The 115,343-nt window shown below is 30.7% G+C and carries 90 protein-coding genes and 1 tRNA gene (2 of these 91 cut by a window edge); 39 read left to right on the forward strand and 52 right to left on the reverse strand.

All coding sequences use genetic code 11. The features are described 5' to 3' along the window. Window positions 1-256, forward strand: partial view of a head GIN domain-containing protein gene (locus tag L1S33_RS03075; protein ID WP_240561186.1) — the final stretch only. 422 nt of this gene lie to the left of the window's left edge; only the last 256 of its 678 coding nucleotides appear in the window; its start codon lies beyond the left edge, outside the window; the stop codon is at window positions 254-256. A 34-nt stretch (window positions 257-290) separates the two neighbouring features. After that, entirely contained in the window at window positions 291-473 is a 183-nt protein-coding gene (gene tatA, locus L1S33_RS03080) for a twin-arginine translocase TatA/TatE family subunit (RefSeq protein WP_240561187.1), read from the forward strand. Window positions 474-667: 194 nt separating this feature from the next. Here tatA and L1S33_RS03085 read toward each other — a convergent pair whose 3' ends face one another. The 3 genes from L1S33_RS03085 to L1S33_RS03095 all read right to left on the reverse strand — a co-directional run bounded on the left by L1S33_RS03085 (window position 668) and on the right by L1S33_RS03095 (window position 3,092). After that, on the reverse strand, window positions 668-1,543 hold the full coding sequence (locus L1S33_RS03085; RefSeq protein ID WP_240551034.1) for a LytTR family DNA-binding domain-containing protein: 876 nt from the start codon (window positions 1,541-1,543) through the stop codon (window positions 668-670). A gap of 123 nt (window positions 1,544-1,666) precedes the next feature. Then, window positions 1,667-2,176, reverse strand: coding sequence for a hypothetical protein (locus L1S33_RS03090; RefSeq protein WP_240551033.1), 510 nt, complete (start codon window positions 2,174-2,176; stop codon window positions 1,667-1,669). Then, a complete protein-coding gene (locus tag L1S33_RS03095; RefSeq protein ID WP_240561188.1) occupies window positions 2,169-3,092 on the reverse strand; it encodes an SPFH domain-containing protein in 924 nt (307 codons plus the stop codon). The genes L1S33_RS03090 and L1S33_RS03095 overlap by 8 nt, the downstream gene beginning before the upstream one ends. A gap of 136 nt (window positions 3,093-3,228) precedes the next feature. On the opposite strand from L1S33_RS03095, the gene L1S33_RS03100 reads away from it, so the two are divergent. After that, window positions 3,229-3,627, forward strand: a complete 399-nt coding sequence (locus tag L1S33_RS03100; protein WP_240561189.1) for a DoxX family membrane protein — start codon at window positions 3,229-3,231, stop codon at window positions 3,625-3,627. 143 nt (window positions 3,628-3,770) lie between these two features. Here L1S33_RS03100 and L1S33_RS03105 read toward each other — a convergent pair whose 3' ends face one another. From L1S33_RS03105 to L1S33_RS03120, 4 genes are all read right to left on the reverse strand, one after another. Further along, window positions 3,771-4,616, reverse strand: a complete 846-nt coding sequence (locus L1S33_RS03105) for a class I SAM-dependent methyltransferase (protein ID WP_394801756.1) — start codon at window positions 4,614-4,616, stop codon at window positions 3,771-3,773. Between the two features lie 93 nt (window positions 4,617-4,709). Continuing rightward, the gene (gene mnmG / locus L1S33_RS03110) at window positions 4,710-6,587 is read right to left on the reverse strand and encodes a tRNA uridine-5-carboxymethylaminomethyl(34) synthesis enzyme MnmG (protein WP_240561191.1); all 1,878 of its coding nucleotides are present in this window, start codon (window positions 6,585-6,587) and stop codon (window positions 4,710-4,712) included. Window positions 6,588-6,633: 46 nt separating this feature from the next. Next, window positions 6,634-7,047 carry an rRNA maturation RNase YbeY gene (ybeY, locus tag L1S33_RS03115; RefSeq protein ID WP_240561192.1) on the reverse strand — a complete coding sequence of 138 codons (414 nt, stop codon included), beginning with the start codon at window positions 7,045-7,047 and terminating at the stop codon, window positions 6,634-6,636. Next, window positions 7,044-10,358 carry a DUF4175 family protein gene (locus tag L1S33_RS03120; protein WP_240561193.1) on the reverse strand — a complete coding sequence of 1,105 codons (3,315 nt, stop codon included), beginning with the start codon at window positions 10,356-10,358 and terminating at the stop codon, window positions 7,044-7,046. The genes ybeY and L1S33_RS03120 overlap by 4 nt, the downstream gene beginning before the upstream one ends. Window positions 10,359-10,459: 101 nt before the next feature. On the opposite strand from L1S33_RS03120, the gene L1S33_RS03125 reads away from it, so the two are divergent. The 3 genes from L1S33_RS03125 to gltX all read left to right on the forward strand — a co-directional run bounded on the left by L1S33_RS03125 (window position 10,460) and on the right by gltX (window position 13,927). Beyond that, a complete protein-coding gene (locus L1S33_RS03125; protein ID WP_240561194.1) occupies window positions 10,460-11,305 on the forward strand; it encodes a hypothetical protein in 846 nt (281 codons plus the stop codon). 168 nt (window positions 11,306-11,473) lie between these two features. After that, entirely contained in the window at window positions 11,474-12,310 is an 837-nt protein-coding gene (locus L1S33_RS03130; protein ID WP_240551024.1) for a transporter, read from the forward strand. A gap of 96 nt (window positions 12,311-12,406) precedes the next feature. After that, window positions 12,407-13,927 carry a glutamate--tRNA ligase gene (gltX, locus tag L1S33_RS03135; RefSeq protein WP_240561195.1) on the forward strand — a complete coding sequence of 507 codons (1,521 nt, stop codon included), beginning with the start codon at window positions 12,407-12,409 and terminating at the stop codon, window positions 13,925-13,927. A 38-nt stretch (window positions 13,928-13,965) separates the two neighbouring features. On the opposite strand, the gene L1S33_RS03140 is transcribed toward gltX, so the two are convergent. Both L1S33_RS03140 and L1S33_RS03145 read right to left on the reverse strand, forming a co-directional pair. Then, window positions 13,966-14,535: an outer membrane beta-barrel protein gene (locus L1S33_RS03140; protein ID WP_240561196.1), complete on the reverse strand. Its 570-nt coding sequence runs from the start codon at window positions 14,533-14,535 to the stop codon at window positions 13,966-13,968. Between the two features lie 64 nt (window positions 14,536-14,599). Then, a complete protein-coding gene (locus L1S33_RS03145; protein ID WP_240561197.1) occupies window positions 14,600-15,034 on the reverse strand; it encodes a TerB family tellurite resistance protein in 435 nt (144 codons plus the stop codon). Window positions 15,035-15,147: 113 nt separating this feature from the next. Here L1S33_RS03145 and mfd point away from each other — a divergent pair, with 113 nt between their 5' ends. The 3 genes from mfd to L1S33_RS03160 are packed head-to-tail and all read left to right on the forward strand — an operon-like array spanning window position 15,148 to window position 21,476. After that, a complete protein-coding gene (gene mfd / locus L1S33_RS03150; RefSeq protein ID WP_240551020.1) occupies window positions 15,148-18,486 on the forward strand; it encodes a transcription-repair coupling factor in 3,339 nt (1,112 codons plus the stop codon). Beyond that, window positions 18,486-19,343, forward strand: coding sequence for a DMT family transporter (locus L1S33_RS03155; protein WP_240561198.1), 858 nt, complete (start codon window positions 18,486-18,488; stop codon window positions 19,341-19,343). The genes mfd and L1S33_RS03155 overlap by 1 nt, the downstream gene beginning before the upstream one ends. A 30-nt stretch (window positions 19,344-19,373) precedes the next feature. Then, the gene (locus L1S33_RS03160; RefSeq protein ID WP_240561199.1) at window positions 19,374-21,476 is read left to right on the forward strand and encodes a penicillin acylase family protein; all 2,103 of its coding nucleotides are present in this window, start codon (window positions 19,374-19,376) and stop codon (window positions 21,474-21,476) included. A gap of 31 nt (window positions 21,477-21,507) precedes the next feature. On the opposite strand, the gene L1S33_RS03165 is transcribed toward L1S33_RS03160, so the two are convergent. Both L1S33_RS03165 and dprA read right to left on the reverse strand, forming a co-directional pair. Next, window positions 21,508-22,566, reverse strand: coding sequence for a hypothetical protein (locus tag L1S33_RS03165; protein WP_240561200.1), 1,059 nt, complete (start codon window positions 22,564-22,566; stop codon window positions 21,508-21,510). Between the two features lie 145 nt (window positions 22,567-22,711). Next, entirely contained in the window at window positions 22,712-23,806 is a 1,095-nt protein-coding gene (gene dprA / locus L1S33_RS03170) for a DNA-processing protein DprA (RefSeq protein ID WP_240561201.1), read from the reverse strand. A 183-nt stretch (window positions 23,807-23,989) separates the two neighbouring features. On the opposite strand from dprA, the gene L1S33_RS03175 reads away from it, so the two are divergent. After that, the gene (locus L1S33_RS03175; RefSeq protein WP_240561202.1) at window positions 23,990-24,910 is read left to right on the forward strand and encodes an HU domain-containing protein; all 921 of its coding nucleotides are present in this window, start codon (window positions 23,990-23,992) and stop codon (window positions 24,908-24,910) included. A gap of 65 nt (window positions 24,911-24,975) precedes the next feature. Beyond that, window positions 24,976-25,485 (forward strand): acyl-CoA thioesterase, encoded by a 510-nt coding sequence (locus tag L1S33_RS03180; RefSeq protein ID WP_240551012.1) that lies wholly within the window; start codon window positions 24,976-24,978, stop codon window positions 25,483-25,485. Here the strand turns inward: L1S33_RS03180 and L1S33_RS03185 are convergent. The 6 genes from L1S33_RS03185 to L1S33_RS03210 are packed head-to-tail and all read right to left on the reverse strand — an operon-like array spanning window position 25,478 to window position 32,229. After that, window positions 25,478-26,527: an AI-2E family transporter gene (locus tag L1S33_RS03185; RefSeq protein WP_240561203.1), complete on the reverse strand. Its 1,050-nt coding sequence runs from the start codon at window positions 26,525-26,527 to the stop codon at window positions 25,478-25,480. The genes L1S33_RS03180 and L1S33_RS03185 overlap by 8 nt on opposite strands. Window positions 26,528-26,545: 18 nt before the next feature. Further along, a complete protein-coding gene (locus tag L1S33_RS13210; protein WP_240561204.1) occupies window positions 26,546-27,763 on the reverse strand; it encodes a murein hydrolase activator EnvC family protein in 1,218 nt (405 codons plus the stop codon). Beyond that, complete coding sequence (locus L1S33_RS03195) at window positions 27,763-28,533, reverse strand: DUF4292 domain-containing protein (protein ID WP_240561205.1); 771 nt, start codon at window positions 28,531-28,533, stop codon at window positions 27,763-27,765. Before L1S33_RS03195 ends, L1S33_RS13210 begins: the two co-directional genes overlap by 1 nt. Beyond that, the gene (locus L1S33_RS03200) at window positions 28,530-29,447 is read right to left on the reverse strand and encodes a tetratricopeptide repeat protein (protein WP_240561206.1); all 918 of its coding nucleotides are present in this window, start codon (window positions 29,445-29,447) and stop codon (window positions 28,530-28,532) included. The genes L1S33_RS03195 and L1S33_RS03200 overlap by 4 nt, the downstream gene beginning before the upstream one ends. Window positions 29,448-29,493: 46 nt before the next feature. Beyond that, window positions 29,494-30,510, reverse strand: coding sequence for a sugar phosphate nucleotidyltransferase (locus L1S33_RS03205; RefSeq protein WP_240551007.1), 1,017 nt, complete (start codon window positions 30,508-30,510; stop codon window positions 29,494-29,496). 60 nt (window positions 30,511-30,570) lie between these two features. After that, a complete protein-coding gene (locus L1S33_RS03210) occupies window positions 30,571-32,229 on the reverse strand; it encodes an ABC transporter ATP-binding protein (protein ID WP_240561207.1) in 1,659 nt (552 codons plus the stop codon). Window positions 32,230-32,433: 204 nt separating this feature from the next. Between L1S33_RS03210 and L1S33_RS03215 the strand changes: the two genes are divergently transcribed. The 3 genes from L1S33_RS03215 (at window position 32,434) to L1S33_RS03225 (ending at window position 42,397) form a co-directional block, all read left to right on the forward strand. Further along, window positions 32,434-36,621, forward strand: a complete 4,188-nt coding sequence (locus L1S33_RS03215; RefSeq protein WP_240561208.1) for an immunoglobulin-like domain-containing protein — start codon at window positions 32,434-32,436, stop codon at window positions 36,619-36,621. A gap of 205 nt (window positions 36,622-36,826) precedes the next feature. Next, window positions 36,827-40,462: a GEVED domain-containing protein gene (locus L1S33_RS03220; protein ID WP_240561209.1), complete on the forward strand. Its 3,636-nt coding sequence runs from the start codon at window positions 36,827-36,829 to the stop codon at window positions 40,460-40,462. Between the two features lie 66 nt (window positions 40,463-40,528). Beyond that, window positions 40,529-42,397: an ABC-F family ATP-binding cassette domain-containing protein gene (locus L1S33_RS03225; RefSeq protein ID WP_072556370.1), complete on the forward strand. Its 1,869-nt coding sequence runs from the start codon at window positions 40,529-40,531 to the stop codon at window positions 42,395-42,397. Here the strand turns inward: L1S33_RS03225 and L1S33_RS03230 are convergent. Beyond that, a complete protein-coding gene (locus L1S33_RS03230; protein ID WP_240561210.1) occupies window positions 42,394-43,110 on the reverse strand; it encodes a 3'-5' exonuclease in 717 nt (238 codons plus the stop codon). The two genes, L1S33_RS03225 and L1S33_RS03230, sit on opposite strands and share 4 nt — an antisense overlap. Before the next feature lie 165 nt (window positions 43,111-43,275). On the opposite strand from L1S33_RS03230, the gene L1S33_RS03235 reads away from it, so the two are divergent. Together L1S33_RS03235 and L1S33_RS03240 are read left to right on the forward strand one after the other, a co-directional pair. After that, on the forward strand, window positions 43,276-43,974 hold the full coding sequence (locus L1S33_RS03235; RefSeq protein ID WP_240551001.1) for a response regulator transcription factor: 699 nt from the start codon (window positions 43,276-43,278) through the stop codon (window positions 43,972-43,974). A gap of 10 nt (window positions 43,975-43,984) precedes the next feature. Next, window positions 43,985-45,025 carry a sensor histidine kinase gene (locus L1S33_RS03240; RefSeq protein WP_240561211.1) on the forward strand — a complete coding sequence of 347 codons (1,041 nt, stop codon included), beginning with the start codon at window positions 43,985-43,987 and terminating at the stop codon, window positions 45,023-45,025. Here the strand turns inward: L1S33_RS03240 and L1S33_RS03245 are convergent. From L1S33_RS03245 to rnpA, 14 genes are all read right to left on the reverse strand, one after another. Beyond that, window positions 44,990-46,039: a glycosyltransferase gene (locus tag L1S33_RS03245; protein WP_240561212.1), complete on the reverse strand. Its 1,050-nt coding sequence runs from the start codon at window positions 46,037-46,039 to the stop codon at window positions 44,990-44,992. The genes L1S33_RS03240 and L1S33_RS03245 overlap by 36 nt on opposite strands. A 1-nt stretch (window position 46,040) precedes the next feature. Next, window positions 46,041-47,315 (reverse strand): phosphoribosylamine--glycine ligase, encoded by a 1,275-nt coding sequence (purD, locus tag L1S33_RS03250; RefSeq protein ID WP_240561213.1) that lies wholly within the window; start codon window positions 47,313-47,315, stop codon window positions 46,041-46,043. Window positions 47,316-47,351: 36 nt separating this feature from the next. Beyond that, window positions 47,352-48,077, reverse strand: a complete 726-nt coding sequence (locus L1S33_RS03255; protein WP_368389513.1) for a glycosyltransferase — start codon at window positions 48,075-48,077, stop codon at window positions 47,352-47,354. A gap of 20 nt (window positions 48,078-48,097) precedes the next feature. Continuing rightward, a complete protein-coding gene (locus L1S33_RS03260) occupies window positions 48,098-49,102 on the reverse strand; it encodes an O-antigen ligase family protein (RefSeq protein WP_240561215.1) in 1,005 nt (334 codons plus the stop codon). 200 nt (window positions 49,103-49,302) lie between these two features. After that, complete coding sequence (locus L1S33_RS03265) at window positions 49,303-50,481, reverse strand: glycosyltransferase family 4 protein (protein WP_240561216.1); 1,179 nt, start codon at window positions 50,479-50,481, stop codon at window positions 49,303-49,305. Next, window positions 50,468-51,748 (reverse strand): hypothetical protein, encoded by a 1,281-nt coding sequence (locus tag L1S33_RS03270; protein ID WP_240561217.1) that lies wholly within the window; start codon window positions 51,746-51,748, stop codon window positions 50,468-50,470. The genes L1S33_RS03265 and L1S33_RS03270 overlap by 14 nt, the downstream gene beginning before the upstream one ends. Continuing rightward, window positions 51,745-53,013 carry an MATE family efflux transporter gene (locus tag L1S33_RS03275; RefSeq protein WP_240561218.1) on the reverse strand — a complete coding sequence of 423 codons (1,269 nt, stop codon included), beginning with the start codon at window positions 53,011-53,013 and terminating at the stop codon, window positions 51,745-51,747. Before L1S33_RS03275 ends, L1S33_RS03270 begins: the two co-directional genes overlap by 4 nt. Then, window positions 53,014-53,559: a dTDP-4-dehydrorhamnose 3,5-epimerase gene (gene rfbC, locus L1S33_RS03280; RefSeq protein WP_240561219.1), complete on the reverse strand. Its 546-nt coding sequence runs from the start codon at window positions 53,557-53,559 to the stop codon at window positions 53,014-53,016. Continuing rightward, window positions 53,559-54,413: a glucose-1-phosphate thymidylyltransferase RfbA gene (gene rfbA, locus L1S33_RS03285; protein ID WP_240561220.1), complete on the reverse strand. Its 855-nt coding sequence runs from the start codon at window positions 54,411-54,413 to the stop codon at window positions 53,559-53,561. Before rfbA ends, rfbC begins: the two co-directional genes overlap by 1 nt. Further along, window positions 54,413-55,420 (reverse strand): dTDP-glucose 4,6-dehydratase, encoded by a 1,008-nt coding sequence (gene rfbB / locus L1S33_RS03290; RefSeq protein ID WP_240561221.1) that lies wholly within the window; start codon window positions 55,418-55,420, stop codon window positions 54,413-54,415. Before rfbB ends, rfbA begins: the two co-directional genes overlap by 1 nt. Before the next feature lie 3 nt (window positions 55,421-55,423). Continuing rightward, window positions 55,424-56,461 (reverse strand): hypothetical protein, encoded by a 1,038-nt coding sequence (locus tag L1S33_RS03295; RefSeq protein ID WP_240561222.1) that lies wholly within the window; start codon window positions 56,459-56,461, stop codon window positions 55,424-55,426. Between the two features lie 10 nt (window positions 56,462-56,471). After that, window positions 56,472-58,151 carry a DUF6909 family protein gene (locus tag L1S33_RS03300; protein WP_240561223.1) on the reverse strand — a complete coding sequence of 560 codons (1,680 nt, stop codon included), beginning with the start codon at window positions 58,149-58,151 and terminating at the stop codon, window positions 56,472-56,474. Window positions 58,152-58,183: 32 nt separating this feature from the next. After that, complete coding sequence (locus L1S33_RS03305; protein ID WP_240561224.1) at window positions 58,184-59,812, reverse strand: S41 family peptidase; 1,629 nt, start codon at window positions 59,810-59,812, stop codon at window positions 58,184-58,186. Then, the gene (gene rnpA / locus L1S33_RS03310) at window positions 59,799-60,188 is read right to left on the reverse strand and encodes a ribonuclease P protein component (protein ID WP_072556387.1); all 390 of its coding nucleotides are present in this window, start codon (window positions 60,186-60,188) and stop codon (window positions 59,799-59,801) included. The genes L1S33_RS03305 and rnpA overlap by 14 nt, the downstream gene beginning before the upstream one ends. Before the next feature lie 82 nt (window positions 60,189-60,270). Here rnpA and L1S33_RS03315 point away from each other — a divergent pair, with 82 nt between their 5' ends. Beyond that, a complete protein-coding gene (locus L1S33_RS03315; RefSeq protein WP_240550985.1) occupies window positions 60,271-61,449 on the forward strand; it encodes an acyl-CoA dehydrogenase family protein in 1,179 nt (392 codons plus the stop codon). A gap of 54 nt (window positions 61,450-61,503) precedes the next feature. On the opposite strand, the gene L1S33_RS03320 is transcribed toward L1S33_RS03315, so the two are convergent. Next, the gene (locus L1S33_RS03320; RefSeq protein WP_240561225.1) at window positions 61,504-62,040 is read right to left on the reverse strand and encodes a pyridoxamine 5'-phosphate oxidase family protein; all 537 of its coding nucleotides are present in this window, start codon (window positions 62,038-62,040) and stop codon (window positions 61,504-61,506) included. Next, complete coding sequence (glpK, locus tag L1S33_RS03325) at window positions 62,040-63,524, reverse strand: glycerol kinase GlpK (protein WP_240561226.1); 1,485 nt, start codon at window positions 63,522-63,524, stop codon at window positions 62,040-62,042. Before glpK ends, L1S33_RS03320 begins: the two co-directional genes overlap by 1 nt. Window positions 63,525-63,630: 106 nt before the next feature. Between glpK and L1S33_RS03330 the strand changes: the two genes are divergently transcribed. Then, window positions 63,631-65,106 (forward strand): Na+/H+ antiporter NhaC family protein, encoded by a 1,476-nt coding sequence (locus L1S33_RS03330; RefSeq protein WP_240561227.1) that lies wholly within the window; start codon window positions 63,631-63,633, stop codon window positions 65,104-65,106. Here the strand turns inward: L1S33_RS03330 and L1S33_RS03335 are convergent, their stop codons facing one another. Both L1S33_RS03335 and pheS read right to left on the reverse strand, forming a co-directional pair. Beyond that, window positions 65,107-65,502 carry a hypothetical protein gene (locus L1S33_RS03335; RefSeq protein ID WP_240561228.1) on the reverse strand — a complete coding sequence of 132 codons (396 nt, stop codon included), beginning with the start codon at window positions 65,500-65,502 and terminating at the stop codon, window positions 65,107-65,109. A gap of 10 nt (window positions 65,503-65,512) precedes the next feature. Beyond that, window positions 65,513-66,532: a phenylalanine--tRNA ligase subunit alpha gene (gene pheS / locus L1S33_RS03340; RefSeq protein WP_240553016.1), complete on the reverse strand. Its 1,020-nt coding sequence runs from the start codon at window positions 66,530-66,532 to the stop codon at window positions 65,513-65,515. A 167-nt stretch (window positions 66,533-66,699) separates the two neighbouring features. Here pheS and gdhA (L1S33_RS03345) point away from each other — a divergent pair, with 167 nt between their 5' ends. The 6 genes from gdhA (L1S33_RS03345) (at window position 66,700) to L1S33_RS03370 (ending at window position 76,085) form a co-directional block, all read left to right on the forward strand. Then, window positions 66,700-68,043 (forward strand): NADP-specific glutamate dehydrogenase, encoded by a 1,344-nt coding sequence (gene gdhA / locus L1S33_RS03345; protein WP_240561229.1) that lies wholly within the window; start codon window positions 66,700-66,702, stop codon window positions 68,041-68,043. A gap of 96 nt (window positions 68,044-68,139) precedes the next feature. Then, window positions 68,140-71,172, forward strand: a complete 3,033-nt coding sequence (locus tag L1S33_RS03350; protein ID WP_240561230.1) for a PEP/pyruvate-binding domain-containing protein — start codon at window positions 68,140-68,142, stop codon at window positions 71,170-71,172. 179 nt (window positions 71,173-71,351) lie between these two features. Next, a complete protein-coding gene (gene gdhA, locus L1S33_RS03355) occupies window positions 71,352-72,689 on the forward strand; it encodes an NADP-specific glutamate dehydrogenase (RefSeq protein WP_240561231.1) in 1,338 nt (445 codons plus the stop codon). A gap of 183 nt (window positions 72,690-72,872) precedes the next feature. Next, a complete protein-coding gene (locus L1S33_RS03360; RefSeq protein WP_240561232.1) occupies window positions 72,873-73,715 on the forward strand; it encodes an alpha/beta hydrolase family protein in 843 nt (280 codons plus the stop codon). Between the two features lie 17 nt (window positions 73,716-73,732). Further along, window positions 73,733-74,725: an endonuclease/exonuclease/phosphatase family protein gene (locus L1S33_RS03365; RefSeq protein WP_240550970.1), complete on the forward strand. Its 993-nt coding sequence runs from the start codon at window positions 73,733-73,735 to the stop codon at window positions 74,723-74,725. 277 nt (window positions 74,726-75,002) lie between these two features. Next, window positions 75,003-76,085 carry a zinc metalloprotease gene (locus tag L1S33_RS03370; protein WP_240561233.1) on the forward strand — a complete coding sequence of 361 codons (1,083 nt, stop codon included), beginning with the start codon at window positions 75,003-75,005 and terminating at the stop codon, window positions 76,083-76,085. A 73-nt stretch (window positions 76,086-76,158) separates the two neighbouring features. Here the strand turns inward: L1S33_RS03370 and L1S33_RS03375 are convergent, their stop codons facing one another. Genes L1S33_RS03375 through L1S33_RS03385 form a run of 3 tightly spaced genes read right to left on the reverse strand, consistent with a single transcriptional unit; the run spans window position 76,159 to window position 79,613 of the window. After that, on the reverse strand, window positions 76,159-76,905 hold the full coding sequence (locus L1S33_RS03375) for a succinate dehydrogenase/fumarate reductase iron-sulfur subunit (RefSeq protein WP_072556410.1): 747 nt from the start codon (window positions 76,903-76,905) through the stop codon (window positions 76,159-76,161). Window positions 76,906-76,914: 9 nt separating this feature from the next. Then, complete coding sequence (locus tag L1S33_RS03380) at window positions 76,915-78,927, reverse strand: fumarate reductase/succinate dehydrogenase flavoprotein subunit (protein ID WP_240561234.1); 2,013 nt, start codon at window positions 78,925-78,927, stop codon at window positions 76,915-76,917. Between the two features lie 11 nt (window positions 78,928-78,938). Then, the gene (locus L1S33_RS03385; RefSeq protein ID WP_240550967.1) at window positions 78,939-79,613 is read right to left on the reverse strand and encodes a succinate dehydrogenase cytochrome b subunit; all 675 of its coding nucleotides are present in this window, start codon (window positions 79,611-79,613) and stop codon (window positions 78,939-78,941) included. A 304-nt stretch (window positions 79,614-79,917) separates the two neighbouring features. Between L1S33_RS03385 and L1S33_RS03390 the strand changes: the two genes are divergently transcribed. Beyond that, window positions 79,918-80,757, forward strand: a complete 840-nt coding sequence (locus L1S33_RS03390; RefSeq protein WP_240561235.1) for an oxidoreductase — start codon at window positions 79,918-79,920, stop codon at window positions 80,755-80,757. A gap of 248 nt (window positions 80,758-81,005) precedes the next feature. Further along, window positions 81,006-82,691 carry a glutamine--tRNA ligase/YqeY domain fusion protein gene (locus L1S33_RS03395; RefSeq protein ID WP_240561236.1) on the forward strand — a complete coding sequence of 562 codons (1,686 nt, stop codon included), beginning with the start codon at window positions 81,006-81,008 and terminating at the stop codon, window positions 82,689-82,691. A gap of 93 nt (window positions 82,692-82,784) precedes the next feature. Here the strand turns inward: L1S33_RS03395 and L1S33_RS03400 are convergent, their stop codons facing one another. The 3 genes from L1S33_RS03400 to L1S33_RS03410 all read right to left on the reverse strand — a co-directional run bounded on the left by L1S33_RS03400 (window position 82,785) and on the right by L1S33_RS03410 (window position 85,999). After that, window positions 82,785-83,615 carry a THC0290_0291 family protein gene (locus L1S33_RS03400; protein ID WP_240561237.1) on the reverse strand — a complete coding sequence of 277 codons (831 nt, stop codon included), beginning with the start codon at window positions 83,613-83,615 and terminating at the stop codon, window positions 82,785-82,787. A 66-nt stretch (window positions 83,616-83,681) separates the two neighbouring features. Next, window positions 83,682-85,283, reverse strand: coding sequence for an Ig-like domain-containing protein (locus L1S33_RS03405; RefSeq protein ID WP_240561238.1), 1,602 nt, complete (start codon window positions 85,281-85,283; stop codon window positions 83,682-83,684). Window positions 85,284-85,312: 29 nt separating this feature from the next. After that, entirely contained in the window at window positions 85,313-85,999 is a 687-nt protein-coding gene (locus L1S33_RS03410) for a ComF family protein (protein ID WP_240561239.1), read from the reverse strand. 44 nt (window positions 86,000-86,043) lie between these two features. Here L1S33_RS03410 and L1S33_RS03415 point away from each other — a divergent pair, with 44 nt between their 5' ends. Together L1S33_RS03415 and L1S33_RS03420 are read left to right on the forward strand one after the other, a co-directional pair. Continuing rightward, complete coding sequence (locus tag L1S33_RS03415; RefSeq protein ID WP_240550960.1) at window positions 86,044-86,601, forward strand: class I SAM-dependent methyltransferase; 558 nt, start codon at window positions 86,044-86,046, stop codon at window positions 86,599-86,601. Between the two features lie 49 nt (window positions 86,602-86,650). Beyond that, the gene (locus L1S33_RS03420) at window positions 86,651-88,192 is read left to right on the forward strand and encodes a glycine--tRNA ligase (protein ID WP_240561240.1); all 1,542 of its coding nucleotides are present in this window, start codon (window positions 86,651-86,653) and stop codon (window positions 88,190-88,192) included. Window positions 88,193-88,370: 178 nt separating this feature from the next. Here L1S33_RS03420 and L1S33_RS03425 read toward each other — a convergent pair whose 3' ends face one another. From L1S33_RS03425 to L1S33_RS03450, 6 genes are all read right to left on the reverse strand, one after another. Further along, entirely contained in the window at window positions 88,371-88,811 is a 441-nt protein-coding gene (locus L1S33_RS03425; protein WP_240561241.1) for a hypothetical protein, read from the reverse strand. A gap of 178 nt (window positions 88,812-88,989) precedes the next feature. Continuing rightward, window positions 88,990-90,285 carry an aminopeptidase P family protein gene (locus L1S33_RS03430; RefSeq protein WP_240550957.1) on the reverse strand — a complete coding sequence of 432 codons (1,296 nt, stop codon included), beginning with the start codon at window positions 90,283-90,285 and terminating at the stop codon, window positions 88,990-88,992. A gap of 127 nt (window positions 90,286-90,412) precedes the next feature. After that, complete coding sequence (locus L1S33_RS03435; protein ID WP_240561242.1) at window positions 90,413-91,714, reverse strand: DEAD/DEAH box helicase; 1,302 nt, start codon at window positions 91,712-91,714, stop codon at window positions 90,413-90,415. Window positions 91,715-91,852: 138 nt separating this feature from the next. Continuing rightward, window positions 91,853-92,107 (reverse strand): hypothetical protein, encoded by a 255-nt coding sequence (locus tag L1S33_RS03440; protein WP_240550955.1) that lies wholly within the window; start codon window positions 92,105-92,107, stop codon window positions 91,853-91,855. Window positions 92,108-92,205: 98 nt separating this feature from the next. Further along, entirely contained in the window at window positions 92,206-93,171 is a 966-nt protein-coding gene (locus L1S33_RS03445) for a succinylglutamate desuccinylase/aspartoacylase family protein (RefSeq protein ID WP_240561243.1), read from the reverse strand. After that, the gene (locus L1S33_RS03450) at window positions 93,141-94,052 is read right to left on the reverse strand and encodes a RimK family alpha-L-glutamate ligase (RefSeq protein ID WP_240550954.1); all 912 of its coding nucleotides are present in this window, start codon (window positions 94,050-94,052) and stop codon (window positions 93,141-93,143) included. The genes L1S33_RS03445 and L1S33_RS03450 overlap by 31 nt, the downstream gene beginning before the upstream one ends. Window positions 94,053-94,179: 127 nt before the next feature. Here L1S33_RS03450 and L1S33_RS03455 point away from each other — a divergent pair, with 127 nt between their 5' ends. The 4 genes from L1S33_RS03455 to L1S33_RS03470 all read left to right on the forward strand — a co-directional run bounded on the left by L1S33_RS03455 (window position 94,180) and on the right by L1S33_RS03470 (window position 97,813). After that, a complete protein-coding gene (locus L1S33_RS03455; RefSeq protein WP_240561244.1) occupies window positions 94,180-97,011 on the forward strand; it encodes a VPS10 domain-containing protein in 2,832 nt (943 codons plus the stop codon). Between the two features lie 54 nt (window positions 97,012-97,065). Then, window positions 97,066-97,278: a zinc ribbon domain-containing protein gene (locus L1S33_RS03460; RefSeq protein ID WP_240561245.1), complete on the forward strand. Its 213-nt coding sequence runs from the start codon at window positions 97,066-97,068 to the stop codon at window positions 97,276-97,278. A gap of 23 nt (window positions 97,279-97,301) precedes the next feature. Then, window positions 97,302-97,658 carry a dihydroneopterin aldolase gene (gene folB, locus L1S33_RS03465; protein ID WP_240550952.1) on the forward strand — a complete coding sequence of 119 codons (357 nt, stop codon included), beginning with the start codon at window positions 97,302-97,304 and terminating at the stop codon, window positions 97,656-97,658. Window positions 97,659-97,742: 84 nt separating this feature from the next. Continuing rightward, window positions 97,743-97,813 (forward strand) — tRNA-Cys (locus L1S33_RS03470). A 37-nt stretch (window positions 97,814-97,850) separates the two neighbouring features. Here L1S33_RS03470 and L1S33_RS03475 read toward each other — a convergent pair. After that, a complete protein-coding gene (locus tag L1S33_RS03475) occupies window positions 97,851-99,404 on the reverse strand; it encodes a hypothetical protein (protein ID WP_240561246.1) in 1,554 nt (517 codons plus the stop codon). A gap of 130 nt (window positions 99,405-99,534) precedes the next feature. Between L1S33_RS03475 and L1S33_RS03480 the strand changes: the two genes are divergently transcribed. The 5 genes from L1S33_RS03480 (at window position 99,535) to L1S33_RS03500 (ending at window position 106,486) form a co-directional block, all read left to right on the forward strand. Beyond that, window positions 99,535-100,710 (forward strand): 2-isopropylmalate synthase, encoded by a 1,176-nt coding sequence (locus L1S33_RS03480; protein ID WP_240561247.1) that lies wholly within the window; start codon window positions 99,535-99,537, stop codon window positions 100,708-100,710. After that, window positions 100,711-102,093: a 3-isopropylmalate dehydratase large subunit gene (gene leuC, locus L1S33_RS03485; protein ID WP_240561248.1), complete on the forward strand. Its 1,383-nt coding sequence runs from the start codon at window positions 100,711-100,713 to the stop codon at window positions 102,091-102,093. It abuts the gene before it with no gap. 1 nt (window position 102,094) lies between these two features. Next, entirely contained in the window at window positions 102,095-102,685 is a 591-nt protein-coding gene (gene leuD / locus L1S33_RS03490; RefSeq protein WP_240561249.1) for a 3-isopropylmalate dehydratase small subunit, read from the forward strand. 100 nt (window positions 102,686-102,785) lie between these two features. Beyond that, window positions 102,786-103,901 carry a 3-isopropylmalate dehydrogenase gene (gene leuB / locus L1S33_RS03495; RefSeq protein WP_240561250.1) on the forward strand — a complete coding sequence of 372 codons (1,116 nt, stop codon included), beginning with the start codon at window positions 102,786-102,788 and terminating at the stop codon, window positions 103,899-103,901. A 5-nt stretch (window positions 103,902-103,906) separates the two neighbouring features. Next, on the forward strand, window positions 103,907-106,486 hold the full coding sequence (locus L1S33_RS03500) for a phosphoenolpyruvate carboxylase (RefSeq protein WP_240561251.1): 2,580 nt from the start codon (window positions 103,907-103,909) through the stop codon (window positions 106,484-106,486). A 144-nt stretch (window positions 106,487-106,630) separates the two neighbouring features. Here L1S33_RS03500 and L1S33_RS03505 read toward each other — a convergent pair whose 3' ends face one another. Genes L1S33_RS03505 through L1S33_RS03515 form a run of 3 tightly spaced genes read right to left on the reverse strand, consistent with a single transcriptional unit; the run spans window position 106,631 to window position 109,236 of the window. Continuing rightward, window positions 106,631-107,857: an ammonium transporter gene (locus tag L1S33_RS03505; protein WP_240561252.1), complete on the reverse strand. Its 1,227-nt coding sequence runs from the start codon at window positions 107,855-107,857 to the stop codon at window positions 106,631-106,633. A 6-nt stretch (window positions 107,858-107,863) separates the two neighbouring features. After that, on the reverse strand, window positions 107,864-108,214 hold the full coding sequence (locus L1S33_RS03510; protein ID WP_072556458.1) for a P-II family nitrogen regulator: 351 nt from the start codon (window positions 108,212-108,214) through the stop codon (window positions 107,864-107,866). A gap of 32 nt (window positions 108,215-108,246) precedes the next feature. Further along, entirely contained in the window at window positions 108,247-109,236 is a 990-nt protein-coding gene (locus tag L1S33_RS03515; RefSeq protein ID WP_240561253.1) for an outer membrane beta-barrel protein, read from the reverse strand. 444 nt (window positions 109,237-109,680) lie between these two features. Between L1S33_RS03515 and gltB the strand changes: the two genes are divergently transcribed. Both gltB and L1S33_RS03525 read left to right on the forward strand, forming a co-directional pair. Continuing rightward, entirely contained in the window at window positions 109,681-114,195 is a 4,515-nt protein-coding gene (gene gltB, locus L1S33_RS03520) for a glutamate synthase large subunit (RefSeq protein ID WP_240561254.1), read from the forward strand. Window positions 114,196-114,199: 4 nt separating this feature from the next. Next, window positions 114,200-115,343: the 5' portion of a glutamate synthase subunit beta gene (locus L1S33_RS03525; protein WP_240561255.1), read on the forward strand. Its footprint extends 320 nt past the window's final position; only the first 1,144 of its 1,464 coding nucleotides appear in the window; it begins with the start codon at window positions 114,200-114,202; its stop codon lies beyond the right edge, outside the window.

Consider the following 115,343-nt stretch of genomic DNA (forward strand, 5'->3'; position numbering starts at 1 on the left):
AGGTATTTTAAAATTATCTGGAAGTACAAAAAATCAGGAAGTAGATGTAGATCTTGGTGGAGTTTATCATGGTTATAATTTAGAAGCATCTACAATGTCTATCATTCGTGCTGGTTCTGGTGCAAAAGCAGAAGTTAAAGCAAGTGAAACTTTAGATCTAAAAGTAACATTTGGAGGTTCTATTTATTACAAAGGAACACCTGAAGTTTTAAAAGATAAAAAAGTAATTGGTGGTGTTATAGAACAGCGAACTTAATTTACTATCTTTGTAGCATTAAAAATTAGAACAAATGAATACATTTAATATACTTTTTGGATTTATTGGACCATGGCAAATAGCTGTAGTTGTAGTATTAGTTTTGTTAATGTTTGGAGGTAAGAAAATTCCAGAATTAATGAGAGGTTTAGGTAGCGGAATTAAAGAATTTAAAGACGCAACTAAAGAAGATGATAAAATTGAAGATAATAAATAAGTAGTTATTTTTATCTTATTAAAATAAAAAACCCAACCTAATTAAAGGTTGGGTTTTTGTTTTTGTATTTTTAAAATATCCCCCAATATTTATTTAAATACTTATATCTACAAATATATGCTTACTAAATTATATAAATAAATTTTTGTTACAAATAGGACGCTTTAGACCTTATTTGGGACAAATGGGAACACTTAGCTTATTAGTTTTTGTAAAGATTGTTTAGAAAAACTTCTTGACACTGGAATGTTTATAGGGATAATATCTGATTTTAAAAGATAACCTCTAGCGTTTCCTTCAATGTCTATTACAAAATTAGAATTTACAATATAAGACTTATGACAGCGTATTATGTTTGGGTAAACTTTTAATTTTTCTTCTACTTTATTTAAAGTTACTCTTAATATCTTTTCTTTTATTTCTTCATCTTTTTTTAAAAACAAACTTGCATAATTGCCCTGAGAAGTTATATACACAAGATCATTTATATTAAATGAAATACTTTCTTTTTTGTTTTCAGAAAATATTTCAGTTTTTAAATCTAGTTCTTTTTTCTTTAGTTCTCTTTTTTCTTTATTGTATTTATTTATATCCTGAGCTCTTTTTTCTCTTTTCTCACGTACATTTTTTTCATTTATAAAGATGAAAAACACCACTGGAATTGTCCCTACTAAATAAGTATATTTTAAAAAAGTTAATAAATCTAAATTTTCAAAATTTTCTGAGCTTTTAATATAACTAGTTATATACCATATAAGAATTCCGTTAAAAAGAATTCCAACTATTATCAGTAATAAGTTTCTACCAATTGTCCAATTATCTTCATTAAAATAATTTTTAAATATTAATGCAGGTATATATAATACAAAGAATACTCCAAAGAATGCTATTAAACCTATAGCTGACGTGTATTTTAATAGTAAACCTTCTAATGATACTAAATTAAATGGTTTAAATACATATAAAAATATGAATACAAATAAACCTATACAAAAGCTAATTTTAACTTTAAACTTATTAGAAGAACTAAAATAATAAGGTATAGATAACCAGTCTAATATTTTTCTCATGTATATAAATTTAAGATGCTAAATTATTAAATTCTTCTGTGTTTATATAAAAAAAATCTCCATCAATTATATAATTGATGGAGATGGATACATTTTAATAAAATAAACCAAAAACAATTTATTTTATAAACTTTCAGTTGTTATTTCATCTTTTGGAATAATTAAAGACGTTTTAAAATTTGGTAATATTTGATCTAATATAGCTTTATTTTTCATTTTCTCAGCTTCAATAAACCACCACTTTTTTCCATCAGCATCATAAATTCCAAGTAAATAACTCTTAGATTTAATCCTCATATGAGGCAATTTCATTTGATTAAGACCTTCAATATAACATCTATATTGACCTTGTTCATTAACTATTTCAGAAACATTTACTACATCTGCTTTTTCAAATACAAAACCTTGTTTTTTCATATTATCAAAACTTATTTTAATCATGTTTAAAGCCTTTTCTTTTCCTCCCATTAAGTTTGTAACAGAAGGTAGTGTGTGTTCTAAAACAGTACTAAAATCTTCACTGAGTGTTGCTTTTGATGTTATTCTAGCATCTCTTAAAGCATCTTCTTTTGTTTGAGATAAAGTTGTAAAACTTATTAATAAAGCTATTATTAAAATTTTAATATTATTCATCTTTTTTCTTCTTAGAACTATTCTTCATAGCTTCACCAATTTGGTTACTTGCTGTAAAACTTGCAACCATATCGTTTAACATTTGGCTTCCTGCTTGCGGAGAATTTGGTAAAAGAATTAAGTTACTATTAGTTTCTTGCCCAATTGATTGTAATGTATCATAATGCTGTGTTACAACAATTAAAGCAGATGCTTCTTGTGAGTTGATACCAACTTTATTTAAAACTTCTACTGACTCTTCTAAACCACGAGCAATTTCTCTACGTTGGTCTGCAATACCTTGTCCTTGTAAACGCTTACTTTCAGCTTCAGCTTTTGCACGCTCTACAATTAAAATACGTTGTGCATCACCTTCAAACTGTGCAGCAATTTTTTCACGTTCAGAAGCATTAATTCTATTCATTGCTTCTTTTACCTGCCCATCTGGATCTATGTCAGTTACAAGAGTTTTTATTATATCAAAACCATAACCAGACATTGCTTCGTTTAATTCTGTTTTTACCGCAATTGCAATATCATCTTTCTTAACAAAAACATCATCAAGTTTCATTTTTGGTACTTCTGCACGTACAACATCAAATACATAACTTGTAATTTGATCGTGTGGATAATCTAACTTATAAAATGAATCATATACTTTATCCTTTATTACTTTATATTGAACAGAAACTTTCAACTTTACAAATACATCATCTAAAGTTTTTGTTTCTATAATTACATCTAATTGTTGAATTTTTAAACTCAATTTCCCCGCAATTCTATCCACTAAAGGAATTTTTAAATGTAAACCAGATTGACGTATACTATGAAATTTACCAAATCGCTCTATAATTGCAGCAGTTTGTTGTTTCACAATAAAAAATGATGAGAATAAAATGATAATCCCAATAAAAATAAGAGGTGCTAAAAATACCATAGTTAATTTTTTTATTTAGTTAATAATTGATTTTAGGTAAAGATACTGAATTCCAGTATTTAATTATTTGACGCAATATTTTAAAAATGTTACAATTTGATTTTTAAATATTTATTTTTGCTGAAAACCAAACTAAATGGAAAACATACAGAATTACATAACAGAAATTTTAATTTTACTTTTCTTAGTTGTAACTTTTTTACAATCAGGAATTGATAAAGTTACAGATTGGCAAGGAAATGTCTCTTTTATAAAAGGACATTTTAAAGATTCTCCTCTAGAAAAATTTACCTCAATTTTAGTTGCTATTATTTTAGTGATGGAATTAGTTGCAGGTGCAATGATGTTGGTAGGAATTTTTCATCTAGCAACAACAGGAGATTCTAATGTTGCTTTAATTGGAACAGAACTTGCTGCTTTAAGTTTAATATTTTTGTTAATAGGTCAACGATTAGCAAAAGATTATGCTGGAGCTATGACATTGGCAGTTTATTTTATAATTGCAATTTTTGGTGTTTATTTATTAAATAACTAAAATTTATAATAAATTACATTATTAATAAATATTTTTTATTAAAAAACCCTTTAAAACAATCATTTTAAAGGGTTTTCTTATTTCTTTAAGGTATTTGTATGTTTTTGTAATTATGCTTTAATCTAAGTATAATAAAATTGATTTTACTTGTTTTTCAGGACATATATAAGAGAAGAATACTCATTAGTCTTTTTTGCTTTTCTATTTGAAGTAAAACCAATCCAAAATGCTTTAAAAGGATTCATCTTTCCGTTTTTATATCTTTCCGATAATAGCGAAACATAATACGAATCGAATTTCATTGGAAGTGTTTTTACTATAGTAATATTTTCCTTGGAAAATAGTTTTGATATTGATGTTTGAGAAAAATGCCAAAGATGTCTTGGTACATCAAAAGCTGCCCAGTATTTTTTATAGTGATTAGCATCGTAACTTTTATAGTTTGGAACAGCAATTATTAAAGTTCCATTTTCTTTTAAAAGGGCTTTTAATTGTTGAATATATTCTTCCAAATTTTCTACATGTTCTAAAACATGCCAAAGCGTAATTACATCAAACTTTTTGTTTTCTACAATTGATATATTTTCTTGTAAAGTTATGTTTTTAGAAGCTGCAATTTCACGTGCTTTTTTATTTGGTTCTATTCCTAAAACTTGCCAATTATCATTTTTACAAGTTGCTAAAAAATCTCCCGTTCCAGCTCCAATATCTAAAATTGTTTTTTCTTCAGAATTGAAAGAATTAATTAATTTCAATTTCCTTTTTAACGTGTAGTTTTTTACAAGTTGATATACTTTTTCAAATACACCTTTTTTTCCATCTGTATGAGAAATGTAATTTTCACTTTCGTAATAACTCGATAAGTTTTTAGGAACAGGAATTGTAACTAACATGTCAAACTCTTCATTCTTTTCAAGTTCAAAAACTTCTTTAGAAACAGAATAATCTTTGGTTGTTAAATACGGTTTTGTATTGTTATAAAAGTTGATTGTATTCAAATTAAAATATATGATGTTCCACGAGGAACATTAAATTGTTTTCTTACTATTTTAAAAATTGTTCCACGAGGAACATTCTTAATTTTATCTTCCCATGTAAACCAATAATACAGAAATATCACTTGGTGAAACTCCGCTTATTCTTCCGGCTTGAGATATAGTAACTGGTTTTATTTTTGTTAGTTTTTGTACCGCCTCTGTAGATAAAGATTTAATCTGAGTATAATCTACATAAGAAGGAATCTTTAAGTTTTCTAACCTATTAAGCTTGTCTGCGTTGTTCTTTTCTTTCTCTATATAACCAGAGTATTTTAAATGAATTACAGCTTGCTCTATAGCTTCTTTATCAATTAAATTTTCATTTAAAAAGGTAGTTAATTTGGCTATAGAATTAAAATCTGAAAAGTCTAATTGCGGTCTTGCTGCAATTTTATAAAGTTTCATAGATTGATTAATTAGCGTTAAATTCTTAGCTTCTAAAATAGGATTTATCTCTTCTTTTGTTACACTTGTTTCTTGTAAAAACTTAATTAATATATCTGCTTTATGTTGCTTTTCTTTAACTCGATCTAATCTTTCTTTAGACGCTAAACCTAAATCAAATGCTAAAGGAGTTAATCTTAAATCGGCATTATCTTGTCTTAAAAGTGTTCTATATTCTGCACGAGAAGTAAACATTCTGTAAGGTTCTTCTGTTCCTTTTGTAATTAAATCGTCTATTAAAACACCAATATAAGCTTCGTTTCTTTTCAGAATAAAAGCCTCTTTTCCTTGTGTTTTTAATGCGGCATTTACACCTGCCATTAAACCTTGTGCAGCTGCTTCTTCGTAACCAGTTGTTCCGTTAATTTGACCTGCAAAAAACAAGTTTTTAATCAACTTAGTTTCTAATGAATGTGTTAATTGTGTAGGTGGAAAATAGTCGTATTCTATAGCATAACCATAGCGTAAAAACTTCACATTTTCAAACCCATCAATAGCACGAATTGCTTTGTCTTGTATGTCTTCTGGAAGTGATGTAGAAAAACCATTTACATACATTTCAACAGTTGTCCAACCTTCTGGTTCTACAAATATTTGGTGTCTATCTTTTGATGCAAATCGATCTACTTTATCTTCTACTGAAGGACAATATCTTGGTCCTGTAGATTTTATTCTACCATTAAACATTGGAGATCTGTCAAAACCTTCTCGTAATAAATCGTGTACCTTTTGATTGGTATAAGTTAAGTAACAAGAACGTTGTTTTTGTAGTGTTTTAGTTGTTGGTAAATAAGAAAATTTTTCTGTTATCTCATCTCCTGGTTGTTCTGTCATTTTAGAATAATCTAAAGAACGTCCATCAACTCTTGGCGGTGTTCCAGTTTTCATTCTTCCAGATTCAAACCCTTTTGCAACTAAATCTTCAGTAATTCCTTTTGAAGCTCCTTCACCTGCTCTTCCTCCTCCAAAGCTTTTATCACCAATATGTATCAATCCATTTAGAAAAGTTCCTGCTGTAATTATAACAGTTTTAGCTTTTATTTCTAAACCTAAAGCTGTTTTAACACCAATAATTGTATCTCCATCAAACAATAATCCGTTAACCGAATCTTGGTAAAAGTCTACGTTTTCAGTTTCTTCTAACATTGTTCTCCAACATTCTGCAAACTGCATTCTATCAGATTGTGCTCTTGGACTCCACATAGCAGGTCCTTTAGATTTATTAAGCATCTTAAACTGAATAGCTGTTTTATCTGTAACTATTGCGCTATAACCTCCTAATGCATCAATTTCTCTTACTATTTGCCCTTTTGCAATTCCGCCCATAGCAGGATTACAACTCATTTGTGCAATATTTTGTAAATTCATGGTAATTAATAAAGTGTGCGCACCCATGTTTGCGCTTGCTGCTGCAGCCTCGCTTCCTGCGTGACCTCCACCAACTACTATTACGTCATATGTTGTTGTAAACAAACTCATTTCTTCTAATGTTTCACGTGAAACTTATAATTTAATTAACTGATTTTTAGTTATTTAAAACCAATAAACACTCATTTTCTTTAGATCTCATTATTGTTTTTTGTTCTTCAGATTTATCTTTAAAACCCATATAATGAAGAACTCCATGTATTATTACTCTATGTAATTCATCTTTAAAGGAAACGGCGAAATCTTTTGCGTTTTCTTGTACTCTTTCAACAGAAATATAAATATCTCCGCTTATTAATTTTCCCATTGTATAATCAAAACTAATGATATCCGTAAGTGTATCATGCTGTAAAAACTCTACATTTAATTTGTGTAAGTAAGCATCATCACAAAAAATATAGTTGATTTCTCCAAGTTCAAATTCTTCTTTTTCAACACAATTGGCAATCCATTTTTCAGTTGATATTTCATCAACTAACTTAAATTCTGTTTCGTAATTAAAGGCTATCATTTTTCTTTTTCTACAGGCACAGAAAAATATTCTTGCACCTTCTTTTTATAATTCTGGCGCAAAGGTAAGGATTGTCTGTTTAAAATCTCTGTTTGATTGTAAAACAGCTTTTTAAATTCAAGTTGCTTCGCTTTATTTTTTTCAAACTCTTGTAAATTTGTGTTGGCTTTTCGCTTTTTCTCTTTGCCTTGTTCAAAAGTTGCTTTATCTAATTTTAAGAGCTCGTAGTTCATTTTTTGCATACGTTCTAAAGTTCCTTTTGTAAAACCTTTATCAAGTATTTCATTTTCTAACTGCTCCATTTTTTTGAGCGCTTTTTTAGCTTCTCCAGCACCTTCTCCACCTTGTTTAATAGCGTCTTGTAATTGTTGCCTTAATTTACTTTGTTCTTTGTAAATTTCGTACAATTCTCCATTCATTTTTTCCCCTTCTCCACCTTGCCCAGGTTTTCCATTTTCACCTTTTTTAGGTTTTCCGTCTTTACCGTTTTCTCCTTCTTTTGGTTTCCCTTGCTCACCCTTTTTCATTCCATCTTGCATTTTCTTGATTAAATCTTCTTGCTTTTGGATAATATCAGGCAAACTAAAAGACTTTCCACTACCTTTTCCTCCAGAACCACTTCCAGGTTTTGGATTATTCATTGCGTTTAAGAAATTACTCAACATATCTGCAATGGTATTGGTTGATGTCATTACATAACGTTGATTTGAAACTCCTGAAGAAAATCTATTTTCCGCAAAATTTTCTAAAGATTGATCTAAATTATAATGTGCATTTCCTAATAAATCCTGAACCTCAGTTGTTAATTTAGGAATACGAATAGACAACATGTATATACTATCATCGATATGATTAAAATATGTTTTTAATTGATATTGTTTCTTTAAGTTTTTGCTAAAATTTGGATGTGAAGCTGAAGTACCATCTATAGATTTCATTAAATCTTCTTGTTCAAAAGAAAAAGTGACTAGGTTTTCTAAAATCTGACGTAAATCTTGTTTGTTTTCTTCCTGCATTTGTTGGCTCATCATTTGCATTGTTTCTTGCATTTGTTGGCTCATTTCCTTCATCTTTTTAGCAGATTTCTTCTGATTCTTCTTTGCTCCTTCTTTATTTTGTTTTTCTAAATTTTTTGAGGCTTCTTGTTGCTCTTTTTCTGCTTCTTGTTGCAATTCTTTCATTGAAGGAACATCCATTGGTTCCTTTAACTTGCTGTTTTCTTTCTGAAGTTCGTTTAGCTCTTCTTGAGCTTTTTTAAATTCGTCATTTAGTTTTTCTTGCTCCTCTTTTGTTGCATTTTTTTTAGCAAGTTCTTCTTGTTTTTTTGCTAAATCTTCAAGTTTATTAGCAAGTTGATTCATTTTTTGTTCAACATAAAAACGCTTAGTCATTTCTAAAATACGCTCTAAACTTTTTTCTTGCTGTTTATTTTTTTGAGCCAATTCTTTACTTTTTTTAACCAACTCTTCTTTGTTTAGCTTTTCAGCCATCTTTTGCAATTCGTCTAAGAGTTTTTTCTCTTTTGCAATTTTTTTAAGCTCTTCAATACGTTCTTTTAGGTCTTGTTTTTTCTCTTGAAGCTGATCGTTTTGCTCTTTTTTCTCGTCAAAATTTTCTTTTAATTGATCTGTTTGACGTTGCATCATTTCTTGATATTGTTCCTGACGCTTTATTAAATTCTTAACTTTCTTTTGATCGTTCCAATTCATGTTCTTTTTGTTTTGCAAATCGAACTGAATTTTCTCTAAATCTTTCTTATTTTTTCGTTGTTTATCAAGCGAATTTTGCAAGTTATCAATCGTATTTTTTTGCTCTTTTAAAAGCTCATCTTCTACTTCTTCTTCAGTCTTTTTTCGATAAGAAAATATTTTACTAGCTGTTTTCTTATTTCCGTTTACGGCATCATTATCAAAAACCTGAAAAAAGAATTCGTAATTAATTCCATTTTGTAAAGTAATTCCGTCAGGAAATTGATAAAAGAAATTCTGAATATTTTCTTTAGTAATTGGCAGTTTAAAAGTTTGTTGTATTTGCGGATTTTTCTCATCATAATAGACCAACTCTAATTTACGTAAACCATAATCATCTGCAATTTGACCGGCAAATTGAACTGGGCCACGAGAAATACTATCAATATTAGATTTTACGGCAATTGTTGGATGTTCATCTCTAATAATAGCAACAGAATATTGAAGTTTTTCGTATTCTTTAATGTTATTGTTAGACGTAGCTATTTGATAATTAATTGCTTGTCGTATTCTTTTAGCGTACGTAAAACTGTTTTCTCCTTTTTTATCAAAATAAATTTTAGTGTTTTCTGATAAAAAAGTAATACTATCTGTTTGATTTGTAGATACTTGCCAATTTACAACTGTACCTTGAGGAACTGTTATATTTCCAGTATTAGAAATAGTTTCGTTTCGTTTTCCAACATAGTTGGGATAAGACAAATGCATTTTTAATTGCTGAATAGTTGGTGTTTTTATCACATTTATGGTGAAGTTTTCAGACTGAATTCCGTTTGCTTCAACATAAAAATTTACATCTTCAGTAATTTCTGAAAATGTATAAGAAAACAATCCACCACCTTTATTTTGCAAGTAATATTCTTGATTATTGAAGTATATTTTTGCTTCCGCAGGTAAAACTTTTCCAACAGTTTCTATGGAAACAGAAAACGGTTTTCCTTGAATAACTTGTAAAGCATCATTTTTTAAAGAAAAAAGAAAAGGCGCTGGCGGCGTATAAGCTGTTCTATGGTTTACAACACGTTCTAAACTTTGTGTTAAAGCACCATTTGTTCCTGTTAAAAAAGATAATCCAAAAAGAAATAATGGTATAATTGCGTACTTTAAATACTTTTTATTCTTCTGAAAATCAATTGCTTTAGTAAAAACTACAGGTTGTAATTCATTTGCTTTTTGATCTATACTTGCTACTAATAATTCCGACTGATTATTTTCGTTTTTAAGCTGTAAAATATTTAATAATTTATCGCTTACTTCTGGAAAATGATTACCAATAATTTTAGAGGATTCTTCTTCAGAAATTCCTTTTTGTAAACCAAATAATTTAAAAAGTGGAAAAAATATAAACCGAACTAAAAGAGCAACCTCAATAAAGATAAATAACCAGAAAAGAATGGTTCTTGCGGTTGGTTTTAACCACAAAAAATACTCTATAAATAGGGTAAATAATAAATAAAGTAAACCTAAAGAAACAAATAAAATGCTTCCTTTTATCAACTCATTCGTATAGTATTTACGAGAAAACTGTTGTAATTTCTCTTTTATTTTTTCGTATCCAATCATAATTCAGTCAATAAAAATAGTACTTTTAGAACAAATTTATGTTAAAGCTGTTGTAAGGATTTACAAAAATACAGTACTAAAGAACGTAAACAACAAAAATTATGAAACAAGTAACAACATTTTTATTACTATTTTTTTCGCTTACAATTTTTGCTCAAAGCCCTTGGACAAAGAAAAAAAATGAAGGATATGTACAATTATCATTTTCTTTAATACCTACATATAGCACGGTTTTTGGCAATCCAGATTATGATACACAAAGAGAAATATCTGATAATACACTTCAATTATATGGAGAGTTTGGTTTAAGTGATAAAACTACATTATTTACAAATATTCCTTTTAAGATGCTAAAATCAGGAAAATTTACAGATGACATGTCATTAGTTCTTCCATTAGTCTTAACAACGGAAGGTTCAAAAAATACATTAGGAAACATTCAATTAGGTGTTAAACATAATTTTTATAGTAAAAATTGGGTGCTGTCAGGACAAATAAGCGTTGAAGCAAATACCGGAAGTTTTGATCAGCCTTCTGGTTTAAGAACAGGTTATGATGCTTGGACATTTACACCCTTATTTTTAGCCGGAAAAAGTTTTGGAAAAAGCTATTTACAGAGTTTTGTAGGTTTTGATGTAAGAACTAATGGTTACAGCTCAAATTTTAAAATTGGTGGAGAATATGGCGGAAAAATTGGTAAAGACTTATGGTTAATTGGTTTTTTAGATATTGTAAAGTCATTTGAAAATGGAGATGTTATTTTACCAACTTCAAACACGTATACAGCAACTTATGTAAACGATCAAGAATATGGAGCTTTTGGAGCTAAATTTATTTATGAATTTTCTGATAAATATGGTGTAAACGCAGGTTTTGGTGGCGCTTTTTTTGGAAACAATGTAGCAAAAGCACCAGCTTTAAGTTTTGGTTTATATCATAAATTTTAAGTAAAAAAATAAAAATATTTTTTCTTAAAAGAAAGAGGTTTTGCAACGCAAAACCTCTTTCTTTTTTTACAGGATTTACACTGTTTTTTAGTTATAATTTTGATTATCAGTAAACTATTGAATAACTTAGATATTTATAATTAAGTTTAACCAACCAAATTACTATCTATGAAAAAAATAATTACACTATCTATATTTCTTATTACACTTTCTATTTTCTCTCAAAGTCCATGGACACAAAAAAAAGGAAAGGCTTATACTCAGCTTTCTTTTACTTCAATATCACAATATGAATCACTTTTTGGAAACCCAAGTTTTAATACAGAAAGAAAAATTACTGATAATACATTACGTTTATATGCAGCTTATGGAATAAGTAATAAAACCACATTTTTTGCTGCGCTTCCAATTAAAACAGTTAAATCAGAAGAATTAGTAGCATCCACGACAACACCTATAACATCAAGTGCATCAGTAACTTCAACAGGAAATATATTATTTGGTATTAAGCATAACTTTTATAATAATAAATGGCTTATTACAGGACAAATTAGTGCAGAAACAAAGAGTACAGATTATAATGCATCTGCAGGTTTAAGAACAGGTTATGATGCTTGGACCTTTACTCCATTAATTAGTATTGGTAGAGGTTTCAATTCATGGTATCTTCAAGCTTATACAGGAATCGATTTTAGAACAAATGATTATAGTTCTTCCTTAAAAATGGGAGGAGAAATGGGTTATAATATTGCAAGTTGGTTCACCATAATTGGTTTTGCAGACGGTCTTGCATCATTTACCAATGGAGAAGTTATTATTCCACAAGAAAATAGCCTTACAGGTTTGTATGTAGACAAACAAAGTTATGCTGCTTTTGGTTTAAAAACAATATTTAAAGTTAATGAAGAGTTTGGAGTTAACCTTGGAGCAGGTTTAGCTTTTGGAGGAAGAAGAGTTGCTAAAAAACCAGCAGTAACAGGAGGTATTTATTTCAAATTTTTATAGTAAAAAAAGTTTCTTGTTAAACCATTCTCTTTTCTATAGATTCTCTTTTCTAATCTCTTAATAGAAAACTATCTTTGCATTTCTAAAAATGAAAGAATGGAATCTAATGTACGTGTTCGTTTTGCACCAAGTCCTACAGGACCTTTACATATTGGTGGAGTAAGAACTGCTTTATTTAATTATTTATTTGCTAAAAAACACAACGGAACTTTTGTACTTCGAATAGAAGATACAGACCAAACTCGTTATGTTGCAAATGCAGAACAATATATAATAGACGCTTTAGAATGGAGTAATATTCCGTTTGATGAAGGTCCAAATAAGAATGAAAAATTTGGTCCATATAGACAATCAGAAAGAAAACATCTTTACAAACAATATGCAGATGTACTACTTGAAAAAGGTTGGGCTTATTATGCTTTTGATACTTCTGAGCAATTAGATGCAGAAAGAAAAGGGCATGAAGAAAAAGGAAAAACATTTATTTATAATTGGCATAATAGAGAAAGAGGACGCTTAGTAAACTCTTTAGTTTTATCTGAAGATGAAGTACAAAAGCGTTTAAAAAATGGCGATAAATATGTTATTCGTTTTAAATCTCCTCAAGATGAAATTTTGGTAATGAATGATGAAATTCGTGGAGAAATTAAAATAGATACCAATGTTTTAGATGATAAGGTTCTGTTTAAATCAGACGGAATGCCAACGTACCATTTAGCAAATATTGTAGACGATCATTTAATGGAAATTTCGCACGTAATTCGTGGAGAAGAATGGTTGCCATCAATGGCTTTACATGTTTTGTTGTATAGAGCTTTTGAGTGGAATGCACCAAAGTTTGCACATTTACCATTAATTTTAAAGCCAGTTGGAAAAGGAAAATTAAGCAAAAGAGATGGAGATAAATTAGGTTTTCCAGTATTTCCATTAGCATATACAAATGAAAAAACTGGAGATGTTTCTCGTGGATATAAAGAAGACGGTTATTTTGCCGATGCTTTTATAAATATGTTAGCTTTATTAGGATGGAATCCTGGAACGGAACAAGAAATTTTTTCATTGGAAGAGTTAACACAAGTTTTTGACCTTGATAGAGTTAGTAAATCTGGAGCAAAATTTAGTCCGGATAAAACAAAGTGGTTTAACCAACAATATTTACAGACAAAATCTGATGCTGAATTAACAGACTTATTTCTTCCTATTTTAGAAGAAAAAGGAATTTCAGTAGCTAAAAATAACGCAGAAAAAGTAGTTTCTTTAATTAAAGAACGTGCAACTTTTGTGTCAGATTTTTGGGATTTATCTAATTTCTTTTTTGAAACTCCGTCAGAATATGATGCAAAAGCATCAAAGAAAAGTTGGAAAGAAGGAACTGCTGAATTAATGAAAGAGTTATCTGAAGTTATTGAAGGGGTTTCAGAATTTTCTTCAGTAAATATAGAAACTATAGTTAAAGAGTGGATAACGTCTAAAGAAATTGGTTTTGGTAAGGTTATGCAACCGCTAAGACTTAGTTTAGTTGGTGCTATGAAAGGACCACATTTATACGATATTATTGAGTTTATAGGAAAAAAAGAAACACTCAAAAGAATAGAAAAGGCAATAAATGAATTATAAAAAAAGAGCGCTATTATAGCGCTCTTTTTATTTTTATATTAAAAACAAGGTTTTCCAGAGCTTCCTCTTCCTCCGAATAAACTGTCTCCTAAATTGTAAACAATACCAAGTGTACCTTGTAAATGAGAGCGCATACTTTCGTAACCTTCAAAAGAATACTTGTAGTAAAGTTGACCGTTAGCTCCCCAATTTTCTAGAAACCAATACGTACTTCCTGCACCAATATTTAATGTTGGAGTCATTTTTAAATTAGATTTTACTAAACTTCCACCAGCAAAAACATACGGATAAAAATTATCGAAAAGTTGATCTATATTATATCGTAAAGAAAAATCTGCAGAAATATATCTTGCAGAATTTTGAACTAAACTAAAATTATCAATGGTATTAAAAGATAAAGCACCATCAACAGATAAGCGTTTATTAATTGGCATTGTTAAGTTAAGTCTAGGTATTTGAAAAAGATATTGATCTCCAATAAAACTAGCGTTTTCATCACTAAATTTAACAACAGAAACACTAACTCCAATTTGCCATGTGTTTTTTGTGTCTTGTGCTTTAGCTAAAAAAGAAGTTAATAAAAACAGCAATATTATAGTTTTCTTCATAACGTTAGGGATTAGGTTATTAGATTAACTGTTTTTTAAAAGGTTTAGTATTTAAAAAGGTATTTTAAATTTTATTTACAGTCTTAATTGCTTCAGTAAAGCTATCTAAATCGTTATTATTTAAAACTAAATGTATTGCTTCATCACAAACTTTTTCTGCATTTTCCGTAGAAAAATGTAAACCTACAGCAATTTTACGCATTAATTTTACTTCAACAAGTTCTGCTTCATCGTCAGCAAAAATCATTTTTGTTAAACGATATAAACGTTCAATTCTTTCATCGTAACTCACAGGAGGATTTACAGGAAATTTTTCTGGATTTGCTGTAATAATCTTAAATTCCTCTAAAGAAATATTTAGTTTTTTAGCAGCTCTTAGTAAGAGTTTCTCCTCACCTTCGCTTATTTTTCCGTCTGCTTTTGCAATTTTTACAACACTTGCAAAATGACCAATTTCTTGTTTGTGTTTACCGCTTGAATATAAATCTGATATTGACATAGTTTTTTTTATTTTTAAAATGTAAAGTTATTAATTAAGAGTCATTTTTCATAAAAAGGTCACAAAAATATATTAATTATTAATGTTTTATTTTTGCGTAAAATATTTTTACGTTGAGCAAACAGAAGATTGTAAACCACTATCAACAATCTGTTAAGAAACAGCAGATTTTAACCAAGCTACAACACGAAAAAAACCGTTTTCAAATATCGAATTTGGTGGGTTCGTCGTTGTCTTTTGTTATTTCAGAAACTTTTAAACAAGCAGATAAACCATACTTATTAATTTTTAATGATAAAGAAGAGGCTGCTTATTATTTAAATGATTTTGAACAATTATTAGGAGAAAAAAACGTGCTGTTTTATCCTGGTTCTTATCGAAGACCTTATCAAATTGAAGAAACGGACAATGCTAATGTTTTATTACGATCAGAGGTTTTAAATAGAATTAATTCGAGAAAAAAACCAGCTGTAATAATTACATATCCAACGGCACTTTTTGAAAAAGTAGTTACAAAAAAAGAGCTCGAAAAAAACACGTTAAAAATAACTGTTGGAGAAAACCTTTCTCCAGATTTTGTAAATGAAGTTTTATTTGAATATAAGTTTAAACGGGTAGATTTTGTTACTGAACCTGGAGAATTTTCTGTAAGAGGTGGAATTATAGATGTCTTTTCTTTTTCTAATGATGAACCTTTTAGAATTGAATTTTTTGGAGATGAGGTAGATAGTATTAGAACCTTTGATATAGAAACGCAGCTTTCTAAAGAAAAATTGAAGAAAGCCAGTATAATGCCCAATGTAGAGAATAAAACGCTACAAGAAAAAAGGGAGAGTTTTCTAAAATATATTTCTTCTAAAACAGTGATTTTTGCTAAAAATGTAGATATAATTGCAGGAAATTTAGATAAGTTTTTTACTAAAGCAGAAGAAGCTTTTGGAGTTCTTTCCGAAGAAATAAACCACTCTAAACCAGCTGAATTATTTTGTGATGGAAACTTTATAAAAAACCAATTACAAGATTTTAGCTTGGTAACTTTTGGAAGCACAAAACATGTTTCAGAATCGCAAACAAGCGTTAATTTTAGTGTAAAACCTCAGCCTTCGTTTAACAAACAATTTAATTTATTAATTGAAGATTTAAACGAACATCATAAAAACGGATTTACAAACTACATTTTATGTGCAAACGAAAAACAAGCACAACGTTTTCATGATATTTTTGATGATGCAGACCAAGAAGTTTTTTATGAAACTGTAGTTTTTCCACTTTATAAAGGTTTTATAGATGAAGACGCAAAAATTGTGTGTTATACAGATCATCAAATTTTTGAGCGTTATTATAAATTCAGACTAAAAAACGGATATGCAAAAAAGCAATCCATTACTTTAAAAGAATTAAATAAGCTTGAAAAAGGCGATTATGTAACGCATATTGACCACGGAATTGGAAAATTTGCTGGACTTCAAAAAATAGATGTTCAAGGAAAAAAGCAAGAAGCAATTAAATTGGTGTATGGAGAAAGAGATATTTTATATGTAAGTATTCATTCGCTTCACAAGGTTTCTAAGTTTAATGGTAAAGACGGAAAAGCACCAAAAATATATAAATTAGGTTCTGGTGCTTGGAAAAAAATTAAACAAAAAACCAAAGCAAGAGTTAAGCATATTGCCTTTAATTTAATTCAATTGTATGCAAAAAGAAAGTTGCAAAAAGGCTTTTCTTTTGGAGCAGATACGCACATGCAACATGAGCTAGAAGCAAGTTTTATATATGAAGATACGCCAGATCAATTTTCATCTACACAAGATGTAAAAGCAGATATGGAAAAAGAACAACCTATGGATCGTTTGGTTTGTGGCGATGTTGGTTTTGGTAAAACAGAAATTGCAATTAGAGCTGCATTTAAAGCCGTAGACAACGGAAAACAAGTTGCTGTTTTGGTTCCAACAACAATTTTAGCGTTTCAGCATTTTAAAACCTTTTCTGAGCGTTTAAAAGAGTTTCCTGTTACTGTAGATTATTTAAATCGATTTAGAACAACAAAACAACGTAATGGTGTTTTAGAAGGTGTAACTGATGGTAGTGTAGACATTGTAATTGGTACACATCAATTAACCAATAAAAAGATAAAATTTAAAGATTTAGGACTGTTAATTATTGATGAAGAACAAAAATTTGGAGTTGCCGTAAAAGACAAGTTAAAAACCATTAAAGAAAATGTAGATACATTAACTTTAACAGCAACACCAATTCCAAGAACGTTACAATTTAGTTTAATGGCTGCAAGAGATTTATCGGTTATAAAAACACCGCCGCCAAATCGTCACCCAATTGAAACAAACGTTATTCGCTTTAGTGAAGAAACAATCCGTGATGCTATTTCGTATGAAATTTCTCGTGGAGGTCAAATCTTTTTTATTCATAATAGAATTGAAAATATTAAGGAAGTTGCTGGGTTAATTCAACGTTTAGTTCCTTCTGCAAAAATTGGAATTGGTCATGGACAAATGGACGGGAAAAAGCTAGAAGAACTAATGCTTGGTTTTATGAGCAATGAGTTTGATGTTTTGGTTTCTACAACTATTATTGAAAGTGGTTTAGATGTTCCTAATGCGAATACAATTTTTATCAATAATGCTAATAACTTTGGATTGTCAGATTTACACCAAATGCGTGGTCGTGTTGGGCGTTCTAACAAAAAAGCATTCTGTTATTTTATAACGCCGCCACATCATATGATGACGGATGACGCTAAAAAAAGAATCTCGGCTTTAGAGTTGTTTTCTGATTTAGGAAGCGGTTTAAATATTGCCATGAAAGATCTAGAAATTCGTGGCGCTGGAGATTTATTAGGAGGTGAACAAAGCGGATTTATTAATGATATTGGTTTTGAAACCTATCAAAAAATATTAAATGAAGCAATTGTAGAGTTGAAGGAAAACGAGTTTAAAGAATTATATCCTGAAGAGAAAAATAAACCAAAAGAATATGTAAAAGAGGTTACTATTGATACCGATTTCGAAATTCTTATTCCTGATGATTATGTAAACTCTGTAACGGAACGATTAAGTTTATACAACAAATTAGGAAACTTAGAAAAAGAAGAAGAACTGCAAGTTTTTGAAACTGAAATTGTGGATAGATTTGGAGAAATTCCAACACAAGTTGAAGATTTATTAGATTCTGTTCGTATTAAATGGTTGGCAAAAGAGTTAGGTTTAGAGAAGATAATTTTAAAGCAAAAACGCTTAGTAGGTTATTATATTTCTGATCAACAGAGTGATTTTTATCAAACAGAATCATTTACAAAAATGTTGAAATACGTTCAAAGAAACCCAAAAAGTTGTGTAATGAAAGAGAAACAAACTTCTAAGGGTTTACGATTATTAATTACTTTTATCAGAATAGATTCCGTAAAAACGGCTTTAAAAATTTTAGAAAAAGTTTAATGCAAAACACGCACACAAAAAACATTTCTGGCTTATTATTAGCAACCTTTTTTATTAGTACTTCTGGTGTTTTAGGTAAATATATTGCTATGCCAACAGAAGTTGTTATTTGGTTTAGAGCTGCTTTGGCAATGGTGTTTTTATATCTTTTTTGCAAGTACAAAAAGATAGATTTAAAAATAAAATCAACCAAAGATTACAAACCTTTTTTTATTAGTGGCGTTTTAATGGCAGCACATTGGGTTACTTATTTTTATGCCTTAAAATTATCTAATGTAGCTTTAGGAATTTTGTCTTTATATACGTTTCCTATTATAATTGCGTTGTTAGAACCGTTGTTTTTAAAAGTGAAATTCAATCCAATTTACATACTTTTTGGCTTAATGGTTTTACTTGGTTTATACATTTTAACACCAGAACTTAGTGTTAAAAGCTCTCAAGTAAAAGGAATACTTTTTGGCGTTTTTTCTGCATTTTGTTATGCAGTAAGAATTCTAATTTTAAAACAACATGTTGCCAATTATAATGGTACAATGCTTATGTTTTATCAAACAGTAATTACTACAATATTATTATTACCAACATTGTTTTTTATGGATTTGTCTGGTTTGGAAAGTCAGTTTCCGTATTTATTATTGCTAGCCTTTATAACAACAGCAGTTGGACATAGTTTAATGCTACATTCTTTAAAATTCTTTTCAGCTTCTACAGCAAGTATAATTAGCAGTTTACAACCCATTTTTGGAATTATATTAGCCTTCTTTTTCTTAAAAGAAATACCAACAATGAACACTTTTTTAGGCGGAAGCTTAATTTTAGCAACTGTAATTATTGAAAGCATTAGAAGTAAAAAATAATAGTGTTTATATTTACGCAAAACATAAACCATGCGTAAACTTTTATATTTCTTTATTTTAACACTCGTTTTTAGCTGTTCTTCTAAGCCTAAAGGAAAAGAATTATCTAATATTAAAATAGCAAGAGATGTTTACGGAGTTCCGCACATTATGGCAAAAACCGATGCTGAGGTTGCCTACGGATTAGCTTGGACGCAATGCGAAGACGATTTTGTAACCTTCCAAGAATTAATGGCAGCTTGTAAAGGAATGTTGGGCGAAATTAAAGGTCAAGATGGTTTGGTGGCAGATTTCGGAATTAAATTTATGGGTTTAAAAGAAATCGCCGATAAAAAATACAATACTGATGTTACAGGCGATTTTAAAAAATATTTAGAAAGTTTTGTTGCTGGCGTAAATGCATACGCAACTTTGCATCCAGAAAAAGTGTTATTAGACGATTTATTTCCGCTTACTGGAGCCGATATTATTACGGGTTATTTGTTAGGAAATTTAGAGGTTTCACATGCTGGAGACGATTTAAAAAAGATTATAGGCGGAACAATTATAAAAGATTTAAAAAGTGATGTTCCAAAAGGATCTAATGCATTTGCCTTTTCTAAAAACAAAACTACTGACGGAAAAACGTATTTGGCAGTAAATTCTCATCAACCATTAGAAGGTTGGTATTCTTGGTACGAAGCGCATTTAATTTCTGAAGAAGGTTTAAATATTTTAGGAGGAACGTTTGCTGGCGGAATCTGTATTTTCCATGGAGCAAATGAAAATTTAGGTTGGGCACACACGGTAAATCATGCAGATTTTTCTGATGTGTATCAACTTGAAATGAATCCAGAAAAAGAAGGTTTTTACAAATTTGATGATGAATGGTTAGAATTAACGGAGAAAAAATATTGGTCTTGGTTAAAATTCGGACCTATTAAGATTCCTATTTCTAGAACTATTTACAGCAGTAAATACGGACCAACTTTTAAAACTGATACTGGTGTTTTTGCTTGGCGTTTTGTGGTTGGTCAATCTATAAAAATGGCTGAACAATGGTTTAGAATGAACAAAGCCAGCAACTTTAAAGAGTTTAAAGAAGCACTAGAAATGCGTGGAATTGCAGCACTAAACATTGTGTATGCAGACAAAGAAGATAATATTTATTATGTAAGTAACGGAAGTTTCCCAGAAAGAAATCCTGATTATGATTGGAGTAAAGTATTGCCAGGAAACACTTCAAAAACATTGTGGAATAACACCTTAGTTCCGTTTGATAGTTTGCCGCAGGTTTTAAATCCGTCTAGTGGTTGGGTTTTTAACACCAATAATTCGCCATTTTCGGCAACGGATTCTGTCAATAATTTTAAAGAAACCACTTTAAATAAACGAATGGGTTATCAAATTACAGGAATGGAAAACAATAGAAGTAATCGTTTTTTAGAGTTGATGGAACAATACGATTCTATTTCTTATGAAGACTTTAAAACAATAAAATACGACAACCAATATCCGAAGAAAATGATGACAAGAACTGCGTTAAATTTAGAGAATTTAATGCATTTAAATCCGTCTGATTATCCAGAAATTTCTGACGCAATTACCTTATTAAACACTTGGGATAGAAAAACCGATAAAACCAATAAAACTGCTGCTTTGTATATTTTAACTTGGATGCATTTAAATCAAAAAAGAATAGATGAAGGTAGAGAAGTTAGAAGAGGTTCTATAACTTTAGAAGATTGCGTTTTTGGAATTACAAAAGCTAAGGATGAATTGTTAAAAAACTACAGTTCTTTACAAATAGAATTGGGTGAATTACAAAGACACACTCGTGGAAATGTAAATTTACCAATTGGTGGCGCGCCAGATGTTTTAGCAGCAATTTATGCTAAAAAAGTTAACGAAACCGACAAAACTTACAGAGCTTTTGCAGGAGAATCTCACATAGAATTAATTCGTTTTGGAGAAAATGGTGTGGAATTAGAAACCATAAATTCATACGGATCTAATGCAAATATTGGTGATAAACATTCCACTTCTCAAATGGAAGATTTTACCAATTATAAACTTAAAAAAATGACGTTAAATAAAGAAGAGGTTTTAAAGAATGCAGTTAAAATATACTCGCCAATGGAGGTTGTAAAATAGCTTCTAAATAGAGAATGATATACTTAAAAAACTATTTAGTACTAATATTTAAATAATTACGTTTTACAAATTCTAAGATAGTTTCTAAAACTTCACCCATATTTTGGCATTTTTTAAAAGCGATATCTCCAACATAATTAATTAAATCTTGCTTTAATTTTTCAACATTTTCTGGAAAAGAAATAGTATCATTTTTCATACATTTTATTAAATGAGCTGTTCTTTTTGGTGCAGTAATCATACGTTTTGCCATAAAAGAACGCTCTTCTATTTTGTATTGTAAAATAGAACTGTTTTGAAGTTTTTTACTAACCATTTCTACCATTTTAAAGTTTTCTTTCATAAACTGTAAATTGTAAACTTTTAGGTTTCCTTCAAAAGATTGTTGGTCAAAATCTATGGCTCTTATTTTATATACAATATGGTCAAAATCGTGCGTTGGTGTAATTACATAATTGTAAGAACGCATGTCTCCCAATAATCTAACAAAACATCTTTCTTTAAATTTTACAAATTCTTTTGCTATCTGGGCTTTTTCAGACTCTGTACATTTTGGTAAAAAATCTTTAATAAAATCGTCTCCAGGAATGCCAGCAATGTGTTCTTCTATTAACGTATCTTTGTAGACTAAATAGTTCATGTTTTGTGGCGATAAAATATGTTCTAACTCTAAACCATAAACTCTAGAAGCATCCGTTTTTTTCACATAAAAATACGTGTAATTATCGTTTAAAATATTCCTAACTTTTACTCTAAAAGGCTTAGAATTACCAAACGTACAATAATCTATAGCATCAATATTTAAAAAAGGAATAGTGTCATCATTACCATCTGAATGTAAAAGTGTGTAGATTTTTTTTAAACTATTATCAATTTCTACTCTATCAAATTCTGTATAATAAGTTCTTACCCAAAGTGTATCTTCATCATTTTTATCATAAACCACTATACTTCCTTGAAAACGCAATAAGTCATCATAAAAAATAGGGATTTTTATAGTTCTATTGTGTTTTTTTAAATATTCATTCAACTTTTCACTAATTGGAAAAGCTGGTTTTTTTTTGGACATTAATTTTTCTTCAGATGCCATTTAAAAAAGGTTTTTTCAAAAATAAGGTAAAAGTAGTTGTGTTTTAATTTTTTTAGAAGCTATTTCCTGCTTTCCGTTTTATCTTTTTGAGAAAAACAAAAAGGATGTCACTTCAATCAGGGCTAACTTATTTGCAATATTTAGGCTAAACTTCAAACATTTTTCCTGGTAAAGGTTTTACAATTCCTTTTAATTCCATTTGAACCAAAATAGAAGCTAATTTGTACGTTGGTAAATGACAGTTTAATGCAATAACATCCAATAATTGTTTACCATTTTCTTGTAAATAATCGTAAATTTTTTGTTCAGTTTCATTAAGTTCAACAAATAAAGTTTCTTGTTTAGGAATCTGTTTTTTAGACACATCCCAATTTAACATTTTTACAATATCTTCTGCTGAGGTTAGTAAATGAGCTTGGTTGGTTTTAATAAGATTATTACAACCTTGGCTGTACAAATCTGTAGTTCTTCCTGGAACAGAAAAAACATCTCTGTTGTAAGAATTGGCAATATCTGCGGTTACTAAAGAGCCTCCTTTTTTGGCAGATTCAATAATTATGGTTGCTTTAGAAATGCCTGCAACTATTCTATTTCTTTTTAAAAAATTTTCGCGTTGCGGATTTTGATTATGCCAAAACTCAGTTAAAAAACCACCTTTTTCGTTTACTTGATTAATATATTTTTTGTGTGTTTTTGGGTAAATCTGATCAAAACCATGTGCCAAAACGGCAATAGTTTGTAAGTTGTTTTTTATGGCTGCTTTATGTGCGCAAATATCTATTCCGTAGGCAAAACCACTTATAATTATTGGATTATATTCTGCTAAATCCGCCACTAATTGATTGCAAAAATCGCGTCCATAAGCACTAATATTTCGTGTACCAACAATAGAAATTACTTTGTCTGAAAGTGCAACATTTCCATCATTAAATAGTAATATTGGAGAATCGATACACTGCGATAAATTACTTGGGTAATTATCTTCTAAAAAATAAGAATATTGCGTGTTATTTTTTTCAATATAAGCTAATTCTTCTTCTGCAAGCTTTAGGTTTTTTTTATCAAAAAGATTAGTAGTAATTAAACTTCCAATTCCGTTTATTTTTTGAAGTGTAGTTGTTCTTTCTTTAAAAATTTGTTCAACATCACCAACAGTAGAAATGAGTTTTTTTGCCAGAATATCTCCAACATTATTTGTGGCTTGTAGTCTTAATACAGCCAGCAATTTTTCTTTTTTCATTTATATTAATTTTACGAACTAGGCAGATTTTAAAAACAATGTTTCTAAAAAAATAGTCGTTTACATAGCTTTTTTTAACACCCATTTTGGGCTAAAAAATTGAGTATCAATATACAAAAATATTGTTGATAATTTTTGAACAAGAATTGTAAAACTAAACACCAATTCTAATATATTTGTAATATGCAATTAGCAAATTACATTAACGATTTATTATACAGATACGATTGTGTTATTGTGCCAAATTTTGGAGGTTTTGTAACCAACAGAATTGGCGCAAAAGTTAACAATTATACACACACATTTTATCCACCTGCAAAGCAAATTACATTTAATGCTCATTTAAAGCATAATGATGGTTTGTTGGTAAATTATATTGCAAAAGCAGAAAATATATCGTTTGATGCGGCTTTAAAGACCGTTGCAGACTTTGTAAATAATTGGCAAACAACTTTAAAAACAACTTCTGTTGAGGTTTCTTCAGTTGGAAAACTATCTTTAAATAAAGAGCAACAAATTGTTTTTGAACCAAATACAACCGTTAATTATTTAACAGAATCGTTTGGATTAGCATCTTTTGAATCTTCAGCAATTGCAAGGTTTAAAGAGGAAGTAAAGCCATTAATTCCTGTTGTAGAAACAACTTCTAAAGACAATAAAAAAGTAATTCCGTTATTTGTTAAATATGCTGCAACAGCTGCTGTTTTATTAACATTAGGTTTTGCTGGTTGGTCTGGTTATGAGCAAAATAAACAACAAAAACATTTTGCAAAACAGCAACAAGAAGTTGCTAAAAAAATACAACAAGCTACTTTTGTAATAGACAACCCTTTACCAACAATTAACTTAAATGTTAGTAAAGCAACTCCTAAAAACTTTCATGTTGTTGCTGGTGCTTTTGAATTTCCAGAAAATGCTGAGAAAAAAGTAAACGAACTAAAAGAAAAAGGCTTTAATGCTGCCATAATTGGAAAAAACAAATGGGGTTTAACGCAAGTAACTTTCAATAGTTTTTCATCTAAAAATGAGGCAATTAATAGCTTGTATAGAATTCAAAAAACTGTTTCTAAAGACGCTTGGTTGTTGGTAGAAAAAGCAAAATAATTCTAAACCTTTTCTAAGCTTAATTTTTTGTTGAATAACCTATCTTTGCGCAAAATATTTTTTTGATGAGCGCAAAAACACCTACAGCATCTTTAACTGTACTTACCGATTTAGTTTTACCAGGAGAAACTAATTTTTTAGAAAACCTTTTTGGTGGAGAATTACTTGCTAGAATGGACAGAGCTTGTAGTATTGCAGCGCGTCGTCATTCTAGAAGAATTGTTGTTACGGCATCTGTAAATCATGTTGCGTTTAATAAAGCGGTTCCCGTAGGAAGTGTTGTAACTATTGAAGCAAAAGTGTCGAGAGCATTTAAATCTTCAATGGAAATTTATGCAGATGTTTGGATAGAAGATCGTCAATCTGGAGAAAGAACTAAAGTAAACGAAGGAATTTACACATTTGTTGCTGTAGATGAAACAGGAAAACCAGTTCCAATTCCACAAATTACACCAGAATCTGATTTAGAAAAAGAAAGATATGAAGGCGCTTTACGAAGAAAACAACTAAGTTTAATTCTTGCCGGAAGATTAAATCCAAAAGAAGCTACAGAGTTAAAAGCCTTATTTATTTAGTAACTTTTTTACTAAACTGATCTATATTTCCGCTTTCAGAAAGCATAATCGAAACGGATTTTGTTTTATCAAACTGCGCAAAAATTATCATCATAATTACGGTAATTGGCACGGATAAAATCATGCCTGTAATTCCCCAAATTTGTCCCCAAATTGCCAATGCTAAAATGGTTACCAGCGGACTTAAATTTAAAGATTTACCAAACAATTTTGGTTCAATCACATTTCCAACAATTACTTGTATAGCACCAACGGCAATTAATACAATTAAAAAAGGAGTAAATTCTCCAAACTGAATTAAACTAAAAACTGCAGGAAAAACCGTACCAACCAAAGAACCAATTGTTGGTATATAGTTTAAAAGGAAGATTAAGAAGGCCCAAAAAGGTGCGGAATCAATTCCAACCATAATCAATATAATGTAGCTTAAAACACCTGTTAATAAGCTTACATAGGTTTTTAAACGCAAGTAATTAGAGATAGAAAATTCTATTTTACTTAGCATTTCCTGTAACTGATTATAGTTTTCTTTCGAAGTAAACATTTTTGTCAATTTTACCTTTAAGCTACTTTCCTCTAAAAAGATAAAAAGTGCATAAATAACAATCATAAATGTATCTCCAAGTAAACTACTAATACCATTTGCAACATCTCCTAAAACAGAACCATAATCAAAATCTCCAACAACAGATTTTATAGATTTAAAAATATCGATATGAAAATAACTACCTAAGTTGGTAATAATTTTTTCAACATTTGGCTCGTATTTGCTGTAAGACGTTGTTAAATTAGTAATACTATTGGTAATAATTTCTGAGATAAATCCGAAGAATAAAATAATAATTGTAAATACTAAAATATTACTTAACCAATAAGGTATAAATCTTTTAGCAAACGGTAATTTGTAGATTGTTTTCCTAATTTCTCTTGTAAAAAACCAAAAAATAAGCGCAAACACAAACGGAATTAAAATTCCTTTTCCCATTACTAAAGTTGTAATTATAGCAACGGTAACAATTATAAAGTTTGCGGCGTTTTTCATGTTTTAAAGATAAATAAGTTAGCGTTTTAACAGCCAACTAATAGGATTTAATTTTTTTGTATTCTGGTACAACACAAAAACTAAGGTTGTTTTACCAGTAATTTTATCTGTAAAAATTTCTCCAAGATTTTGACCCGTTGTAATTTTACTACCTTTTTTAACATACACTTTTGCAAGATTATTATAAGCAGTTATATAATTACCATGTTTTACTAAAACAGATCTTTTTCCTTCGGAAGCAAGTTGAATAGCCATTACAGTACCATTAAATACACTTTTTGCTTTGGCATTTTCTTCTGTTGTAAGATGTATTCCTGTGCTGTTAATGGTAATTCCGCCAATTGTTGGGTGTTTTTGAACACCAAACCTTCTTGTTATCAAACCTTTTTCTACAGGCCAAGGAAGTTTTGTTTTATTTTGTTCAAACTTAGCAGCAAGCGCTTTTGCTTCTGGAGTTAAAATAAATCCGGCAGATTTCTTTGTACCTTTTTTTCTGTTTCTATTAGATTTAGCAATGGCATCTCTAATAATTTTATCAATTTTACCTGCAACGCGTTTTTCTTCTTTAATTTTTTTCTGAAGTTCCTTTCTATACTTTTTTTCCTTCTTTTTTATTTTTGAAACTAGCTGTTCTTGGTTTTTTTTATCAATCTCAACCTTTTCTTTTTGTTCTTTTTCAACTAAAATTAAGGTATCTTTTACTTGTTTTTGATAGCGTAAAGAATCGTTTAATTTTTGAACTATTTCTGTTTGAACAACTATTTCTTCTCCTTGTTTTTTTCTGTAAGAAGTATATTGATTCATATACTGCAGACGTTTGTATGCTTGATAAAAATTTTGAGAAGACAGTAAAAACATGGTTTTACTTTGTTGCGATTTACTTTTGTATGATTTAAAAACCATATCTGCATAGTCTGCCTTTAAGTCTGCTAGTTTTTGGTTGAGTTCTGCTAGTTCTTTTTGGTTGGTAGAAATCTCATTAGAAAGTACTTTAGCTTCTAAGTTTATGGTGTTAATCAGTTTTTTTCTAACAGATATTTTCTGATTAATATCTTTTAAATCTTCTAATGCGCTTCTTTCTTTCTTTTTAGTTTCAAAAATTAACTTGTTAACTTGTTTTATTTCTTTGTTTATCTTTTTTCGTTGCGCTTCTAATTGCTTTCTAGTTTGACTGAAAGAAGAGAATCCAACAAATAAAAGAAGGAGAAAAAATGCTATGTTTTTATGTAATTTCACTAAAAATCTAACTTTTTATAACCCGAAGGAATTGTAAAAGGAATACTTAATTTGGTGTCAAAAACTACTGATTTTACATCGATATTAATATTGGTGAACTTGTTTTTTTCAGTAACATTAATAAGAATGTTTTCAGGAAAAACTTCGGCTTCTTTTTGTAAGTATTTTGGATACGTAATATCTAATTTCTGACCTTTTAAATCGTTTACCAAAACATGTTTATCTAATTTAAAATGAGTTGGGTTTATATGAATAAATCGATCAAAAAGTGCTAATTGTTCTTCCGGAGACAAAATATATGTGTTGTCAACAATTTCTACAGCGTGATCCTTTCCTTTATTTTCAATTTTTGCTTGCCCTAAAAAGATGTTTTGTAACTCTTCAAAAGTAATATCCGTTCCTAGAAAATCTTTAATTAACGAGTAATCTCCTTCAAAATAATTTTTTGCATAAGGTGAATAATAACTCACTTTTGTAGGTGTAATTTTAGCTTTAAAAATTGAAATAATTTTAGAACCTTTTAACCAAATTACTTCATCTTTAATAATTTTCATTCTAACAGAAAAACTTTCATTTTGCTTGTTATTCTTGAATTTTACACGCAATTTAGCATCAATAGTTTCCTTACTAAAACTATTTGAGAGATGTTTTTTTGCAACTTTTTTTGCAGACATTTTTTTAGCTATTGCGTTAGTAATTATAGTGTTTTTACTAGATTTACATGCTGTAAATAGTATTGTAAAAACAAATAGATATTTTATAATTTTCATTGTTTAGCTTTTTTTCTAAACTTATCAGCTTCTTTAGTTTTTCCTAAACCTTGATAAGCATTAGCCATTTCTGTATAAAAAATAGCTTCGGTTTTTGGGTCATCAATTACAAAATCGATGCCATTTTGTAAACTTTCCAATGCTTTTTTATATTGTTTTTGTTTGTTTAGCGCTTTTCCGTTCATTAAATAAACAAAGGGTTGCGCTGGGAATAAACCAATTCCGTTTTGGCTATATTTTTCCAATTCACTAGCATTTTCTGAATCTAACTTCTCTAATAATAATTTTAAAGAATTAAAAGATTTATCACTTTCAAACTGTTTTACCAAATCTAAATTTTGAGGATTGGTTTTTGGTAATTCTTTTGTCTTTTTAACAGTTTTAGGTTTTTCTAAAGTTGCTTTAATTCTTCGTAATCTAGCAGATAACAATTTTTCATTTTCTAGCTCATTCAACGTTTTTTTAGCAGAAACGTAATCTCTGTTTTGTAAATGTAAAAAGACTAAATCTTGTTTTTTCTTCGGATGAGTTTTTGCTATTTTTTCTTGAAGTTTAATAGCATCAGAATAATTTCTGTCTTTTTTATGAGTAGCAACAAGGTGTTCTAAAACCCATAAGTTTTCGGGGTCTTTTTCTAAGGCTAAGTTTCCGTATTCTAAGGCTTCAAAAGGTTTATTCAACAATAAATAATTCTTAGATAATTCAAATAAAACAGCCTTGTTATTTGGAATTAGCGTGTTGCATTCCTCTAAATTATCAATTGCTTTTTGATAATTTCTAATTGCTTTTTCCGAAAGTGCTTTAAAGAAAAATTCTTGAAATTCTAAATTATTTTTCTCTGTAACTGGTACATTAGCGGGAATACTATCTTGAGAAACAGCACAAAAAGAAAACAGAAGTAAGCAAAGAGACAATAGTATCTTTTTGTTTACTTCTAATTTCCAATTTCCAATTATATTTTTATATAAGTTCTGTATAATCACCTATGCTTACGGATGTGTAGTTACCATTATATTTTGCATTATTACCAATCATAGCATTGTCTAAATTGGCGTTTGAAATTTCTACGTTATTTTGTATTAAAGAGTTTACAATTGTAGAATCTTTTACCACACTATTTGCTCCGATTGAAACAAAAGGACCAATTTTAGTGTTTTTAAGTACTACGTTTTCACCAACAAAACAAGGTTGTATAATTTCTGAATTCTCTAATACAACGTCTTTTGCTACTAAATTGTTGCCATCTTCGTGTTCAAAACCTAAAACTTGTTTATTTGTATCTACAGTTGGGTCTTTTTTACCACAATCCATCCAAGCATCAACTTTTCCAGGAATAAATTGTGCGCCTTGTTGCTTTAAAGACTCTAAAACATTGGTAAGTTGAAACTCACCATTTTCTTTAATATCATTATCGATTAAATACTGAATCTCTTCACGTACCTTATCTCCATCTTTAAAATAATAGATTCCAATAATTGCTAAATCTGAAACAAAATTCTTTGGTTTTTCAACAAAATCAGTAATTATACCATCTTTTAATTTTACAACACCAAAAGCACTTGGGTCTTCAACTTGTTTTACCCAAATTGCGCCATCAGTATTTGCATCTAATGTAAAATCTGCTTTAAAAAGTGTGTCTGCAAAAGCAACAACACATGGACCATTTAAAGATTCTTTAGCACAATGAATTGCGTGCGCAGTTCCTAATGCTTCATGTTGAACATATACAGAACCTTTAGCCCCTAACTTTGTAGCAATTTCTTTTAATTTTTCTTCTGTATTTGCAGGAAAACCTTTAGATGCAGGCCCAATAATAAAGGCAATTTCATCTATTGGTTGATTAACCACTGATGTAATATCTTCAACTAAACGTTGTACAATTGGTTTACCTGCTATAACTGTTAATGGTTTAGGAATTGTTAATGTATGAGGACGCAAACGCGATCCTATTCCTGCCATTGGGACTATAATTTTCATATGAATTCTTTTATTTTAAATAACATTGCAATATACTATTAATTCTATGATAGAAAAAAGTTAAATTCCTTTTGGTATTGCATCTATTAAGGTTTTTGTATACGTTGTTTTTGGGTTGCTATAAATAACATCTGCATCATCTATTTCTTCAACTTTCCCTTTATTCATAACTACTAGTTGATCTGCCATGTATTTTACAACAGATAAATCATGCGAAATAAAAATATAGGTGAAGTTGAATTCTGCCTTCAACTGATTTAATAAATTTAAAACTTGCGCTTGTACTGAAACATCTAATGCAGAAACTGACTCGTCACAAATAATAAGTTTTGGCTGCAAGGCAATGGTTCTTGCAATTCCTATTCGTTGTCGTTGTCCGCCAGAGAATTCATGTGGAAAACGATTAAAGTGTTCAGTAGATAAACCAACTTTTTCTAACAACTCTAAAACATAAGCTTTTCGTTCTTTGTTAGATGATAAGATATTATGAACTTTCATCGGTTCTAAAATTGCTTTACCAACAGAAATACGCGGATTTAAAGAAGAAAAAGGATCTTGAAATATAATTTGAATCTCTTTTCTTAATGTTTGTAATGCTAATTTTGACAAGGAAGTAATATCTTTTTGCTTATAAAATATTTGTCCAGATGTAGCTTTTTCAAGGTGTAAAATTGTGCGCCCAAGGGTAGTTTTTCCACAGCCAGATTCTCCAACTAAACCTAAAGTTTCACCTTCATAAATTTTGAATGAAACGTTATCTACAGCTTTTACAACCTCTTTTTTATCCAACCAAGAACCGTTAGAAATAAAATGTTTTTCAAGATTTATAATTTCTAATAATGGTTTTTTAGCATATATTTTTTGATGAAAATTAGCACGTTCTTCATTTGTATAAATGCTAGAGTTTACTGTTTCTTCAATAAAATTTGTTACAGTTGGAAGCGTCATTAAACGCTCTTCTAAATTTGGTTTAGAATTTATAAGTGCTTTTGTATAGTTTTCTTTTGGATGTAGAAAAACTTGCTTTGCTGTGCCTTTTTCGACAACTTTTCCTTTGTACATCACAAGAACCTCATCAGCAATTTCAGAAACCAACGCCAAATCGTGCGTTATAAACAAAATACTCATTCCGTTTTCTTGTTGCAACTCTTTCAATAATAAAATTATTTCTTTTTGAACTGTAACATCTAGTGCAGTTGTAGGCTCGTCAGCAATTAAAACTTCTGGTTTGCATGCAATTGCCATGGCAATCATAACACGTTGTTTTTGTCCGCCACTAATTTGATGCGGAAACGAACTAAAAATGGCTTCTGGTCTTGGTAATTTCACTTTCTCAAAAAGAGAAATCACCTCGTTTTTTATTTCTTTTGAAGAAAGCTGTGTATGTTTTTGTAAGATTTCTGCTACCTGAAAACCACAAGTTAACGTTGGATTTAAAGAGCTCATAGGTTCTTGAAAAATCATGGCAATTTTGTTTCCTCTTATTTGCTGAAATTTTTTTTCAGAATAACTTAAAAGGTTATTTTCTTCAAACAAAACTTCGCCTTCAATAGTTGCCTGTTTTGGTAATAAACCTAATATTGCTAAAGAACTTACAGATTTTCCGCTTCCACTTTCTCCAACAATACCCAAAATTTTATTTTTCTGTAATTCAAAATTAAGATTATGAACAACGATATTGTTGTTAAAAGAGATTGATAATTTTTTTACTATAAGCATAGAAACAAAAGTAGTTTATAATTCTGAAATTTAAATCCTTATGAATGAATAAATAGGTGTTTTCACTATTATATTATTCGTAAAATATATTTATATTAGCTGTTAATTTTGTATAAAAACAATTACTTATCTATTTATTTACTTATTAAAATTGGTTTTTAGTTAAGTATTGATAATCAACTAACCATTTAAATACGACGAATTATGAAAAAAAAGTACTTTAAACATTTATTGTTTATGGTTTTTGCTGTTTTGGGAGTAGCAACATTAAGTGCTCAAAAACAAGAAGACATAAACAAAATTAAGAGTAGATATAATCTTGAAAAACTTCAAACTTTAAAAACTTCATTTAAGCAAAAAGCATCTTCAGATAAGCAAAATGCTATACAAATGGCACAACAACGTGGTTGGAAAACTAAATTTACTACAGAAGATGGTCGTATGTTGGAGCTGCAAAGAGTTGTTAATGGAAAACCAATTTATTATACAACTTTTAATGTAGATGCAGCAAAATCTACAAGAACTGATCATTTAAATAACGGAGGTTCACTAGGTTTAAACTTAATGGGACAAAATATGACGGCTCACGTTTGGGACGGAGGTTTGGCAAGAACTTCGCATCAAGAATATGATGGAGCTGGAGGAACTAATCGTTTTTCTATTGGAGATGGTACTACAACACAGAACTATCATTCAGGTCACGTTACAGGAACTATTATTGCATCTGGAGTAGATGCCGATGCAAAAGGAATGGCTCCTTACGCAAGCGCAGTAGGGTATGAATGGAATAATGATACGTCAGAAGCTACTACAGCTGCAGCTAATGGAATGTTAATTTCTAACCATTCTTATGGATATGCTACAAGAAATCAATTTGGACAAGTACAATTACCACAATATTATTTTGGAGGTTATATAGATGTGTCAAGAGATTGGGATGAAATTATGTTTAATGCACCAAACTATTTAATGGTTGTTGCTGCAGGGAATGATGGAAATGATGATACTGCAAATACTAATCCAACAGGCGGATCAGGATTTGATAAATTAACAGGGCATTCAACCTCTAAAAATAATATGGTTGTTGCCAATGCAAATGACGCAAATATTGATGCAAATGGAAACTTAGTATCAGTATCAATTAACAGTTCAAGTAGTGAAGGACCAACAGATGATTTTAGAATTAAACCAGATATTACCGGAAATGGAACTGCGGTATATTCTACTTATGTAAGTAGTAATACAGCATATAGTTCAATTACAGGAACATCAATGGCATCACCAAATGTTGCAGGATCTTTATTATTATTACAACAACATGCAAATAATGTAAATGGTTCATTTATGAAAGCGGCAACTTTAAAAGGATTGGCTTTACATACTGCAGATGACGCGGGAGCTTCTGGTCCAGATGCAGTTTTTGGATGGGGATTAATGAATACTAAAGCAGCTGCAGAAGCTATTTCTAAAAATGGAAATGAAACTCAAATAGAAGAATTAACATTAACATCAGGCCAAACATATACAATTACAGTAGATTCTGATGGTGTAAATCCTTTATTAGCATCAATTTCTTGGACTGATAGAGCAGGTACAGAGAATACAGGAACAGTAAATTCAACAACACCTGTTTTAGTAAACGATTTAGATATAAGAGTTACAAAAGGAGGAACAACAAATTTTCCTTATAAATTAACTGGTGCAACTACAAATGCAAAACAAGATAATAATGTAGATCCTTATGAAAGAGTGGATGTTGCTGGAGCAACAGGAACCTATACAATAACAGTAACTCATAAAGGCTCTTTAACAGGTGGAAGTCAAAACTACTCTTTAGTGGTAACAGGTTTAACAGGAACACCAGTTGTTTGTAATGCAACTGTACCAACAGGAGTAAACGCAACAAACGTTTCTGCAACAGGAGCTACTATTTCTTGGGATGCCCTTCCAGCAGCAACTTACGATGTTCGTTACAGAGTTTCGGGAACATCTACTTGGACAACAAACGCTGTAAATGGATCTTCTACAGTTTTAAGCGGATTGTCTGCTACAACTTCTTATGAAGTTCAAGTACGTAGTAAATGTGATACAGGTAATTCAGCTTATACTAGTTCAGCAAACTTTACAACACCAGAAGTACAACTTAATTACTGTGATTCAAATGGAAATAGTGTTGCAGATGAATATATAAGCAATGTGCAAATAGGTAGTATAAATAATACTTCTGGAGCAGCATCAAGTGGTTATGCTGATTATTCTTCAGTAAGTACAAATTTAACAAAAGGAGCATCTGCTACAATAACTATAACTCCAACTTGGACGGGTACTCTTTATAACGAAGGTTATGGAGTGTTTATAGATTACAATAAAGATGGAGATTTCTCTGATAGTGGAGAAACGGTTTGGACAAAAACAGCATCACAAACAACACCTGTTAGTGGTTCATTTACTGTACCAACAAGTGCTATTACAGGAGCAACAAGAATGCGTGTTGTTATGCAGTATAATGCAGTTCCATCTTCGTGTGGTTCTTATAGTTATGGTGAAACAGAAGATTATACAGTAAATTTAGTTGGAGGAACTTCTGATACAACAGCACCAGTAATTACGCTTAATGGATCTGCAACTATGAATATAGATCAAGGTGATTCATTTACAGATCCAGGAGCAACAGCTTCTGACAATTTAGATGGAGATTTAACAACAAGTATTGTTGTAACAGGAACAGTAAATTCATCTGTTGTAGGAACATATACATTAAATTATAATGTAAGTGATGCGGCTGGAAATACAGCAACACAGGTTTCTAGGACAGTAAATGTAAATGCTGTGGCAGATACTACAGCGCCAATTATTACACTTAATGGTTCTTCAACTATGAATTTAAATGTTGGAGATTCATTTACAGATCCAGGAGCAACAGCAACGGATAATGTTGATGGAGACTTAACATCAAGTATTGTTGTAACAGGAACCGTAAATACTGCATTAGCAGGAACGTACACATTAAATTATAATGTAAGTGATACAGCTGGAAATGCTGCTACTCAAGTTTCACGAACGGTAAATGTAAATGAACCAGTGGCAGATACCACAGCGCCAGTAATTACATTAAATGGTTCTTCAACTATCAATTTAATTGTTGGAGACTCATTTACAGATCCAGGAGCAACAGCAACGGATAATGTTGATGGAGACTTAACATCAAGTATTGTTGTAACAGGAACCGTAAATACTGCATCAGCTGGAATGTACACATTAAATTATAATGTAAGTGATGCAGCTGGAAATGCAGCAACACAAGTTACTAGAACAGTAAATGTTGATGAGCCAGCTGGAGATACAGAAGCACCAACGGTTCCAACAAATTTAGTGGCGTCTAATATTACAGAAACAACAGCTACCTTATCTTGGAATGCTTCTTCAGATAATGTTGGTGTAACAGCTTATGAAGTGTTTAGTAATGGATCAAGTATTGGTACTGTTACTAGTACAGGAGCAAATATTACAGGTTTAACAGCTAATACAAGTTATTCTTATACAGTAAGAGCAAATGATGCAGCTGGAAATAGTTCTGCAAACAGTAATACTGCATCATTTACAACGCCAGGAGGTTCTGGAGGTTCAACTACAGTTTTACACGAAGGTTTCTTTGAAACTGGCTGGGACGGTTGGTCAGATGGAGGATCAGATTGTGCTAGATATTCAGGTTCTCGTTCTTTTGAAGGGAATAGATCTATTCGTTTAAGAGATAATTCTGGTACAGCATCAGCAATGACATCACAATCATTCAACTTAACAAGTTACGATCAAGTTGAGGTTACGTTCTATTTCTATTCTTTTTCAATGGAAAATAATGAAGATTTTTGGTTACGTTTTTATAATGGATCATCATGGACAACAGTAGGTTATTGGGCTAGAGGAACTTCATTTCAGAATAATAACTTCTATTCTGCAACAGTTACTTTAAATAGTACAGATGTTAATTTTGCGAGTAATTCTGCTTTTAGATTCCAAAATGATGCAAGTGGTAATGCAGATCATATTTATATAGATCAAGTTACAATTACAGGGATTGTAGGTAACGGTGGAAACGCTGCAAACTCTATAAATATGATTGCGGGATATTCTAATTTTTCAGATACATCAAGTTCAGATTTTGAAGGAGATACTATGTTATATCCAAATCCTGCAGTTGATATTATTAATATCAACCCTAATTTTGGAGCAATTCAATCAAAGTATAGAATTACTAACTTATTAGGGCAAGTAATTACTTCTGGATCGATTAGAAATAATTCTATAAATGTAAGTGCTCTTAAAACAGGGGTTTACTTATTAGAATTAACTGATGACGAAGAAACATTTACAACCAAGTTTGTGAAAAAGTAATATTAACTTGACACTTTTAATTTTAAACCTCGAGCAGCTGCTCGAGGTTTTTTTATTTCATTTTTTTTAAAGCTATTTACATAAAATTTTGATATGTTTAATATTATTGTATATTTGCTATCACTTTAATAAAATTTTAAGAAATTTTAAGAAATTATTATTAAAACTATTTTTTTATTAAAATTAACCCTTTAATCCCCCAATTATGAGAAAAAAGTACTTTAAAAATGCTTTGTTTTTCTCTCTTGCCCTTATGGGAGCAACTGTAATTAGTGCTCAAAATAAACAAGAGGTAAACAAAATCAAGAGTAGGTATAATCTTGAAAAACTACAAAAACTTGAAAACTCCTTCAAAAAAAAATCATCAACAGTAAAACAAGAAGCAATAGAAATTGCACGTCAAAAAGGTTGGAAAACTAAGTTTACCACACAAGACGGACGTATGTTGGAATTACAAAAAGTAGTAAATGGTAAGCCAATTTATTACACCACATTTAATGTTGCTGCAGCAAAATCTACAAGAACAGACCATTTAAATAATGGAGGTTCATTAGGTTTAAACCTAATGGGTCAAAATATGACAGCTCACGTTTGGGATGGTGGCTTGGCTAGAGCTTCGCATCAAGAATATGATGGAGCTGGAGGAAGTAACCGTTTCTCTATTGGAGATGGAACAACAGCTTTACATTACCATTCTGCTCACGTAACCGGGACAATTATGGCTTCAGGTGTTGTTGCAAATGCAAAAGGTATGGCACCACACGCAAAAGCAGTTGGCTACGATTGGAATAATGACACTTCTGAAGCTACAAGTGCTGCATCTAACGGAATGTTAGTTTCTAATCATTCTTATGGTTTTGCAGCAAGAAACCAACAAGGACAACCACAGCTTCCAGATTATTATTTTGGAGGATATATTACTGATTCTAGAGATTGGGATAACATTATGTTTAATGCACCAAACTATTTAATGGTTGTTGCTGCAGGAAATGATGGAAATGATAATTCTGCAAATGGGGCTCCATTAGCTGGAAATTCTTCTTATGATAAACTATCAGGTCATGCAACTGCAAAAAATGGTTTAGTTGTGGCAAATGCAAATGATGCTAATATTGATGCAAATGGAAACTTAATTTCAGTTACTATCAATAGTTCAAGTAGTGAAGGACCAACAGATGATTATCGTATAAAACCAGATATTACTGGAAACGGTACTTCAGTTTATTCTACCTATGAATCTAGTAATACTGCTTACAACAGTATTACGGGAACCTCAATGGCATCACCAAATGTTGCGGGTTCGTTAATTTTATTACAACAACATGCTAATAATGTAAATGGTTCGTTTATGAAAGCTGCTACTTTAAAAGGATTAGCTCTTCATACTGCAGATGATGCAGGATCAAATGGTCCAGATGCAGTATTTGGTTGGGGTTTAATGAACACTAAAAGAGCAGCAGAAGCAATTACAGAAAATGGAAATGAATCTAAAATTGAAGAATTAACTTTAACAAGTGGTCAATCTTATCAAATTACTGTAGATTCCGATGGAGTTAGTGATTTAATGGCTTCAATTTCTTGGACAGACAGAGCAGGAACAGCTTCAACAGCTACAAATTCTACTTCTTCAGTTTTAGTAAACGATTTAGATATTAGAGTTTCTAAAAGCGGAACAAATTATACACCTTGGAGATTAACAGGGGTTACAACCAATGGTAAAGGAGACAACACTAAAGACCCTTATGAAAGAGTAGATGTTGCTAATGCTTCAGGAACATATACAATAACAGTTACACATAAAGGTTCTTTAACAGGCGGAAGTCAAAATTATTCTTTAATAGTTACTGGTTTATCAGCAACTCCAGTTGTTTGTAATGCTACAACACCTACAAATATTACTATTGACGGATTTGGTTCTTCAACCGCTTCTATTTCTTGGAATGCTGTAACAGGAACTTCTTATGACTTTAGATATCGTCAAACAGGAACTTCTACTTGGACAACATTTGCTGTTGCAGGAACTTCTACTTCTTTATCAGTATTATCACCTCAAACTTCTTATGAAGTACAGGTAAGAAGTAAATGTCCAGATAATACTACATCTTCATATTCTAGTTCTGTGAGTTTTACTACTACAGAAGTTCAACTTAATTACTGTGATTCAAACGGAAATAGTGTTGCAGATGAATATATAAGTAAAGTTGTTCTTGGAAGTATTAATAATACAACAGGAGCTTCATCAAGCGGGTATGCGGATTATTCTTCATTAAGCACTAATTTAACTAAGGGTACTTCTTCAACAATAACAATAACGCCAACCTGGACAGGAACTTTATATAATGAAGGTTATGCTGTATTTATTGACTACAATAAAGATGGAGATTTTTCTGATAGTGGAGAAACTGTTTGGGCAAAAACTGCATCGCAAACTACACCGGTTAGCGGTTCTTTTACAGTGCCAACATCTGCAGTAACCGGTTCTACAAGAATGCGTGTTGTTATGCAATATAATGCAGTTCCATCTGCATGTGGTTCTTATAATTATGGAGAAACAGAAGACTATACCGTAAATTTAGTTGGAGGAACTGCAGATACTATTGCGCCAGTTATAACGCTTAACGGTTCTTCAACAATGAATTTAACAGTTGGAGATTCATTTACAGATCCAGGAGCTACAGCTTCAGATAATTTAGATGGAAATTTAACGTCTAGTATTGTTACAACAGGATCCGTAAATACATCTTCTGCAGGTACATATACTTTAAACTATAATGTAAGTGATGCCGCAGGAAATGCAGCAACTCAAGTTAGTAGAACTGTTAATGTTAATGCAGATACACAAGCACCAACTGCACCAACAAGTTTATCAGCTTCTAATGTAACGCAAACAACTGCTACTTTAACTTGGTCTGCTTCTACAGATAATGTAGGTGTAACAGGATATGAAGTATTTAGTGGAGGTACAAGTATTGGAACAGTAACAGGAACATCTGCAAATATTACCGGTTTAACTGCAGATACATCTTATTCTTATACTGTAAATGCAAAAGATGCAGCAGGAAATACATCAAATTCAAGTAATACAGTAACTTTTACAACCTCAGGAAGTCAAGTTTCTTATTGTGCTTCAAAAGGAAATAGAGTTACCTATGAATGGATTGATAATGTTGAGTTAGGAGGAATGACAAATGCATCTGGAGCAAATGCTGGATATGGAGATTTCACCTCTAAAACAGCAACACTTGTTCAAGGAAGTGGAACTAACGGAATGGTTGTTAGCGCAGGATTTGCAAGTACAACTTACACAGAACATTGGGCAGTTTGGATTGATTTTAATCAAGACGGAACATTTGATGATAATGAAAAAGTTGTTTCTGGATCTTCTTCAAGCGCAGATAATTTATCTGCAAATGTAGCGGTGCCAGCAAATGCAACTTTAGGACAAACAAGAATGCGTGTTTCAATGAAATACAATTCAGCACAAACAGCTTGTGAAACTTTTGCAGACGGAGAAGTAGAAGACTATACGGTAAACATTATATCGTCATCATCGTCATCAACATATTATACAACTTTCTCTGATCCAAAAGGAGATCCTTTAGGAAACGAAGCTTCATTAAAATTGACAGCTTATCCAAATCCAGCAACTAATTATATTCAAGTTAAATACGGAAGAAATAAAGATTTAACTTATCGTATGATTAATACAATTGGTAGGGTTGTTAAAAAAGGAAAAATTACTAGCAGTACTATTGATGTAAGTGACTTACAAAGAGGTATGTACATTATAGAAGTTAATGATGGTCAAAAATCAGTAACATCTAAATTAGTAAAGAAATAAAAAAAGTAATAATTCAAATTTTAAACCTCGAGCATTTGCTCGGGGTTTTTTAGTTACTTTTGGCACATGAATTATGTATCGGTAGAAAATATTGCAAAATCTTATGGGGAAAAAATCTTATTTCAAGATATTTCCTTCGGAATAAATAAAGATCAAAAAATTGCTTTTGTTGCTAAAAACGGAAGCGGAAAAACTTCAATTTTAAACATTATTGCTGGTTTAGATACTTCTGATACTGGGCAAGTTGTAAGTAGAAAAGGAATTCATATTGCGTATTTGGCTCAAAACACAGAATTAGATCCTAATTTAACAATTGAAGAGGTTATTTTTTCTACGGATAATAAAATTCTATCTATTGTAAAACAATATGAAAAAGCGTTATTAAATCCAGATGATGGCGATGCTTACCAAGAAGCATTTGAGTTAATGGAACAATACAATGCTTGGGATTTTGAAACACAATACAAGCAAATTCTATCTAAGTTAAAATTAGACGATTTATCGCTAAAAATTTCAGTTCTTTCTGGAGGACAACGCAAAAGATTATCGTTGGCAATCGTATTAATTAGTAAGCCAGATTTATTAATTCTTGATGAACCAACAAACCACTTAGATTTAGAAATGATTGAGTGGTTAGAAGCGTATTTTGCTAAAGAAAAGATTACATTATTTATGGTAACGCACGATCGTTACTTTTTAGAACGTGTTTGTAATGAGATTATAGAATTAGATCAAGGAAAACTATATAAATACAAAGGAAATTACTCATATTACCTTCAAAATAAAGAAGAACGTTTAGCATTAGAAGCTACTAATTTAAGTAAAGCAAAAAGCTTGTTTAAAAAGGAATTAGATTGGATGCGAAAGCAACCAAAAGCAAGAACAACTAAATCTAAGTCAAGAACAGACGATTTTTATAAAATAAAAGAAAAAGCACATCAACGCAGACAAGACCATCAAGTTCAGTTAGAAATTAACATGGAACGCTTAGGAAGCAAAATTTTAGAACTTCATAAAGTATCTAAAGCCTTTGGCGAAAAGAAAATTTTAGATGGATTTGAGTACGTTTTTAAGCGTGGGGAGCGTATTGGTATTATTGGTAAAAACGGAACTGGTAAATCGTCTTTTTTAAATGTTATTACTCAAAAATCTGAAGTTGATTCAGGTAAAGTAGTTTTAGGAGAAACTGTAAAGTACGGTTATTACACACAAGCCGGAATTGTTGTAAAACCAGGACAAAAAGTTATTGAGGTTGTAAAAGAATTTGGAGAAGAAATTCCGTTAGCAAAAGGAAGAAGAATTTCTGCTTCGCAATTATTAGAACGTTTTCTATTTGATAAGAAAAAACAATATGATTTTGTAGAAAAACTTTCAGGAGGAGAACAAAAGCGTTTGTATTTATGTGCAGTTTTAATTCAAAATCCAAACTTCTTAATTTTAGATGAGCCAACAAACGATTTAGATGTAGTTACTTTAAATGTCTTAGAAAATTTCTTGCTAGATTTTCCAGGAAATCTAATAGTTGTTTCTCACGATAGATATTTTATGGATAAAATTGTTGACGGTTTATTTGTCTTTAGAGGAGAAGGCGTAGTTGAGAATTTTCCTGGAAATTATTCAGATTATAGAGCATATGAAAGCTCTAAGCCAAAGGAGAAGGCAGAAAAAAAGACTGAAAACAAACCTAAAGAAGTTCAGCAAAAATCAGCACCAAAAGGAAAGCTAAGTTTTAATGAAAATAGAGAGTTTGGTTTGTTAGAAAAAGATATAGAAAGCCTTCAAAAAAGAAAAAAAACTATTGAAGAACAATTTCTAAATGTTGAAATATCTCCTGAAGAAATTGCAGAAAAATCGCAAGAATTACAAGAGATAATTTCTTCTTTGGAAACAAAAGAAGAGCGTTGGTTAGAACTTTCTATGAAGTTAGAAGGTTAAACGCTAATAATTTCATTATCCTTTACTAACGGCTTGTTTAAAAAACGAAGAAGTAATTGTGCAACAGCTACAGTATCTCTTTCACAATATTCTACAATTCTGTGTAAGTTTTTTTCCTTGTAATATACTTTAGCTACTTCACTTCCGTCAATATCTTGTTTTGGAGAAGGAATTCCAAGAATTGAAGTCAGTAACTTAAGAGAAGTATAGTGTTTGTAATCACCAAATTTCCAAAGTTCTAAAGTATCTAAATGGGCAATTTCCCAAGGTTTTTTCCCAAAAAGGTTTAGTTTTTCAGGTAATTCTACTCTATTAATTATCATTCTTCTTGCTATGTATGGAAAATCGAATTCTTTACCATTATGAGCACATAAAACTTGATTTTTCTTATTGAAATGACTATCTAATAATCCTTTAAAATTGATTAATATTTCATGCTCATCATCTCCATAAAAAGAAGTAACTCTAAATTGTGTTTTTCCTTTTAAATCAACAAAATAACCAACAGAAATACAGATTATTTTACCAAATTCTGCCCAAATTCCTGCTCTATCATAAAACTCTTCTGGTGTAAACTCTTCCTTACGCTGATATTTAGTTTTAGCAGCATATAATTCTTGCATTTCCATGGAAACATTATTCCATTTTTCTTGTTGAGGTACAGTTTCAATATCTAAAAACAAGATATTCTGTACTTTCTTTTTTTCTAGCATCTTTTTCTTTTTGTATAAAAATACAAAGAAAAAAATAGATTTAGAACTCTTTTAAATACGATGTTTTTTTAAGGTTGCTTAAATATTAAATCAACGTTAACTTAAACTTAAGTTATCTTTATTTAGCTTTTTATCGCTATTTTTGAGTGTTTGAATATAAAAATAATGAAAACAAAAAATATAAAAATTTTACTAGTAGATGACGAGCCAGATATTTTAGAAATTGTAGGTTACAATTTAAAGTCTGAAGGATATCAAATATTTACTGCAAAAAATGGTGTAGAAGCTGTTAAACAAGCCAAAAAAATAATACCACATCTAATCTTATTAGACATAATGATGCCTGAAATGGATGGTATTGAGGCCTGTGAAAAAATAAGAAAAGTTAAAAATTTAGAAAATGTAATTATTTCTTTTTTAACAGCAAGAGGAGAAGATTATTCTCAAGTTGCAGGTTTTGATGCTGGAGCGGATGATTATATTACAAAACCAATAAAACCAAAGGTTTTAGTAAGTAAAGTAAAATCTTTATTACGTAGATTAAAAAAAGAAGAAGAAGCAAGTACAACTACAACTATTGGAGATATTGTTATAAATAGAGAAGAATATGTTGTTTTTAAAGCGGGTAAAAAAATTGTTTTACCACGTAAAGAATTTGAGCTATTCTCTTTATTAACCTCTAAGCCAGGAAAAGTCTTTAAAAGAGAAGTTATTTTAGATAGTGTATGGGGAAATGAAGTTGTTGTTGGAGGAAGAACAATTGATGTACATATTAGAAAACTACGAGAAAAAATTGGAGACGATTTCTTTAAAACGGTAAAAGGAGTTGGCTACAAGTTTGTTTTAGAAGGAGAAGATTTATAATTTAGACTTAATGAAAGTCAAAAAAACCTATCAATACGCTCTTAGATCATCGTTATACTTAACACTTATATCGGTTGCAATAGCCGTAATTTCATATTATTTTTTATTTAAATCTTTAGGAATAATTACAGTTGTAACTTTTGCAATTGTACTGTTTGTAGTTGCATTTTTTGTAATACAATATAGAGCAGAACACTTTATATATCAACGTATTAAAAAGGTTTATGAAGATATTTCGATTTTAGATGTTAACGATTTAAAAAGAGATAATATTACTACCGATGTAGAAGCACTTTCTAGAAGTGTGCAAAATTATGTTGAAGGAAAAACGATAGAAATTAAGAATTTAACAGAAAGAGATTCTTTTAGAAGAGATTTTTTAGGAAATGTTGCTCACGAATTAAAAACGCCACTTTTTACGGTTCAAGGTTATATTTTAACGCTGATTGAAGGAGCTGCAGAAGATAAAGTTATTAGAAAAAAATACCTAGAAAGAGCAAATAAAGGTGTAGAGAGGTTAACTTCAATTGTAAAAGATTTGGACATGATTACCAAATTAGAAACTAATGAGTTAAAAATAAACATAGAACCTTTCAATATTTTAGAATTGGTGCAAAATGTGTTTGATTTGTTTGAAATGAAGGCCAAAAAGCGTAATATTTCTTTACAATTCGATAAAATATATGAGTTTCCTATTTACGTTAAAGGAGATATTGAAAAAATTCAACAAGTACTTATTAATTTAATTGTAAACTCCATTAAATATGGTGTTGTTAAAGGTGTAACAACTGTTGGTATTGAAAGCTATAATGAGAATAAGTTTATTATTAGAGTTTCAGATAACGGAGAAGGAATTGAACAAAAAAACATATCTCGTTTGTTCGAACGTTTTTATAGAGTAGACCAAAGTAGATCAAGAGAACAAGGAGGTTCTGGTTTAGGTTTATCTATTGTAAAACACATTATTGAAGCCCATAATGAAACGATTTTATTAAAAAGTACTTACGGAAAAGGATCAGAGTTTTCTTTTACGCTCGAAAAGGCTAAATAAACTTGATTTCAGCTCAGTTTCTTTGGAATGTAAACCTGAATAACACCCTAATTCTGATATTTTTTTGGCTGTAAAATCTTCTTTTGAACAAAAAGGAGCAAGATTTTTCCCCTTTAAATAAGTTGCTAGATATTCTTGTTCCGATTGATTTTTAGTTGGAATAAAAAACACTTTTTTATTCAAGACAGCTAAATCCATAATAGAAGAATAACCACTTCTACAAATAATAATTTCTGAAGAATTTATTGCTTTTTGAAGTTCATTAGAAAGCATAAAATTATAAGTTGTAATATTATTTACTTCTGAAATTTTTTGAACTTTATCAATTCTTCCTTGAATTAAAACTACTTTCTCTTTATAATTTAAAAATTCATCTTGAAGCTTCTGCTCTAACAAACTTTTATTGGGTTCTGGACCAGAAAGAATTATTAAAATAGGAATTGATGTTTGAAGTTTTTCTTTTTGAAATCTGCTTAGAACCCCAATATATTTTATGTTTTTAAGATTACTTCTAGAAGATAATTTTCCAGATAATAGTTGATTTTTAGTGTCAGGAACCCAACATTCATCAAACTTTTTTATAATATTTTGATGAATTTTACTGGTTAAAAAAGTAGTAATACCCGATAATACATTTACCTGATGTGTAATGTAAACTGAAGGAATTTTATTGCTTTTTACACCAAATCTATTATCAGAAATTATTCCAACAATATCTTTATTTTTATCAACATAAGTATTAATAAGTGCCTGTTCCTTTTGTGCAGCTTTCCATATTTTTGGAGCTTTAAAAATCAAACTCAACTTTAAGTTTTTACCATATTTAATATGATAACTAGGAAGTTCTATACTTTCTAAATTTGGAAATTCTTCTTGTAAAAACCTAAGAGAATTTCCATCAGAAGCTATTATTGGAGTATACTTATTTTTTAAAAGTGAATTAATAATTGGTACGCATCGAGTAGCATGACCTAAACCCCAATTTAAAGGCGCAACAATTATTTTTTTATTCATTTTAAGTTAAATCAAATCCAATATCTTTTCTGAAATTCATCTTATCAAAAGAAATTTTATCGATAGAATTATACGATTTTTCTAATGCTTCTTCAATAGTATTTCCGAAAGAAGTAACAGCCATTACACGACCACCATTTGTTAAAACTGTGTCGTTTTCAAGTTTTGTTCCTGCATGATAAACAATAGAATCTTTTACATTATTAAAACCAGTAATTTCTTTACCTTTCTCGTACCCTTCAGGATAACCGCCAGAAACTAACATAACTGTAGTTGCTGTTTTTGGTGTTACAGAAAACGATTTTGTGTCTAAATTTTGATTAGCAACTCCATCAAACAATTCAAATAAATCCGATTCTATTCTTGGTAATACAACTTCTGTTTCTGGATCACCCATTCTAACGTTGTATTCTACCACAGAAGGATTTCCGTTATCATTCATTAAACCGATAAATATAAATCCACGGTAATCTATTCCGTCTTTTTGTAAGCCTGTAATTGTTGGTTTAACCACTAATTCTTCTACTTTATTTAAAAAAGGATCATCTGCAAAAGGAACAGGAGAAATTGCGCCCATTCCACCCGTATTTAAACCAGCATCACCTTCACCAATTCTTTTATAATCTTTAGCTGAAGGTAAAATTTTATAGTTTTTTCCGTCAGTTAAAACAAAGACAGATAATTCAATTCCTTTTAAAAACTCTTCGATAACAACGGTTGTAGAAGCTTCTCCGAACTTATTATTAGCAACCATTTCTTCTAATTCGGCTTTAGCTTCGTTTAAAGAGTTTAAAATTAACACTCCTTTTCCTGCAGCTAAACCATCTGCTTTTAACACATAAGGAGGTGCTAATGTTTCTAAGAAAGCAAAACCATCTTGTAAATTATCTTTTGTAAAAGACTGGTATTTTGCAGTTGGAACTCCATGCTTTTGCATAAATTTTTTAGAGAAATCCTTAGATCCTTCTAACAATGCTCCGTCTTTTTTAGGGCCAATTACAGGAATGTTTTTCAATTCTGCATCAGCAAGAAAAAAATCATGAACACCTTCTACCAAAGGAGCTTCTGGACCAACAACAACCATTTTAATCTCATTTTTTAAAACAGCTTCTTTTACTGCATTAAAATCTGTTGGATTTATGTTTAAATTGGTTGCAATTTTGTGTGTTCCTGCGTTTCCAGGTGCTACAAAAATTTGATTTACTTTTTTACTTTCAGTAAGTTTTAATGTAAAAGCGTGCTCTCTACCGCCAGAGCCAAGAATTAATATGTTCATTATTATCGTTGTGTTGTTATTGCAAATATATGAAAGTTACCACCAACCCCATTTATTAAAATACTTGATTGCAGAAGAAATATGAAAAAAGAATAAACGTAGGTTTTTAGCAGAGCCAAAATCTGCAATATGTATTATTTTCTCTTTTGGATAATAAAGTTTTTTTGAATTGGTTTCATCTATTTTTTTACAAATATCAACATCTTCTAAATACATAAAATAGCGCTCATCAAAGCCATTAATATTTACAAAATCTACTGTTTTAAACAACATAAAACAACCAGAGATGAAGTCAGGATTAAAAGATTTTGATAAATCGATGTTTTGATATTCTTGATTTCTAACTCTTGATTTAAAAAGGCCTAATCTTCTACTAATTAAATCGATTGGCTTTGGATACTTTCTACAAGAAGTTTGATATTTTCCATCTGGAAAAACAACTTTTGGCGCAATCATCGAAATATTACTTTCAACAGCCAATTTAGTACATAAATTAGGAATAACTGTTTCTGAAAAAGAAACATCTGGATTTAATATTAAATGATGATTAGAAAGGTTTTCTAACTGATTTATAATTGTATTATGCCCAGAACCAAATCCAAGGTTTTTACCGTTAAAAATGTATATTATGTCTTTATGATTAGACAGTTTTTTTAAAATATCGGTAGGAGAATTATCAACTAAAAAAAGCTTTTTTGTTACTGGTGTTTTCAAAAAACAATCAACAGTATGTTGAAGGGTTTTTTCATCGTTTTTGTACAAAACAATCGTTGCAGATATGTCTACTTTTCTTGATTCGATTTTAGTGGAGTTTTAACAAAAATAGTCATAAAAAACAGCATAAACACAACTCCGTAAACCCTAGATAATATGTTTTCAGTAAATAAGGAAAGTGTAATCAGCAATAGAAAGTAGAAATAAACCCAATCTTTTTGTTTTAAACTGATTTTATAATGCCAAAAAAGCATCAACAAAAATAAAAGCAAACACAAAACACCAGCGCTTCCTATCAGAAAAGAGTAATAATTATGAGAATTGTAATGTGTTTTTTCTGCATTATTAAATTTAGAATAACACGTATTTAATATTCTTTCAAAAGTTATAATTCCAACTCCAGCAACCCAGTTTTCATTAATAATTGGAGATCCACAATAATTTAAACCAATCCTTATTTGTGCGGAGGTTGGCCATTTTTTATTAGGTAGTTCAAATTGCTTTGCAGAAGCTACTTCTACTATTTTTTTTTGTAAAGGTTGAATGAAATAAATAGCAGCACTTATTGATAAAACAACTATTAAAAATGCTATTATTTTGTTTTTATAAGTTGTTTTTTTTCTAAAAAACTCGATTGCTAATAACAATAACAAAACCAACAAAATAGCTCTAGATGCCATTGTTAGTATTAAAAAACTAAAAAAGGTAATGAGAAAAAATTGTAAGCTTTTTTTTATGTTTAATTGTTTAAAAAGTAAAATTACAATACTCATAAAAAAGAACAAACCAACATAATGAGGGTGAACACTTAATACAGGAATTTCTTCAGATAAAACAATAAATTTAGTTTCATTTAAAAGTGAAAAGTAACTTGAATAGCCAATAATATAAACACCTAATAAAAGGGAACTAATTACAAATGTTTTAAGAATAGTTATTTGTTGTTTTTTGGTAATTTCTGATCTAGTAATAAACCATATAATAGGAAAAATAAGTAGAGAAATAGAGGGTTCTAAATATTTAAATGTCGAAGAAAAACCATCTTTAAACCCTGAAATTACAATTAGAAACAAAAAAAATGCAATTTGGATACCAAAAAAAGTTATGTTGAAATGAGAATTCTTTCTGTTAGGCTTGTAAACAAAGTAATTAATTATTGAAAATAGCGAAAATATAGCAATTGCAACTGAAACTAAAAAAAATGGAAAGATTGGGAAACAAGCCAGAACAAGCAGGCCAACATATTCCCATTTTATGTTTTTAAGAGATTGCATTAATCAATTAAATACTCTTTTAATAGTTGTTCTACTTTTTCCTCTGAAAAAGTTTTTTTAATATATTCTTTTGCATTAATCCCTATAGAATCTCTTAGGTCTTTGTTTGCTAAGTAGTAGTTTATTTTTTCTGCAAAAGCACTCGGATTATCTTCAACAATTATTTCGTTATTAGTAACGTTTATAAGGCCTTCAGCCCCTAAAGTTGTAGTAACAACGCACTTTTTTAAATACATAGATTGCAGAATTTTATTTTGAATACCTGCACCAGAAACCATTGGAGCAACTATTATTTTAGATTCTTTAATTTCCCTTTCTATATCTTCTACATAACCTGTTACATTTATATTATTATGTACAGATAAGTTTTTAATTTGTTCTGTTGGTTGTACACCAACAACTTCAAATTTTATTGTTGGATTTTTCTTTACAACATGAGGTAAAATCTTATTAATAAAATAAAATACAGCTGTTTGGTTAGGCTCATAATCCATTTTTCCAATAAAACAGATTTTATGTTTCTCAGGTATAGTATAATTGTTTTTAACTATATCTGGAAAAATACAGTTTGGAACTACTTTTATACTCTTTTTAGAGTTTTCTGATAAAATATATTCCTTATCAACATTAGAAATAATAATAGATTTATCAAATTCATTTAAGATTTTTTCTTCGTACCTTTTTAATCGATTTTTATCAATATAATAAAGTAATTTCCATAAACCAAAATTCTTTTTTTGATACGCTTTTTCATAATTCATAGAAATAGCATCAACAAAATCTACAATTTTAATAGTATTAGAGTGCTTTTGTACATACTTAGTCGTTCTTATAGTATGGCAAAAAACGTATGGATATTTTTTAATATTTCTATCTATCCATTTTTGTACTTTTCTACTATAAAAATAATTTGTTTGTAATGGATCTGAAGTAAAAAGACCTCTTAAAGTGTTTAAATAATATTGGCTCTTTTTAAATGTATACCAATGTAAATCTTTGGTGTATTTACTTAACTCTTTTATGGTTGAATTTTCAACAGGACCATCAGTAAGAAACAAAAGATCTATGTCAAAATGTTTTGATAAAATACGTAAGTTTTGATACATACGTATTTGACCACCGCTTAACAATGGATAAGGTGCTCTAAAAAATATTAGTAGTAATTTATTTTTTCCCAATGAGTTCTTTGTCTCTTATTAAATTATTGGAGTTAATAATAGCTAGTAAAATCCATGGAATTGGATTGCTAATTTGACCTTGAACCAAAATTAGCATTACAAAAATAAGCCATTGTAAACCTCTTTTAATGTTATTTCCAGTATTTTGAAAGATACTTAAAAAAACAAATATAAAACCCGAAATTGAAAAAACACCTATATCTCCAACAAGATTTGCAAAATAGGTTTGTGCTTTCATAGGAGTATTATATAAGTAGGCGGTTTTAAACGTCCAATGTTTAGAAATAATATCTGGAAATTGATTTGCTATAACTTTAAAATTATGCTGAAACTCTCCAATTCCCCAACCAAACGGAGCAAATTCTATTGAAGTAAAACCAAAGTAATTAATTATAAAACGTGTACTACCGCTTTCTTCAGCAAATAATAATTTTTTAAATCCGTCTTCTCTGTAAAAATAGTTGGTTATATTATTAAATACTTGAGAAACTCGGCTATCAATAAAAAACAATGCAATTATTAATACTAAAAAAATTGAAGTAAAGATTATTATTTTCTGTTGAGAAATTTTTTTCAACATTTCAAACGGCTTATTTCCTAAGTAAAAAAAGAAAATATAAATAAACACGTATAAAAAAACTAAAGCCGATTTGGAGAAAATAATAACGATTAGTAACGCAATCTTATACCATTTTACCGATTTACTTTTGTGCTGAAATAAATCAAACAAAACAAGTAACAAAACTGCAGGAAACGCAAAATAACTTGGCTCGGGAGCTAATAAAGAGAAACCTCTTATTGCATCTCCATCAATCCAACCTGGTCGAGAAATAAATAAAGAATAAAACCACTTTATAAAATCATAAAACCACGGAATTTTAAAAAATATAACGAAAGCTAAAACAATAAAAAGTAAAGAAATATATTTTACCTTTTTTAGTGAAAGTAGGTGTATTTTGTTTTTAAATGAAAAATAAATAATTGGCCCAACTAAATAGGTAAAGAAAGCTATTAAACCTGTTTGATATAATATAAATTGAATTGTAAAATATACGGTAAGAATAACTAGATGTAAAACTAAAAATTGATCTAAAAAAGTAAGCTTTATTTTGTTAAAGAAAACTAGCACTAATCCTAAAAAAAATAAGATAAATGGTTGAGTTTCTACATCAATAGGTAGTTTTTTTAAATAAATAAAAAAGCATAATACAAAGATTGTATTAAGAATAACTTTTTCGTTTATGTAATATTTTAAATGTTTTTTCAAATCAATAAATTTCTTTTATAAAAAGAATATATGCAAAGTACGTTTAAAAAAACATAACTAACAGCTACTGTTATTGAAGCTCCTAAAACGCCATATTTTGGAATTAATACAAAGCATAAAATAAGATTTAAGACCGCTGATACAATGTAAATATTTCTAAACATTTTTTGTTTGTCAGTAACCATTAAAAATAACCCAAAGATTGCAGTAATTCCATATAAGAATTGCCCAACCAACATAATTATTAACTCTAATGTAAAATTTGCGGAAAGATTAAAAATACTTAGAAAAAAGGATGGAAAAAATAAGACTGCAATAAAAATAGGAAGTGTTGCAAAGAATATCATTTTTAAAGAAGACATAAATAATTTACGAAGCTCATAGGTTTTTTTAGACCAAAATAATTCAGCAATTTTAGGTCCAATAATAGCGAAGGCAATGGTAAAGACTAAAGAAGCAGTAATACTTATCTTATAAATAATAGTAAAGTTACCAACAGATTTTATATCGTAATAATATTTTAAAAAAAAGAGGCTTGCTTCCGAGAGAGAAAAGGAACTTAAACCCATAATCATTAATGGGGTTGCAGTTTTTAATAAAGTGTTTTTAGAAACACCACTTGTGCTCTTAGGTGTTTTTTTTGCAATTTTTACTGCATGAAAAACAGAAGGTAATAATGTTATTATTGTAGCGGCAAAAACACTAAATAGAATTAAATTAAAGCCATTTTCAAATAAAGAACTAGCAAAAGTAATTCCAATTAAAACCATTAATGGAAAAGTTATATTTCTAAGACTTTCTGAAATAATAATTTTTTTGTTCCCTCTTATATATTCTATGTTAAAGAACATAAAAACATATAAAAAAATCAATAATAGTATTGTAAAAGGATTATAAGCGTCAAAGTTTAATGGTTTACTAATAAAAGGGAATAAAAAATAAAACAAAATTCCTGTAATTATAAGCAGTACAAATATTATAGATATACTTTTAGTATACAATCCTTTTTTATTTGATGAAAAGCGATGTAATAATGGTATTATGGCAAAATTTAAACCGCCAGTACATAAAATTGTTGCTAAAAAAAGCGAAATAAGAATAATATTGTAAAAACCTACAGAAGCTACGCCTATTTTATTAGAGATGTAATAGATTAAAAAATAATTTAATAGTATACCAATTGCTTTGGTTATAAAACTTGCAAAACTACCCGATAAAACTTCTTTAAAGCTATCGTTTTTTATAAGGTTTTTTAAAAAACCCATTTATAAAGCTATATTTTTTAAAAGTGGAAGTATTTTGTCTTTTTCAGAAAGAATAATTTCATTTTCATTTAACATCCAATCTATTTTTAAGTCAGAATCGTTGTAAATAATACCACCTTCAGAAGAACTATCATAATAATTGTCGCACTTATAAGTAAAAATTGTATTGTCTTCTAAAACTGCATATCCATGTGCAAAACCACGGGGAACAAATAATTGTTTTTTGTTTTCTTCTGATAAAATTATCGAAAAAAACTTCCCATAAGTTTTAGATTTGGGCCTAACATCTACTGCAACATCTACTACTTTTCCTTTAATAACTCTAACTAATTTTGCTTGTGCAGCAGCTCCTTTTTGAAAATGTAAACCCCTTAAAACACCTCTGTTAGAGAACGCTTCATTATCTTGAACAAAGTTTATTAACAAACCTGTTTTTTCTTCAAAAACCTGTTGATTAAAACTTTCAAAAAAGTAACCTCTATCATCACCAAAAATTTTTGGATCAATAACAAAACAATCTTGTAAATGAGTTTTTGTAACCATCATTAAATTTCTAATAAATGTTTACCATAACCACTTTTTAGCAATGGTTTCGCTAGCTTGTGTAATTGGTCTTTAGATATAAAACCACTTTTATAAGCGGCTTCTTCAATAGATCCAACTTTTAATCCTTGACGCTCTTCTATAACTTGTACAAATTGCGAAGCTTGATTTAAAGAAGCAAATGTACCAGTATCTAACCAAGCGGTTCCTCTATCTAAAATTGAAACACTAAGTTTTCCGTTTTTTAGATATTCTTTGTTTATGTCGGTAATTTCTAATTCGCCTCTTTTACTAGGTTTAATGTTTTTGGCAATATTTACAACATTATTATCATAGAAATATATTCCAGGAACAGCGTAATTAGACTTAGGTTCTTCTGGTTTTTCTTCAATTGATATAGCTTTTCCATCAACATCAAATTCAACTACACCATATCTTTCAGGATCTTGAACATGGTATGCATAAATGATTCCGCCATCAGGATTATTATTTGCCTTTAGCAAATTAGCCAAACCAGTTCCATAAAAAATATTATCACCTAAAATTAAAGCAACTTTATCCTTTCCAATAAATTCTTTACCAATTAAAAAAGCTTCCGCTAAACCGTTTGGGTGTTCTTGAACTGCATATTGAAAATTGCAGCCTAGACTTTTACCATCTCCTAATAACTTTTGAAATAACGGTAAATCTTGCGATGTAGAAATAATTAATATTTCATTAATTCCTGCTGAAATTAATGTAGAAATAGGGTAATAAATCATTGGTTTATCATACACAGGCATCAATTGTTTACTTACCGCTAAAGTTAGTGGGTGTAAACGTGTTCCTGAACCTCCTGCAAGTACAATTCCTTTCATTATTTATAATTATTTAAATACCATTTAATGGTTTTTAGAATACCTGTTTCAAAATTTTCTTCTGCTTTCCAATTCAATTTATTTTCAATTTTAGAAGCATCTATAGCGTATCTAAAATCGTGTCCTGGTCGATCTGAAACAAAACTAATTTGTTCTTTATACGATTTTTCTTTAGGTTGAATTTTATCTAATAATTCGCAAATTGTGTTTGCAATATACAAATTGTTACGCTCGTTTTTCCCACCAATATTATAGGTTTCACCTGACTTCCCCTTTTTGTAAACTAAACTAATTCCCTTACAATGGTCTAAAACGTATAACCAATCTCTAATGTTTTTTCCATCTCCATAAATAGGAATGTTTTCTCCAGTAATGGCTTTTCTAATAATAGTAGGAATTAATTTTTCATCATGTTGTTTTGGTCCGTAATTGTTAGAACAATTTGTAGTAACAACATCCATTCCGTACGTATGAAAATAGCTTCGAACTAAAAAATCTGAAGAAGCTTTTGAAGCGCTATATGGACTGTTTGGTGCATACGGAGTTTCTTCTGTGAACAAACCTGTTTCTCCTAAGGTTCCATAAACTTCATCCGTAGAAATATGATGAAATCTAGAATTTAAAAATTCATTTTTATATTTACCTGGGGATTTCATCCAGTGGTTTCTTGCAATATCTAGAAGGTTAAATGTACCAAAAACGTTGGTTTGTATAAAAGCATCTGGATTTTTAATAGAATTATCTACATGAGATTCTGCTGCAAAATGAATAACACCAATAAAGTTGTATTTATTAAAAAGAGATTGAATAAAATCTCTATCGCAAATATCCCCTTTTTCAAAAGTGTATCTAGGATTTTTTTCAATTTCAGTAAGGTTTTCTAGATTACCAGCATAGGTAAGAAGGTCAACATTTACAATGTGAACATCTGTATTCTGTTCAATAAAATAAGGAATAAAATTACTTCCAATAAAACCTGCGCCTCCTGTAACTAAAATTGTTTGCATTACTTACTTTTTGTAACTTTCTAAGTAATTATTTAATTGTAATAACAATAGCAATAATATCATAAGTAATACACAAAGAGCTGCAATTTGAAATGCTAGGTTTTTAGAAATACCAGTAATTTCATAACCATGAGACTGTAGTTTAGAAATAACATTTATTACATCAGATTTCTCCGATTTATTTCGAGTTATTTCTTTTAACTCTTCATTTAAAGACCTCTTAGTATTAAATAGCTCTAACTCATTAGTTGATGAAGATTTTCCGCCTAAATCTATATTTGTAGCAGCATTTTCTTTTTTTGCTTTTTCTAAAAGAACGTTTTTATATACAGTTAAAAGTGTATCAGTTTGCGCTAAATTTATACGTAATAAAGAATCCGTTCTGTTTAAATTTTCGTTGTTAAGGTTTCTAACCTTATTAAAATATTCATTCTCTACAATTGAAGAAATAATTACACCACTTAAACTCCCAAAAACATTTTTATCAGTAGCTTTTACCTGTATTTGATGTGTTTTATAATCAAAATCTGTAAAAGCTCGTTTAAATTTTTCAAAAGAATAACTTTTTGCAGTAAGTGTATCTACTTCTAAAATTAAATTATCATAAGCAGTAATTATATCATTTTCACTTTTTAAAGGAAACATTTCAAATTTTCTTAAAGAAGATGCTTCATCAGTAGATATTTTAAAAGTTTTTGCTAATAAAGGAATGTCTTTTTGTTTAACTAAATCATTATAATATTTTACATTATTATACAGTTGGCGAGAACTCTCAAAGTTGGGTTGCACCAACATATCTGCTCCGTAATGTTGATCTTTATTTACCTCTAAAACAAATCCTATGGTTGCTCCAATAAAAGCAGCTATACCTAATTTTAGACTGTTTTTTTTAACAAACAGCAGTATTTTAATTAAAAAATGAAACAATCCTTTAAATATACTTCCTATAAAAGTAAAAAAGCGTTGAATTCCGTTACCTAAAATTACAAACAAAGAACCTATTTCTATTTCTTCGTCGTTGTTTTTTGGATTGTTTGACATAGTTTAACTATTAAAAAATTTGTTCTAATATTTTTTGTGTAATTGCATATGTAGGCGTAACTCCGCTCATTCCTAATCCGCCAGAAGCTAAAGTAGCACCTGTTTCTAGAGGATTATCTGATGCGTAATATGCATAGCGTACTTTTACATTTTCTGAAATATTTCCTCTAATTTTAGAGGCAGATTGTATTGCTTTTTGGTAATGAGCACCTTCCATTTCTAAACCAATTACATTCCAAGTAGAATCGTGGAAAAACTTTAAAAGCTCTTTGTTTTGTAATGAGGTTCCTAAAACCGAAACCATTGATCCATCAAAAGATTTAACTCCAAAACCTTCTAAATCTTCTCTAGATAGTTCGTTTTTAAATGGATAATTATCTGCAGTTCCTTCAAAAATATGTGAAGAAGGAATCATAATATCTCCTTTTCCACCCTCTAAAATACCAGCTTTACCCATTATTGAAACAGATTTTACATCTAAATGAATTTTTTCTCCATTAACTTTGTATGGTTTTAAAAGCTCGTCCATTGTTTCATATGCTTGTTCTCCAAACGCATAATCCATAACAATAATTACAGGTTTTTCTCCTTTAGAATATTGTTTTTCAAACGGTACATTTGTAAAATCGATACAATCAGTATCTATAATTTGTACATTAATATTTGTGCCAGATTTATCTTTTAAATAAATAAGACCATTTTTAGAAGCGTAGTTTTTAACCTTTGTTTGTAAAGGCTTACTATCATTATCACTTAATAATTCATATAAACCAAAACCAGTATGTTTTTTAGCTTCAGAAGGTAAAGCGTTGTGTGCATAAATAGAATTTAAAACACTGTGCATATTTGCACTAATTATATGAATTGGTCTTTGTAATAAATTGTTATCTAACAATGTTTTCTTAATGTCGTTTGCCCAAATTTCTCCATAAATATGATGCCCAATTTCTTCAATTAAAACAGAACTAAATGTTACAGTACGTTTGTTATTGTCTAAAGTTTCATTAATAGCTAATTTACCTAACCAATATATTATTTGAAAAAAGCGATCCGGGTTTTCTTCACTAGAAAAAGTATTGTAAATATTAGCTACTTCTTGGTAAGTTCTACCTAAAATATTACCTAGATGTACTGTTGTTACTTCTCTTTCTTTTTCTGTTAATTTTTTATTGTTAAGTACAACGTCTTCTAAATTAACCCATTCTCTTGTGTAGGTTTTATTTTCATTTAGTAAAACACGTTCTTTTATCTTATGAGATTCAATAAATAAAAAAGTAAGGTGTGTTAAAATATCATAGATTTCAGATCTTCCTCTGGTAATCTCAATATTCATTTGATCTTTGTCAATTCTATAACAGTTTCTTCTTCTTTTAGGAGGAATTATTGCTTTAAAATGCGAATCCTTGTAGCCTTCGTCTGCAGTTAAATTTATAAACTGACATTCTTCAATTCCTTCTGGCAAACGTTCTATTACATATACTAAACCGTTTAATTCTACACGATCTTCTGCAATAGAACCATAAATTTCTGGACGTAAAGAAAGTAATGATTTTCTTAGCGTTTCTCCAGAAACTCCCATTGGTTTGTAAAAGCCACGACTAAATAAGTGGCGCATTGTTATGTATAAAAGTTCAATAGCGTTAGTAGATTCTTGTGCTCTTGTACGGTCTTTATGTTTTGTTTGTGACATTTTTTAAAATTAATTGGTAAAGGTAAGAACTTTTACTTACTCAAAATAGTATTCATTTGTGAAGCATTATTAAGTATTTTAACAGCTTCTTTTATAGTTTCATCAAACGTTAAATGATGTTTGTACATTCCTTTTTTATAAAATTTTTGTTCTAAAATTTCATTTTGAAGTATTTCTGATAAAACATCTTGATTTTTGGCAATTTCTGCTACTTTTTCTTGTTTTAATTTTTGTTGAATTTTCTCGTAATCACTAGAGATAAAACCATTTTTTTCAACTGAGCTATAAGCTTCTTTAAATAACCTTTCTTGTTTGGTAACAAATGTTGTGTCTTGTGTAAGAAGGTAATTTTTAAATTGATTAAAATCTGTATTTGAAAACGTGTAGTTTTCTATACTTACAGCATTGTTTTTAGCTAAATAATCTGTAGAAAAATGAAAAATTGCTCTCGATTTTATTAAATTTTCTGTTGCTGCTGTTTTTTTAGTGCGTTCTATTTTTATGTCTGGTGTAACGCCACCACCATCATAAACAGGTCTTCCGTTAGTAGTAGTAAATTTGTTTACGGTTCCGTCAGAAAACTTTGGAACTTCGCCTGTTTTTGAGTCTCTATTTCCGTAGTCTAGTTCTTGAATACATCTTCCGCTTGGTGTGTAATATTTAGAAATTGTAATTTTTGCTTGTGTTCCATAGCTTAGCGGAAAATAACGTTGTACCAACCCTTTTCCAAAAGAACGTTCTCCTAAAATAACGGCTCTATCATAATCTTGTAGCGCTCCTGAAACAATTTCTGATGCTGAAGCAGAACGTCCGTTTATTAAAACTACAATCGGAATTTCTAAATCTAAAGGAGCTTTATTTCCTCTATAAGTGCTACTGTTAGCTTGCGTTTTACCACGAGTTTCTACTACTTTACTTCCTTTAGGAACAAAAAAGTTAACAATGTTTATGCTTTCTCTCAACGATCCTCCAAGGTTTCCTCTTAAATCTAAAACTAGTTTTTTCATTCCTTTTTCTTTCAAAGAAAGAAAAGCTTTTTTTACTTCGGAAGACGCAATTGCATTAAACCTTGTTAAAACAATATAACCAGTTTCAGTATCTATCATATTAGAAAAAGGAACCGGATTTATTACAACTTTATCTAATTGTAAATTAATATCTAAAGTTGTTCCATTTCTGTTAACTTTTAAAGCAAGTTTCTTTCCTGGAATACCTTTTAAAATTGAAGAAAGTTGTTCGCGTTCTAAACCTTCTAAATTTTGATTGTTTACATTAAAAATAATATCTCCAGCTTTTAAACCAGCTTTATCTCCAGAAAAACCTTCGTAAACTTCTGAAACTGTAATTCCATTTTTATCATAAAAAGTAGCAATTCCAATTCCGCCATATTCACCTTCTCTTCTAATTTGAGCATCTTCTACATCTTGCTCGTTAAAGAAATTGGTGTAAGGATCTAAGTTTTTAAGAGTGTTTTTTATGGATTTATCTGTTAAATCTCCTGGGTTAATTTCATTTATATAATTTATATTTAACTCTTTAAATAACGTATTATATATTTCTATTTGTTTTGCTATTTCAAAAAAAGGTGATTGCTTAAAAGCAAAAGAAATTGCTATTAAAACCACTAAAAATAAGCCTGTAGTTTTTTTATTTTTCATCATTTTCTTTTTCTATTTTTTGGATGAATTTAGCAAGTAAACTCTCCATTTTAGTCTCAATTTCAGTATAAGGAACTTCCTCTTTGGCAAGATACGAAATCATATAAACATACGGTTTTTCTACAGCGTTGTATACCGTGTGTTTTTGTTTTCTATAACTTTCTCTTAGTAATCTTTTAATTCTATTTCTGTCTACAGCGTGTTTAAAATTTCTTTTAGAAACAGAAACACCAACTTGAGCAGGAAAACTAGAAGTATGTTCCGTTTGAAGGTAAACAATTCGTAATGGATACGATTTTATAGAAATACCATCTTTGTATAGTTTTTCTATTAATTTTTTGCTTTTTAGGCGCTCTAATTTCCCTAGTGTAAATTTCATCTTTTACAAACATACCAAAACAAAGCTAAAAAATCATTTTTATTCCTATTTTTACAATATAAAACTAAGAATATAGCAACGTATGAAACCAGATTTATTTCAAGCTCCAGATTATTACAATATAGATGATTTACTTACTGATGAACATAAATTAGTTAGAGATGCATCTCGCGAATGGGTAAAAAAAGAAGTTTCTCCAATTATTGAAGACTATGCACAACGTGCAGAATTTCCAACACAAATTATTGGAGGTTTGGCAGAAATTGGTGCTTTTGGACCTTATATTCCAGAAGAATATGGTGGTGCAGGTTTAGATCAAATTTCATACGGTTTAATTATGCAGGAAATAGAACGTGGAGATTCTGGTGTTCGTAGCACATCTTCAGTGCAATCTTCTTTAGTAATGTATCCAATTTGGAAATACGGAAATGAGGAGCAACGTAAAAAATATTTACCAAAATTAGCTTCTGGAGAATGGATGGGAAGTTTTGGTTTAACAGAGCCAAATCATGGTTCTAATCCAGGCGGAATGGAAACTAAGTTTAAAGATATGGGCGACCATTATTTATTAAACGGCGCAAAAATGTGGATTTCTAATGCACCTTTTTGTCAAATTGCTGTTGTTTGGGCTAAGAATGAAGAAGGAAGAATTCACGGACTTATTGTGGAACGTGGTATGGAAGGTTTTTCTACACCAGAAACGCATAACAAATGGTCATTACGTGCTTCTTCAACTGGAGAATTAATTTTTGACAACGTAAAAGTTCCGAAGGAAAACTTATTACCAAACAAATCTGGTTTAGGCGCGCCGTTAGGTTGTTTAGATTCTGCCAGATATGGAATTGCTTGGGGCGCAATTGGTGCTGCAATGGATTGTTATGACACTGCTTTGCGTTATTCTAAGGAAAGAATGCAATTCGGAAAACCAATTGGTCAGTTTCAATTACAGCAGAAAAAATTAGCGGAGATGATTACAGAAATTACCAAAGCACAATTACTAGCTTGGCGTTTAGGTGTTTTACGAAATGAAGATAGAGCAACATCTGCACAAATTTCTATGGCAAAACGAAACAATGTAGATATGGCAATAAAAATAGCCAGAGAAGCAAGACAAATGTTAGGCGGAATGGGAATTAGTGGAGAATATTCTATAATGCGCCATTCTATGAATTTAGAAAGTGTAATTACCTATGAAGGTACACACGATATTCATTTATTAATTACAGGTTTTGATGTTACTGGTTTGAATGCTTTTAAATAGAAAGATAAATTCTTTTATAATATTGAAAAGCATCGTTTAAAAACGATGCTTTTTTTATTTCTTAGTTTCTAAACCATCAATACTTTCTGAATTTTTTTCTTGAATGTAGGTTTGTAATTCTTCTTCTGTTTTTGAAGCTGCCCAATCATTTAACTCGTTTCTTTCTCCTTTGTATTCGTAAAAGGGAATTGACATTCCACAAGAAGATTGAGTAGAATCTATGGTCATTACAAATATTTGACGTGTTCCAGGAATCTCAGGAAAATTAACTGCTAAATCAGTCCAGTTTTCATCTTTTGGTAACACTTCAATAGCTGTTCCGTAGAGCCTCAATATATTTGGAGCACCTTCAAAAGCACACATCATAATGGTCATTTTCCCATTTTCTAATAAATGCGCAGAGGTTTCATTTCCGCTTCCAGTAACACTTAGCCAAGCAACTGTTTTTTCATCTAAAACTCTAAAAGAATCCATTCCTTTAGGAGATAAATTAATACGTCCATCTTTAGGAGCGGTTGCTACAAAAAATAGTTTTTGCGCTTCAATAAAGGCTTGTATTCTCTTGGTTATTTTATTTGTAAATTTTGCCATTAGTCAATCCAGTTTTTAGTTCTTTCAACAGCTTTTTGCCATTTTTTATACAATCTCGTTTTTTTTTCTTGAGAAAAAGTAGGCGAAAATGTTTTATCAATTTTTCTTCTTTTAAGAATGTCTTCTTGTTTCCATAAGCCAACACAAATTCCGGCTAAATAAGCAGCGCCCATAACCGTTGTTTCAATAATTTCTGGTCTTTCTACTTCAGCATTTAACATATCTGCCTGAAACTGCATTATTAAGTTATTTGCACATGCGCCGCCATCAACTTTAAGAGAGGTTAATTGTACTTCGCTATCTTTTTGCATTACGTCTAAAATATCTTTTGTTTGATAGGCTAAAGACTCTAATGTGGCTTTTATTAAATGATTTTTTCCAGTATCTCGTGTTAACCCAAAAACGGCACCACGCGCGTACATGTCCCAATACGGAGCGCCTAAACCAGCAAATGCAGGAACAACCACAACAGGATTTTCGTCTTTAACCAAACTTGCTAATTTCTCACTTTCTTTTGCCGAACTGATAATCTCTAAACCATCTCGCAACCATTGTATTGCAGAACCTGCTACAAAAACACTTCCTTCTAAAGCGTAATATACTTTATCGTTTATTCCCCAAGCAATTGTAGTTAACAATCCGTTTTTTGAGTATTCTAATTCTGTTCCTGTATTCATTAACATAAAACAACCTGTTCCGTAGGTGTTTTTTGCTTCCCCTTTATTAAAACACGCTTGTCCAAAAAGTGCTGCTTGTTGATCTCCTGCAATTCCTGCAATCGGAATTTGGTTTCCATCCAGTTCATAACTTCCGAAGTTAAAAGAAGAGGGTTTTACTTCTGGTAACATCGATTTTGGAATGTTTAATTCTGTAAGAATTTTTTCATCCCAACATAAATTTTTAATGTCGAATAACATGGTTCGCGAAGCATTACTGTAATCTGTTGCGTGTACTTCACCGTTGGTTAAATTCCAAAGTAACCAAGAATCAACAGTTCCGAAGAGTAAATTTCCATTTTCTGCTTCTTTTTGTGCACCTTCAACATTGTTTAAAATCCAATTGATTTTTGTTGCTGAAAAATAGCTATCAACTACTAAACCTGTTGTTTTTTTAATATGGTTTTCTAATCCGTTTTTCTTTAATTCTTCGCAAATATCCGCAGTTCGTTTGTCTTGCCAAACAATTGCATTATAAATAGGTTTTCCTGTATTTTTGTTCCATACAACGGTAGTTTCACGCTGATTTGTAATTCCGATTCCAACAATTTCTGAAGGTAAAATATTAGCAATTGCTATCGCTTTTTTTAAGGTTGAAAGTTGGCTTTCTAAAATTTCTAACGGATTATGTTCTACCCAACCAGAATTAGGAAATATTTGGGCAAACTCTTGTTGTGCCATTCCTACAATTTGCCCGTTTTCGTTTACAATTACCGAACGAGAACTTGTAGTTCCTTGATCTAAAGCTACGATATATTTATTTGTCATTTGCTACATAAAATAAGAACAGCAATTTACAAAATATGAAATAAGAAAAACAACCTAAAAGTATAGACATTAATGTATACCTTTAAAATCTTAAAAAAAGTATTTTATGGAGTATGGTTTTTTATCAGTTTTACCGCCAATAGTGGCAATTATATTAGCATTACGAACTAAACAAGTTTATATAGCGCTATTATTTGGTATTTGGTTTTCTTGGTTAATTATTGAAGGTTGGAATCCAATTGTTGGAACAATGTCTATGATTGAAGGAATGGTAGATGTTTTTCAATCTAAAGGAAACACCAGAACCATAATGTTTAGTGCTTTAGTTGGCGCTTTGTTAATATTTATTCAGTATTCTAAAGGTGTTGAAGGTTTTGTAAACCTGCTTCAAAAATGGATGGTAAAATTTGAAAACAAAAAAGCAGGTCATAGTAGAGTAATGGTGCAGGTTTTAGCAACTCTAACGGGTTTGTTGTTATTTGTTGAAACAAGTATTAGCTCTTTAACAGTAGGAACTTTATACAGACCAATTTTTGATAAACTGGGTATTCCGAGAGAAAAACTCGCCTATATTGCAGATTCTAGCTCAGCTCCTTCATCTATTTTAATCCCATTTAATGCTTGGGGCGCATTTATTATGGGTTTATTGTTAACGCAAGGAATAGAAAAACCATTTTCGGTATTGATTAGTTCTATTAAATATAATTTTTATCCGTTGTTGGCAATTGCGATTGTTTTTATTGTGATTTTCTCAAAAAAGGACTTTAAATTAATGGCTAAAGCCGAAAAAAGAACCAAAGAAACTGGCGAGTTAATGAATCCAAACTCTAAGCCAATGGTTTCTGATGAAGTAACTTCGTATCCGCCAAAAGAAGGTATAAAAGCAAAAGCCTATAATATGATCGTACCTTTATTAGTGATGGTTTTTATGATGCCAATAAATTTAATTTATACAGGTTGGAGTGCTGTAGAAAGTTCTACATCATTTTTAAATCACGTGCAACAAGCTATTGGAAATGGCTCTGGTTCTTCATCAGTATTATATGCAGTAATAACTGCACTTTTAGTAGCAATGATTATGTATTTTATTCAAGGAATAATGAAGCCAAAAGAAATGGTGAGTTTAACCTTAAAAGGAATTAGTGAGTTAATGCCTTTAGCGCTATTAATGTTGTTGGCATTTGCTATTGGAGATGCTTGTAAGGCATTAGAAACAGGTGTTTATGTAGCTGATGTTACTAAAGATTGGTTATCGCCTGAATTATTGCCTGCAGTAGTTTTTATCATTAGTTCATTTATTGCCTTTTCTACAGGAACTTCTTGGGGAACTTTTGCTATAATGTTGGCAATTTCTGTACCCATGGCAAACATTCATGGTTCTGATATTACTATAATTGTGGCCGCAACTTTAGGTGGCGGGATTTTTGGAGATCATTGTTCTCCAATTTCAGACACGTCTATTATTGCATCAATGGCATCTGCAAGTGATCATATAGATCATGTAAAAACACAATTACCTTATGCACTAATTGGTGGAGTAATTACCGTTATTATGTATTTGATTATTGGTTTTATGGGGTAATTATTTCGCTAAAATTCCACGTTTTTTAATTACAGAAATCATACGTAAAGCACCTTCTTTAATAGTGTCTTTTTCGAATAGAAAAGTTTTGTCGTATAAAGTGTTTCCTTCAAAAAAAGTAACCTGAAAACGATTGTGTAGTTTGAATAATTCTGGTTGAATAAATTCAATTTTAGCAAAAGAATTTGCAGGTAAAACATCTAACTTTTTACGCATTAAAGAGGTTGTTTTTGTTTCAGAAAAACCTTGTGTAACAATTACAACCATTTCTAAATCAACTTCTTTTTTATTGATGATGTAAACGTTCCAATCGTCTGTTTTATAAATATCATTGTATTCATAAACAACAGCAACTTCTACGTCTTTAACTTCAGGAATTTTAATATCTTTTTTCAAATCAAAATTATTATAATACAGACTTAAATTGTTCTAAGAAACGTTTATCGTTTTCATAAAACATTCTAATATCTGGTATTTGATATAATAACATGGCAATTCGTTCAATTCCCATTCCAAAGGCATAACCAGAGTATTTTGTTGGGTCAATATTGGCATTTTTAAGAACGTTTGGATCTACCATTCCGCAGCCCATAATTTCTAACCAACCTGTTCCTTTGGTAATTCTATAATCGGTTTCAGTTTCTAATCCCCAATAAATATCTACTTCTGCACTTGGCTCTGTAAAAGGAAAATAAGAAGGACGTAAACGAATTTTAGATTTACCAAACATCTCTTTTGTAAAGTATAGAAGTGTTTGTTTTAAATCTGCAAAAGAAACATCTGTATCAATATATAAACCTTCAACTTGATGAAAAATACAGTGCGCACGAGCAGAAATATCTTCATTTCTAAAAACTCTTCCTGGAGAAATTGTTCTAATTGGTGGCTCGTTTTCTTCCATATAGCGAACTTGTACAGAAGAAGTATGTGTTCTTAACAAAGTATCTGGATTTTTGTCAATAAAAAAAGTATCCTGCATATCTCTTGCTGGATGATATTCTGGTAAATTTAAGGCAGTAAAATTATGCCAATCATCTTCAATTTCTGGACCTTCAGAAACGGTAAAACCAATTCTGTTAAAAACCTCAATAATTTGATTTTTAACCAATGAAATTGGATGACGAGAACCTAGTTCAATAGGTTCAGACGGGCGTGTTAAATCGCCATAAACTCCTTTTTCTTCAACAGCGTTTTCTAAAGCCTCTTTTAAAGAAGCTACTTTAGCTTCTGCAGCTTGTTTTAAGGTATTAATTGTTTGCCCAAATTCTTTCTTTTGGTCGTTAGGCACGTTTTTAAATTCAGCAAATAAATCTTTTAAGATTCCTTTACTTCCTAAAAACTTAATTCTGAATGCTTCAATTTCTTCCGAAGAAACTCCAGAAAAAGCATTTACATCACCAATCAACTCTTTTATCTTGTCTAACATTACATCAAAATTAAGTTGCAAATTTATGGTTTTTAAATGAAAATAGTAATTGTTTTTTGGAAGACTTCAAATGGTGTAAAATAAATTTTAAAATTAAATTAAAAACAAGAAAAAAACTATATTTGTTGTGTAAATTATCATAATCATAAAAATATATAGTTAAAATTATGGAGTCTAAAATAAATGATTTTATGGATTACGTTAAAGAACGTAATACAAATGAACCTGAATTTTTACAAGCTGTTCATGAAGTAGCAGAAACTGTAATTCCGTTTATAGAGGACAACCCTAAGTATCAAGGGAAAAAACTATTAGAAAGAATGGTAGAACCTGAGAGAACATTAATGTTTCGTGTACCTTGGGTTGATGATAGTGGAGAAACACAAGTTAATAGAGGTTATAGAGTAGAGTTTAATTCTGCAATTGGACCTTATAAAGGAGGTTTACGTTTTCATTCTTCTGTAAACTTATCTATTTTAAAATTTTTAGGCTTCGAACAGGTATTTAAAAACTCACTAACTACTTTACCAATGGGTGGAGGAAAAGGTGGTTCTGACTTTAATCCCAAAGGAAAATCGGATAGAGAAGTTATGGCATTTTGTCAAGCTTTCATGTCAGAATTATTCCGTCATATTGGAGCAAATACAGATGTACCTGCTGGTGATATTGGTGTTGGAGGAAGAGAAATCGGATTTATGTTCGGTCAATATAAAAAATTACGCAATGAGTTTGTTGGTGTTTTAACAGGAAAAGGTCCAACTTGGGGAGGATCTTTAATTAGACCAGAAGCAACAGGTTACGGAAACGTGTACTTTGCACAAAACATGTTAAATGCTAAAGGAGATTCTTTTGAAGCAAAAACAGTAGCGGTTTCAGGTTCTGGAAATGTGGCTCAATATGCTACTGAAAAAGCAACAGAGTTTGGTGCTAAAGTAGTTACGATGTCAGATTCTTCTGGATATATTTATGATGCTGAAGGTATTGATACTGATAAATTAGCATTTATTATGGAAATTAAAAATGTTAGAAGAGGAAGAATTCACGAGTATTTAGAAAAATATCCAAAAGCAAAATTCTTTAAAGGAGAAAGACCTTGGGGAGTAAAGTGTGATATTGCTTTGCCATGTGCAACTCAAAATGAGTTAAACGGAGCAGAAGCTAAAACATTAATAGAAAACGGATGTATTTGTGTGTCTGAAGGAGCAAATATGCCTTCTACTCCAGAAGCTATTGAAGCATTCCATGTTGCAAAAATTTTATTTGCTCCAGGAAAAGCATCTAACGCTGGTGGAGTTGCAACATCTGGTTTAGAAATGAGTCAGAATTCTTTACGTTACAATTGGACAAGAGAAGAGGTTGATGCTAAATTACATGGAATTATGAATGATATTCATGCTTCTTGTGTAGAATATGGAACACAAGCAGATGGTTATGTAGACTATGTTAAAGGCGCAAACGTAGCTGGGTTTGTTAAAGTAGCAGACGCTATGCTAGACCAAGGAGTTGTATAACAAAATCTTAATAAAATAAAAAAGCGCTTCATTTTTGAAGCGCTTTTTTATTTTAAATAATTTATATATTGTATGTCAATAATCAAAGGAACTAATATGAAAGAAAATATAATAGAGAATTTAAAATCTTACGCTTTTAAAGAAGTTACTTTCGATAAGTTAATGAAGAAAAGAATTAATCAAGTATTAATTGTTTGTTCTAATTATGACTTTTACATGCTTGAAGAAGATGGTAGAATTGAAGAACGAATTTTTAACGAATATACATCTTTAAACTTAAGATATCCTCCAAATTTTGTGCATGCTAATTCAGCTAAAAGAGCTATTAAGATGATGAATTCGCATAAAATTGACATTGTTATCACTTGGTTAGATATTGGTAATTATAAAGCATTTGAAACATCAAAAATAATTAAGGAAGCTTTTCCAAATGTGCCAATAGCAGCATTAAGTCATCACTCATCACAATTAAGAAGTAAACTACAAAAAGGAAATACAGGCATTATAGATTTTGTTTTTCATTGGAACGGGAATGCAGATATCTTTTTAGCCATTATAAAATTAACTGAAGACAGAATGAATGCTGAAGTTGATATTAATGGAGTTGGTGTAAAGGCAATTTTATTAGTAGAAGATTCGCTTAAATTTTATTCAAGATATATTCCACTTATATATAAAGTTATTCTTAAACAAACCCAACAAATAATGTCTGAAGGGTTAAATGAGCAACGGAAAATGCTGCTAATGCGAGGAAGACCAAAAATTTTGTTAGCTACAACTTTTGAAGAAGGAATACATTTGTTTGATACTTATAAAGATAACTTGTTAGGTGTAATATCGGATGTAAATTATTTTAAAGATGGAATTAGAAATAAAGAAGCCGGATTTTTATTCTTAAAATATGTGCGAAATTATAAACGATATTTTCCATTTTTAATTCAATCTTCAGACGAAAATAATGAAAAAAGAGCTTTAGAACTTAAGGGAAAGTTTTTATACAAACATTCCGAAACATTAGGCGTAGATATAAGAAACTATATTGTTAAATATTTTGCTTTTGGAGATTTTGAATTTTGGGATCCAACGCAAATGAAAGTCTTAGCGGCAGTTAAAGATTTAAGCGAATTTCAAAAAGCTATAAAAATAGTTACAGAAGATTGTTTAATGTATCATGCAACAAGAAGTGAATTCTCTAAATGGTTAAAATCGAGAGCGCTTTTTCCTTTAGCAGATTTATTAAGTACAATTGAGCATAGCGATTTTGAAAACAGCAATCAAATTAGAGCGTTTTTAATTAACGCTATTAAATTATATAGAACTTACAGGTCTAGAGGTGTAATTGTAAAATTTAACAAACATAAATATGATGAGTTTGTTGGCTTTGCAAGAATTGGAGAAGGAGCTTTAGGAGGAAAGGGAAGAGGTTTAGCCTTTATAGATTCATTCTTAAAGAGAAATAATTTATATAATAAATATAAAGATGTAAGTATAACAATACCAAGAACTGTTGTAATAAGTACAGATGTTTTTGATCAATTTATTGACACGCATAAATTAATTAAATTTGTTGCTGAATGTTCAGATGATGATAAAATTTTAAATGAATTTATTTCTAAAGACTTGCCAGAATGGGCTTTAGAAGACATTAAGGCATTTTTACAAACTACAAATTGCCCAATTGCAGTAAGATCTTCGAGTATTTTAGAAGATTCTAATTACCAACCTTTTGCAGGAGTTTTTTCTACTTATATGGTTCCTGACTCAGAAATCGATAAAAAAGTTGAAATGGTTTCTAATGCCATTAAGTCTGTTATAGCATCATCTTTTTTCGAAAACAGTAAACTGTATTTAAAAGCTATATCGCATACTATAGAAGAAGATAAAATGGCGGTAATTTTACAAGAGGTTACTGGTAAACAATATCAAGATGTATATTACCCAAATATATCTGGAGTAGCACGTTCTATTAACTTTTATCCTATTGGAGATGAAAAACCAAACGAAGGAATTGCTAATATTGCTTTAGGTTTAGGTGAATTAATTGTAGGTGGAGGACAATCTTTACGTTTTTCTCCATATCATCCCAAAAAAGTACTACAATTATCTTCTCCAGGCTCTACTCAAAGAGATACACAGCAACATTTTTATGGTTTAGATTTAGACCCAAATAGTTATAAAACATCTACTTCGGAATCGGTTAATAAAAAGAGAATAACCATTAGAAAAGCAGAAAACCATGGATCTTTAAAGTTTGTAGCTTCTACTTATGATTTACAAAATAACTCGATTAGACCAGGTGTAATGCACGATGGAATTCGGGTAATTACTTTCGATAATATTTTAAAGTACAATACTTTTCCGTTACCAGAAATTTTACAAGAATTACTACGAATAGGCCAACGAGAAATGAGGAATCCTATAGAAATAGAATTCGCTGTAAAACTAGATGTTCCTTCAGGAAAACCAAAAGAATTTAGTTTTTTACAAATAAGACCTATTGTAGAAAGTGTAGAAACAGTTAGTAAATTACCTGAAAAATTAGAAATTTCAGACACCATAATTTATTCTGAATCTGCCTTAGGAAATGGTAAGTATGAAAATATTTGTGATGTAGTTTACGTAAAACCTAACACATTTAATCCTGCCAATACAAGAGATATAGCAAAAGCAGTAGAAGAGATTAATAAAAAATTTATTGAAGCAGATAAACCTTACATTTTGGTTGGTCCTGGACGTTGGGGTTCTAGTGATTCTTGGTTAGGAATACCAGTACTTTGGTCACAAATTTCAGCAGCAAAAATAATTGTAGAATCTGGTTTAAATGATTTCAGAATAGATCCAAGTCAAGGAACGCACTTTTTTCAAAATTTAACATCCTTTAAAGTGGGTTATTTAACTATAAATCCATTTATAAATGACGGTTTTTTTGATGTAGAATATTTAAATGAAAAGGAGGCCGTTTTTGAAGATTCTTATTTACGCCATATTTCATTTAAAAATCCATTAACAGCTGTTGTTGATGGAACTAATAATAAAGCAGCAATTTTTAAAGCGGGTATTTCATTACAAGATTTACAAATAAATGAAGAAAAAACAGAGGAAGAATTACCACCAGAGGGATTTATGTAAAAATGATTATATGACAAAAAACAACCGTTATTATCTTGTTTAAATTACATATTCTTATAAAAGAGTTGTTTTTTTGTTAAAGATTAAAAACACAACAAAATATGTTGATTAAAATTCAATTTTAAAAATGTATTTTTGTTATCAAAATTATACTATAAATAGTTGTTAATTATATTAATATGAATGTCACAGAAATTTTAACAAACCTAGAAACAAAACATCCTAATGAACAGGAGTATTTACAGGCTGTTAAAGAGGTTTTAGAATCTATTGAAACGATTTATAATGAAAACCCACAATATGAAGCGGCCAAAATTATTGAACGTTTAGTAGAACCAGATCGTATTTTAACGTTTAGAGTTTCTTGGATTGACGATTCCGGAAATGTACAAGTAAATTTAGGTCACAGAATACAATTTAACAATGCTATTGGTCCTTACAAAGGAGGAATTAGATTACACCCAAGTGTAAACTTAAGTATTTTAAAGTTCTTAGGATTTGAACAAATATTTAAAAATGCATTAACCACTTTACCAATGGGAGGTGGAAAAGGAGGATCAGATTTTAATCCAAAAGGAAAATCAGATACAGAAATAATGCGTTTTTGTCAAGCATTTATGCTAGAGCTATGGAGATTTATTGGACCAAGTACAGATGTACCTGCAGGAGATATAGGAACAGGAGCTAGAGAAATAGGTTTTATGTACGGTATGTTTAAAAAACTACAGCAAGAAAACTCTGGGGTTTTTACAGGAAAAGGTTTAAATTGGGGAGGAAGCTTAATTAGACCAGAAGCAACAGGCTTTGGTGGAGTTTACTTTACAAAAGAAATGCTAGAAACTAAAAACGACGATTTTAAAGGTAAAACAATTGCACTTTCAGGTTTTGGAAATGTAACTTGGGGTGTTGCTTTAAAAATTACAGAATTAGGTGGTAAAGTAGTTACAATTTCTGGTCCTGACGGTTATATTTATGACAAAAAAGGATTAGATGAAGATAAAATAAGTTACTTATTACAATTAAGAGCAAGTAATAATGATATAGTTTCTCCGTATGCCGATGAGTTTCTAGAAGCTACCTTTCATGCAAATGAAAAACCTTGGGGCGTAAAATGTGATATTGCAATGCCTTGTGCTACTCAAAATGAATTAAATGGAGAAGATGCAGAAAAATTAGTAGCAAATGGTGTTCAGTATGTGGCTGAGGTTTCAAATATGGGTTGTACTCCAGAAGCTATTCACGAGTTTCATAAAGCTAAAATTTTATACGGACCTGGTAAAGCAGTAAATGCAGGTGGAGTTGGAGTTTCTGGGTTAGAAATGTCTCAAAACGCAATGAAATTAAACTGGACCAAAGAAGAAGTAGACGTTAAATTACATCAAATAATGAATTCTATACATACCGCTTGTTTAAAGTTTGGTACTGAAGAAGATGGTTATATAAATTATGTAAAAGGAGCAAATATTGCTGGTTTTATAAAAGTAGCCGATGCAATGTTAGATCAAGGTGTAATTTAAGAATACACTTTTATAAATACTTTAAAAGCACATCAATTTTGATGTGCTTTTTTTATGGGCGTTCCCTACGGTCGTGCTTTTCGTTATATCTTTTATTCATTCTTCATAAAAGGATGCCACTTCAATCACTAACGCAAAACAACCGATAGTTTTAACACCAATTAATTTGTTATTTTTGACAATATGAGAATCATTAAAAACACTGTTTTACAAGGAAAACATAACAAACCAATTTTAACTGACGTTTTTTATAAAGAAACAAGGCAACCAAAACCAATTGTTATTTTTTGTCATGGTTACAAAGGTTTTAAAGATTGGGGTGCTTGGAATTTAATGGCAGAAGCATTTGCTAATACTGGTTTTTTCTTTGTAAAATTCAATTTTTCTCACAATGGAGGAACTGTTGAACAACCTATTGATTTTCCAGATTTAGAAGCCTTCGGAAATAATAATTACACAAAAGAATTAGACGATTTAGAATCGGTTGTCGATTGGGTTTCTAACAATACCGATTTTAAAAATGAAGTTGATACAAACAACATTTCATTAATTGGACATAGCAGAGCTGGCGGAATTGTTACTATTAAAGCAGAAGAAGATGCTCGTATTAAAAAGGTAATTACGTTGGCAGGAGTTTCCGATTTTGGAAGTAGGTCTTCTACTATTGGAGATTTAGAACAATGGAAAAAAGACGGTGTTAAATATGTTGTAAACGGAAGAACAAAACAACAAATGCCCCATTTTTATCAGTTTTATTTAGATTTTAAAGAAAACGAAGAACGATTAACTATAAAAAGAGCTGTTCAGAATCTGCAAATTCCACACTTAATAATTCATGGAGATAACGATGCTTCAATATTTATAAAAGAAGCCGAGAATCAGCATTTATGGAACGCTAACAGCCAATTTGAGGTTGTTAAAGAAGCTGATCATGTTTTTGGAGCAAGTCATCCATGGAAATCTAAAAGTCTTCCAACTCATTTATTAGAAGTAGTAGATAAATGTTGTAATTTTATCATCAATTAATAATTAAAACCCTTTTAATGGCTTCACTTTTATCATCATTATTTAAGAATAATTCCGACGATATTTTTACGATTGCATTTTATAATGTTGAAAATTTATTTGACACTAAAGACGATCCTAAAACACATGATGACGATTATACTTCTGGAGGAAAAAGACGTTGGGGTTACAAAAGGTATAACGAAAAAGTTAAGAAGTTAACGTCTGTAATTTCTCAACTAGGAACCAAACGCTCAAAAAATCCACCAGCAATTGTTGGTTTGGTAGAGGTTGAAAACAGCCAAGTTGTACAAGACTTAGTTAGACATAAAAATTTAGCAAGATATCATTATGATTTTGTGCATTACGATTCTGCTGATGAAAGAGGAATTGATGTTGCATTATTGTATAACAAGCAAATTTTTGAATTACTATCTTCTAAAACCTATCCGCTTTATTTTGAAGAAGAAGACGGAAGTAGAGATTACACAAGAGATGTTTTACGAGTTACAGGAAATTTAAAAGGAGAACGCATAACTATTTTAGTAAATCACTGGTCTTCACGTAGAGATGGAGAAGAAGAAACAAGGCCAAAACGTATTAAAGCCGCAGTTTTAAATAAAACCATAATTGAAGAAATTAAAGCAGAAGATGCAGCTGCTAAAATTATAATAATGGGTGATTTTAATGATGATCCAACAAGTGAAAGTGTAAAAGAATATTTAGTAGGTACAGATTTTTACAATCCAATGGAAAGTCTTTTTGCTAAAGGAGTTGGAACATTAACTTATAATAAAAAATGGAACTTATTCGATCAAATTATTCTAAGTAAAAACTTTCTAGGAAAAGAACCTGGTAAATTACAATTTAAACATGCTGAAGTCTTTAATAAAAAATGGTTACGTATAGCAAAAGGAAAATTAAAAGGAAGTCCGTTTAGAACCTTCATTGGTCCTTGGTACAAAGGAGGTTTCTCAGATCATTTTCCTGTATATACTTATTTAGTGAAAGAGAAAAAACAAGGTTTTTAATAACAAAATACTAGACATAAAAAAAATCCCGAGTTGAAAAACTTGGGATTTTTGTTTTATATAAAAAGAATAAATTATCCTTTTAAATTCGATTTTCCTTTGATAATTGAAATAAATGTGTATTTTCGCATTGTTAAAAAAACCCCCACTTTATTGATTTTTACATAAAGTTTTAACACTTTCTTTACCAAACATAGAGTTAGTTAACGTTTTTTAACAAAAAAAACTAAATTACTATTAATAATTTTATTAACTAATTTTAATCACTTTAACAAAAATGAAAAAAGTTTTTTTATCGCTAGTAATAGCAACAGGAGTATTTATTGGTTGTCAAGATTCTTCAAATGAAAATCCATCAGAACAACAAGCAAAAGTAGACATGAGCGACTTTTATCTTCATACAGATGTAGATGAAACTGCAGGAAGATCTGCAAACGGTACACAAGGAAAAGGTTGTCACACAATGAATGTATTAAATAAACAGTTACAAGAAAATCCGGGTCTTTATAAAAAGATGTATGATGTTGAATATGCTTCGAGGAAATTTTTAGCAGCTAAAGGGAAGCCTGGAGGTGGAAACGGAAACGGAAATGGAAACGGTGGTGGTGGAACCGACCCTACTGATCCAACTGACCCAGTTGATGATGGTTTAGGAGTAATTAATATTCCGGTATATGTTCATGTTGTATATAGTAATTCTCAGCAAAACATAAGTAATGCGCAAATTACGTCTCAAATGACAGTTTTAAATAACGATTTTAGAATGCAAAATTCTGATGCATCAAATACTCCAGCAGAGTTTGCTGATGATGCTGCAGATGCTGAAGTAACATTTACTTTAGCAGGAACTTTTAGACATTCTAATTCTACATCTTCTTGGGGAACAAATAACGCAGTAAAATCTGCTTATCCTCCTGTAACACCAGAAACTCATTTAAATATTTGGGTTGCTGAAATTGGTGGAGGTATTTTAGGATATGCGCAATTTCCAGGAGGTAATTTAGCTACTGATGGTGTAGTGTGTGCGCCTCAATATTTTGGAACAACAGGTTATGTTTCTGCTCCTTTTGATGGTGGTAGAACTATGACTCATGAAGTTGGTCACTATTTAAACTTACGCCATATTTGGGGAGATGGAAGATGTAAACAAGATGATTTTGTTGCTGATACTCCTTCTTCTGATGGACCAAATTATGGTTGTCCTTCATATCCAACTGTTAACTGTCGTACAAATGATATGACAATGAACTATATGGATTATACAGATGATTCTTGTATGAGTTTATTTACAGTTGGTCAAAAAGATAGAATGAGATCTATTTTTGCACCAGGTGGAGCAAGAGAAGCTATTCTTAATTAGAATTAAATATACTAGACATAAAAAATCCCGAGTTGAAAAACTCGGGATTTTTGTTTTATATAAAAAGAATAAACTATCCTTTTAAACTTGCTTTTAAGAATTCAGTATTCATTCTTGCAATGTTTTCTAAAGAAATTCCTTTAGGACATTCAACTTCACAAGCACCTGTATTTGTACAGTTTCCAAAACCTTCAGCATCCATTTGCGCAACCATGTTTAAAACACGGTCAGTTGCTTCTACTTGCCCTTGTGGTAATAAAGCATATTGAGATACTTTTGCACCAACAAATAACATTGCAGAAGAGTTTTTACATGTTGCAACACAAGCTCCACAACCAATACAAGTTGCTGCGTCCATTGCTTTGTCTGCAGCTTCTTTAGAAATAGGAATTGCGTTTGCATCTTGTGTGTTTCCTGAAGTATTTACAGAAATATATCCACCAGATTGTTGAATACGTTCGAAAGAACTTCTATCAACAACTAAATCTTTAATTACAGGAAATGCTGCTGCTCTAAATGGTTCAATAGTAATTGTATCCCCATCTTTAAAAGAACGCATGTGTAACTGACATGTAGTTACGCCACGATCTGGACCATGAGCTTCTCCATTAATATACATAGAACACATTCCGCAAATTCCTTCACGACAATCATGGTCAAATGCAACAGGCTCATCACCTAAATTAATTATTTGTTCGTTTAAAACATCCATCATTTCTAAGAAAGACATATGTTCAGAAATGTCAGATATTTTATAATCTACCATTTTCCCTTTATCACTTGCGTTTTTCTGACGCCAAATCTTAAGTGTTAAATTCATAATATCTTCTTATTTGTATGAACGTTGTTTTAATTCAATATCGTTAAACTCTAATTCTTCTTTGTGTAAAACTGCATCTGCAGGTTCTCCTTTATATTCCCAAGCAGAAACATACGCATACTCTTCATCGTTACGTTTTGCTTCTCCTTTTTGTAATCCGTCTAATTCAACAGATTCTTCTCTAAAGTGACCTCCACAAGATTCGTTTCTATTTAATGCGTCTTTCGCAAATAACTCTCCTAATTCTAAGAAATCTGCTACTCTACCAGCTTTTTCTAATTCAGGATTCATTTCGTTAGCATCTCCAGGAACAGTTACGTTTTTCCAGAAATCTTCACGTAAAGCTTTAATTTCCGCCATTGCTTCTTTTAAACCTTGTTCGTTACGAGACATTCCACATTTTTCCCACATAATTTTTCCTAATTTCTTGTGGTAATAATCTACAGAATGTTCCCCTTTATTATTAATGAAGAAATCGATACGTTCTTTAACTTCTTTTTCTGCTGCTGCAAATTCTGGCGTTTCGGTTGAAATTTTTCCAGTTCGTATATCGTTAGATAAATAATCTCCAATTGTATAAGGTAAAACAAAATAACCGTCAGATAAACCTTGCATTAATGCAGAAGCTCCTAAACGATTTGCACCATGATCAGAGAAATTTGCTTCTCCAAGACAATACAGTCCTTCTACAGTTGTCATTAAGTTATAATCTACCCAAACACCACCCATTGTGTAATGTACGGCAGGATAAATCATCATAGGAGTTCTATAAGGGTCTTCATCTACAATTTTATTATACATTTGAAATAAGTTACCATATTTAGCTTCAACAATTGCTTGCCCTAATTGGTAAATCTTAGCTTCAGAAGGATTTGAGATATTTTGTATTTTTGCCTGTTCTGTACCGTAACGTTTAATTGCAGAGGCAAAGTCTAAATACACTGCTTCACCTGTAGCATTTACTCCGTAACCAGCATCACAACGTTCTTTTGCCGCTCTTGAGGCAACATCACGTGGTACTAAGTTACCAAATGCAGGATATCTTCTTTCTAAATAGTAATCTCTTTCGTCTTCAGACAAATCGGTTGGTTTCTTGCGACCTTCTCTAATTGCCTTTACGTCGTCTATACTTTTTGGAACCCAAATACGACCATCATTTCTTAATGATTCTGACATTAATGTCAATTTCGACTGATAATCTCCCGAACGAGGAATACACGTTGGGTGAATTTGAGTATAACAAGGATTTGCGAAATATGCTCCTTTCTTATGAATTTTCCAGGCTGCAGTTGCGTTAGAACCCATTGCGTTAGTTGATAAGAAATATACATTTCCGTATCCACCAGAAGCAATAACTACTGCATGTGCAGAATGACGTTCTAATTCTCCTGTAACTAAGTTACGTGCTATAATTCCACGAGCTTTTCCATCAACTTTAACAACGTCTAACATTTCGTGACGATTGAACATTTCAATCTTTCCACGAGCAATTTGACGATTCATTGCAGAATACGCTCCTAATAATAATTGCTGACCAGTTTGTCCTTTAGCATAAAAAGTTCTAGAAACTAAAACTCCACCAAAAGAACGGTTGTCTAACAAACCACCATAATCACGTGCAAAAGGAACACCTTGAGCAACACATTGGTCAATAATATTTGCAGAAACTTGCGCTAAACGATATACGTTTGCTTCACGAGAACGATAATCTCCACCTTTTACAGTATCATAAAATAATCTGTAAAAAGAATCTCCATCTCCTTGATAGTTCTTTGCTGCGTTAATACCTCCTTGAGCCGCAATTGAATGCGCTCTACGTGGAGAATCTTGATAAGCAAATGCTTTAACATTGTAGCCTAATTCTGCTAAAGTTGCAGCAGCAGAACCACCAGCTAAACCTGTTCCAACCACAATAACATCTATGTTACGTTTGTTGGCAGGATTTACTAAATCAATATGATTTTTATAATCTGTCCATTTATCTTTTAATGGACCTTTTGGTACTTTTGAATCTAAAGCCATACGTTTTTGTATTAGTGATTGAAGTGATGAAATAATGCAATAATGATAAATCCTACTGGAATACCAATGGCATAAATTTTACTAAATGTTTTCAATCCTTTAGTGTATTTATTATTTGCTCCAACAGATTGGAAAGCTGAGTTAAAACCATGTAATAAGTGCAATGCTAAAAAGACAAATGCAACTACATAAGCAACAACTCTAGCTGGACTTAAAAATTTGTGTTGTAGTTCTTCGAAGTATCTTAATTCACCATTGTGTAAACCAGACCAATCTCCTTGAATAAATTTAGTATTCATTTCTGGAAACCAAAAGTCGATAAAGTGTAACACCATAAATGCTAAAATTGCTAAACCAGACCAAATCATATTTCTGCTCATCCAAGTAGAGTTTGCGCCTCCGTTATTTTTAGCGTAGCTAATTTTACGAGCACTCCAGTTTTTTGCTTCTAAAACAAAACCCATTACAAAGTGAAATATTACACCAATTAATAATATTGGCTGAATTGCATATTGTACAATTGGATTTGTTCCCATAAAATGAGACAAAGCGTTAAATGTTTTTCCTTCGTTAGGAAAAATTGAAGTTAAGTTGATTGCAAAGTGTTGCAGTAAAAATACCATTAAAAATAAGGCGGAAATTGCCATGGCAAATTTTCTTCCGATAGAAGATTTTAATAATCCCATTGAGTTTTTATTGTTGATTAATCAAAACAAATTTAAGGCTAAAACTAAACTTGCACAAATAAACCCTTTTTTTTTGTTGAATATTTAGAATGGGTTTAAATAGAGTGGTGTTTTGTTTTTTTATAAAATTAAAATACAACAAATTTTGTAATACATGTAGTGTTTTTTATAATAGGGTAAAACCGAATTAAACAATTATTTAAAGTGAATTTAACACGGAGAAAATCGGGTTTACAATATAAACTTTAGTATTTTTGCAAAAAAATATTTCAGTTTTCTTTTACAAGACTATTAAAACATAAGAATGAGTACAGAAAAAAAAGTTTGGTTTATTACTGGTGTCTCATCAGGATTAGGTAAACAGTTAGCTAAAGAGGTGTTATCGCAAGGACAAATTGTTGTAGGAACTTTTAGAAAACAAGAGCAAGTAGCCGCATTTAATAATGAAAGCCCAGGAAATTCTTTTGGAGTACTTATAGATGTTGCTAATACACAAATGATTATTGATGGTGTTAAAACCGTATTTGATAAATTCGGAAAAATTGATGTAGTTGTTAATAATGCCGGTTATGGTATTATGGGAAGTGTTGAAGAAATTTCTGATGCAGAAGTAAGAAGACAGTTTGAAGTAAACGTTTTTGGTGTTTTAACTACTATTAGAGAAGTTTTACCACAAATGCGTAAACAACGTTCGGGGCATATTATAAACATAACTTCAATTGCAGGACGTGTAGGTTCTCAAGGTTTAGGAATTTACAATGGTTCTAAATTTGCTTTAGAAGGTATTGGTGAAGCTTTAGCGGCAGAATTAAAGCCTTTAAATATTAAAGTAACTAATGTTGAGCCAGGACCATTTAGAACAGAATGGGCAGGAAGTTCAGCGGCTTACGATAATACTAAAATTGAAGATTACGAAAGTACTGTTGGAGAACGTATTAGAGGTCTACAAAACTTAAGTGGTAACCAACCAGGAAATCCAGTTAAAGCAGCAGATGCAATTTATAAATTAGCACAATTAGAAGAAGCTCCAGTACATTTACCATTGGGTAAAATTGCTTACGAAGTTTTCGGAAATGTAAATAATGGTTTAATTGAAGAGTTAGCTAAGTTTGAGCACTTAGGTAAAGAATGTGATTTTGAATAAGGTATTTTAACCTTTTATAGATATTAAAAACCGCCTTTTGGCGGTTTTTTTAATTTTTAGAACTATTTTTTGATAAAAACTTCCGGTTTCTCTGCGTTAGGGATTGTAGCATTTGTTTGAGCTTTTTTTGTTTTTTTTAACAAAAAAGCGAGTGCGGAAAGCCCGACCTTTAGGTAACGCCCAAAAAACGTTTATAGACTACTTAAGGTGATAAAAAAAACGTAATTTTGTTTTTCAATTTTTAGAAAATGACTGAAGAGAAAAAACCACTAAATTTTTTAGAACAAATTATTGAAGAGGATTTGGCAAATGGAATGCCAAAAGAAAACTTACGTTTCCGATTTCCACCAGAACCAAATGGATATTTGCATATTGGACACACAAAAGCCATTGGAATTAGTTTTGGTTTGGGTGAAAAATACAATGCGCCTGTTAATTTGCGTTTCGACGATACTAATCCAGCAAAAGAGGAGCAGGAATATGTAGATGCAATTAAGGAAGATATTGCTTGGTTGGGTTACAAGTGGGAAAATGAATTGTATTCTTCAGATTATTTTCAGCAATTGTATGATTGGGCAGTTTTGATGATTAAAGATGGTAAAGCGTATGTTGATAGTCAAACTTCGGAAGCAATGCGTGAGCAAAAAGGAACACCAACACAAGTGGGAACAAATAGTCCTTTTAGAGATAGATCTGTGGAAGAAAATCTGGAATTGTTCCAAGCAATGAAAGATGGAAAATTTGCTGAAGGTGAGCATGTTTTACGTGCAAAAATTGATATGGCAGACGATAATATGTTAATGAGAGATCCATTAATGTATCGTGTTTTATACAAAGAACATCATAGAACTGGAAAAGATTGGTGTATTTATCCGATGTATGATTGGACACACGGAGAAAGTGATTATTTGGAGCAAATTTCTCACTCATTATGTTCTTTAGAGTTTAAACCTCACCGTAAATTATACAATTGGTTTCGTGATAATGTATATGAATATAGTAAGAATGAATTTCCGAGTCCGCCAAAACAACGCGAGTTTTCTCGTTTAAACTTAAGTTATACTGTAATGAGTAAGCGTAAGTTAATGAAACTGGTTGAAGAAGGTATTGTTTCTGGTTGGGACGATCCAAGAATGCCAACTATTTCTGGTTTAAGAAGACGTGGTTATACGCCTAATTCTATTAAAAACTTTATTGAAACAGTTGGAGTTTCTAAGCGTGAAAACGTAATAGATGTAGCTTTGTTAGAATTTAAATTGAGAGAAGATTTAAACGCAACAGCTAAAAGAGTTATGGGAGTTTTAGATCCTGTAAAAGTTGTAATTACTAATTATCCTGAAGGAGAAGGAGAAATGTTAACAGCTAATTATAATGATTATGAAGATGGTTTTGGTACAAGAGAAGTTCCATTTTCTAGAGAAATTTATATTGAGCGTGAAGATTTTAGAGAGGAAGCAAATAAGAAATTTCATCGTTTAAAATTAGGAAAAGAAGTACGTTTAAAGAACGCATATTTTATTACTGCAACAAGTTGTACTAAAGATGCTGATGGAAATATTACTGAGATTCAATGTACTTACGATCCGTTAACAAAATCGGGAATGGATACAGAAGAAAGCAAGCGTAAGGTAAAAGGTACGTTGCACTGGGTTTCTGTTAAACACGCAATAAAAGCTGAAGTTAGAGCATACGACAGATTGTTTAATGACGAAGCGCCAGATGGACATAAAGATAGAGATTTTATGGAATTTGTAAATCCAAATTCTTTAGAAACCATTACTGCATTTTTAGAACCAAGTTTACAAACTGCAACAGTTGGAGAGATTTTTCAGTTTCAACGTTTAGGTTATTTTAATGTTGATAAAGATTCTACTAAAGAAAACCTTGTATTTAATAAAACGGTTGGTTTAAGAGATTCTTGGAGTAAAAAATAAGTTTTTTAGTAAGCTGCGTTCAGTTGCAGTTAGCTGTATAAAAAAAATCTCGAAACTTAAGTTTCGAGATTTTTTTTATTTTAATATGTTTTTTTAGAATAATCTAAGTGGATCGGAGAAGTTTAAGTGCCAAACTACACCTACTTGAAAACTCACTAACCATTCGTTATATTTATTTTCTACACGATCTTTTGCATTTAGTCCATCTACATTGTCCGAAAAGAAATATTGAAAACGTCCAAGAGCAGATAAATCCATTCTTTCTGTTAATTTATATCTAATTCCTGCTCCTAAAACTGCAGACCCAGTACTTCCTTCACCAACAGCTCTATCTCTCCAATCTTGCCATTTTGTGTATAATAATGTTGGGTCGCTTCTCCAATCTCCATCTCCATATTCTGTTGTTAAATCATTTTCGTACATAGAGTACATTAATCCTAAACTAACATAAGGATTCCATTTATATTCAGAATAGTAAGCGCTAAACGAACGTAAATCATTAAAGTGATACTCTGCACTAACTCCAAAATTTAATAAATTTACAGAACCTCTCATGTCTCTAAGTTTTTGCCTATTAGATGTAGGTCCGCCACCAAGTGTCCACTTTCCATGATGTCTTAAATTATCAGTAGTCATATAATTGATTTCCGTTTTTATTGCAATATCATCTATAAGTCTATAGCGAGCATTCCAACGGTCATTTCTATTATAAAAAGTAAGATAGTGTACTAAACTAATAGACATTGCCATGTTACCAACTTCACTCTGAAAGTTGTATCGTTGTCCATAATCAGATTGCATAGCATAAACACCTACAAACAGACCAACATCGTGTGTAAAATGTTTGTTGTCAAAAGTGTATTTTTGAGCAAAAGTACCTGCTGTACAGAAAAGTAAAATAAAAACTATTTTTAGGGATTTCAAAAGTTTTTTCTTTTTGTTTAGAAACAAATATATAAAAGTTAGTTAAAGTTTTAGCTTTAAATAGACTTATTTTATGGTAAATGTTTCATTAAGAATCCAATTGGCTCTTATTTTTAATTCTTTTTCGAAGTAAATAATTTTTTCTGGTTGAAATTTTTGTAAGAAATCACCAGTATCCCACCTGTTATTTTTATTGGTGTCAATAATAGCCCGAATTGAGTATGTTTGTGGATCTAACAAAGAAAATTCTACCTTATTTTGGTCTTTTATATATTTTCTAGAAACGACTTTCTTGTTTTTTGATAAAAGTTCAAGAATAATAGGACTTTCCGTTTGGTTATCTATAGTTAATGTTATGCTTCCGTAATCGTCAATTGCTTTCGTTTTAAGTGATAAGTTGATAGAATCATTTGTAGTATTATAAACATCTAAAAAAGCATTAGGTAAAACTTTTATAGCATATTTATTAGAAGGTTCTTTATCAAAAATAAACGCATATTTATTAATGTTTTCTTTTTTAAGTTGAAATTTTACCGCTACAGTATCTTTATCAACCAAAGAAAACTTGGTGTCATCTGTTTTTACAATTGGGTTGTTTGTCTTAAAAAATAAGGTGTCATTTAAGTGTAAATTGCCACTTGCTGATGCTAAAACATTTAATGAGTCTATTTTTTTCTTGCGAAGAAAAACAGTTGTTGTGTCTTTAATATTAGTATTAGAAACAATAAAATTTAAAGAATCTTGTTCAATTGGTGTAAACCAATAATTTAAAGTGTCTTTATCTTTTTCAAATTGAGTAAAATCTTTAAAATTTTCAGGAACTTTAGATAAAAGTGTAACTTCCATTGCTGTTTTTTCTCCTTCAAAGCCAAATTGAATTCTACCTTTGGTAACTTCTTTACCACGTTTAAATTTATAAGGCTGTAGTTCTTTAAATAGCACCAATTCTTTATTTACAACACTGTCTCTAGGTAAAGAAATAGTATCTATAGAAAATGCAATTTTGTCGGTTTTTGAGCTAAAAAGATAGTTGTTATTTTCTTCTTTTAATGCCAATAACAAATACTTTCCTTTCTGTAAATTAGTAAATTGATAGTTGTTAGAATCTAGTGTGTTAGAAACATAAAGAGGCTTCTTTTTATAAATGATAGAATCTGTAAAAGAAGAGTCTAATTTATACAATAAAACACTTGTGTTTTTTGCAAGATCTCTTTCTATTGCGTCTTTAACCGAGCCTTTTAATGTTAAAGAATCTATATAATCTCCAGTAGAAAAAACATATTTAAAACTCTCTAACTTGTTATTTTCGTTATTGTCTTGTACTGCATTACCAAAGTTAAAAGTGTAGGTAGTATTTTGTTTTAGTGTGTCTAAAATTTCAATATTTATATACTTACTTGGCGTTCCTTGAGGTGATATTATTGGCGGACTTTTCATTGGTGGAGAAACAACCAATTGCTTATTTAAATCCTTTAGAACAACATATTCATCAAAATAAATTCTAATTTTTTTCTTATTGAATTTAATAGTTTCGTTTGGCGGATTTGCAGTTACCAAAATTGGTGCAGTTTCATCTTTTGGACCACCATCTGGTCTTCCTTTTCTGGCACAATCATAAAGTGCAAGAACCATTAAAGAGAAAAGTAAAATTTTTGAAACGTTTTTCACAAAAAAATATTTACAACAAAGAAACAAAATCATTCTGTAAACGCCATTGTAACAATACTTATTTTAATGTTTTCTGTTTTTAACAATTCATTACAGCAACTTTCTAGTGTTGCACCAGTTGTAATAACATCATCAATTAGTAAAATGTGTTTGTTTTTAAATTTAGTAAAATCGGTGAGTGTAAAATTTGTTTGAGAGTTAGAAAATCGTTCAAAACGCTCCTTGTAAGTCTGTGTTTTTGTTGAAGAAATTCTGATTAAAACATTGTTATTATATGGAATTTTTAAAATTTCACTTAAAACTTCCCCAAACTTTGTAAGCTGATTATAACCACGTTCTTGCAATCTTTTTTTGTGCAAAGGAACAGGAATTATATAATCTACATCAGAGAATTGGTTACTTTCATTTAAAATTTCTCCAAACCAACTTCCTAGAAATGCTCCTATTTCTTGGTTTCCTTTATATTTTAAAGAATGAATTAACTCGCGGGTTTTACCAACCTTTCTAAAATATAAAAAAGAGGTTGCTTTTTCAATAGGAATTCTACCAAAAAAAGTTTGAGCAACTCTATTGTTTTTATAGTCTGTATGATTAATAATAGGCAAATCGTGTCTACAAAAAGAACAAATAACAGTTTCTCCTTTTAACAATTTATTATTACAGGTTGTACATAAATTAGGATAAAATAATTGGAAAAAGTCTTTTAAAAGTTGCATATTTACACAGCGTTTTTTGCTAAAGTTAAACAAAACATATCTTTTTGACAAACAGACTCAAATTTTTTAAAGAAGCCGTAAAAAGTTTAAAAACATCTGGAACGGTAACTCCAAGTTCTCGTTTTTTAGCAAAAAGAATGATTGCTAAAATAGATTTTGCAAAAACAGATGTTATTGTAGAATTAGGCGCTGGAAATGGTGTAATTACCAAACAAATCTTAAAAAAACTGCATCCAAAAGCAACATTGGTTTGTTTTGAAATTAATGAGAATTTCCATAAAGAGTTACTTAAAATTAAAAACAAACAACTGGTAGTTTTAAACGCATCTGCCGAAAAAATTGAGGATGAGTTAAAGAAACTAGGGTTTTCAAAAGCAAATCATATTATTTCTAGCTTACCATTTACTATAATTCCAGAAGAAGTTTCAACCGAAATTTTAGAAAAAGCCTATCAGGTTTTAGCTTCAAAAGGTACGTTTATGCAGTATCAATATTCCTTAACGTATTTTAAAAAATTATCTAAAGTTTTTTCCGAAGAAATTAAATTAGAATTTGAACCACTTAATTTTCCACCAGCATTTGTTTATCGCTGTATAAAGTAACTTATTTTTTATTGATTAATTTTTTAGAAAATGTATCTTTGCCCTCATTATGGCAAAACAAGAAGATCAATTTAAGAAAGTATTATCGCACGCAAAAGAATACGGTTATGTATTTCAATCCTCTGAAATTTATGACGGATTAAGCGCGGTATACGATTATGCTCAAAACGGAGTTGAGTTAAAGAAAAATATTAGAGATTACTGGTGGAAAGCAATGGTTCAAATGAACGAAAACATTGTAGGTTTAGACGCTTCAATCTTAATGCATCCAACCGTTTGGAAAGCTTCTGGACACGTAGATGCTTTTAACGATCCGTTAATTGATAACAAAGATTCTAAAAAACGTTACAGAGCTGATGTTTTAATAGAAGATTATTGCGCCAAAATTGAAGGAAAAATAAATAAAGAAGTCGCTAAAGCAGCAAAACGTTTTGGTGAGGCTTTTAATAAAGAAGAATTTCTTGCAACAAACGGACGCGTTGTTGGATATCAAGAAAAAATTACCACTATTTTAGCAAGAATGGGTAAATCTTTAGAAAATGAAGATTTAGCTGATATTAAATTATTAATTGAAGAATTAGAAATTGCAGATCCAGCTACAGGTTCTAAAAACTGGACTGATGTTAAGCAATTCAATTTAATGTTTGGAACGCAATTAGGCGCTTCTGCAGAACATTCTACCAAAGTATATTTACGTCCAGAAACGGCACAAGGTATTTTTGTAAACTTCTTAAACGTTCAAAAAACGGGTAGAATGAAAATTCCTTTCGGAATTGCACAAACTGGTAAAGCCTTTAGAAATGAAATTGTTGCAAGACAGTTTATTTTTAGAATGCGTGAGTTTGAACAAATGGAAATGCAGTTTTTCATTAAACCAGGAACTCAAAAAGTATGGTACGAGCAATGGAAAGAAAACAGAATGAAATGGCATTTATCTTTAGGAATGGGCGCCGATAATTACCGTTTTCATGACCATGATAAATTAGCGCATTATGCAGATGCAGCAGCAGATATTGAGTTTCAATTTCCTTTCGGGTTTAAAGAATTAGAAGGAATTCACTCAAGAACAGATTTCGATTTAAAACAACACGAAGAATATTCAGGTAAAAAATTACAATATTTCGACCACGAAGAAAACAAAAACTATGTTCCTTATGTAGTAGAAACTTCAATTGGTTTAGATAGAATGTTTTTAGCAGTTTTCTCTAATTCTTTACAAGAAGAAGCTTTAGAAAACGGAACTTCAAGAACCGTTTTAAAATTACCAGCAGTTTTAGCACCGTTTAAAGCAGCGGTTTTACCGTTGGTTAAAAAAGATGGCTTGCCAGAAGTTGCACGTGAGATTTTAAACGATTTAAAGTGGGATTTTAACGTGTTTTATGACGAAAAAGATGCTGTTGGAAAACGTTATAGAAGACAAGATGCAAACGGAACACCGTTTTGTATTACTGTAGATCACCAAACATTAGAAGATAAAACGGTTACCATACGTCATAGAGACACAATGGAACAAAGCCGTGTTGCAATTGCAGACTTAAACGCTATTATTAAAGCTGAAGTTGATGCAAAAGCTTGGTTACAGAAAATGTAGACATAATTATGTCTTTAGTTATAAAAAAACCTCATCAATTTGATGAGGTTTTTTTATGGTGTTTTGATTAGGTTTTCTAACGGTGTTGTGTATTGAAAGTTGCGTTTTTGTGTGCGAGGATTTTCCGAAGGAAAATCAAAGTGTGCAAAAATGCAACTGACTTTGGTTAAGCACTAATTTAGCAATTTTTTATACACGGTGTTGTGTTTAGTTTTTTAAAATAAAGAGTTTTTTTATTTCCGTTTTTGTCAACAATATATTTTTCGATATATTCTTGGTCAAAAAGAATTTCATAGTTTTCAGGTTCATTGATAGAAATTCTTACTTTAAATACTTTTCCAATATTATTTTCTCCTTCAAGAGTTTTTGTTGATTCTCCAAAATGTTTTTTTCCCTCGTAAATAAACCAAAACTTATACTTAAATAGAGGCCCAACTCTCTTTCCACTTACAATTCGTTTTTTTTCATATATTTTTCCATAAGTTTCAATGGAATTTATTTTTAATTCAATTTTCTGAACAATAAAATAAAAAATAACAACAGATAAAATTAAGACTCCTAATTTCCAACTATTATTTTTATAATAATTCCAAGTTTTAGAAGATTTACTTTGTTTCATTAATGTTCTCTTTCAAATTAAATACAATGTGATTCTGAATATGCGTCGTTTTAATGACTTATATTCAACGTTAGCGAAGTTACCCAAAATTACCTTTAGAATCAAACTAAACTTTATGTAGAAAAAAAGCCTCACAATTTAAATTGTGAGGCTTTTCATATACTTTTAGAAAATCAGTCTAAGACTGATTCATTAAGTCTTCAATTTCGTCTGCTTCAATAGGAATGTTGCGCATTAAATTAAAAGGTTCTCCTGTTTTTTGTATAACAACATCGTCTTCTAAACGGATTCCAAAACCTTCTTCAGGAATGTAAATTCCAGGTTCTACAGTAAAAACCATATTTGCTTGCATTGGTTCGTGTAACAAACCATAATCGTGCGTATCTAAACCAATATGATGCGATGTTCCGTGCATAAAATACTTTTTATACGCAGGCCAATCTTTATTTTCGTTTTGTACATCGGCTTTGTCTAGTAAACCTAAACCTAATAATTCCGAAGTCATTAAATGACCAACTTCTACATGGTAATCTTCCCAAATTGTTCCAGGAACTAATAGTTTTGTAGCTTCTTTTTTAACACGATTTACTGCATTGTAAACTGCTTTTTGTCTGTCTGTAAAACGACCAGAAACGGGTATTGTTCTAGACATATCTGAAGCGTAATTTCCGTATTCTGCAGCAACATCAAACAAAATTAAATCGCCAGCTTTACATTGTTGGTTGTTTTCAATATAATGTAAAACATTTGCGTTGTTTCCGCTTGCAATAATTGGTGTGTAAGCAAATCCTTTAGAACGATTCATTAAGAATTCGTGCATAAACTCTGCTTCAATTTCAAACTCCCAACAATCTGGTTTTACAAAGTTTAAAATTCTACGGAAACCTTTTTCTGTAATATCACAGGCATGTTGCATTAAATCGAGTTCAATTTTACTTTTTACAGAGCGTAAACGGTGTAAAATAGGACTACTTTTAGCAACAGAATGTGCAGGATATTTGTTTAATAACCATTTTGTAAAACGGTCTTCGCGAGTTTCGGTTTCTACCTTTGCGCGGTAATGTTCGTTGGTGTTTATGTAAACAGTTTCTGCTAAAGCCATCATTTCTGCAAACACTTTTTCAATGTCTTGTAGCCAGAAAACAGTTTTAATTCCACTTGTTTTTAAAGCAGCTTCTTTATCTAATTTTTCACCTTCCCAAACAGCAATATGCTCGTTAGTTTCTTTTAAAAATAAGACTTCTCTAAATTTTTCCTTTGGAGAATCTGGAAACAACACCAAAATACTTTCTTCTTGATCTACACCACTTAAATAAAAGATATCTCTGTGTTGTTCAAAAGGCAACGTACTATCTGCTGAAATCGGATAAATATCATTAGAATTAAAAACAGCTAAACTCATTGGCTTCATTTTTGAAGCAAAGTTTTTACGGTTTTCTATAAATAAGTTGCGGTCTATTTGGTGGTATTTCATTGTTGATTTGTTTTTATAAAAATCAAAAGTACAAGTTTAAACCGATAAATAAAAGATGCTTTGTATTTTGTCAATCAAAACCCATTTCAGATTCTGAAATGGATTTAGAATGACAGCATTTTAAATTTTACCTACGTTTATTTCTAGATCTGTTTCTTCCAGCTCCTTCAGAATTTCCATCAGAAGGTCTTTTTTTCTTTGTTCCAGAACCACCTCTATGAGAAGCTCCAACGCCTTTTTTCTTTTTGTTAAAAGAACCTTTTTTCTGAGTAGCAGCACGTTTTGGGCCAGCAGTATCTGTTGGTTCAAAACCTTCAATTATTTCTACTTCTAGTTTTTTCTTCAGTAGTTTTTCTATTTCTGCTTGGTATTCTGTTTCTTCACTACAAACTAAAGAAATTGCTTGTCCGCTTGCTCCAGCTCTACCAGTTCTACCAATTCTATGCACATAATCTTCTGGTACATTTGGTAACTCAAAATTGATTACATGTGGCAATAACGGAATATCCAATCCACGAGCAGCAATATCTGTTGCTACCATAACTCTAATGGTATTTTCTTTAAAGCTTTTTAATGCTTTTGTTCTAGCACCTTGACTTTTATTTCCGTGAATTGCAGCGGCTGTAATACCTAATCCAATTAATTTTTTTGTTAATTTATTAGCTCCATGTTTAGTTCTTGTAAAAATTAAAACCTGATTCCAATTTCCATCTTTAATTAAATTGGTAACTACTTGTGTTTTTTTGCCTTTATCAACTAAATATGCTTTTTGAGAAACCATTTCTGCGGTAGAATTCTGCGGAGCAGCATTTACCATAACAGGATTTTTTAAAATACCTTCAGCAAGTCTTTTAATTTCTGTTGAAAAAGTAGCTGAAAACAATAAATTTTGACGTTTTGCAGGCAAATAACTCATTATTTTATTCAAATCACGAGCAAAGCCCATGTCTAACATTCTATCAGCTTCATCTAAAATAAGCACATCAATGCGGTTAAAAGACACTGCTTTTTGGCTGTGTAAATCTAATAATCTACCAGGAGTTGCTACTAAAATATCTACACCTCTTCTTAAAGTTGCTATTTGTCCGCTAGCCTTTACACCACCAAAAACTACGGTAGATTTTATGTCTAAATGCGTACTATATTCTCTAACATTTTCTAAAATTTGAGCTGCTAACTCTCTTGTAGGTGTTAATACTAAAGCACGAACTGGTCTGTATTTTGGGTGTTTAGTTTCCGATAAATATTGTAAAACAGGTAAGGTAAAACCGGCTGTTTTTCCTGTTCCGGTTTGTGCAGATGCCAAAACATCTTTACCGGCTAAAATATGTGGTATTGCTTTTTCTTGAATTGGTGATGGAGTTGTATATCCTTTTTCTTCAATGGCTTTTAATAAAGCGTCAGTTAATCCTAAAGATTTAAATGTCATAATTATTTATTTAGAAATGCACGGTTTTTTCGTTATTTCTATGAGTTTGCAAAGGTACAGCTATTAATATTGATTTTAGTGCATAAAAAAAGATGCTTAAAAAGCATCTTTTCTAGTTGATTTTTGGTTGATGATTTTTTATTTGCTCATCGCACTTTTAATTACACCAATAATTGCCATTAATGCACCGCCACCTACAGTTCCACCAGCAAGACTACCAACAATTCCTCCAAGGTCTAAACCTAACATTCCAAGTAATTGTGCTCCTAATCCTCCACCAAGAATCCCAACAACTGAGTTCCAAAGTGTTCCCATAGAAAACTTTTTTAATAATGCTCCTGCTACGTTACCACCAACGGCACCCGTAAGTAAACTGATAATTAATTCCATCATAATTGAGTTGTTTTTAATTAGTTAATAGAATCTAAATATAGCAAAAAAATTACGATTTTTTACAAAACAATCTAATTGTTAATAAGTTAGGCTTGTTTTTATGCGCTTCCAAAGTGAAAAAGAGGATCTCCCATATTTACTATAGGAAAGTAATTTACAGATATAATATAACCATCTTGAGGTGCTTTTACAGCAAATTTTGTTTCGCCATACGTATCCATAATAAAACCAAGAATTTGTCCTTTTTTTATTTTTGCACCGTTTTTTACTTTTAGATTAAAAAGCCCAGCAACCTTAGCGCGTATCCATTTTCGTTTGGTAATAATGATTGCTTCTTTTCCTTTAGAAATTTCAACAGAAGCATTAATCATTTTAAAATATTTTAAAATACGTAGTGTTCCGTTAATTCCTTCTTGGATTGCCTTTTCATCTAAACGAAGCGATTCTCCTCCTTCATAAACAATAATTGGAATGTTTTTTTTAAAACAAGCATTTCTAAACGATTTTGGAATTAGTTTAGAGCCAAACATTAAAGGTGCATTAAAAAGTGTTGCTAAAAATTTTGCTTGCTTATCTTCTTGAGTAAACCGTATTTGAGGAAAATTATTTCTTTGTGCACCGCCTGTATGGAAATCGATTCCAAAATCTACATTATCAATTATTTCGTGCATTAAGTAATACGCCATTCGGCTTGCTAATGAACCAGCTTTTGTACCTGGAAAACTTCTATTAACATCTTTTCCGTGCATGTCTCGAGATAAACTTAAAAATCCAAAAACATTTAAAAGCGGAACTACAATAACACAGCCTCTCTCAATTTTATAAGATTTATCAATAAGCATTCTTCTTACTAGCTCAACACTATTTACCTCGTCTCCGTGTAAACCACCTTGTAACAAAACAGTTGGTCCAGCTTTTTTACCATTAAAAACATATACGGGAATTTCAATTAAAGTCCCAGTTGGTAATCTATCTACAGGAATTTTTATTAGTTTAGATTCTCCTAAACCAACTTTTTGACCACGTATTTCTACTATTTCGTTTTTAAATTCTTTTTCGAACATTTATTTACTACATAATTAATAATTCCTTCTGCTATATTTACTTTTGTGTAGGCTTCAATTCCTTGTAAACCTGGCGTAGAATTTACTTCAATTAATAAAGGACCACGTTTAGAACGTATAATATCTACACCTGCAATTGGCAAACCTAAATATTTTGCAGCTTTTATTGCCATTTTTTGTTCTTGTTCAGTTAAAACAGCAACAGAACCACTTCCTCCAAGATGTATATTAGAGCGAAAGTCATCATCTAAACCCTTACGTTGCATTGCAGAAAGAATCTTATTTCCTACTACAAAAGCTCTAAAATCTTCACTATTACTTTCTTTAATAAATTCTTGTAATAAAATACTGTTTTTCATGCTGTACATGGTATCAATAATTGATTTTGCAGATTGTTTACTTTCTGCCAACATTACACCAACGCCTTGAGTACCTTCTTGTAATTTTATTACAACTGGTGCGCCACCTAATAATTCTATTTGTTCTTTTATATTATCTGTATCAACTGAAAAAAGTGTGTCAGGAATTGGAATTCCTTTTCGGTTCATAATTTGAAGAGTACGAACTTTATTTTGAGAACGAATAATACCTAAAGAACGTGCTGTACTAAAAATACCATTCATTTCAAACTCTTTAACAACTGCAGCACCATGTCGTGTAACTGAAGCGCCTATTCTTGGAATAATTACATCGGGTTGGTTAATAATGTTTTCTCCTTTATAAATAATTTCTCTATTACCACCAGACAGTTTTATAGAGCATTTGGTATGATTTATAATTCTAACATTATGCCCCTGTTTTATGGCTTCTTGGTAAATACGATTTGTAGAATAAATTCTTTCACCAACAGAAAGAATAAATATGTTTAAAGGTTTGCCCATTTGTTACAAATCTAATGAATTTATTTTTTTAAAGTTATACCTTAAAAAGTGTCGATATGTTAGAGTTTGTTAATTTTTTTGATTTCAATTTTGGAAGTAGTAATTTCATCGTCCAAAAACCAAACTAATGAAAATTATCTATCAACTTTTAATGTTGTTTATTACAACTGCATTGTGTGCACAACAGCCAGCAACTTCTACAAATATTGTACAAAATGCTTTAAAACAAAAAGCAGCTTTAGCTAAAACATCACTTGTAAAAAATATTCCATTTAAAAGTATTGGGCCAACAGTTATGAGTGGGCGTGTGGTAGATGTAGATGTAAATCCTAATAACACAACAGAATTTTATGTTGGTTATGCTTCTGGCGGATTGTGGTATACAAACAATAACGGAACAACGCTTACGCCAGTTTTAGACAACTCTCCAACGCAAAACATCGGTGATATTGCCGTAGATTGGAATAATGGAACTATTTGGGTTGGAACAGGAGAAAACAACTCTTCGCGTTCTAGTTATGCCGGAATTGGTATTTTAAAATCTACAGATAAAGGAAAAACTTGGGAAAATGTTGGTTTGCTAGACAGTCATCATATTGGGCGAATCTTAATCAACCCTAAAAACCCAAATGAAGTTCTCGTTGGAGCTATTGGACATTTATATTCTCCAAATTCAGAAAGAGGTATTTTTAAAACTACTGATGGAGGAAAAACGTGGCGTAAAACATTATTTATTGATGAAAATACAGGAATTATAGATGTTGCAGTTGCACCAGAAAATTTTAATGTTATGTATGCAGCCTCTTGGGAAAGAGAACGTAAAGCATGGAATTTTGATGGAGATGGGAAAAATTCTTCAATTTATAAATCTACAGATGCCGGTAATACTTGGTCAAAAATTTCTGATGAAAGTGGATTTCCTATTGGAGATGGAGTTGGTAGAATAGGATTGGCTGTTTTTAATGAAAATATAGTGTATGCTTTACATGACAGTCAATACCGAAGAAAACCAGAGAGTAAAAAAACAGCGTCTTTTAACTTTTCAAAAAAACAATTTGAAAATTTAAGTTCTGCTGATGTCTTAGCATTAAGAAATAAAACCTTAGATAATTATTTGAAAGCCTATGGTTTTCAAGAAAAATTTAGAGCAGAAAACGCAAAACAATTATTAAGACCTGGAGGTGTTAAGCCAAAAGAATTAATGACTTTCTTAGAAAATGAAATGGCAGTAGCTTTTGAAGAACCAGTAATAGGTGCTGAGGTTTTTAAAACAATAGATGGAGGTAAAAACTGGCAAAAAACAAACACTATGTATTTAGATGGTATTTATAGTTCTTATGGATATTATTTTGGTGAAATTAGAGTAGACTTACAAGACGAAAACAGTATTTATGTTTTAGGTGTTGGCATTATTAAATCTAAAGATGGCGGTAAAACATTTACGTCTATTAGTAGCGAAAATGTACATGCAGATCATCAAGCATTATGGGTAAATCCTAAAAAAACTGGACATTTAATTGAAGGAAATGATGGTGGATTAAACATTTCTTATGATGATGGAGAAAACTGGATAAAATTAAACAATGCAGCTGTTGGACAATTTTATACGGTGTATGCAGACAATCAAAAAAACTATAACGTTTATGGTGGTTTGCAAGATAATGGTGTTTGGTTTGGACCTAATAATGCAAAGATTGAAAAAAGATGGCATCAAACAGGTCAAAATCCTTATAAGTCAATTATGGGCGGAGACGGAATGCAAGTTCAGGTAGATGATAGAAACCCTAATATTGTATATACAGGTTATCAATTCGGGAATTATTATCGCTTAAATTTAGAAACTGAGGAACAAGAATATATTCAACCAAAACCAAAAAAAGACGAAAAACCGTATCGTTTTAACTGGCAAACTCCAATTCATTTATCAAAACACAATCAAGATATCTTGTATTTAGGAGGAAATAAATTACACCGTTCTTTAGACAAAGGAGATAATTGGGAAGAAATTTCTGAAGATTTAACCACTGGCGGAAAAGAAGGAAATGTTGCGTACGGAACGCTAACTAGTATTTCTGAAAGTCCTTTTCAATTTGGTTTAATTTATACAGGTTCAGATGACGGTTATATTAATATTACAAAAAACGGTGGAGGAAATTGGACACGCATTTCTAATAACTTACCGCAAAATTTATGGGTTTCTAGAGTAATCGCTTCAAAATTTAAAAAAGAACGCGTGTATGCAACTTTAAACGGATATCGATTTGATGATTTTACAAGCTACGTTTATGTTTCTGAAGATTATGGACAAACATGGAAAAGTATAAGTAGTAACATTCCAACAGCGGCTGTTAATGTTATAAAAGAAGATTCAGAAAATGAAAATGTTTTGTACTTAGGAACAGATAATGGTTTGTATGTTTCTTTTAATCAAGGAAATTCTTGGGAAGTGTTTAGTAACAACTTACCTAATGTTGCTGTACACGATTTAGTAATTCAGCCAACAGCAAAAGATTTAATTGTTGGTACACATGGTAGAAGTATTTACAAGGCAAATATTGAAACTATACAAGGAGTTTCTGAAACTATTTTAGCAAAATCAACACATCTTTTTTCGGTAAATGATATTAAAAAAAGTAAAAGATGGGGAAGTTCATGGAGTCAATGGAGACCGGCAAATACACCAGAAATGAGTATCCCATTTTATGCAAATTCTAATAAAGAAGTAACCTTAGATATTTTTTCTGACAATATAAAAGTAAATACAATTAAGGTAAATGCAGACAAGGGTTTTAATGAAGCAAAGTTTGATGTTTCTTTTTCTGAAAAAGGAAGAAAAGCATATGCTAAAAAAAGTAAAGAAACTAAAGTTGTGGCAGCCAAAAACAACGTATTTTATTTACCAAAAGGAAAGTATACAATTAAATTAAATGGAGAAGCACAAGAATTTGAAGTTAAATAAATATGTAACATTTGTTGATTTTTATACTCTAATAAGTATAAATAACTTTTAATTATGAGCAAACCACTAAATTATACCTGTCCAAAATGTAATTCAAAAGACTATAAAGTTGGGAAAATGCGAGCCACAGGAGGTTTTTGGACTAAGTTTTTTAACATTCAAAGTGAAAAATTTACAAGTGTTACTTGTAAAAGATGTAGTTATACAGAGTTTTACAAGGCTCCAACTTCTGCATTAAGTAATATTTTTGATTTCTTTGGAAACTAAAAAACATTGATATATTTGCCATTATGGGAATTATACAAGTAAACAACATACGCCTTTTTTCTAACCATGGATGTTTAGATGAAGAAGCAAAAATTGGCTCTGAATATAGAGTTGATGTAGAAATAAAAGCATCTTTAAGAAAATCTTCTAAAACAGATAACTTAGTAGATACGGTAGATTATGTGCATTTAAATCATATTGTAAAAGAAGAAATGGCAATACGATCGGAGTTGCTAGAACACGTTGCAGAGCGCATTTTAACACGTTTTTTTAAAGAAATTAGAATGATACGAAGAGCAAAAGTTAGTGTTGCAAAAATAAACCCACCAATAGGCGGAAACGTAGCAGAAGTAGTTATTGTTTTAACAAAAAAGCGTTAAAATTAAAAAATGCTTGTAATACTTGTAAATTTACGTAAATTTGCAATCCTTAAAACAGGTTGTTATTTGTTTTAAAACTTAAAAGGTGTCTTGGCCGAGTGGCTAGGCAATGGTTTGCAAAACCATGTACAGCGGTTCGAATCCGCTAGACACCTCAAAAAACTCTATTAATCGTAAGATTTTTAGAGTTTTTTACTTTTTAGCGTTTTTCTCCTGAATAATTTCGGCGATAGGTTTGTTCTCAATCTTACTTTCTAGCCAAGATAAAATGTCTAAATAAAGGAAAGCTCTTTTTTCAAAAGGATGATTTTCGTATAATTTTAATCGACCATGAATCTTTTTAAATTCATTCTTCATTTCATTAGGAAAAACATCTTGAAGAGATTTTATAGAGAAAATAAACTCCTTTTGAACCTCTTGTAAGTTTTCCATTTTTAGCAAGAACTTATAGGTTTCTTTAAATTGCTTTTCTAAATGATAGTCTAAGCCACACTCATAATGCGCAATTAAACTTAAAATCCTTGCAAAACACTGTAAATCTTCGCCAACATATAGGTTTTTAGCGCTAATTATTTTAGAAAGATATTCTATACATTTCTTGTTTTCACCCATTCCAAAATACAAACAGGCAATTTTATAATACAACGTTATTATATGATGTTTGTCTAATCTATTATTGTATTCAAGCGCTTTTTTATTAATTTCTTCAACTAAATATTCACCTTTATTAAAAGTTCCTTCTAAAAAATGTTTGTGAAGTTGATTGGCATAATAATATTGAAAAATTAAAATTTCAGTATTGCCATTTATTGGAATTTGATCTTCATTAATTGCTTTTTCAAACAAAATCAACTCTTTATTAAACTCTTTTTTATGTTGAATGATAAATAAAGATTCCAATAAATAATTAATCCCTTTTAGATAAAAAACAGGGTTTAATTGAATCATTTTTGGGTATTCTCTAAATAAATTTACCCAACTAGAAGAGTATTTGTAGCCGTTTATAAAATTTTGTGTTAAAAAACTTCGCCACAAATGCGCTTTATATAACCAAAGACGTTCTCTAAAACCCAAAGATTTGTACTCAAAATCAGGTAATCTAGAATCAAAATAACCGTTTATTTTTTCAAGTTCATCATTATTACGAGCATAACCTGTTTTTAATAAAACACCGTATAATTGTAAAGATAAATTAGATAATTTACTGGTAAGTACATTTTGTTGACTTAATTCTTTGGCTTGTATAGTAAGTTCATCCGCTCTCGTATCAATACTTCTTGTTATGTATTGACTTTCAATTATTTTTTCTAATTCAACAATTTCATAAGCAATATTTTTTTCTTCATTATCAATTGCTAGTGTTTTTGCTTTGTCAAGTAGTTTTAAACTTTGTTTGTATAAACCTTTTTGATATAAAACTGTAGCAAAATCCAATTGCTCACGTACCTGAACCCTAATGTTTTTATGTGCAGGATTCATTCGTAAACTAACCAATATTTGTTTGTATAAATGCGCTTTTAAATTAGATAATTGCTGTTTACTTACAATACCTTTATTTAAAATTGCTTTCTCATCGTACTTTTTTTGCTTTTCTAAAAATTTGAATAAAATAAAAAATTTTGCATCAGTATTACCACCTAATCTACCAATATACAAGTTAAATTGGCGCTTTTCTGACTTAGTTAAAGACTGAATTAGTACAAATAAAGCATCATTTTGTTGGTTAGATTTTGTAAAAAAATTCATTTAAAATACTGTTAATTAGTGTTTTATGTTTTTATTTATATAACTTGATGTCGTGAAAAGTTTTTAAGAGTAAACTTTTATGAATAGCCAATATATACATTTGATTCTATAATGATAATTATTTTAGATAATGAATAACGATAAAATCCAAATATTTGACACAACACTGCGTGATGGCGAACAAGTTCCAGGTTGTAAATTAAACACTGAACAAAAAGTTATTATTGCAGGAAAATTAGATTTATTAGGAGTTGATGTTATTGAAGCTGGTTTCCCAGTTTCTAGCCCTGGAGATTTTAAATCTGTAGAAGAAATTTCTAAAATAGTAAAAAACGCTACAGTTTGTGGTTTAACTAGAGCTGTAGAAAATGATATAAAAGTAGCTTCGGAAGCTTTAAAATATGCTGTAAAACCAAGAATACATACAGGAATTGGAACTTCAGATTCGCATATATTTCATAAATTTAAGTCTAACAAAGATGCAATAATTGAGCGTGCTTTTAATGCTGTAAAATACGCAAAGTCTTTTGTTGAAGATGTAGAGTTTTATGCTGAAGATGCAGGAAGAACAGATAACGAGTATTTAGCTAGAGTTTGTGAAGCAGCAATTAAAGCAGGTGCAACGGTTTTAAATATTCCTGATACAACAGGTTATTGTTTACCAAGTGAATATGGTGCCAAAATTAAGTACTTAAAAGAAAACGTAAAAGGTATAGAAAAAGCAATTTTATCTTGCCATTGCCATAACGATTTAGGTTTAGCAACAGCTAATTCTATTGAAGGTGTTATAAATGGAGCTCGCCAAATTGAATGTACCATTAATGGTATTGGAGAACGTGCAGGAAATACTGCTTTAGAAGAGGTTGTTATGGTTTTAAAACAACACCCTTATCTAAATTTAGATACAAATATTAACACACAAATGTTGTATGGAATGAGTCAACTTGTTTCAGAAAGTATGGGTATTTATACGCAACCTAACAAGGCAATTGTTGGTGCAAATGCATTTGCTCATAGTTCTGGAATTCATCAAGATGGCGTTATAAAAAACCGTGAAACTTATGAGATTATAGATCCAAAAGATGTAGGTGTAACAGAATCTGCTATTGTTTTAACAGCAAGAAGTGGTAGAGCAGCTTTAGCTTATAGAGCAAAGAATGTAGGTTATGAATTAACAAAACTACAATTAGATGAAATTTATGCAAGCTTTCTAACTTTTGCAGATAAAAAGAAAGAAATTAATGATGCAGATATTCATCAAATAATAGAAACTAGTAAAATTTACAAACAAATAATTTCTGCATAGATGAAGAAGACACTATTTGATAAAGTCTGGGATGCACATGTTGTAGACACTATAGAAAATGGACCGCAGGTTCTATATATAGATAAACACTTAATACACGAAGTAACAAGTCCGCAAGCTTTTAATGAATTAGAAGATCGCGGAATTCCTGTATTTAGACCAAACCAGATTGTAGCAACCGCAGATCATAATACACCAACACAAAATCAAGATCAACCAATAAAAGATGAGTTGTCTAGAAAACAGCTAGAACAATTATCAAAAAATTGCCATAAAAATAACATCACATTATTTGAATTAGGTCATAAATACAATGGCATTGTACATGTTATGGCTCCAGAATTAGGTATTACGCAACCGGGAATGACTATGGTTTGTGGAGATAGTCATACCTCAACTCATGGTGCATTCGGAACTATTGCATTTGGTATAGGAACAAGTCAAGTAGCACAAGTCTTTGCTAGTCAATGTTTGTTACTTACAAAACCAAAAAGTTTACGAGTTTCGGTTAATGGTAAATTAAAGAATGGCGTCTTACCAAAAGACGTTATTCTTTATATTATTTCTAAATTAGGTACTAATTCTGGTACAGGATATTTTTGCGAATACGCAGGAAATGTCTTTGAAGAAATGAGTATGGAAGGAAGAATGACAGTTTGTAATATGAGTATAGAAATGGGTGCTCGTGGAGGAATGATTGCTCCAGATCAAACCACATTTGATTATGTTGAAGGAAGAGAATATGCTCCAAAAGGAGAAGCTTTTGATAAAAAAGTAGCGCATTGGAAAACATTACCAACCGATGAAGGAGCAACTTTTGATAAAGAATATTCTTTTGACGCAGAAGATATAGAACCAATGATTACCTATGGAACTAATCCTGGAATGGGAATTAAAATCACAGAAAATATTCCTGTAGAAGACAATGCTTCTTTTAAAAAGTCTTTAGAATACATGAATTTTGAAGCTGGAGAAAGTTTGATAAATAAACCAATTAACTACGTATTTATTGGTAGTTGTACTAATTCTAGAATTGAAGATTTTAGAGTGGCAGCAAACTTTATAAAAGGAAAACAAAAAGCAGCAAATGTTACTGCTTGGTTAGTTCCGGGAAGTAAACAAGTAGAAACACAAATTATAGAAGAAGGTTTAAAAGATATTTTTGACGAAGCTGGTTTTGAATTAAGACAACCAGGTTGTTCGGCATGTTTAGCAATGAATGATGATAAAATTCCGCAAGGAGAATATTGCGTTTCTACTTCAAACAGAAATTTTGAAGGAAGACAAGGACAAGGTTCTAGAACTATTTTAGCAAGTCCGTTAGTAGCTGCAGCAACTGCTGTAGAAGGAAAAATTATTGATATTACAAAACAACTTAATTAATATGGAAAAGTTTACAACATTAAATTCTAAGGCAATTCCGTTACAAATTGAGAATGTAGATACAGATCAAATAATACCTGCTCGTTTTTTAAAAGCAACAGATAAAAAAGGATTTGGTGATAATGTTTTTAGAGATTGGAGATTTAAAAAAGACGGTTCTATAAATGCAGATTTTGCTTTAAACAATGCTAATTACTCTGGTACAATTTTAGTTGCTGGAGATAATTTTGGTTGTGGTTCTAGTAGAGAACATGCAGCTTGGGCTTTAACTGGTTATGGCTTTAAAGTAGTTGTTTCTAGTTTTTTTGCTGACATTTTTAAAGGTAATGCACTAAACAATGGTTTGTTGCCTGTACAAGTTTCTGAAAGTTTTTTAAAAGAACTATTAAAAACGATAGAAAACAAGCCAGAAACAGAAATAACAGTTAATTTAGAAGCACAGACTATTTCGGTAAATAATACCAATTTGTCTGAATCTTTTGAAATTGATGCATACAAAAAAACATGTATGATTAATGGTTATGACGATATTGATTACTTGCTAAGTAAAAAAGCAGTAATTGAAGAATTTGAAAACGCTGCTAGTAGATAAGCGCGTTAGCGATTGAAGAGGCATCCTTTTTTAAGGAACGAGAAAAAGATATAACGGAAAGCGCGACCTTTAGGGAACGCCCAAAAAAATAAATAATTAGATGAAATTAAAAATAGCAGTTTTACCAGGAGATGGTATTGGGCCAGAAGTAACAGAACAAGCAATTAAGGCTTTAAATGCAATTGCTTTAGAGTTTGATCATACATTTACCTATAAACATGCACCAGTTGGCGCAATAGCAATTGATGAAACAGGAAACCCTTTACCTGAGAAAACATTAGACGTTTGCGAAGCTACAGATGCTATTTTATTTGGCGCTATTGGAGATCCAAAATATGATAATAATCCGGATGCAAAGGTGCGTCCAGAACAAGGTTTATTGCGTTTGCGTAAATCTTTAGGTTTGTACGCAAACATAAGACCTGTTAAGGCTTATGAAACGCTATTAGATAAATCGCCTTTAAAAAAGCACATTATTGAAGGTACAGATATTAGTATTTATAGAGAATTAACTGGCGGAATTTATTTTGGCGAAAAATATTTAAGTGAAGATGGAAATACAGCTTCAGATTTATGTTTATATACAAAGCCAGAAATTGAGCGTATTGCGCATTTAGCTTTTAAAGCTGCAGGATCAAGAAAAAACAAAGTGACTTTAGTAGACAAAGCAAATGTTTTAGAAAGTTCTAGACTTTGGCGAAAAGTGGTAACTGAAGTTGCCGTAAATTACCCAAAAGTAACATTAGATTTCTTGTTTGTAGATAACGCAGCAATGCAAATGATTTTAAATCCAAAACAGTTTGATGTTATTCTAACGGAAAATATGTTTGGAGATATTATTAGTGATGAAGCTAGTGTAATTGGTGGTTCTATTGGGTTATTAGCATCGGCTTCGGTTGGAGATAAATTTGCAATGTTTGAGCCAATACATGGTTCTTATCCACAAGCAAAAGGAAAAGGAATTGCAAATCCTATTGCTTCTATTTTATCTGCTGCAATGCTTTTAGATCATTTTGAATTATTTGAAGAGGCAGATTTAATTAGAAAAGCTGTAGAAAAAGCATTAATTCTTAATATAACAACTCCAGATTTAAACGCAGATCATAATGTATCTACTTCTAAAGTTGGAGATTTTATAGCTGATTATATTTCAAACCCTAATGATTCTAATCTTAATTTTACAAACATCCATTTAGGACAATCTACAATAATATAAATTACATGTCTACACAACCAAAACTCACAAGGTTTAATCAAAATGTATTATCGAAGTATCAAATATACAATAGTATATTTATGACACTTCCTTTTGATACAATTACTAAAACAGGTGCTCTTTTGCCTCTTTTTCATGAGACTTGCCAGAAAGGATTTTCTCAAAAAGACAATCCTACAACTATTGTAGAGACTTTTTTTAAAAAATATCAATCTAGTAGATCAAAAGAGAGTCAAACTAATTTATTGTTCAGATTTATTCAATATATAGAACGTCAAGTTGTATTGTTTGATGCCATTGAAGATGCCGCTTTTCCTGTGGTAAATAATATGGACGGAATTGGTACGCTTAGAAGTTTAAAGGAAAGTGCCTCTGCTGAAAATAAATTGGAAGCACTTAAAGCTTACCTTGAAGAATTTAAAGTACGTATTGTACTAACAGCACATCCAACACAATTTTACCCAGGTTCAGTTTTAGGTATTATTACAGATTTAACTGAAGCTATTCGAGAGAATGATTTACTTAAAATAAACGACCTTCTAGCACAGTTAGGAAAAACGCCATTTTTTAAACATCAAAAACCTACACCTTACGACGAGGCTGTTAGTTTAATATGGTATTTAGAAAATGTGTTTTATAAATCTTTTGGATCAATTTACGATTATATTCAGCAAAATATTTTTGAAGGAGAACACATTAATAATGATATTATAAATATTGGCTTTTGGCCAGGAGGAGATAGAGATGGAAATCCATTTGTAACTCCAGAAATAACATTAAAAGTAGCTAATAGATTACGAGATACAGTTATTAAAAACTATTATCGTGACATTAGACGATTAAGAAGAAAGCTAACATTTGAAGGTGTGGAAAACCGTATAACTATATTAGAACGCGAGTTATATAAAATGATTACTAATCAGGAATCAGATTTAATTTTAACGTCTTTTAATGCTGAATTAAAAGAAATAAAACAAGTTATTATAGACAAACATCAATCGCTTTATGTCGATGAAGTAAATAGTTTGTTGAATAAAATTCACCTTTTCGGTTTTCATTTTGCTAATCTTGATATTCGTCAAGATAGTAGAAAACATGAACAGTTTTTTAATGATATGGTTAACGCTTTAATTGAAAGTGGTAGTGCTATATTTCCTGAAAATTATCATGATTTATCTGAAACAGAACAAGTAAAATTATTGTCTAAAGTTGAAGGTTCAGTAGATTTATCTTTAATTAAAGATGAAGAAACGCTGAAGGCTTTAAATACAATGAAAGCTATAAAAACCATTCAAACTACAAATGGAGAAGTAGCAGCAAACCGTTATATTATTAGTAATAACCAAACAACTTTACATGTTATGCAGTTGTTTGCTATGTTAAAACTAGTTGCTTTTCAAGATAAACTTACAGTTGATGTTGGGCCTTTATTTGAAACTATTACAGATTTAGAAAATGCGCCTCAAGTAATGGAAGATTTGTATACAAATCCAGAATACGCTGCACATTTAAAATCTAGAGGAAACAAGCAAACAATTATGCTTGGTTTTAGTGATGGAACAAAAGATGGTGGTTATTTAATGGCCAATTGGGCAATCTATAAAGCAAAAGAGAACTTAACTACAATCTCAAGAAAATACGGTGTTACTGTTATATTCTTTGATGGACGTGGTGGACCTCCAGCTCGTGGTGGTGGAAAAACGCATAATTTTTATGCTTCACTAGGACCAACAATTGAAGATAAAGAAGTACAATTAACAATACAAGGACAAACAATTAGTTCTAATTTCGGGACATTAGATTCGTCTCAATATAACCTAGAACAATTAATTAGTTCAGGTATTTATAATAGTTTAAGCGATAAAGATTTAAGTATGCTTCCTGAAAATAGGGAAGTAATGACAGATTTATCTGAACGAAGCTATAAAGCATATTCAGATTTTAAGGCACACCCTAAATTCATTTCGTATTTAGAACATATGAGTACTTTAAAATATTATGCAAAAACTAATATTGGAAGTCGCCCTTCTAAGCGAGGAAAGGCGGAAGGCTTAGTTTTTGAAGATTTAAGAGCAATACCTTTTGTAGGTTCTTGGAGTCAGTTAAAACAAAACGTACCAGGTTTCTTTGGTGTTGGAACTGCTTTAAAATACTATGAAGACACTAATACATTTGAAAAAGTACAAACGCTATTTAAAACTTCAGATTTCTTTAAAACGTTAATTGAAAATAGCATGATGTCATTATCAAAATCATTTTTCGATTTAACAAAATATATGAGTGAAGATGAAGAGTATGGAGGTTTTTGGAATGTTATTTATGAAGAATATAAAACATCTAAACGCTTACTTCTAAAACTTACTGGCTACACAGAGCTTATGCAAGAAGAGCCTGCTGGAAGTGCATCTATTGCTGTTAGAGAGTCTATAGTTTTACCGTTGTTAACGATACAGCAATATGCTTTAAAGAAAATACAGGAGCTTGAAAAAGCTGAAACTAGAGATGAAGAACAAATAAAAGTTTATGAGAAATTGGTAACACGTTCTCTATTTGGTAATATAAATGCTAGTAGAAATTCTGCCTAAGAAAGAATAACAATTTATAAAGTTAGGCCTGTCAATTTGTTAAAATTGACAGGCCTTTTTTTTGGTTTCATTTAGAAAAATTTATTGCATAAAAAAACCTCGAAACATATTTTTTTCGAGGTTTTAGTTTGAATTTAACTAAAATTAATGCTCGTTCAATCTAAAGTCTGGATAAGCATCCATACCGTGTTCATGAGCATCAAGACCTTCTAATTCTTCTTTTTCAGAAACTCTTATTCCAACTGTTTTCTTTAATATGAAAAATATTATAAAAGATGATACAATACATATTGCAGCATAACAAGCTACACCTGTTAATTGTGCTATAAATGTATGATCTGGGTTTGTAGAAAAGATACCAACAGCTAACGTACCCCAAATACCACAGATTAAGTGTACAGCAATTGCTCCAACTGGGTCATCTAATTTAATTGCATCTACAAAACTAACAGCAAATACAATAAGTGCTCCAGCAATAGCACCAATTAAAATAGCGCTTTCTGGTGTCATTACATCTGCACCAGCAGTTATACCAACTAAACCTCCTAAAATACCGTTTAAGAACATTGTTAAATCTAGGTTCTTATATCTAATAAAAGAAACTAGAGCAGCAACTACACCACCTGCAGCAGCAGCTAAGCATGTTGTAACTAACGTTAAAGATGTTAATTCTGGATCTGCAGAAAGTACAGAACCTCCATTAAATCCAAACCAACCTAACCATAAAATTAAAACACCAGCTGTTGCTAATGGAATACTATGTCCAGGAATTGCTTGTGGTTTACCATCTTTAAATTTACCTATTCTAGATCCAAGTAACCAAACTGCAACTAAAGCAGCCCAACCACCAACAGAGTGTACAAGTGTAGAACCAGCAAAATCATAGAAACCTAATTGGTCTAAGAATCCTCCACCCCATTTCCATGAACCAGCAATTGGATAAATTAATCCAACATATATTACTGTAAAAATCATAAATGGTCCAATTTTCATACGTTCTGCAACGGCACCAGAAACTATAGTAGCTGCTGTTGCTGCAAACATTCCTTGAAATAAGAAATCTGTCCACCAAGTATAACCACCATCTGCATATTCTGGAGTCATTCCATTTTCTGGAGGAGCAATACCAAAACCAGCAAAGTCTAAAATCCCTGCAGATCCTTCAGCAAAACCAGGATACATTAAATTAAACCCTACTAAATAGTAAAGTAATAACCCTACAGTGATAATAAATATATTTTTGAATAGTATGTTTATTGTGTTTTTTTGTCTTGTTAAACCAATTTCTAAAAATGCAAAACCTGTATGCATAAAGAAAACTAGTGCTGTACAGATCATCATCCATACATTATTTGTAGTAAAAATTTCCATGTTTTTTTATTTAGATATTTTCTTTAAAGTTCCTCCTCCTTTTTCTCCAGTACGTATACGATATGCTTCTGATATATCTGATACAAATATTTTACCATCACCAACATCTCCTGTAGCGGCAGATTTAAGTATAGCATCGATTGTAATTTGTTCAAAATCATCATTTACAACTATAGATAAATATCTACGTTGAATATCACTTGTACTATAACTTACACCTCTGTAGACATGTCCTTCTTTTTCATTACCTAAACCAGTAACATCCCAATAAGAGAAGAAGTTTACATCTACATCATGTAGTGCTTTTTTTACAACAGAAAACTTTGATTTTCTGATAATTGCTTCAATTTTTTTCATAATTAAAATTATTAGTTAGTTAATTTGTTTTTTTAGAAAGAGTAAACTGCAGCTATAGTTAAAGCAGATACACTTTTTTCTGCAGCAAAAGCTTCAATTAATCCATCTTCCGAAGAATCATATCTTAAATCAGTAATCAATTTTAAGTTATCGGTTAAAGATGCATTAGCTGTTAAAGTTAAAGCAAAAACATCTGCATCAGCAGCACCTGCACTTACTTGAAAATATTCAGGACGTAAACCTAAAGCAAACGTATCTGAGAATGTGTTTTGTAAATATAAAGCTGCACCTGTATAACCAGAATCTGTATCCACAGAGTTTGCATAAGCAGCATTTATTCCTAAAAAGAACGTGTCAGATAAATCAAAACCACCTGTATAGTCTAAATATAAAGCATCATCAGATGATCCATCAGAACCGTAAATTACGTTTAAGAATTGACCTTTGTACCCAATTTGACCACCAATTTGCATGTCTCCTCCAAAGTTACCATCTGCACTAGAAATACCGTGCGCATTTGTAAGTGCTAGCATAAAAGATAAGTCTTCAGAAGAAGCATAATCTAATTTAACTCCTGTATGAGAAAAAGGACCTGCATTAAATAAATAAGAAACAGTATAGTTAAAGTTTGCTGAAGGATTAATAACCTCGTAGCCTAAAAAAGTATTGAACTGACCTGCAGTAATTGTTACTTTATCACTCACCTCATAGTAAGCATATAATTGATTTATTGCTCCAGCCATATTAGCATCATCTGCTCTTGGTCCAAAAGCAATATCAGCTACAACTCCAGCTTTTCCTTTTGTATAACCAAATACTGTATTTGCAAAACCTAAACCAAATCCATTTGCATTTCCAGGATTAGCAATTAGTATTCCAGGAGTTCCAGATCCATCTACAAAGTTTGCAGTTCCATATACATCTACAGTTCCACTTAAGGTAAATTTACCTTTTTCTTCTTTTTCTTGTCCAGTTACTATTAAGCTAGTTGCTAATAATAAAGTAAAAATAATTTTTTTCATAATTAAGTTGTTTTAGTTTATGTATTAAGCCCTCAAATCTATCTCAAAAAATGCTTCAAAAAAAAATAAATGGACACTGAAATTTCATTTTTATGATTATGTTATTTTAACATATATTATTTATTGAGTTTAATAAAATTAGGATGTGTTTTTTATAAATTCAACATTTTTTAATTATTTAATTTTCATCAATATTTAATTTTTAATGAATTATTTTTATCAATATTTAATTTTTGTAGAATTTTTCGCAATAAAAAATCAATATTTACTCATTTCTTTCATTGCTTATTTAATAGAATAAAAGGCTTTTTAATATGTATAATTCTTTTTTTTACCTTTAGATTATGAATTTCGAAAAAGTGATTCAACTTTTTTTTTAATTGAATACTTGGGTTTATATTAGAGGTGTAATATGGTGTAAAAACCTTTAAATTTTTTTTGAATATGCTGAAGAAGCAAGGACTTTATTTGCCCGAATTTGAACATGAAAATTGCGGTGCTGGGTTTATTTGTAACCTTAAAGGAGAGAAGACAAATCAAATAATACATGATGCATTAGAGATTCTTGTAAAGTTAGAACACCGTGGAGGTGTAAGCTCTGATGGAAAAACAGGAGATGGAGCAGGATTGTTAATAGATATACCGCATGCGTACTTTAGAAGAGTTTGTGGGTTTAAGGTTCCTGTAAAAGGAAAATATGCTGTTGGAATGGTGTTTTTACCAAAAAACATTAACCAATATAAGTTTTGTAAAGATACTTTTGAAAAAGAAATTATTGCGCAAGGTCTTTCTGTAATTGGATGGAGAGAGGTACCTGTAGATTCTACGCAACTTGGAGAAATAGCGTTAGCATCAGAACCAAATATTGAGCAACTTTTTGTTGGGAAATCTAACGAAGTTTCTGAAAAAGACTTTAATGCAAAATTATATGCTGCACGTAAAATAACGGAACATGCTATTGCGAACTCAAAAATGTCGCAAAGTTCTTACTTCTATGTGTCTAGTTTATCAACCAATACACTTATTTATAAAGGTATTATAATGCCTGAAGACATTGGACCTTATTATAAAGATTTACAAGCAACGGATTTAGTAACGCGTTTAGCATTGGTACACCAACGTTTTTCAACTAACACAATGCCAACTTGGGAGCTAGCGCAACCTTTTAGGTTTATGTGCCAAAATGGTGAAATAAACACATTGCGTGGTAATGTTAGTAGAATGCGAGTGCGAGAAGAAATCATGAAAAGTGATGTCTTTGGACCACAAATAGAAAAATTATTTCCAATTATATTGCCAGGAAAATCAGATTCAGCTTCAATGGATATGGTTGTTGAATTGTTAACACATACAGGACGTTCTTTACCAGAAGTAATGATGATGATGATTCCTGAAGCTTGGGAAAAACACAAAACAATGTCTCCAGAACGTAAAGCATTTTACGAGTACAACTCTTGTATTATGGAACCTTGGGATGGACCAGCTTCTGTACCATTTACAGACGGAAATTATATTGGTGCATTATTAGACAGAAACGGATTAAGACCGTCAAGATATACAGTTACTAAAAGTGGAAAACTGATTATGTCTTCGGAAATTGGTGTTGTTGATATCGATCCAGAAGATGTAGAAAGTCACGGACGTTTAGAGCCTGGAAAAATGTTTTTAGTAGACATGAACCAAGGTAGAATTATAAATGACGAAGAAATAAAGAGTAAAATTGTTAAAGAAAGACCGTATCAAAAGTGGTTAGATAAAACAAGATTACATTTAAAAGATTTACCTTATACAGGTGAAACTTGCCCAGTAGAAACTACCGATATTAGAACAAGACAACGTTTATTTAACTATACTTTTGAAGATATACAAGAGGTAATTACACCAATGGCTCAAAAATCTAAAGAAGCTTTAGGTTCTATGGGAATTGATACTCCTTTGGCTGTTTTATCTAACAAACCTCAAATAATTTCAAACTATTTTAAGCAATTATTTGCGCAAGTAACTAATCCGCCTTTAGACGGAATTCGTGAAGAAATAGTAACAGACATTAGTTTATCATTAGGTAAGGATAGAAACATTTTTAGTATTACTGAAAGACAATGTAGAAAATTAAAAATTCAGAATCCAGTAATTTCAAATGACGATTTAGACAAAATAAGAAACATTTCTGTTGAAAGTTTTAAAGCAGAAACTGTAAGTATTTTATACCAAAAAGATAAAGGACTTAATGGACTAGAAGACGCTTTAGATAATATTATTGTTCAAATTGAAAAAGCACTAGATAGAAAAACAAACATTATAATTTTATCAGATAGAGGTGTAAATGAAGAATTTGCTCCAATACCAGCTTTATTAGCATGTTCTTATGTAAACCATCAAATGAATCGTTTACGTAAGCGTTCTTATTTCGATATTATTATTGAATCAGCAGAACCACGTGAACCACATCATTTTGCTACTTTATTTGGTTATGGCGCAAGTGCCGTTAATCCATATATGGTTAATGAAATTATTAGATCGCAAGTAAAAGAAGGTTTTATAACTGGAATGGACGAGCAAAAAGCGGTTGATAATTTTAATACTGCTATTGGAAAAGGTATTTTAAAAGTAATGAACAAAATTGGAATCTCAACGTTACACTCGTACCGAGGTTCTCAAATATTCGAAATTGTAGGTTTTAATTCTCAATTTGTAGAAAAATACTTCCCATATACAGCGTCTAGAATTGAAGGAATTGGATTGTATGAAATTGAAAAAGAAATTAATTTACGTTATAAACACGCATATCCAACAACAGAAGTTAATAAGAGTTTAGGTTTAAATATTGGTGGAGATTATAGATGGAGACGTACAGGAGAAAAGCACTTATTTAATCCAACAACAGTTGCAAAATTACAACAAGCTGTAAGGTTAAGCGATCAAGCAAGTTATGATGTGTATGCAAAAACTATCAACGAGCAATCAAAAAATTTAATGACCATTCGTGGTTTATTCGAATTTAATAATATTGATCCAATTTCAATTGATGAAGTAGAACCTTGGACAGAAATTGTAAAACGTTTTAAAACGGGAGCAATGTCTTACGGATCAATTTCTAGAGAAGCACATGAAAATTTAGCAATTGCAATGAACAGAATTGGAGGGAAATCTAATTCTGGAGAAGGAGGAGAAGATAGAAGACGTTTTCAACCAGATGTAAATGGAGACAGTAGAAATTCTGCTATAAAACAAGTAGCTTCGGGTCGTTTTGGAGTAACTTCTCATTATTTAGCTAATGCTAAAGAGATTCAAATTAAAATGGCACAAGGAGCAAAACCTGGAGAAGGTGGTCAATTACCTGGTGAAAAAGTATTACCATGGATTGCATCAGCAAGAAATTCAACACCATTTGTTGGATTAATTTCTCCGCCTCCGCATCACGATATTTATTCAATTGAAGATTTAGCACAATTAATTTACGATTTAAAAAATGCAAATCGTGAAGCAAGAATTAATGTAAAATTAGTATCAGAAGTTGGTGTTGGAACTATTGCTGCAGGTGTTGCAAAAGCAAAAGCAGATGTAGTTTTAATTGCTGGTTATGATGGTGGAACAGGTGCATCACCTTTAACATCTCTAAAGCATGCAGGTTTACCTTGGGAACTTGGTTTAGCAGAAGCACAACAAACTTTAGTACTTAATAATTTAAGAAGTAGAATTGTTGTAGAATGTGATGGTCAATTAAAAACAGGAAGAGATGTAGCAATTGCAGCATTATTAGGAGCAGAAGAATTTGGTTTTGCAACAGCTCCTTTAGTAGCATCAGGATGTATTATGATGCGTAAATGTCATTTAAACACCTGTCCGGTTGGTATTGCAACACAAGATAAAGAGTTGCGTAAAAACTTTAAAGGAACACCAGAACACGTTATTAATTTCTTCTATTATATAGCAGAAGAATTAAGAAGTATTATGGCAGAATTAGGGTTTAGATCTATGGCAGAAATGATTGGTCAAACGCATAAAATAAATGCTAATAAAGCCATCAAACATTATAAAGCTAAAGGTTTAGATTTATCTTCAATCTTACACAGACCAGCTGCTTACAGAGAAATGCCTGTTAAAAATTCTGAAAAACAAGAACATAACTTAGACAATGTTTTAGACTTTACAATTCTTAAAGATTCGCATCGTGCATTGTATAGAAAAGAACAAATGGCACTTTCATATCCAATAAAGAACACCAATCGTACAGTTGGAGCTATTGTTAGTAATGAAATTTCAAAAATATATGGTCATTTAGGATTACCTGAAGATACATTGAATATCAATTTTGAAGGCTCAGCAGGTCAAAGTTTTGGAGCTTTTGGTGCACCTGGTTTAACGTTTAAGCTAGAAGGAAATACAAACGATTATTTAGGAAAAGGTTTATCTGGAGCTAAACTAATTGTTAAAAAACCAGTCAAAGCAGATTTTATTGCAGAAAATAACATCATTATTGGTAATGTTTGCTTGTTTGGAGCAGTTAGTGGAGAAGCGTATATAAATGGAATAGCAGGCGAACGTTTTGCTGTTAGAAATTCTGGAGCAATAACAGTTGTAGAAGGAGTTGGAGATCACTGTTGTGAGTATATGACTGGAGGAAAAGTAGTTGTTCTTGGTAAAACAGGAAGAAACTTTGCTGCGGGAATGAGTGGAGGAATTGCTTATGTATATGATCCAGAAAACAAGTTTGTAAACGGATTATGTAACATGGAAACAATTGAGTTTGAAAAAATTCTCAAAAAAGATGCAAATGATTTAAAAGCCATGATTGAAAAGCATGTAAAATATACAGAAAGTAAATTAGGTGAAAAATTATTAGCTAATTGGGAAACAAGCTTAAAGAATTTTGTTCGCGTAATGCCAACGGAATACAAGCGTGCTCTAAAACGTTTAGAGACAGAAGTACAAATGGTAGAAGAATTAGAAACAGTATAGGACAATGGGAAAAGTAACAGGTTTTAAAGAATTCGAAAGAAAAGATGAGTCTTACAAGCCAGTAAAGGATCGTGTAAAGCATTATAATGAGTTTACAGTTCCTTTAAAGGATAAAGACATGGCAGAACAAGGTTCTCGTTGTATGGATTGTGGAATTCCATTTTGCCATAGTGGTTGTCCGTTAGGTAATCTAATTCCAGATTTTAATCATATGGTTCACCAAGGTGAATGGCAAAAAGCATCTTGGATATTACACTCAACAAATAATTTTCCTGAATTTACAGGACGTTTATGTCCTGCTCCTTGTGAGCAAGCATGTGTTTTAGGTATTATTGAAGATCCAATTTCAATAGAAAATATTGAAAAAAATATAGTAGAACGTGCTTTTAAAGAAGGTTGGATTAAACCTCAACCACCAAAAGTAAGAACGGGTAAAACTATTGCAGTTGTAGGTTCTGGACCAGCAGGTTTAGCAACAGCACAACAATTAAATAGAGCTGGACACACCGTTACTGTTTTTGAAAGAGATGATGCTATTGGTGGATTATTACGTTACGGAATTCCTAATTTTAAAATGGAAAAAGGTATTATAGATCGTCGTTTAGCAATATTAGAAGCTGAAGGAATTGTCTTTAAAACAAACGTAAATGTTGGTGTTAATTATGATGTTGAAGACTTAAAAAAGTTTGATGCAGTTGTGCTTTGTGGAGGAGCTACTGAAAGAAGAAGTTTACCAACACCAGGAATTGATGCTGATGGAGTTGTGCAAGCAATGGACTTTTTAACACAGCAAACAAAAGTTGTTTTTGGTCAAAAAGTAAAAGATCAAGTTTTAGCAACGGATAAAAATGTAATTGTAATTGGTGGTGGAGATACAGGATCAGATTGTATTGGTACATCTAACAGACAAGGAGCAAAATCGGTAGTTAACTTTGAAATTATGCCAAAACCTCCAGGACATAGATCACCAGCAACACCTTGGCCTTATTGGCCATTGCAGTTAAAAACTTCGACGTCTCATAAAGAAGGTGTTGAAAGAAATTGGTTAATAAATACCAAAGAATTTGTTACCAATGCTAAAGGAAAACTAACTGCTTTAAAAACGGTAAATGTAGAGTGGGAAATGGTTCCTGGTGAACGTCCAAAAC

The organism is Tenacibaculum aquimarinum (genome assembly GCF_022478115.1).
GTDB classification, from domain to species: Bacteria; Bacteroidota; Bacteroidia; order Flavobacteriales; family Flavobacteriaceae; genus Polaribacter; species Polaribacter aquimarinum_A.

Coding starts and splice junctions, on each gene's coding strand:
- tatA (WP_240561187.1), top strand. CDS start 291: ATGAATACATTTAATATACTTTTTGGATTTATTGGACCATGGCAAATA.
- L1S33_RS03085 (WP_240551034.1), bottom strand. CDS start 1,543: ATGAGAAAAATATTAGACTGGTTATCTATACCTTATTATTTTAGTTCT.
- L1S33_RS03090 (WP_240551033.1), bottom strand. CDS start 2,176: ATGAATAATATTAAAATTTTAATAATAGCTTTATTAATAAGTTTTACA.
- L1S33_RS03095 (WP_240561188.1), bottom strand. CDS start 3,092: ATGGTATTTTTAGCACCTCTTATTTTTATTGGGATTATCATTTTATTC.
- L1S33_RS03100 (WP_240561189.1), top strand. CDS start 3,229: ATGGAAAACATACAGAATTACATAACAGAAATTTTAATTTTACTTTTC.
- mnmG (WP_240561191.1), bottom strand. CDS start 6,587: ATGAGTTTGTTTACAACAACATATGACGTAATAGTAGTTGGTGGAGGT.
- ybeY (WP_240561192.1), bottom strand. CDS start 7,047: ATGATAGCCTTTAATTACGAAACAGAATTTAAGTTAGTTGATGAAATA.
- L1S33_RS03120 (WP_240561193.1), bottom strand. CDS start 10,358: ATGATTGGATACGAAAAAATAAAAGAGAAATTACAACAGTTTTCTCGT.
- L1S33_RS03125 (WP_240561194.1), top strand. CDS start 10,460: ATGAAACAAGTAACAACATTTTTATTACTATTTTTTTCGCTTACAATT.
- L1S33_RS03130 (WP_240551024.1), top strand. CDS start 11,474: ATGAAAAAAATAATTACACTATCTATATTTCTTATTACACTTTCTATT.
- gltX (WP_240561195.1), top strand. CDS start 12,407: ATGGAATCTAATGTACGTGTTCGTTTTGCACCAAGTCCTACAGGACCT.
- L1S33_RS03140 (WP_240561196.1), bottom strand. CDS start 14,535: ATGAAGAAAACTATAATATTGCTGTTTTTATTAACTTCTTTTTTAGCT.
- L1S33_RS03145 (WP_240561197.1), bottom strand. CDS start 15,034: ATGTCAATATCAGATTTATATTCAAGCGGTAAACACAAACAAGAAATT.
- L1S33_RS03155 (WP_240561198.1), top strand. CDS start 18,486: ATGCAAAACACGCACACAAAAAACATTTCTGGCTTATTATTAGCAACC.
- L1S33_RS03160 (WP_240561199.1), top strand. CDS start 19,374: ATGCGTAAACTTTTATATTTCTTTATTTTAACACTCGTTTTTAGCTGT.
- L1S33_RS03165 (WP_240561200.1), bottom strand. CDS start 22,566: ATGGCATCTGAAGAAAAATTAATGTCCAAAAAAAAACCAGCTTTTCCA.
- dprA (WP_240561201.1), bottom strand. CDS start 23,806: ATGAAAAAAGAAAAATTGCTGGCTGTATTAAGACTACAAGCCACAAAT.
- L1S33_RS03175 (WP_240561202.1), top strand. CDS start 23,990: ATGCAATTAGCAAATTACATTAACGATTTATTATACAGATACGATTGT.
- L1S33_RS03180 (WP_240551012.1), top strand. CDS start 24,976: ATGAGCGCAAAAACACCTACAGCATCTTTAACTGTACTTACCGATTTA.
- L1S33_RS03185 (WP_240561203.1), bottom strand. CDS start 26,527: ATGAAAAACGCCGCAAACTTTATAATTGTTACCGTTGCTATAATTACA.
- L1S33_RS03195 (WP_240561205.1), bottom strand. CDS start 28,533: ATGAAAATTATAAAATATCTATTTGTTTTTACAATACTATTTACAGCA.
- L1S33_RS03205 (WP_240551007.1), bottom strand. CDS start 30,510: ATGAAAATTATAGTCCCAATGGCAGGAATAGGATCGCGTTTGCGTCCT.
- L1S33_RS03210 (WP_240561207.1), bottom strand. CDS start 32,229: ATGCTTATAGTAAAAAAATTATCAATCTCTTTTAACAACAATATCGTT.
- L1S33_RS03215 (WP_240561208.1), top strand. CDS start 32,434: ATGAAAAAAAAGTACTTTAAACATTTATTGTTTATGGTTTTTGCTGTT.
- L1S33_RS03220 (WP_240561209.1), top strand. CDS start 36,827: ATGAGAAAAAAGTACTTTAAAAATGCTTTGTTTTTCTCTCTTGCCCTT.
- L1S33_RS03225 (WP_072556370.1), top strand. CDS start 40,529: ATGAATTATGTATCGGTAGAAAATATTGCAAAATCTTATGGGGAAAAA.
- L1S33_RS03230 (WP_240561210.1), bottom strand. CDS start 43,110: ATGCTAGAAAAAAAGAAAGTACAGAATATCTTGTTTTTAGATATTGAA.
- L1S33_RS03235 (WP_240551001.1), top strand. CDS start 43,276: ATGAAAACAAAAAATATAAAAATTTTACTAGTAGATGACGAGCCAGAT.
- L1S33_RS03240 (WP_240561211.1), top strand. CDS start 43,985: ATGAAAGTCAAAAAAACCTATCAATACGCTCTTAGATCATCGTTATAC.
- L1S33_RS03245 (WP_240561212.1), bottom strand. CDS start 46,039: ATGAATAAAAAAATAATTGTTGCGCCTTTAAATTGGGGTTTAGGTCAT.
- purD (WP_240561213.1), bottom strand. CDS start 47,315: ATGAACATATTAATTCTTGGCTCTGGCGGTAGAGAGCACGCTTTTACA.
- L1S33_RS03275 (WP_240561218.1), bottom strand. CDS start 53,013: ATGGGTTTTTTAAAAAACCTTATAAAAAACGATAGCTTTAAAGAAGTT.
- rfbC (WP_240561219.1), bottom strand. CDS start 53,559: ATGATGGTTACAAAAACTCATTTACAAGATTGTTTTGTTATTGATCCA.
- rfbA (WP_240561220.1), bottom strand. CDS start 54,413: ATGAAAGGAATTGTACTTGCAGGAGGTTCAGGAACACGTTTACACCCA.
- rfbB (WP_240561221.1), bottom strand. CDS start 55,420: ATGCAAACAATTTTAGTTACAGGAGGCGCAGGTTTTATTGGAAGTAAT.
- L1S33_RS03295 (WP_240561222.1), bottom strand. CDS start 56,461: ATGTCAAACAATCCAAAAAACAACGACGAAGAAATAGAAATAGGTTCT.
- L1S33_RS03300 (WP_240561223.1), bottom strand. CDS start 58,151: ATGTCACAAACAAAACATAAAGACCGTACAAGAGCACAAGAATCTACT.
- L1S33_RS03305 (WP_240561224.1), bottom strand. CDS start 59,812: ATGATGAAAAATAAAAAAACTACAGGCTTATTTTTAGTGGTTTTAATA.
- rnpA (WP_072556387.1), bottom strand. CDS start 60,188: ATGAAATTTACACTAGGGAAATTAGAGCGCCTAAAAAGCAAAAAATTA.
- L1S33_RS03315 (WP_240550985.1), top strand. CDS start 60,271: ATGAAACCAGATTTATTTCAAGCTCCAGATTATTACAATATAGATGAT.
- L1S33_RS03320 (WP_240561225.1), bottom strand. CDS start 62,040: ATGGCAAAATTTACAAATAAAATAACCAAGAGAATACAAGCCTTTATT.
- glpK (WP_240561226.1), bottom strand. CDS start 63,524: ATGACAAATAAATATATCGTAGCTTTAGATCAAGGAACTACAAGTTCT.
- L1S33_RS03330 (WP_240561227.1), top strand. CDS start 63,631: ATGGAGTATGGTTTTTTATCAGTTTTACCGCCAATAGTGGCAATTATA.
- pheS (WP_240553016.1), bottom strand. CDS start 66,532: ATGTTAGACAAGATAAAAGAGTTGATTGGTGATGTAAATGCTTTTTCT.
- gdhA (WP_240561229.1), top strand. CDS start 66,700: ATGGAGTCTAAAATAAATGATTTTATGGATTACGTTAAAGAACGTAAT.
- L1S33_RS03350 (WP_240561230.1), top strand. CDS start 68,140: ATGAAAGAAAATATAATAGAGAATTTAAAATCTTACGCTTTTAAAGAA.
- gdhA (WP_240561231.1), top strand. CDS start 71,352: ATGAATGTCACAGAAATTTTAACAAACCTAGAAACAAAACATCCTAAT.
- L1S33_RS03360 (WP_240561232.1), top strand. CDS start 72,873: ATGAGAATCATTAAAAACACTGTTTTACAAGGAAAACATAACAAACCA.
- L1S33_RS03365 (WP_240550970.1), top strand. CDS start 73,733: ATGGCTTCACTTTTATCATCATTATTTAAGAATAATTCCGACGATATT.
- L1S33_RS03370 (WP_240561233.1), top strand. CDS start 75,003: ATGAAAAAAGTTTTTTTATCGCTAGTAATAGCAACAGGAGTATTTATT.
- L1S33_RS03375 (WP_072556410.1), bottom strand. CDS start 76,905: ATGAATTTAACACTTAAGATTTGGCGTCAGAAAAACGCAAGTGATAAA.
- L1S33_RS03380 (WP_240561234.1), bottom strand. CDS start 78,927: ATGGCTTTAGATTCAAAAGTACCAAAAGGTCCATTAAAAGATAAATGG.
- L1S33_RS03385 (WP_240550967.1), bottom strand. CDS start 79,613: ATGGGATTATTAAAATCTTCTATCGGAAGAAAATTTGCCATGGCAATT.
- L1S33_RS03390 (WP_240561235.1), top strand. CDS start 79,918: ATGAGTACAGAAAAAAAAGTTTGGTTTATTACTGGTGTCTCATCAGGA.
- L1S33_RS03395 (WP_240561236.1), top strand. CDS start 81,006: ATGACTGAAGAGAAAAAACCACTAAATTTTTTAGAACAAATTATTGAA.
- L1S33_RS03410 (WP_240561239.1), bottom strand. CDS start 85,999: ATGCAACTTTTAAAAGACTTTTTCCAATTATTTTATCCTAATTTATGT.
- L1S33_RS03420 (WP_240561240.1), top strand. CDS start 86,651: ATGGCAAAACAAGAAGATCAATTTAAGAAAGTATTATCGCACGCAAAA.
- L1S33_RS03425 (WP_240561241.1), bottom strand. CDS start 88,811: ATGAAACAAAGTAAATCTTCTAAAACTTGGAATTATTATAAAAATAAT.
- L1S33_RS03430 (WP_240550957.1), bottom strand. CDS start 90,285: ATGAAATACCACCAAATAGACCGCAACTTATTTATAGAAAACCGTAAA.
- L1S33_RS03435 (WP_240561242.1), bottom strand. CDS start 91,714: ATGACATTTAAATCTTTAGGATTAACTGACGCTTTATTAAAAGCCATT.
- L1S33_RS03440 (WP_240550955.1), bottom strand. CDS start 92,107: ATGATGGAATTAATTATCAGTTTACTTACGGGTGCCGTTGGTGGTAAC.
- L1S33_RS03445 (WP_240561243.1), bottom strand. CDS start 93,171: ATGTTCGAAAAAGAATTTAAAAACGAAATAGTAGAAATACGTGGTCAA.
- L1S33_RS03450 (WP_240550954.1), bottom strand. CDS start 94,052: ATGGGCAAACCTTTAAACATATTTATTCTTTCTGTTGGTGAAAGAATT.
- L1S33_RS03455 (WP_240561244.1), top strand. CDS start 94,180: ATGAAAATTATCTATCAACTTTTAATGTTGTTTATTACAACTGCATTG.
- L1S33_RS03460 (WP_240561245.1), top strand. CDS start 97,066: ATGAGCAAACCACTAAATTATACCTGTCCAAAATGTAATTCAAAAGAC.
- folB (WP_240550952.1), top strand. CDS start 97,302: ATGGGAATTATACAAGTAAACAACATACGCCTTTTTTCTAACCATGGA.
- L1S33_RS03475 (WP_240561246.1), bottom strand. CDS start 99,404: ATGAATTTTTTTACAAAATCTAACCAACAAAATGATGCTTTATTTGTA.
- L1S33_RS03480 (WP_240561247.1), top strand. CDS start 99,535: ATGAATAACGATAAAATCCAAATATTTGACACAACACTGCGTGATGGC.
- leuC (WP_240561248.1), top strand. CDS start 100,711: ATGAAGAAGACACTATTTGATAAAGTCTGGGATGCACATGTTGTAGAC.
- leuD (WP_240561249.1), top strand. CDS start 102,095: ATGGAAAAGTTTACAACATTAAATTCTAAGGCAATTCCGTTACAAATT.
- leuB (WP_240561250.1), top strand. CDS start 102,786: ATGAAATTAAAAATAGCAGTTTTACCAGGAGATGGTATTGGGCCAGAA.
- L1S33_RS03500 (WP_240561251.1), top strand. CDS start 103,907: ATGTCTACACAACCAAAACTCACAAGGTTTAATCAAAATGTATTATCG.
- L1S33_RS03505 (WP_240561252.1), bottom strand. CDS start 107,857: ATGGAAATTTTTACTACAAATAATGTATGGATGATGATCTGTACAGCA.
- L1S33_RS03510 (WP_072556458.1), bottom strand. CDS start 108,214: ATGAAAAAAATTGAAGCAATTATCAGAAAATCAAAGTTTTCTGTTGTA.
- L1S33_RS03515 (WP_240561253.1), bottom strand. CDS start 109,236: ATGAAAAAAATTATTTTTACTTTATTATTAGCAACTAGCTTAATAGTA.
- gltB (WP_240561254.1), top strand. CDS start 109,681: ATGCTGAAGAAGCAAGGACTTTATTTGCCCGAATTTGAACATGAAAAT.